The sequence below is a fragment of the Prosthecobacter fluviatilis genome (assembly GCF_055388355.1).
The window spans coordinates 5,167,449-5,282,791 of record NZ_AP043782.1 but is presented as its reverse complement, the minus strand read 5'-3'; the positions used below and the strand labels follow the sequence as shown (position 1 = coordinate 5,282,791).

87 protein-coding genes and 3 tRNA genes (2 of these 90 cut by a window edge) are annotated in these 115,343 nt (G+C 61.2%); 52 read left to right on the top strand and 38 right to left on the bottom strand.

Annotated features, from left to right (window positions below):
- Together ACZ5WW_RS20655 and ACZ5WW_RS20650 are read left to right on the top strand one after the other, a co-directional pair.
- Positions 1–422, top strand: partial view of a Spy/CpxP family protein refolding chaperone gene (locus ACZ5WW_RS20655; RefSeq protein ID WP_377162396.1) — the 3' portion only. Its footprint begins 37 nt before the window's first position; only the last 422 of its 459 coding nucleotides appear in the window; the start codon falls outside the window, past its left edge; the stop codon is at positions 420–422.
- Positions 400–1,014, top strand: a complete 615-nt coding sequence (locus ACZ5WW_RS20650; RefSeq protein WP_377162394.1) for an RNA polymerase sigma factor — start codon at positions 400–402, stop codon at positions 1,012–1,014. The genes ACZ5WW_RS20655 and ACZ5WW_RS20650 overlap by 23 nt, the downstream gene beginning before the upstream one ends.
- On the opposite strand, the gene ACZ5WW_RS20645 is transcribed toward ACZ5WW_RS20650, so the two are convergent.
- From ACZ5WW_RS20645 to ACZ5WW_RS20625, 5 genes are all read right to left on the bottom strand, one after another.
- The gene (locus ACZ5WW_RS20645; protein ID WP_377162393.1) at positions 1,008–2,393 is read right to left on the bottom strand and encodes a proton-conducting transporter transmembrane domain-containing protein; all 1,386 of its coding nucleotides are present in this window, start codon (positions 2,391–2,393) and stop codon (positions 1,008–1,010) included. The two genes, ACZ5WW_RS20650 and ACZ5WW_RS20645, sit on opposite strands and share 7 nt — an antisense overlap.
- An 8-nt stretch (positions 2,394–2,401) precedes the next feature.
- Positions 2,402–3,700 carry a proton-conducting transporter transmembrane domain-containing protein gene (locus ACZ5WW_RS20640; RefSeq protein ID WP_377162391.1) on the bottom strand — a complete coding sequence of 433 codons (1,299 nt, stop codon included), beginning with the start codon at positions 3,698–3,700 and terminating at the stop codon, positions 2,402–2,404.
- Between the two features lie 30 nt (positions 3,701–3,730).
- Complete coding sequence (locus ACZ5WW_RS20635) at positions 3,731–6,658, bottom strand: DUF2309 domain-containing protein (protein WP_377162389.1); 2,928 nt, start codon at positions 6,656–6,658, stop codon at positions 3,731–3,733.
- A gap of 607 nt (positions 6,659–7,265) precedes the next feature.
- Positions 7,266–8,582 carry a sensor histidine kinase gene (locus ACZ5WW_RS20630; protein ID WP_377162387.1) on the bottom strand — a complete coding sequence of 439 codons (1,317 nt, stop codon included), beginning with the start codon at positions 8,580–8,582 and terminating at the stop codon, positions 7,266–7,268.
- Between the two features lie 294 nt (positions 8,583–8,876).
- On the bottom strand, positions 8,877–9,518 hold the full coding sequence (locus ACZ5WW_RS20625) for a response regulator (protein WP_377162385.1): 642 nt from the start codon (positions 9,516–9,518) through the stop codon (positions 8,877–8,879).
- Between the two features lie 115 nt (positions 9,519–9,633).
- Between ACZ5WW_RS20625 and ACZ5WW_RS20620 the strand changes: the two genes are divergently transcribed.
- The gene (locus tag ACZ5WW_RS20620; protein ID WP_377162383.1) at positions 9,634–11,739 is read left to right on the top strand and encodes a TonB-dependent receptor; all 2,106 of its coding nucleotides are present in this window, start codon (positions 9,634–9,636) and stop codon (positions 11,737–11,739) included.
- Between the two features lie 369 nt (positions 11,740–12,108).
- A complete protein-coding gene (locus ACZ5WW_RS20615; protein WP_377162381.1) occupies positions 12,109–12,936 on the top strand; it encodes a PEP-CTERM sorting domain-containing protein in 828 nt (275 codons plus the stop codon).
- Positions 12,937–13,020: 84 nt separating this feature from the next.
- Here the strand turns inward: ACZ5WW_RS20615 and ACZ5WW_RS20610 are convergent, their stop codons facing one another.
- Positions 13,021–14,307, bottom strand: coding sequence for a Y-family DNA polymerase (locus tag ACZ5WW_RS20610; protein ID WP_377162379.1), 1,287 nt, complete (start codon positions 14,305–14,307; stop codon positions 13,021–13,023).
- A 143-nt stretch (positions 14,308–14,450) separates the two neighbouring features.
- Here ACZ5WW_RS20610 and ACZ5WW_RS20605 point away from each other — a divergent pair, with 143 nt between their 5' ends.
- Positions 14,451–15,014 carry a DUF2726 domain-containing protein gene (locus tag ACZ5WW_RS20605; RefSeq protein WP_377162377.1) on the top strand — a complete coding sequence of 188 codons (564 nt, stop codon included), beginning with the start codon at positions 14,451–14,453 and terminating at the stop codon, positions 15,012–15,014.
- A 16-nt stretch (positions 15,015–15,030) separates the two neighbouring features.
- Here ACZ5WW_RS20605 and ACZ5WW_RS20600 read toward each other — a convergent pair whose 3' ends face one another.
- Positions 15,031–16,035 carry an Ig-like domain-containing domain gene (locus tag ACZ5WW_RS20600; RefSeq protein WP_377162375.1) on the bottom strand — a complete coding sequence of 335 codons (1,005 nt, stop codon included), beginning with the start codon at positions 16,033–16,035 and terminating at the stop codon, positions 15,031–15,033.
- Positions 16,032–17,144 (bottom strand): hypothetical protein, encoded by a 1,113-nt coding sequence (locus ACZ5WW_RS20595; protein WP_377162373.1) that lies wholly within the window; start codon positions 17,142–17,144, stop codon positions 16,032–16,034. The genes ACZ5WW_RS20600 and ACZ5WW_RS20595 overlap by 4 nt, the downstream gene beginning before the upstream one ends.
- 141 nt (positions 17,145–17,285) lie before the next feature.
- Between ACZ5WW_RS20595 and ACZ5WW_RS20590 the strand changes: the two genes are divergently transcribed.
- Positions 17,286–19,463 carry a transglycosylase domain-containing protein gene (locus tag ACZ5WW_RS20590; RefSeq protein ID WP_377162371.1) on the top strand — a complete coding sequence of 726 codons (2,178 nt, stop codon included), beginning with the start codon at positions 17,286–17,288 and terminating at the stop codon, positions 19,461–19,463.
- Positions 19,464–20,278: 815 nt separating this feature from the next.
- Here the strand turns inward: ACZ5WW_RS20590 and metH are convergent.
- Positions 20,279–24,085, bottom strand: a complete 3,807-nt coding sequence (gene metH / locus ACZ5WW_RS20585) for a methionine synthase (RefSeq protein ID WP_377162369.1) — start codon at positions 24,083–24,085, stop codon at positions 20,279–20,281.
- A gap of 113 nt (positions 24,086–24,198) precedes the next feature.
- On the opposite strand from metH, the gene ACZ5WW_RS20580 reads away from it, so the two are divergent.
- A complete protein-coding gene (locus ACZ5WW_RS20580; protein WP_377162367.1) occupies positions 24,199–24,801 on the top strand; it encodes a helix-turn-helix domain-containing protein in 603 nt (200 codons plus the stop codon).
- Between the two features lie 38 nt (positions 24,802–24,839).
- Positions 24,840–27,044 (top strand): M60 family metallopeptidase, encoded by a 2,205-nt coding sequence (locus ACZ5WW_RS20575; RefSeq protein ID WP_377162365.1) that lies wholly within the window; start codon positions 24,840–24,842, stop codon positions 27,042–27,044.
- 248 nt (positions 27,045–27,292) lie between these two features.
- On the opposite strand, the gene ACZ5WW_RS20570 is transcribed toward ACZ5WW_RS20575, so the two are convergent.
- The gene (locus ACZ5WW_RS20570; protein WP_377162363.1) at positions 27,293–28,612 is read right to left on the bottom strand and encodes a PQQ-binding-like beta-propeller repeat protein; all 1,320 of its coding nucleotides are present in this window, start codon (positions 28,610–28,612) and stop codon (positions 27,293–27,295) included.
- Positions 28,613–28,678: 66 nt separating this feature from the next.
- Between ACZ5WW_RS20570 and ACZ5WW_RS20565 the strand changes: the two genes are divergently transcribed.
- Positions 28,679–29,605: a dihydrodipicolinate synthase family protein gene (locus ACZ5WW_RS20565; RefSeq protein ID WP_377162361.1), complete on the top strand. Its 927-nt coding sequence runs from the start codon at positions 28,679–28,681 to the stop codon at positions 29,603–29,605.
- 7 nt (positions 29,606–29,612) lie between these two features.
- Here the strand turns inward: ACZ5WW_RS20565 and ACZ5WW_RS20560 are convergent, their stop codons facing one another.
- Both ACZ5WW_RS20560 and ACZ5WW_RS20555 read right to left on the bottom strand, forming a co-directional pair.
- Positions 29,613–30,539, bottom strand: a complete 927-nt coding sequence (locus tag ACZ5WW_RS20560; protein ID WP_377162359.1) for a hypothetical protein — start codon at positions 30,537–30,539, stop codon at positions 29,613–29,615.
- Between the two features lie 5 nt (positions 30,540–30,544).
- The gene (locus ACZ5WW_RS20555; RefSeq protein WP_377162357.1) at positions 30,545–31,273 is read right to left on the bottom strand and encodes a peptidoglycan recognition protein family protein; all 729 of its coding nucleotides are present in this window, start codon (positions 31,271–31,273) and stop codon (positions 30,545–30,547) included.
- Between the two features lie 202 nt (positions 31,274–31,475).
- On the opposite strand from ACZ5WW_RS20555, the gene ACZ5WW_RS20550 reads away from it, so the two are divergent.
- The 9 genes from ACZ5WW_RS20550 (at position 31,476) to argA (ending at position 42,729) form a co-directional block, all read left to right on the top strand.
- Positions 31,476–32,861 (top strand): MFS transporter, encoded by a 1,386-nt coding sequence (locus ACZ5WW_RS20550; protein WP_377162355.1) that lies wholly within the window; start codon positions 31,476–31,478, stop codon positions 32,859–32,861.
- A 1-nt stretch (position 32,862) separates the two neighbouring features.
- Positions 32,863–33,147, top strand: a complete 285-nt coding sequence (locus tag ACZ5WW_RS20545) for a hypothetical protein (RefSeq protein ID WP_377162353.1) — start codon at positions 32,863–32,865, stop codon at positions 33,145–33,147.
- 69 nt (positions 33,148–33,216) lie between these two features.
- On the top strand, positions 33,217–34,419 hold the full coding sequence (locus ACZ5WW_RS20540; protein WP_377162351.1) for an MFS transporter: 1,203 nt from the start codon (positions 33,217–33,219) through the stop codon (positions 34,417–34,419).
- Between the two features lie 128 nt (positions 34,420–34,547).
- Positions 34,548–36,698: a TonB-dependent siderophore receptor gene (locus ACZ5WW_RS20535; RefSeq protein WP_377162349.1), complete on the top strand. Its 2,151-nt coding sequence runs from the start codon at positions 34,548–34,550 to the stop codon at positions 36,696–36,698.
- Positions 36,699–36,725: 27 nt separating this feature from the next.
- Positions 36,726–37,643 carry a Kelch repeat-containing protein gene (locus ACZ5WW_RS20530; RefSeq protein ID WP_377162347.1) on the top strand — a complete coding sequence of 306 codons (918 nt, stop codon included), beginning with the start codon at positions 36,726–36,728 and terminating at the stop codon, positions 37,641–37,643.
- Positions 37,640–39,436, top strand: a complete 1,797-nt coding sequence (locus ACZ5WW_RS20525; RefSeq protein WP_377162345.1) for an ABC transporter substrate-binding protein — start codon at positions 37,640–37,642, stop codon at positions 39,434–39,436. The genes ACZ5WW_RS20530 and ACZ5WW_RS20525 overlap by 4 nt, the downstream gene beginning before the upstream one ends.
- A complete protein-coding gene (locus ACZ5WW_RS20520) occupies positions 39,433–40,401 on the top strand; it encodes an ABC transporter permease (RefSeq protein WP_377162343.1) in 969 nt (322 codons plus the stop codon). The genes ACZ5WW_RS20525 and ACZ5WW_RS20520 overlap by 4 nt, the downstream gene beginning before the upstream one ends.
- Positions 40,398–41,318, top strand: a complete 921-nt coding sequence (locus ACZ5WW_RS20515) for an ABC transporter permease (protein WP_377162341.1) — start codon at positions 40,398–40,400, stop codon at positions 41,316–41,318. The genes ACZ5WW_RS20520 and ACZ5WW_RS20515 overlap by 4 nt, the downstream gene beginning before the upstream one ends.
- Positions 41,319–41,382: 64 nt before the next feature.
- Positions 41,383–42,729 carry an amino-acid N-acetyltransferase gene (argA, locus tag ACZ5WW_RS20510; RefSeq protein WP_377162339.1) on the top strand — a complete coding sequence of 449 codons (1,347 nt, stop codon included), beginning with the start codon at positions 41,383–41,385 and terminating at the stop codon, positions 42,727–42,729.
- On the opposite strand, the gene ACZ5WW_RS20505 is transcribed toward argA, so the two are convergent.
- From ACZ5WW_RS20505 to ACZ5WW_RS20495, 3 genes are all read right to left on the bottom strand, one after another.
- Positions 42,722–43,300, bottom strand: a complete 579-nt coding sequence (locus tag ACZ5WW_RS20505; RefSeq protein ID WP_377162338.1) for a hypothetical protein — start codon at positions 43,298–43,300, stop codon at positions 42,722–42,724. The two genes, argA and ACZ5WW_RS20505, sit on opposite strands and share 8 nt — an antisense overlap.
- 43 nt (positions 43,301–43,343) lie before the next feature.
- On the bottom strand, positions 43,344–44,714 hold the full coding sequence (gene thrC / locus ACZ5WW_RS20500) for a threonine synthase (RefSeq protein ID WP_377162337.1): 1,371 nt from the start codon (positions 44,712–44,714) through the stop codon (positions 43,344–43,346).
- A 96-nt stretch (positions 44,715–44,810) separates the two neighbouring features.
- A complete protein-coding gene (locus tag ACZ5WW_RS20495) occupies positions 44,811–45,761 on the bottom strand; it encodes an efflux RND transporter periplasmic adaptor subunit (protein WP_377162336.1) in 951 nt (316 codons plus the stop codon).
- 105 nt (positions 45,762–45,866) lie between these two features.
- On the opposite strand from ACZ5WW_RS20495, the gene ACZ5WW_RS20490 reads away from it, so the two are divergent.
- The 5 genes from ACZ5WW_RS20490 (at position 45,867) to ACZ5WW_RS20470 (ending at position 50,042) form a co-directional block, all read left to right on the top strand.
- The gene (locus tag ACZ5WW_RS20490; protein ID WP_377162334.1) at positions 45,867–46,421 is read left to right on the top strand and encodes an ion channel; all 555 of its coding nucleotides are present in this window, start codon (positions 45,867–45,869) and stop codon (positions 46,419–46,421) included.
- Between the two features lie 42 nt (positions 46,422–46,463).
- Complete coding sequence (locus ACZ5WW_RS20485; RefSeq protein ID WP_377162332.1) at positions 46,464–46,676, top strand: hypothetical protein; 213 nt, start codon at positions 46,464–46,466, stop codon at positions 46,674–46,676.
- Positions 46,677–46,722: 46 nt separating this feature from the next.
- Positions 46,723–48,336: a sialate O-acetylesterase gene (locus ACZ5WW_RS20480; protein ID WP_377162330.1), complete on the top strand. Its 1,614-nt coding sequence runs from the start codon at positions 46,723–46,725 to the stop codon at positions 48,334–48,336.
- A 15-nt stretch (positions 48,337–48,351) separates the two neighbouring features.
- Positions 48,352–49,371: an SAM-dependent methyltransferase gene (locus ACZ5WW_RS20475; protein ID WP_377162328.1), complete on the top strand. Its 1,020-nt coding sequence runs from the start codon at positions 48,352–48,354 to the stop codon at positions 49,369–49,371.
- Positions 49,372–49,472: 101 nt separating this feature from the next.
- Positions 49,473–50,042: a hypothetical protein gene (locus ACZ5WW_RS20470; protein WP_377162326.1), complete on the top strand. Its 570-nt coding sequence runs from the start codon at positions 49,473–49,475 to the stop codon at positions 50,040–50,042.
- A gap of 34 nt (positions 50,043–50,076) precedes the next feature.
- Here the strand turns inward: ACZ5WW_RS20470 and ACZ5WW_RS20465 are convergent, their stop codons facing one another.
- Positions 50,077–52,050, bottom strand: coding sequence for an amidophosphoribosyltransferase (locus ACZ5WW_RS20465; protein ID WP_377162324.1), 1,974 nt, complete (start codon positions 52,048–52,050; stop codon positions 50,077–50,079).
- A 276-nt stretch (positions 52,051–52,326) separates the two neighbouring features.
- Between ACZ5WW_RS20465 and ACZ5WW_RS20460 the strand changes: the two genes are divergently transcribed.
- A complete protein-coding gene (locus ACZ5WW_RS20460; RefSeq protein ID WP_377162322.1) occupies positions 52,327–53,601 on the top strand; it encodes a PQQ-dependent sugar dehydrogenase in 1,275 nt (424 codons plus the stop codon).
- Between the two features lie 48 nt (positions 53,602–53,649).
- Complete coding sequence (locus tag ACZ5WW_RS20455) at positions 53,650–55,062, top strand: sulfatase (RefSeq protein WP_377162320.1); 1,413 nt, start codon at positions 53,650–53,652, stop codon at positions 55,060–55,062.
- A 27-nt stretch (positions 55,063–55,089) separates the two neighbouring features.
- Here ACZ5WW_RS20455 and ACZ5WW_RS20450 read toward each other — a convergent pair whose 3' ends face one another.
- Both ACZ5WW_RS20450 and ACZ5WW_RS20445 read right to left on the bottom strand, forming a co-directional pair.
- Positions 55,090–55,641 carry a heavy-metal-associated domain-containing protein gene (locus ACZ5WW_RS20450; RefSeq protein WP_377162318.1) on the bottom strand — a complete coding sequence of 184 codons (552 nt, stop codon included), beginning with the start codon at positions 55,639–55,641 and terminating at the stop codon, positions 55,090–55,092.
- Between the two features lie 10 nt (positions 55,642–55,651).
- Entirely contained in the window at positions 55,652–57,055 is a 1,404-nt protein-coding gene (locus ACZ5WW_RS20445; protein WP_377162316.1) for a DUF1501 domain-containing protein, read from the bottom strand.
- 86 nt (positions 57,056–57,141) lie between these two features.
- Here ACZ5WW_RS20445 and ACZ5WW_RS20440 point away from each other — a divergent pair, with 86 nt between their 5' ends.
- Both ACZ5WW_RS20440 and ACZ5WW_RS20435 read left to right on the top strand, forming a co-directional pair.
- On the top strand, positions 57,142–59,757 hold the full coding sequence (locus ACZ5WW_RS20440) for a M1 family aminopeptidase (RefSeq protein ID WP_377162314.1): 2,616 nt from the start codon (positions 57,142–57,144) through the stop codon (positions 59,755–59,757).
- A gap of 13 nt (positions 59,758–59,770) precedes the next feature.
- Positions 59,771–60,142, top strand: coding sequence for a metallopeptidase family protein (locus tag ACZ5WW_RS20435; RefSeq protein ID WP_377162312.1), 372 nt, complete (start codon positions 59,771–59,773; stop codon positions 60,140–60,142).
- A gap of 4 nt (positions 60,143–60,146) precedes the next feature.
- On the opposite strand, the gene recR is transcribed toward ACZ5WW_RS20435, so the two are convergent.
- The 3 genes from recR to ACZ5WW_RS20420 are packed head-to-tail and all read right to left on the bottom strand — an operon-like array spanning position 60,147 to position 63,725.
- Positions 60,147–60,755, bottom strand: coding sequence for a recombination mediator RecR (gene recR, locus ACZ5WW_RS20430; protein ID WP_377162310.1), 609 nt, complete (start codon positions 60,753–60,755; stop codon positions 60,147–60,149).
- A gap of 11 nt (positions 60,756–60,766) precedes the next feature.
- Positions 60,767–62,053, bottom strand: coding sequence for an adenylate/guanylate cyclase domain-containing protein (locus ACZ5WW_RS20425; RefSeq protein WP_377162308.1), 1,287 nt, complete (start codon positions 62,051–62,053; stop codon positions 60,767–60,769).
- A complete protein-coding gene (locus ACZ5WW_RS20420) occupies positions 62,043–63,725 on the bottom strand; it encodes an AAA family ATPase (protein WP_377162306.1) in 1,683 nt (560 codons plus the stop codon). The genes ACZ5WW_RS20425 and ACZ5WW_RS20420 overlap by 11 nt, the downstream gene beginning before the upstream one ends.
- A 129-nt stretch (positions 63,726–63,854) precedes the next feature.
- Here ACZ5WW_RS20420 and argC point away from each other — a divergent pair, with 129 nt between their 5' ends.
- The 8 genes from argC to ACZ5WW_RS20380 all read left to right on the top strand — a co-directional run bounded on the left by argC (position 63,855) and on the right by ACZ5WW_RS20380 (position 72,346).
- Positions 63,855–64,904: an N-acetyl-gamma-glutamyl-phosphate reductase gene (gene argC, locus ACZ5WW_RS20415; protein WP_377162304.1), complete on the top strand. Its 1,050-nt coding sequence runs from the start codon at positions 63,855–63,857 to the stop codon at positions 64,902–64,904.
- Positions 64,905–64,908: 4 nt separating this feature from the next.
- Positions 64,909–66,195: a bifunctional glutamate N-acetyltransferase/amino-acid acetyltransferase ArgJ gene (gene argJ / locus ACZ5WW_RS20410; protein WP_377162302.1), complete on the top strand. Its 1,287-nt coding sequence runs from the start codon at positions 64,909–64,911 to the stop codon at positions 66,193–66,195.
- Between the two features lie 27 nt (positions 66,196–66,222).
- Positions 66,223–67,080 (top strand): acetylglutamate kinase, encoded by an 858-nt coding sequence (gene argB / locus ACZ5WW_RS20405; protein WP_377162300.1) that lies wholly within the window; start codon positions 66,223–66,225, stop codon positions 67,078–67,080.
- A gap of 7 nt (positions 67,081–67,087) precedes the next feature.
- Positions 67,088–68,320, top strand: coding sequence for an aspartate aminotransferase family protein (locus ACZ5WW_RS20400; protein WP_377162298.1), 1,233 nt, complete (start codon positions 67,088–67,090; stop codon positions 68,318–68,320).
- A 14-nt stretch (positions 68,321–68,334) separates the two neighbouring features.
- Positions 68,335–69,237: an ornithine carbamoyltransferase gene (gene argF / locus ACZ5WW_RS20395; RefSeq protein WP_377162296.1), complete on the top strand. Its 903-nt coding sequence runs from the start codon at positions 68,335–68,337 to the stop codon at positions 69,235–69,237.
- 267 nt (positions 69,238–69,504) lie between these two features.
- Positions 69,505–70,260 carry an FkbM family methyltransferase gene (locus tag ACZ5WW_RS20390; protein WP_377162294.1) on the top strand — a complete coding sequence of 252 codons (756 nt, stop codon included), beginning with the start codon at positions 69,505–69,507 and terminating at the stop codon, positions 70,258–70,260.
- A gap of 91 nt (positions 70,261–70,351) precedes the next feature.
- The gene (gene murI / locus ACZ5WW_RS20385) at positions 70,352–71,164 is read left to right on the top strand and encodes a glutamate racemase (protein WP_377162292.1); all 813 of its coding nucleotides are present in this window, start codon (positions 70,352–70,354) and stop codon (positions 71,162–71,164) included.
- A gap of 60 nt (positions 71,165–71,224) precedes the next feature.
- Entirely contained in the window at positions 71,225–72,346 is a 1,122-nt protein-coding gene (locus ACZ5WW_RS20380) for an LptF/LptG family permease (RefSeq protein ID WP_377162290.1), read from the top strand.
- A gap of 8 nt (positions 72,347–72,354) precedes the next feature.
- Here the strand turns inward: ACZ5WW_RS20380 and ACZ5WW_RS20375 are convergent, their stop codons facing one another.
- Both ACZ5WW_RS20375 and ACZ5WW_RS20370 read right to left on the bottom strand, forming a co-directional pair.
- Positions 72,355–73,653, bottom strand: coding sequence for an amidohydrolase (locus ACZ5WW_RS20375; protein WP_377162288.1), 1,299 nt, complete (start codon positions 73,651–73,653; stop codon positions 72,355–72,357).
- Between the two features lie 39 nt (positions 73,654–73,692).
- Positions 73,693–74,877, bottom strand: a complete 1,185-nt coding sequence (locus ACZ5WW_RS20370) for an alpha/beta hydrolase (protein WP_377162286.1) — start codon at positions 74,875–74,877, stop codon at positions 73,693–73,695.
- A gap of 36 nt (positions 74,878–74,913) precedes the next feature.
- On the opposite strand from ACZ5WW_RS20370, the gene ACZ5WW_RS20365 reads away from it, so the two are divergent.
- From ACZ5WW_RS20365 to ACZ5WW_RS20355, 3 genes are read left to right on the top strand one after another with little or no spacing between them, the layout of a single operon-like run.
- Positions 74,914–76,125, top strand: coding sequence for a M14-type cytosolic carboxypeptidase (locus ACZ5WW_RS20365; protein ID WP_377162284.1), 1,212 nt, complete (start codon positions 74,914–74,916; stop codon positions 76,123–76,125).
- A 26-nt stretch (positions 76,126–76,151) separates the two neighbouring features.
- Positions 76,152–77,606, top strand: coding sequence for a DUF1501 domain-containing protein (locus ACZ5WW_RS20360; protein WP_377162282.1), 1,455 nt, complete (start codon positions 76,152–76,154; stop codon positions 77,604–77,606).
- Positions 77,607–77,663: 57 nt separating this feature from the next.
- Positions 77,664–78,608: a TraB/GumN family protein gene (locus ACZ5WW_RS20355; protein WP_377162280.1), complete on the top strand. Its 945-nt coding sequence runs from the start codon at positions 77,664–77,666 to the stop codon at positions 78,606–78,608.
- Between the two features lie 10 nt (positions 78,609–78,618).
- On the opposite strand, the gene ACZ5WW_RS20350 is transcribed toward ACZ5WW_RS20355, so the two are convergent.
- Positions 78,619–79,590 (bottom strand): KpsF/GutQ family sugar-phosphate isomerase, encoded by a 972-nt coding sequence (locus tag ACZ5WW_RS20350; protein WP_377162278.1) that lies wholly within the window; start codon positions 79,588–79,590, stop codon positions 78,619–78,621.
- 106 nt (positions 79,591–79,696) lie between these two features.
- Between ACZ5WW_RS20350 and ACZ5WW_RS20345 the strand changes: the two genes are divergently transcribed.
- Positions 79,697–80,725 carry a hypothetical protein gene (locus tag ACZ5WW_RS20345; protein WP_377162276.1) on the top strand — a complete coding sequence of 343 codons (1,029 nt, stop codon included), beginning with the start codon at positions 79,697–79,699 and terminating at the stop codon, positions 80,723–80,725.
- A 46-nt stretch (positions 80,726–80,771) separates the two neighbouring features.
- On the opposite strand, the gene ACZ5WW_RS20340 is transcribed toward ACZ5WW_RS20345, so the two are convergent.
- Positions 80,772–81,005 (bottom strand): ferredoxin, encoded by a 234-nt coding sequence (locus ACZ5WW_RS20340; protein ID WP_377162274.1) that lies wholly within the window; start codon positions 81,003–81,005, stop codon positions 80,772–80,774.
- 171 nt (positions 81,006–81,176) lie between these two features.
- Between ACZ5WW_RS20340 and ACZ5WW_RS20335 the strand changes: the two genes are divergently transcribed.
- Together ACZ5WW_RS20335 and ACZ5WW_RS20330 are read left to right on the top strand one after the other, a co-directional pair.
- Positions 81,177–88,004, top strand: a complete 6,828-nt coding sequence (locus ACZ5WW_RS20335; protein WP_377162272.1) for a hypothetical protein — start codon at positions 81,177–81,179, stop codon at positions 88,002–88,004.
- 53 nt (positions 88,005–88,057) lie between these two features.
- The gene (locus ACZ5WW_RS20330) at positions 88,058–89,107 is read left to right on the top strand and encodes a ComEC/Rec2 family competence protein (RefSeq protein WP_377162270.1); all 1,050 of its coding nucleotides are present in this window, start codon (positions 88,058–88,060) and stop codon (positions 89,105–89,107) included.
- Positions 89,108–89,114: 7 nt separating this feature from the next.
- Here the strand turns inward: ACZ5WW_RS20330 and ACZ5WW_RS20325 are convergent, their stop codons facing one another.
- Both ACZ5WW_RS20325 and ACZ5WW_RS20320 read right to left on the bottom strand, forming a co-directional pair.
- Complete coding sequence (locus ACZ5WW_RS20325; RefSeq protein WP_377162268.1) at positions 89,115–90,737, bottom strand: SGNH/GDSL hydrolase family protein; 1,623 nt, start codon at positions 90,735–90,737, stop codon at positions 89,115–89,117.
- 3 nt (positions 90,738–90,740) lie between these two features.
- Complete coding sequence (locus ACZ5WW_RS20320) at positions 90,741–92,072, bottom strand: neutral/alkaline non-lysosomal ceramidase N-terminal domain-containing protein (protein ID WP_377162267.1); 1,332 nt, start codon at positions 92,070–92,072, stop codon at positions 90,741–90,743.
- A gap of 52 nt (positions 92,073–92,124) precedes the next feature.
- Between ACZ5WW_RS20320 and ACZ5WW_RS20315 the strand changes: the two genes are divergently transcribed.
- The 3 genes from ACZ5WW_RS20315 to ACZ5WW_RS20305 are packed head-to-tail and all read left to right on the top strand — an operon-like array spanning position 92,125 to position 95,763.
- Complete coding sequence (locus ACZ5WW_RS20315) at positions 92,125–93,090, top strand: mannonate dehydratase (protein WP_377162265.1); 966 nt, start codon at positions 92,125–92,127, stop codon at positions 93,088–93,090.
- A 1-nt stretch (position 93,091) separates the two neighbouring features.
- Entirely contained in the window at positions 93,092–94,528 is a 1,437-nt protein-coding gene (locus ACZ5WW_RS20310) for an Nramp family divalent metal transporter (RefSeq protein ID WP_377162263.1), read from the top strand.
- 8 nt (positions 94,529–94,536) lie between these two features.
- On the top strand, positions 94,537–95,763 hold the full coding sequence (locus ACZ5WW_RS20305; RefSeq protein ID WP_377162261.1) for a mandelate racemase/muconate lactonizing enzyme family protein: 1,227 nt from the start codon (positions 94,537–94,539) through the stop codon (positions 95,761–95,763).
- 9 nt (positions 95,764–95,772) lie between these two features.
- Here the strand turns inward: ACZ5WW_RS20305 and ACZ5WW_RS20300 are convergent, their stop codons facing one another.
- From ACZ5WW_RS20300 to leuC, 3 genes are all read right to left on the bottom strand, one after another.
- Positions 95,773–96,882 carry an SGNH/GDSL hydrolase family protein gene (locus ACZ5WW_RS20300; protein ID WP_377162259.1) on the bottom strand — a complete coding sequence of 370 codons (1,110 nt, stop codon included), beginning with the start codon at positions 96,880–96,882 and terminating at the stop codon, positions 95,773–95,775.
- Between the two features lie 48 nt (positions 96,883–96,930).
- A complete protein-coding gene (locus ACZ5WW_RS20295; protein WP_377162257.1) occupies positions 96,931–97,959 on the bottom strand; it encodes an alpha/beta hydrolase fold domain-containing protein in 1,029 nt (342 codons plus the stop codon).
- Positions 97,960–98,130: 171 nt separating this feature from the next.
- On the bottom strand, positions 98,131–99,546 hold the full coding sequence (gene leuC / locus ACZ5WW_RS20290; protein ID WP_377162255.1) for a 3-isopropylmalate dehydratase large subunit: 1,416 nt from the start codon (positions 99,544–99,546) through the stop codon (positions 98,131–98,133).
- Between the two features lie 107 nt (positions 99,547–99,653).
- On the opposite strand from leuC, the gene dctA reads away from it, so the two are divergent.
- Positions 99,654–100,910 (top strand): C4-dicarboxylate transporter DctA, encoded by a 1,257-nt coding sequence (dctA, locus tag ACZ5WW_RS20285; RefSeq protein WP_377162253.1) that lies wholly within the window; start codon positions 99,654–99,656, stop codon positions 100,908–100,910.
- Positions 100,911–100,913: 3 nt separating this feature from the next.
- Here dctA and ACZ5WW_RS20280 read toward each other — a convergent pair whose 3' ends face one another.
- A complete protein-coding gene (locus tag ACZ5WW_RS20280; protein ID WP_377162251.1) occupies positions 100,914–103,430 on the bottom strand; it encodes a transglycosylase domain-containing protein in 2,517 nt (838 codons plus the stop codon).
- A 72-nt stretch (positions 103,431–103,502) separates the two neighbouring features.
- Between ACZ5WW_RS20280 and ACZ5WW_RS20275 the strand changes: the two genes are divergently transcribed.
- The 3 genes from ACZ5WW_RS20275 to ACZ5WW_RS20265 all read left to right on the top strand — a co-directional run bounded on the left by ACZ5WW_RS20275 (position 103,503) and on the right by ACZ5WW_RS20265 (position 106,432).
- Positions 103,503–104,567, top strand: a complete 1,065-nt coding sequence (locus tag ACZ5WW_RS20275; protein WP_377162249.1) for a class I SAM-dependent methyltransferase — start codon at positions 103,503–103,505, stop codon at positions 104,565–104,567.
- Between the two features lie 14 nt (positions 104,568–104,581).
- On the top strand, positions 104,582–105,478 hold the full coding sequence (locus tag ACZ5WW_RS20270) for a TIGR01777 family oxidoreductase (protein WP_377162247.1): 897 nt from the start codon (positions 104,582–104,584) through the stop codon (positions 105,476–105,478).
- A gap of 75 nt (positions 105,479–105,553) precedes the next feature.
- The gene (locus tag ACZ5WW_RS20265; RefSeq protein WP_377162245.1) at positions 105,554–106,432 is read left to right on the top strand and encodes an HAD family hydrolase; all 879 of its coding nucleotides are present in this window, start codon (positions 105,554–105,556) and stop codon (positions 106,430–106,432) included.
- On the opposite strand, the gene ACZ5WW_RS20260 is transcribed toward ACZ5WW_RS20265, so the two are convergent.
- Complete coding sequence (locus ACZ5WW_RS20260; RefSeq protein ID WP_377162243.1) at positions 106,429–107,400, bottom strand: SDR family NAD(P)-dependent oxidoreductase; 972 nt, start codon at positions 107,398–107,400, stop codon at positions 106,429–106,431. The genes ACZ5WW_RS20265 and ACZ5WW_RS20260 overlap by 4 nt on opposite strands.
- Positions 107,401–107,804: 404 nt before the next feature.
- Positions 107,805–107,966 (bottom strand): hypothetical protein, encoded by a 162-nt coding sequence (locus ACZ5WW_RS20255; protein WP_377162241.1) that lies wholly within the window; start codon positions 107,964–107,966, stop codon positions 107,805–107,807.
- A gap of 319 nt (positions 107,967–108,285) precedes the next feature.
- Between ACZ5WW_RS20255 and ACZ5WW_RS20250 the strand changes: the two genes are divergently transcribed.
- Positions 108,286–108,597 (top strand): hypothetical protein, encoded by a 312-nt coding sequence (locus ACZ5WW_RS20250; RefSeq protein WP_377162240.1) that lies wholly within the window; start codon positions 108,286–108,288, stop codon positions 108,595–108,597.
- Positions 108,598–109,303: 706 nt separating this feature from the next.
- Here ACZ5WW_RS20250 and lptD read toward each other — a convergent pair.
- Together lptD and lpxA are read right to left on the bottom strand one after the other, a co-directional pair.
- Positions 109,304–111,826 (bottom strand): LPS assembly protein LptD, encoded by a 2,523-nt coding sequence (lptD, locus tag ACZ5WW_RS20245; protein ID WP_377162238.1) that lies wholly within the window; start codon positions 111,824–111,826, stop codon positions 109,304–109,306.
- 97 nt (positions 111,827–111,923) lie between these two features.
- A complete protein-coding gene (lpxA, locus tag ACZ5WW_RS20240; RefSeq protein ID WP_377162236.1) occupies positions 111,924–112,715 on the bottom strand; it encodes an acyl-ACP--UDP-N-acetylglucosamine O-acyltransferase in 792 nt (263 codons plus the stop codon).
- A 119-nt stretch (positions 112,716–112,834) separates the two neighbouring features.
- Here lpxA and ACZ5WW_RS20235 point away from each other — a divergent pair.
- Positions 112,835–112,924 (top strand) — tRNA-Ser (locus tag ACZ5WW_RS20235).
- A 98-nt stretch (positions 112,925–113,022) separates the two neighbouring features.
- On the opposite strand, the gene ACZ5WW_RS20230 is transcribed toward ACZ5WW_RS20235, so the two are convergent.
- Both ACZ5WW_RS20230 and ndk read right to left on the bottom strand, forming a co-directional pair.
- A tRNA-Leu gene (locus tag ACZ5WW_RS20230) sits at positions 113,023–113,107 on the bottom strand.
- 45 nt (positions 113,108–113,152) lie between these two features.
- Positions 113,153–113,578 carry a nucleoside-diphosphate kinase gene (gene ndk, locus ACZ5WW_RS20225; protein ID WP_377162234.1) on the bottom strand — a complete coding sequence of 142 codons (426 nt, stop codon included), beginning with the start codon at positions 113,576–113,578 and terminating at the stop codon, positions 113,153–113,155.
- Positions 113,579–113,699: 121 nt separating this feature from the next.
- Between ndk and ACZ5WW_RS20220 the strand changes: the two genes are divergently transcribed.
- Together ACZ5WW_RS20220 and ACZ5WW_RS20215 are read left to right on the top strand one after the other, a co-directional pair.
- Positions 113,700–114,443, top strand: a complete 744-nt coding sequence (locus ACZ5WW_RS20220) for an HAD family hydrolase (RefSeq protein ID WP_377162232.1) — start codon at positions 113,700–113,702, stop codon at positions 114,441–114,443.
- Between the two features lie 54 nt (positions 114,444–114,497).
- Positions 114,498–114,573, top strand: a tRNA-Arg gene (locus ACZ5WW_RS20215).
- A gap of 66 nt (positions 114,574–114,639) precedes the next feature.
- Here ACZ5WW_RS20215 and ACZ5WW_RS20210 read toward each other — a convergent pair.
- Positions 114,640–115,343, bottom strand: the 3' portion of a protein-coding gene (locus ACZ5WW_RS20210; RefSeq protein WP_377162230.1) for an alpha/beta hydrolase fold domain-containing protein. It continues 154 nt past the right edge of the window; the window shows 704 of its 858 coding nt (coding positions 155–858); its start codon lies beyond the right edge, outside the window; the stop codon is at positions 114,640–114,642.

Below are 115,343 nucleotides of genomic sequence, written 5' to 3'. Positions count from 1 at the left end.
TTTGCTCCGCCACTCTGGCCGGGGGAACCGCATGGCTGGTCACAGACTGGACCCTTCACCGTCATGGCGAAAGCCACGCGCATGATCACGCACAAACAGATCTGCATGCGTGGATGCATGAGCACCTCGACATCACCCCGGAGCAGCATGAGAAGCTCGAACCCATTGAAGCCGAATTTGAAACCCTTCGGGTGAAACTCAAAGACGAGTTGCGTCAGGCGGATGTATCCCTGGCCGAAACCATCCGAGATCCCCAGATGAACGAAGCAGCCATGAATGCTGCCCTGGAGCGGCTGAACAAGGCGCAGGCTGCCTTGCAGCGGGCCACATTGGATCATTTTTTTGCAATGAAACGCTATCTGCGGCCTGCGCAGGCAGCCAGACTCCTGGAGTGGACTCATGACAGCCTTGCCCGCGATTGATCCCCTGATCCTTCCGCAGGCCGGAGCTGCGGCCGAAGATGCGGCGGAAGCAGCCCACCTGCGTGCCGCCCAGGCAGGCGACATGGCCGCCTTTGAATGGATCGTGAAACAGCATGAAGAAAAGCTGTTCGGCTTCTGCTGCCGCTGGCTGCGCTGTGCCGAGGATGCGCGTGAAGTCTGCCAGGATGCTTTTGTGCGTGCATGGCAGGCGCTGCCTGAATTCGAGGGGCGGGCGAAGCTTTCAACCTGGCTGTATCAGATCGCGCTGAACCTTTGCCGTGACCGGGCCAAATCACGGGCTTCGCGGCAGCGAGACAGCACCACGACGCTGAGCGAACTCGAAAAACCTTTGCCCTGTCCGCAAAACTCCCCCGATGAAAGCGCGGAATGGCAGAGCGAGATGCAGAAGCTGGAGCGCGGGCTGGCGCTGCTGCCGGAAAAGCTGCGTACAGCACTGATGCTGAGCGCCATGGAAGGCCTGAGCCATGAGGAGTGCGCCAAGGTGCTGAACTGCTCCGTGCGCGGCACCGAAGGGCGGATCTACCGCGCGCGGCAGATGCTGCTGCAGTGGTGGAATGAGGAAGTTCAGTGAGCTGAAGCACCACGCACCGCCTTTTCAAGGCTGTTTGCGGCATCTGAGCGCCAGCCGATGACCACACGTGGCATGAGGCCACCCAAGACCAGAAAGAGGATGCAGACGGTCAGCGGCCAGCGCTCACGAGGCAGGGCGTCGGGGATGTTGATGACGTGCTTTGGCAGCACGCCGAGGAACAGGGTGTTGTAGAGACGCAGGAGGTTGATGGCATTGAAGACCGTGGCAACCAGCAGCACGATGCCGGCGCTGAGGTGGTTTTGCAGCATGCCGTGGAAGATGAGCTCCTCAGCGCAATAACCCAGCGTGCCGGGCAGGCCGACAAGGGCGAGGCCACAGATGAGGAAAAAGGTGGCAAGACGTGGTGCTTTGGCGGCAAGGCCGAGATGCATCAGAGGGTCTTCACTGGAACTTACCCGCACTTCCAGCGCACGAACGATGCAGATGAGCCCGGTGGAGGCAGCAGCCACCACCAGCCAGTGGGTGAGCGCACCGGTGACTCCTTCGATGTTGGCGCTGGTGATGCCGGCGAGCATGAAGCTGGCCTGGCTGATGCACAGGAACGCAAGGAGACGCCGGGGCTTGCTTTCTGTGAAGGCACGCAGACTGGCGATGCCTACGGTGGCAACAGCCGCCAGACTGAGGAATTCGAAGGCATTGTGTGCTGATTCTGAGAGAGAAGCGACCTCTGCGCGCGCTACAAGCACGACGCCAAGGTGGCCGTTGAAAAGGAGGGCTTTGGGCAGGAGGGGGCCATGCTCGAAGGCATGCACTACGCCTGCGTGGAGGGGGAAAAGGCCCTTGCGACAGATGACTGCGATGGTGAGAAAAGCGGCCCAGAGTGTACCATATTTGGCAAAACCAGCGGTTGATGAGGCGCTCAGAACAATCACGGCGGCGGTCAGGGCGACACAACTGGCCAAACGGATGCCGATGGTGAGGCGGGTCTCCCGCTGACTGCCGAACATGCCTAATGCAAATGGCAGGCAGGAAAGCCACCAGCCAGCGACCATGGGAACCCAGGAGGCGGCGGCGTAGGCGGTCTGCACGGAGAGGGAGATGAGCAGCATGCCGGCGGGGGCCTGCCCGGCCGCGTCACGCCTGGGAGCGATCACCATGACGGCAAGGGTCAGGGCGGCATAGAAGGCCATGGGGACGGCATTGAGGCCATCGGCCTGGAAGAAGGGCAGCCAAGGATCGTGCAGACTCCCCTGCCCTGCGGCGCGTGACTCACACGCGGCAGCCAGGAAGGCTATGAAAGCGAGTGCTGCGGCCACCGCTGCGACGCGGCGTGGATGGGATGCCTTCCAGGATGCCAGCACGCCACCGAGCAATGAAGCCAGGGCGACGGTGAGGTATGGCAGTGAAAGGTAGGGCATGAATTTGATCAGTGATCTGACGACTTCTTCGCAGAAGCTTTGGGTTCGAAAAGGGCGAGCCAGTGTGCGACAGCCTGAACAGGGGCGACGATCCAGCGCTCGACGACGGCATCATAGAAACCGCGCCCAAGAGCCAGACGGTAGAGCCAGACCTGCACAGATTGAGGCAGCAGGGATTCATAGTGGCTGCCGGTGGGGCTGAACCTGCCGCCAGCAGCGGCGTGCACGCGATGGTAGTCGCGAAGCATGGAGGGCGTGCGCAGGAACTGCAATGTGCGCAGCATGGCGTGGCTGACGAGATGGATGAGAGCGAAGGTGGACCAGCCGAGGCCGATCTCGACAAAGATGAGGCCGATCTGAGTCTGGGCTGCATAGGCAAGGGAGGTCTTGGCATCGGCACAGGTGCGATGGACGAGGGTGCCGAGGAAGGCGGTGGCCAGACCGGTGATGATGATGAGGCCGGTGGCGATCCATGAATGGCGAATGAGCGGCTCGATACGCAGCAGCAGATAAGCACCGGTGTGGATGGAGATGGCCCCATAGAAAACGGCGCTGGAAGGGGTGGGACCCTCCATGGCACGAGGCAGCCAGCCCCAGAAAGGACCTTGGGAAGATTTCCCGGCGGCGGCGATCACCAGCAGCACGGCGACGACCGCGCCATGGATGCCGGGGGCTCCCTCTGCGCCGAGCAGGCCCTCCCATGAGGTGGTGCCGAACCAGTGATGCGCCAGGAAGATGGCGAGCAGCATGAACAAGTCCGCCACACGATAGGAGGCAAAGACCCAGAGGGCATTGCGCACAGGCTCCGGCCGATACTGGAAGAAGCCAACGAGGAGCACGGAGGTGATGGCTATCGTTTCCCAGCCGACGATGAGGAGATCCAGCGAGTCAGCGGTGAAGACGAGCAGCGCGCCGAAGGTGAAGAGGTGCAGGAGAAGGAAGAAGCGGAGGAAGCCCGGGTCCCGATGCAGATAGCGCACAGAAAAGAAGGCGACAATGCTGACGAGCGCCACGGTCAGGCCCACAAGCGGCAGGGAGAGCCCGTCCACCAGCAACGAGAGCGGATAGCCATAGTGCCCGACGGTGAACCAGTCCCCCAAGCTGACCTGAATGGAATGAAGCCCCTGCGAACTCATGCCCCAGCCGATGACCACCGCCAGGAGGGCAAGAAGGAAGTAAGCCGACTTGGTAATCCGCGCCATGACGCGCTCCGCGACGCCGCCGCCCAGGAGCCAGACAAGGCTCAGCCCGAGGAAGAGCGCGCCGGGCGTGGCGATGAGAATCGGGATCAGGGTTTTAAGAGGCATGGACAAAGGCTGGATGTGGCAGAGTCAGAGTTAAGCGGCCCGGGGGTCAATGCGAGCCAGGGGGAGGTGCTCCCTTTTACCGCGATACCAGGCCTGTGAGCTGGGAGCCACAGGAAGCGGTTCCTCATCCCCTTCCAGCCTTTTGAAGACGCCGTCACGATACACCTCCACGTGACCGTCATCCGGGTCCATGGTGGCGATGCGGAGCCACTGGTTGCAGACGATTTCGTTGAGCTCACGGTCCGCGCTGATGACTTTCATGAGACGGGCCGGCGTGGTTTCGACAATGAAGAGCATGCGCACCGGCTCGTGAATCTCGACGGCCTGCGCGGGGAGGCCTGTGCGGAGGTCGCTCTGGTAACCGTTCATCACGCCGAGGAGGCCGTTGATGTTGTGAGGGAGCTTGGTGCCGCTGCCGTAAACGTCGTTGTCCACCGCAGAGAAGTAGTAGTCGAGATTGATGCTGCAGCAGACGGGGAGAGCCGCGCCGATCACCTGAGCGAGCGCCTCATCGCCGGGGTCCTTGGTGGCGTCGTAGGAAACAAGGAAGGCGCGGCGGTCCATGAAGAGGCCTTTGGTGATCTCCCGCCGTCCGACGAAGGTAACGGCATTGGTGCAGTGGCCGTACTCGGGCCGGGGCTCGCCGATGTGTTCCGCGCGCTCCTGGACATGGCGCAGGCTGGAGTCCGGAGCGATGTCATGAGCGGCAGCATCAAAACGGCGTGAGCGTTCATGGGCATTGAGGGTGCGGGCCTTGTCGAGCGACTGATGGACGCGCAGGAGATCGCCGCGATGGGTTTCGGGAAGAAGATCCAGGTCGAAGAAGTGGATGTCTTCGTTGCAGGTGTCGTGATAACCGCCCAGAAACCAGGTGTCCTCCGGAATGACGACGCCCCTGGCGCGCAGGGCTTCGCGGACAGCGGGGCGGTTGGCCATGATGGCAAAGAGGCGTGCGTTGGGCGCGCCGCTGTGGCCGCCGCAGGCCTGGCAGCAGTAGGCGGACTCGTAGGGGTTGTTGAGGCTGGTGGAGCCGTGGCCGAGGATGACGACCAGTCTGGCGTGCCCTTTGTGAAGACCTGCGGGCCCGAGCACCTCATACACACAGTCTGCCTGCTGCTTAAAGGTGATGCCGGTCATGAGGCCGGTGGTGGCGCCCCGGGAGGCTGCGTCATCGCTCATGAAGGAAAACTCGGTCCTGGGCTCGGGCAGGAAAGAGCGGTTCAGCCACTTGATGAAGCGGCCGTAGGACAGCGGGGTGAGCACGCGCAGCGCGAGCGGGAAAAGGCTCAAAAAGCCGAGGCAGGCGGTGCTGACCCAGCCGCGCACGAGGGTGCGGGAGGAGATGAAGCCATGGCGTACGACGCCAGCCCAGGCACGGCGCAGCCCCTGGCGCTGTTTGTGGAGATGCGCCTGATCCTGCAGCGGGACCTCGCGGACGGCATGCTCGGGATCGACGACGACGGGGCAGTATGAGACGCCGCCAGGGTCATCGATGCCGGCATAATGGATGGCCACGCCGAAGAAGCCGGCGACGCCGACAGTTTCGATGCCGGGGTCGGCCTCCTCGAGGGCGCGCCGCATGGATTCTTCACGGTCGTCCATGCAGAAGATGACCTGGGCGACGAGGCGGCTGCTGCTGGGAAAGACGCAGGGCATGGTGCGATGCCTGGCGAGCGGGATGAGCACGCGACGCTCATGGCGACGCTCATAGGCGAGGTGAAGCAGACGGCGGCGCTCGATTTCATGACAGGCGAGAATTTCCTGTGCGAGGCGGGCCATCTCCGCGTCCGGGAAAGCCATCAAGTCATGGCTGCTGATGCCCAGGAGCTGGGCCACGTCAAACACACGGGCCGTGTGAGTCAGCGGATCAAAACGCGGCACAGGGAGGAGGGTGGAGCGCCATGCGGCGGTGTCTCCGGCGACGTGTGTGAGAGCCGCGATGGTGTAGGTGAGGCGGAGCGCGAGAAACTCCATGACGGAGCAGCGCACGCGATCATGGGGAGCGAGCGTGGGATCCTGCTCAAGCATGCGGACCATGCCCGCCCAGCCACGCAGTGCGAGGAGCTCCTCGGTGATGAATTCCTGCCACTGGCCGAAGGGCACACCGAGCCGAGCGAGGGCCTCCAGCACGACGGCGTCTGCGTCCATATTGGCCGCCTCCTGGCGCAAGAACTCAGCATGCACGCCGCTGAGATGGGCCGGGAAGATGGCGAAGGCCTGAGGCATGATCTTGCGAGCCGCACGGAGGAGTCCTTTGTCGCGATGCGGCATGGGCCAGTAGGCAATGCCCTGGTCCAGATAGGCGGCGGTGAGGCGGATGAGCGGCGGGTGGATGAGGGCGTCCAAGTCGATGCCCTGCTGCGCCAGGACGACCTCACGCGGACGTTTTGGCGGGACGGGAGGAGGGACGGGCTGGGGTTTGACCCGGGCGAGGCATGCCGCCCAGAGCGCCGAGGGGGAATCTGCGCGGAGTGCGGAGGCGGAGGATGGGGGGAGGTCGGTGCGGAAGGAGTCCAGCCAGCCGCCCTCCTCCATCTGCCAGGAGATGTTGATGCCATTCACGCGGCGGACGCCGGGAGCGAGCATGGCGCGACGGAGCTGACGGCGCCGGAGCCTGCCGGGGAGGATTTCGGCATCGGGCTCGCAGGAGAGGACGGCGTCGAGGTCTTCATCGAGGATGCGGCTTTTGGCGCGCTCTGTCTGATAGGCCTCCTCGGAGAGGAAGGGCTCGGCCTTGAAGAGCGTGCCGCCTTCAATGACCGCGTCTTCAAATCTGCGGTGCTGGAGGGAGAGGAGGGTGTTGTAATGAATGAAAACCCCCAGGGGCCCCTGGATGGGCAGGAAGCGAGCCGCATGATCCACCACCTGGCGCAGATGCTCGAGCCGCCCCTCTGCCGGCTGAGTCTCCTGCCTGGAGTCGTGACAGCCACAGGTGCTGGCATGGGTGCGGGTACTCATTGAAGATCAAAAGCCTATTATATAAGGCTGAGGAGATGGCTGCGCCATCCCTTGATCAGGGGGTATTCCGCTACGGAGCGCGGGGGCGCGGATTTAGGAAAGCGCGGAGGGAAAATGACGAATGGTGCGGCGATATGCGGGGCGGCACTGCCGTCTGGCTGGAAGAGCAATCATCCAGAGCAAAACGATGCGGGAGCGTATGGGACCGGGACGATCCCACTCCTCCAGAGCTCTGACGCGCTGGCAGAACGTCACGGGCATGCTTCAAACGAAGAGTGAACCCGTTTTCAACTGTGCACGGTATCAGACCTGTTCTCGAAAAGCCTGTCATATTGCCTGGAAGACGGAGCGGCCCGATTGGATGCGTTAGTCGCCGGCCTGTTATCTTCAAAGAACAGGTCCAAGCGCCTGGGGTGAAGCGGAGCGGTCCTTGTTCCGCAGGAACAAGGCTACTTTGCCTTGCCAGGAGAGCTGTCCGGGATCGAGGATGTGTGATGCCAACGGGATGGCTTCGCCGGGGAGGTGGTGGAAGGGAAGCGCGCGAGACCTAGGGAAGATTGATGCGCTGATCGACGGGCAAGCGTGCCATCGTGCTTAGCCGGGAGGGCTATTCTGCTTTTGGCGGAGTTTGGAGGGGGACGACGATTTCGATGCGGAGGCCGCTGGGATGCCTGCTGGTGGCGGTGAGCTCGCCGCCAGACTGGCGGGCGCGGGCGCGCATGCCGACCATGCCGAGGCTGGGGCTGTAGATGATGTCTCCGCCCTGATGGGGAAGGCCTTTGCCGTTGTCTTCGATGGTGAGCCGGATGGTCTGCTCCCGGTGCATGAGGCTGATCTTGACCTCGGTGGCCTCGGCGTGACGGGCGATGTTGGTGAAGGCCTCCTGGGCGATGCGAAAGAGGTGTGTCTCTGTTTCATCCGGGAGACGACCGGTGAAGTCGGACTCGTAGTCCACCTTCATGCGGGTGCGCTGGCCGAATTTTTCCGCGAGCCAGCGCAGGCCGGCGTCCAGGCCGAAGTCGTCGAGAATGACGGGGCGGAGGAGCTGGGAGAGCTCGCGGACGTTGGCGATGGATTCGTCCACGAGGTGGAGGCAGTCTGCGCGCAGTGAGGGGAGGTCCTGGGTGGAGCCTTTGGTGAGGTTGGCACGAACGGCGGCGAGAGACTGGCCGAGCTCATCATGAAGCTCATGGGAGAACCTGCGAGCGGCCTGCTCCTGGGTCTGAAGCATGTGCCAGGAGACGCGGCTGAGCTCCTCTGACTGCCAGCGGATGCGCTGGATGCTTTTGCGGGCGAAGGCTATGGTGAGCATGGCGCAGATGGCGGCGAGGACGGTGCTGGAACCGAGGAGGAGGGTGGAGTCGTCACTGAGCTCCTGAGACTGCTGCTCCAGCAGGTGCTCTGTCTTGGAGAGGTGGTCGGAGCTGATTTTGATGAGCTTGTCCACGAGCTCGAAGACGCGGCCATGATGCTGAAAGAGGATTTCCATCTTGTCCCGCTGGACGGGCTCCTGGCTTTCGAGAAGACGATGGGACTCACGGGAGAAGGCTTTGACGCGCCTGTCGAGCTCGGTCCAGAGCTCGGCGTCTGCGAGAGAGCGGGTCTCGCCACTGAGGCGGGAGACCTGGCGGTCGCTTTCATCGAGCTCGGCGAGCAGCCTGACGAGGTCATCACGCTTATGATTGATCTGAGTGAACTGATGGAGAACGGCGGTCATGGTGTTCTCCTCCGACTGGACGTCCTGACGGAGACGGGCGATGAGGAACTGATCGCGGGCGAGCTGCTCGACGCCGCGGCGAATGCCCTGGCTCTGACGCACGGCGACGAGGCCGGCCGTGCCGAGGAGGACCATCACCAACAGGAAACCGAGCGCCAAGACGCGCATGACGTAGCGCTCTGTGATCCGGAGGAACGTGAAGGACATAAAGGGAGGGTGCGGGGCTCAGACGACCATGACAGCAGGAGCCGTCAACGACGTCCTCCCGGACCCCGTGGGCTGGATGTGATGGAGAGCTACCACAAGGCGCAGCCTCCTCACCTGAACGAGCCTGTCAAGGTACTGGTGAAACAGGACCAGAGATGAGAACCCGATGGAAGCGGCACTGATCGCACCCGGCCTCACCCCGAAGGGCACTGCATGAACGAACTTATCCTGGGCGGGGAGAGGGGAAACTTGCCGGGCTCCATCACGGCTATAGAAGAGCTCGTGAGTGTATTCTCAGTCGATGAGGCCGTTGCGGATGGAGAAGCGGACGAGCTCGCCGATGGAATGGAGATTGAGCTTTTCCATGATGCGGCCGCGATGGGCTTCGACGGTGTAAACGCTGAGATTGAGCACGGAGGCGATCTCCTTGTTGGTCTTGCTCTCGGAGATCATCTGGAGGACTTCGCGCTCGCGGGGGGAGAGGAGGTCGATGGGATTGGTGACGTGCTTGCGGTAGTCGTCGAGGACGGCGTCGCTGACTTCGGGGCTGAGGAAGCCTTTGCCGTTGGCGACGGCGCGGACGGCGGCGAGGAGATCGCTCTCGTTGCTGTCTTTGAGGAGGTAGCCGTTGGCGCCGGCGCGGAGCATTTCGCGGACGTAGACGGAGTCCTTCTGCATGGAGAGGGCGAGGATGCGCGCCTTGGGCACGGCCTTGGAGATCTGGCGTGCGGCCTCGATGCCGTTGAGCTCGGGCATGGTGACGTCGAGCACGACGACGTCTGGCTGGAGGTCGATGGCTTTGTCCACAGCCTCGCGGCCGTTGGAGGCCTCTCCGACGACCTCCATGTCCCACTGGGCGGCGAGGATCATGCGGAAGCCGTTGCGCACGACGGCGTGGTCATCGGCAAGAAGAATGCGTGTTGCTTTGGCGGACATGAGAGGCGCACCATAGCAGGCCGGAGCCTGCGGCAAAGGGCAAAAACTGCGGTGATTTTATGGGCAAGGAGGAGGGAGGGTCGTCCTAGAGACGCCGCCCCTCCTCCCCCATTCCATGTCCGTTTTTCGCCTATCCAAGATTTTCCTCAGCCTGGCTTTGCTGCCTTTGTCCGGTCACGCCCAGGCGGTGGTGAAGGCTCCGGAGGCGGAGGGCTCGCTGGCAGAGGCGGTGGAACTGGAGCTGCCGGAAATAGTCATTGAGGGCAAGGCGGAGAGTCTGATCGGGATCGCGACCTCGGCCTCTAAGGGCCAGACCAGCGCCAAGGAGCTGATGGCGCGGCCTTTTTCGCGGCGTGGTGAGCTGCTGGAAAGCATTCCGGGCTTCATCGCCACGCAGCACAGCGGGGATGGCAAGGCGAACCAGTACTACCTGCGGGGGACGAACCTGGACCATGGGACGGACTTTGCGATCTACGTGGATGGCATGCCGGTGAACCTGCGCAACCATGCGCATGGCCAGGGGTATGCGGACACGAACTTCATCATCCCGGAACTGGTGGGCGAGCTGGAGTACTGGAAGGGCACGTACTATGCGCAGCATGGCGATCTGAGCTCCACCGGGGCGGCGCGCTTCAAGCTGGTGGATGCGCTGCCGCAGGGCATCCTGTCCACGACCTGGGGAGAATATGACTACACGCGCACGCTGATTGCAGACACGATCCAAGCCGGTGCGGGGCAGCTGACCGTGGCGCTGGAGCACCAGTATTACAACGGGCCCTGGGAGCTGCCCTCAGACGCCACGCGGCTGAACGGCTTTCTGCGCTGGCACTGGGAGAACGCCAAGGACAAGATCAACCTGACCCTGATGGGCTACCACGGCAAATGGAGGTCCACCGACCAGGTGCCCCTGCGTGCCATGGAGAGCGGCCTGGTGGGCCGATATGGGAACCTGGACCCCACCGACGGCGGCAACTCACAGCGCTACAGCCTTTCGTTTGACTGGGTACGGAATGAAGGCCGCACCACCACGCGCGCCAATGCGTATGCGGGCTTTTACGACCTGGATCTGTTTTCCAATTTCACCTTCTACATGGACAGCTTTGCCCGTGGGGACACGCTGGGCGACCAGTTTGAGCAGAGGGACCACCGATGGTTCCTCGGTGGTGAGCTGGCGCGAGACTGGCGCTTTGATGCCCTGGGGCAGGAGCAGCGGTTCACCCTGGGCGTGCAGCTGCGGACCGACATCATCACCGGACTGGGGCTGTACAACACCGCTCAGCGTCAGCGCTGGAACACCGTGAGGGAGGACGACATCACGCAGTCCACGTACGGTCTCTACGCGGAGGCTGAGCTGAAACCGGCGCGCTGGCTGCGGATCATCCCCGGGGTGCGCGGCGACGTGTTTCAGTTCAACGTGGAAAAGAGCAACCTCCCGGAGAATGCGGGGTCGCTGACCAAGGGGATCGTGAGTCCGAAGCTCAGCATGGTCTTCGGGCCATGGGCCAAGACAGAATTTTATGTGAACGCCGGCATGGGCTTTCACAGCAATGACGCACGAGGTGTGAACATCACCACGGATCCGAACACGGGCCTCCCGGCAGACCGGGTCAATCCGCTGGTGCGGACCTACGGGGCGGAATTCGGCATTCGCAACGAGTCCATTCCCAAACTGGTGAACACGCTCTCGTTTTGGATGCTGCACAGCGATTCGGAGCTGATCTACACGGGGGATGCCGGCACGACGGAGCCGGGGGCGGCCTCGATGCGCAAGGGGATCGAGCTTTCCAGCTACTGGCGTCCTGAGGACTGGGTGATGGTGGATGTGGAGGCCACACTGACCGATGCGCATCTGGTGAACACGGATCCGCCGAACCAAAAGATCCCCAACTCGATTCCCTACACTCTCAATGCTGGCATCACTCTGGGGGGCGCGCAGGGCCTCTTCGGCTCGCTGCGTGCGCGATACTTTGCGCCACGGCCCCTGGATTCGGTGGTGGACGTCAAAACGCGCGAGTCGCTGCAGGTGAATGCCCGCCTGGGGTATCGGAAGAACAACTGGGAAGTCGCGGTGGACTGCCTCAATCTGCTCAACCGCAGCGACTACGATGTGGCGTACTACTATGCGTCCCAGCTTAAAAGTGATGCCGCGCCGGTGGACGGGGTGCATGTGCACCCGATCGAGCCGCGGATGTTTCGCCTTTCGGTGACCTGGCGCTTCTAATCTAGCGGACTGCCGGCGGCTTTTTGCCACCAGTGCCGAGCTCTTTTGAGCGAGATCCGGGGGTAAAATGGCGCTTTGTGGCCATGTGGGCCGGAAAAATTTGTGCCTGAAATGGTGGAGGCCAGATGCCCAGACAGCCTGAGTTTGTCAGGATTTGCTCAGACATGTCAGAAATGAGTCATTTATTGTAAATGAAATGCAAATATGACGTCTTTTTATTTAATGACGTGACCCTTCAAGCCAAGTTGAATAAAAAATTCATAATTGAAACGCTTTACAGAGAATTGTTTCAATTATAGTTTATAAATAAGCATTCACTTGGATTCATTGAGTCTATTTTGAGTGTCGAAAATGCTAACGTTTTCAACCATGAAACTTCCCTCTCCTGCTCACAAGCTGCGGCAGCTGCCTTTGCTGGCTCAGGCAGCTGCGTTGCTGTTCGCTTTGACCGGCGCTGGCTCTGCTGCCACGACCATCGAACTGAGCGAGCCTTTCAAGCCTGCCGGTGAAAACTACACCATCACGGCGCTGCAAAATCTCACGCCTCTGACCTTGGACGGCGCCACTGCCCTGGGAGCGAACCCGAACATCAACCTGGAGTTTCAGGGTGGCTTTGGTGTGCGCTACACGAATACATATGGGGGGCTGACGGACTTTGGGATCGGCCTGTATGACGCGAGCTGCGCGCCGGGCATCCAGGTAGCCTCCACGGGGCTGAACATTGTTTTTGACCAGCTGGTGTCCAGCCATGGCCTCTCCGCCACGCTGGGGGACTTTGACATTGCGAACCTGTCCACAGACTTCAGCACGGGCAATGTGGCGCCGACCGTTTCCATCTATGGAACCGGGGGCCTGCTGCTCGGCAACTTTTCGGCCGCAGACATCATCGCTGACAATGCGCTGAGCCTGCTGAGCAGCAACGACCCGATCACCAACACCGACCTGTGGAAGCTCAATCTGGACGCCTTGATCGGCCCGAATGTGCTGGTCTCCGGCTTCACTCTGGGAGCGGACCTGCGCAACGGAGGCGGCAACCTGATGGACGTGAGCGGCAATGCCTATTACCTGGTCTCGGTGACTGGCTGCGAATGCGCCTCTGTGCCGGAGCCTGGCTCGGCTTTCCTGATCCTGAGCGCGGGACTCGGCGCGCTGATCATCACCCGCCGCCGCCACCGGGATCTGCTCTGGGCGAAGTGACGAGAGCCTGATCTGCCGCTGTGTGCGATGCGCCGTGGGAACCCTGGTTTCCCACGGCTTTTTTATGCTGCGTGGCTGCGGGTGTTATTCTTTGAACTCCTCCCGGTCGGGAATGCGGGTGAAGGCGATCTTGGTGCCTGAGAAGGTGCGGACGGCGTCTGGGGTGAAACCGATGACGACGGAGTCGCGACCGTACTTCTGATTGATGTCATCCATCACACGGCTCAGGAGCTCGCGCTGCTGTTTCGGTGCGGAATCGCCGGAAAGATCGAAAAGCTCAAGCTGGCGCGGCCAGGCCTCTGCCACCAAGCCGAACAGGGTCACCGACACCTTTTTGACGCGCTGCCAGCGGGCCTGCTTCATCACCCGCAGCCAAAGATCCGCCAGCACACGTGCGAGCGCGATGCTGTCCGAGCCTTCGTCAAATCTGGCCTGGGCTTCGCAGCGCGGCCCGTCCTCCAAGCGTATGCTGAGATGCAGATGGCTGGCGCGGTACTCCATGCGGCGCAGCCTGCTGGCGGCCTTGAGGAGGAGCCTGCGGGCGACAATGCCTGCGGCGGGAGGGGTGCGGAATTCGGGGGCGAGCACATGGCTGTGCCCGATGGTGCGATGCGCAGGGGGAACGTCATCTTCCGTGATGCCACCGTGCAGTCCGTGCCAGAAGCGGTCGCCGCCCACGCCGCCCCAGGCGCGGTGGAGCGTCTCGCGATCTGCGGCCCACAAGTCTGCCATGGTGCGGATGCCGCAGGCGTGAAGGCGGGGCTCCATGCGGCGGCCGATGCCGCAGAGGTCTCGCAATTCGAGATCGAGAAGGCGGCCTGGCAGGTCCTCCTGGAGGAGGGCGACGAGGCCGTCGGGCTTTTGCATGTCGCTGGCCACCTTGGCGAGGAAGCGATTGGGAGCGAGGCCGATGGAGCAGGTGATGCATTCGCCAATGTGCTCGCGCAGGCCCTGCTTGATGCGCTTTGCGAGGGCGGTGGCCACCTCGAGGGGGCGGCGGGGAGCGTCGAGCTTGCAGGCCATTTCGTCGATGGAGCAGATTTGATGAACGGGGAAATGGCGCTCGACCTCCTTGATGATGTCATGGTGAAACTCCACGTAGCGATCGTGCCCGGCCATGACGGTGATGAGGTGCGGGCAGCGGCGACGGGCCTCGCCGATGTTGGTGCCGGTCTTGATGCCGTATTTTTTGGCCTCGTGGCTGGCGGCGATGGCGCAGGTGGTGTCTGAGTCCACCGGAACGACGGCGACGGGCCTGCCACGGAGGGCGGGATTGAGCTGCTGCTCGACGCTGGCGAAGTAGCTGTTCAGGTCGAGAAACAGCCAGTCCACCAGGGGCTGGGAATGAGAAGGAGCATCGGGCGAGATCATTGAAGGAGGCCAAATTGGTTGTGATTTCAACATGTGTTCATTAGAACACTTTTAGGGCCGAATAAAGTCCAATTCACATGATCTTACAGGGTTCTTACCAGACCTAAGTTGATCGCCACAATAATTTTTATAACCAATAAAACATGCAGCCTTCACCTGCTACGGCATCCATTTCCTCATCTGAAGCATCCCCCACACCCTATCCCCTTCTTTCCTCCGACGAAGCCCTGTTCCATGCCTGCCTGGAAAACCTGACCGCCCAGCGCTGCCACATTCAATGCAAACCCCGGCTCTTCGAAATCCTTCATGCTGAAAACGCTGCGGGGTTTTTAAAGATCTGCCAGCGGCATACCGATTTCCTGATCTACCGCAAAGGGGACTGGCTGCCGATGGTGGCGATCGAGTTTGAGGACGGGAGTTCCGGCAAGGCCAGCCGCAAGGCACGTGACCGCCAGTTGGTGAAGGACATTTTTTCGACCTTCGGCATTCCCATGCTGCAGATTCATTCCAAAGAGATCAACCACATCGACACACTGGTCCACAAGCTCAGCAATGCCTGGCTGCAGCGCAATGCCAATCTGGAGATCCTGCCGCCGCCGAGCGAGGTGTGCGCGCCGCACCCGCCCACGACCACCCTGCTGTCAGCCATTGCCGCAGGGACAAGTCCGAACGCGAGCACAAGCCGCGCGTGCTCCGCCATTTCCTGAGCGGCTTGAAGCCTTCCTAATCCCCCAACTGGAAGTCCAGGGTGCTCTTTTTTGCGACATTTTCCGGCGCGTCGCGATCGACCTCAAAAGGTCCCAATAAATTGTTGCCGGCCAGATCTTCAAGCAGGGGGTCGATCTCGACAAGGCCTGCGCCTGATGGCCAAACTGAAGCAGGCGTGAATGACCAGGTGCGAGCGTCCGAGGCCACGTGAGCTGAGCCGGTGATTGTGGCGGCGCGAGCTTTGACCGTCAGCGCGGAAACGAGTATCGCGGGGTCAAGGGGTTCGTCGAAGGTAATGGTCAGAGGATCGCGGGTGGCGGCTTTGGGTGGCGTGATCTGCCAGCGGAGAGGATCAGGGCAAGTGTGGTCTGGCGCTGCTGCGGTGATGGGAAAGGTGATGTCCTTTCCGAGAGCCACACCGGCAGTGGAGCGCCAGGAAGAGGCGATCTTGAGGGTGTATGGACTGTTTTCCTGCAGGACGGGGCCTTCATCCTGGTTGAGGTTGACGCCGGTTTTCTGACGGCCAGGATGGAGCCAGAGGGTGAGGCGTCTGCCGTCGGGGGACCAGAGCTCGGTCTCGCGGAAGGCCCCTTGAACGATGCTGCCGTCGTGGCGCAGGAGGGTGATGCGATCGAGAAACACGCCCTGCTCCATGGGCTGGCTGAAGTGGAGGTAGAGCTTCAGGGCATTGGCCGGGAGACTGGTGGGAGCGGGAGAGATGCTGGCGGCAGGAGCGGCGGCGGCGGGGCGCTGGAAGTGCAGCTGCTGGGTGGTCCAGTGACCGTCGGGGGACTGGACTTCCACACGATAGGTCTCTCCGGGGACGAGCGGCAGGGTGGCGGCGAAGCGGACGTGGGCAGCGGATTTTGAAATGCTGCCAAACAGGGGCTCTGTGGCTCCTGTGCGAAACACGCGGATGTCCACCCCCGGGGACTCGATGTGACCGGAGGGGTCCACCTTTGCCTCTGCGGCAAAGGCGGTGGCGCCAAGGAGGGCGAAGAGCATGAGCCAGCGCTTCACGGCAGGGCGGCGACTTCGAGGGTCAGCGTTCCTTCGGCATCGCGGAGGACGACGGCCTCGGTGTCGCTGAGCTTGTCCACCTGCACGGCACCAAAGAGCGCGTCCACGATTTCGATCCCCTGGGGGCCGTCGTGCTGTTTTTCGTCGCGGCGGGCAGCGTTCTCGTTGGTCTTGTCGGGGGCCTGTGAGTCGAGGTAGTCCATGCTGATGCGGGCACCCCACATCTTGCTGGGACCGAAGGCGTTCTGCTTGAAGCGCTGGGTATGCACGACAAGCCATTCCTTGCCACTTTTGTCAGTGTAGCTGAAGAGATCGAGCGGGCGGTTGCCGCTGCCGAGCTCGACCATGCTGACGCCTTTGACCTGGGCACCGCTCTGGATGTCGTCCACCTTGAACTTGGCGACGGGGGTGCAGGCGAAGGCGCCGACGACAAAGGTACCCTCCTGTGACTGATAGGGAATGAAGCTCTGGATGGGGGCCTTGGTCTCCCACTTGCGATGAGCGACGTGGTAGGTTTCGGCGCTGAAGACGCTAGCGGTGGCGCCGTCTTTGACCGGAACTGGGATGGTGAAGATGCGGGAGGCGAACTCCTCATTGCAGGTGCCGGTGGCGAACACGCGATCTTTGTCGAAGGCGACATCGGTGATGTTGGTGACCTTGCTTGCGGTGCCGCCGGGCAGGGTGACACGGGCCCATGAGAGTGGCTCAAGGTTCAGCGGAGTGATCTTGCCGTCAGAGCCGACACTGACGATGAGCACGGCGTTGTCCGGGCGGCGCTGAACGCCGAGGTAGATGCGGCCGCTGGCGGGATTGACCGCGAGGTCTTTGACGGTGATGTCCTCCTTCTTCACACCGAGGCCTGCGGCGATCTGGGCACCGATGTCGGCGACGGGCTTGGCGAGCTTTTCTTTTTGAGGGCCTACATCGCCCGTCTGAACGGCGAGCACGCTGGCGGTGCCGGGCTCAGCCACGAGCAGGAGGCCCTCCGGCCCAAAGCTGATGGAACTGAGGGACTGGATTTTGAGGCCGCCTTTCTGGGGCGACTCGAGCAGCGCCGCGGAAGCGCCGAGGGTGGAGGCAAGGAGGAAGGAGAGGCAGAGTGCTTTCATGGCCGGTGAACTGGTGGTGGGCTATGGTACGGAACCAGCAAGGCGAATGTCACGCCCGAATGTGAAATTGAAGTTCACGGCGAGTTCATCGTCTGAGGCTTGATCTTTGGTCGAAAACCAGCGACCCGATGCGACGCGCCCATGAAAAAGAAGCCAACCGAAGAACGCAAGCCGACGAAGTCCTCCCTGTCGCTCTGGCAATCGTTGAAGCGGTTTTGCATCATTTTTGTTCTGGGTGGATCGCTGGTGTGCACGCTGGGGGCAGCGGCGATCATCGCGTATTACAGTGAGAGGGCGAAGGCGTATGATCTGACGAAGCTGGGAGACATGCCGGAGCGAACGATCGTGATGGATGCGAAGGGGGTGATCCTGGGACGGATGCACGGGGAGAACCGGATCATCGTGCCGCTGAGCGAGGTGTCTCCGTGGTTTGTGAAGGCGCTGCTGGCGCGAGAGGACTCGCGCTTTTACAAGCATGGCGGGGTGGACTACCTCGGGGTGGCGCGAGCGATGGTGCGCAATGTGAAGGAGCTGCGGGTGGTGCAGGGGGCGAGCACGCTGACGATGCAGCTGGCGCGCAACAGCTACCCGGACCTGGATGACCGGAGCCTGAACCGGAAGCTGGTGGAGATCATGCTGGCGCGGAGGATCGAGAAAGCGTGCACGAAGGAGCAGATCATCGAGCATTACGTGAACCGCATCTTTTACGGGCCGGGCATCTACGGGGTGCAGCGGGCAAGCCAGGTGTACTTTGGCAAGCATGCGAGCCAGCTGAGCCTGAGCGAGGCGGCGATGATCGCGGGGATCATCCGCAGTCCGGCGCGCTTTTCGCCCTTCCGGAATTATGAGGGGGCGCTGAAGGAGAGGGACACGGTGCTGAAGCGGATGCTGGAGCTGAAGATGATCACGCCGGAGGAGGAGATCGCGGCGAAGTATGCGGACATCGCGCTGCATGCGCAGCCTTTGTTTCAAAGCCAGGGGGGCTACGCACTGGACACGGTGCGGCGGGATCTGGACCTGATCCTGGAGCAGCAGGAGATCGAGGACGGCGGGCTGCAGGTGTACACCACGCTGAACAAGGAGCTGCAGGATGCGGCTGATGAAGCGGTGGAGAAGCGGCTGGCGGCGGTGGAAAAGCAGGGTGGCTACGCGCACCCGAAAAAGGCCGATTTTGACAAGACGTGGGACGGCACGCAGGAGGTGGCCTCGACGCCGTACCTGCAGGCGGCGCTGATGATGCAGGACAACACGACCGGTGGCATCCTGGCGCTGGTGGGCGGGCGCGACTACCGCCACAGCAAGTACAACCGTGCCACGATGGGAGAACGACAGATCGGGTCCACGGTGAAGCCGTTTGTGTATGCTGCGGCGATCGCGTCCGGCTTCATGCCGGGGACGCTGATCAATGATGCGCCGATCCAGCCGGGTGAGATTGAGGGTGCCTCGCCAGGATGGAATCCGCAGAACTCGGACGGCAAGTTTCTGGGGCCGACGACGCTGACGGACGGGATCGTGAAGAGCCGCAACACGATGACGCTGCGACTGGGGAACTACGCCGGAGTGGACCGGGTGATCGACCTGCTGACGAATGCGGGCTTTGCTAAACCTGCGGAGCGGACGCCGCAGATTTTCATTGGTAACATTGGCGGGAATCCGCGGCAGCTGACGAGCGCGATCAGCGTGTTTCCGAACCAGGGGCTGCGGCGCCGGCCGTTCCTGATCGACCGGATTGTGGACAAGGCGGGCAACGTTATTTATCAGACGCCGGTGCTGGAGTCCGAGGTGATGACGCCGAGCGTGGCGTTTCTGATGCGCAACATTTTGGCGCAGGTGCTGGACCGAGGCACGGCGGCCACGCTGCGCAGCGAGTATGGATTCAAGGAACCGGGCGGTGGCAAGACGGGGACCACGAATGATTACAAGGATGCGTGGTTTGCGGGCTATACGGACCGCGTGAGCTGCGGGATCTGGGTGGGGCTGGACAAGCCGCAGACGATTGTGGAGGGCGGGTATGGGGGCACGCTGGCGCTGCCGATCTGGGCGGATGTGATGAAGAAGGCGGTGGCGCTTGGGTACAAGACGGAGGTGCCGAAGGTGTCGCTGCCGCTGTCACGGGTGTCTTTGTGCCGGGTGAGCAGCCAGCTGGCGACGGATGGGTGTGCGCAGGCGGGAACGGCGTATGAGGATGCGCTGCCGTATGATCTGGTGCCGCAGAATTTTTGTTCGGAGCATCAGGGCTATCATGCGCCGGCGCCGCGTCCGGCATCACATGGTCGCGGGCGGGGATTGTTTGATCGGATTCGGAGCTGGTTTCAGTGACTGGGGGGAGACTGGCGGAGGGTATGCGGGAGTGCTGGGCGATGCGGAGGCGTGAGGGATCGGGACGATCCCTCTCCTCCGGAGGGGTGGGGTGTGCGGAGGAGCTGGGAGAAAGGATGTGATGGGTGGCGCGAGCCGCACAGAGGTTTGCCTTCGGCCGGCTTCGCGTTGTGCGGCCCCTTATGCTGGCGCTCTGGTGCTCGCGCGAGGGTCCTGGGAGGATGCGTGCGCTGATCGACAGGCAGGAGTGCCTGTCGTACTTATGAGGCTGCGCTAAGTTTGCGTGGGTGGGACATTGCTGCGCGGATGACATTTCCTGGCAGTCGGAATGCTGGGGTGGAAAGGACAGGCCGGAGGCCTGTCTCCCATGGACAGCCGGGACGGCTATCCTCCGAGGGGAAATGCGGAGCTCCGCACAGAGGTTTGCCTTCGGCCGGCTTCGCGTTGTGCGCCCCCCTATGCTGGCGCTCTGGTGCTCGCGCGAGGGTCCTGGGAGGATGAGTGCGCTGATCGACAGGCAGGAGTGCCTGTCGTACTTATGAGGCTGCGCTAAGTTTGCGTGGGTGGGACATTGCTGCGCGGATGACATTTCCTGGCAGTCGGAATGCTGGGGTGGAAAGGACATGCCAGAGGCCTGTCTGCCGTGGACAGCCGGGACGGCTATCCTCCGGGGGGGGAAATGCGGAGCGCCGCACAGAGGTTTGCCTTCGGCCGGCTTCGCATTGTGCGGACCCCTATGCAGGGGCTCGCGCGAATGACCTGGGAGGATGAGTGCGCTGATCGACAGGCATGAGTGCCTGTCGTACTTCAATGCTTCAATAGCCGAGCCAGGGACCGAGCCATTTTTCGGCTTCGTCGAGGGTCATACCTTTGCGGGCGGCGTAGTCTTCGACCTGGTCTTTGGCGACGACGCTGATGCCGAAGTAGTGGGCCTCGGGATGGCTGAAGTAGAGGCCGCTGACGGCGCTGCCGGGATGCATGGCCATGCTTTCGGTGAGCTCGACGCCGGTCCTGGCGGTGGCATCGAGCAGGCTGAAGAGGATGGGCTTTTCGGTGTGGTCGGGCTGGGAGGGATAACCAGGTGCGGGGCGGATGCCGCGGTAGCGCTCCTTGATGAGATCCTCGTTGGCGAAGTCCCCTTCCTTTTCATAGCCCCAGGCCAGACGGGCCTGCTTGTGGAGGTATTCGGCGAAGGCTTCGGCGAGGCGGTCCGCGACGGCCTTGACGACGATGGCGCTGTAGGGGTCGTGCGCCTTTTCAAACTCGTGCGCGAAGTCGTCCGCACCATGGATGCCGACGGCGAAGCCGCCGATGTAGTCGGCGCGGCCGCTGCCTTTGGGGGCGATGTAGTCGCTCAGAGCGTAGTTGGGCGTGTCCTTCTTGATGACCTGCTGGCGCAGGGTGTGGAAGGTGGTCTGCACGGCGGCGCGTGATTCGTCGGTGTAAACCTCGATGTCGTCGCCGGTGCTGTTGGCAGGGAAGAAGCCGATGATGCCGCGCGGGGTGAAGCGCTTTTCGGCGATGATGCGGTCGAGGAGGTCGTTGGCCTCCTTGTAGAGCTTGAGCGCCTCGGCTTCGGCCTTGGTCTTCATCTCGGGGTCTTCGTGGGCGGATGAGAAACGCTGCTCGGCGGCGATCCAGCGGCCGCGAAGCTCCCAGGAATGGAAGAAGGGCGACCAGTCGATGAACTGGCGCAGGGTGGCGACGAGTTCGGGGCCTTCGTAGGTTTTGGTACCGAGGAAGGAGGGGGTGGCTATGTCCTGCGTGGCCCAGTCAAACTTGGTGCTCTTTTCGCGTGCCTCGGCGAGGCTGAGGAGGGTGCGGTCTTTTTTGCGGCCGTATTCCTCGCGGAGCCTGGCGTGGCGCTCCTCGTTGCTCTTCACGAAGCCTTCGCGCTGGTCTTCGCTCAGAAGGGCGGTGGTGACGGGAACGCTGCGGGAGGCATCCAGCACGTGGACGATGCTGCCGCTGTATTTGGGAGCGATCTTGATGGCGGTGTGAGCCGGGCTGGTGGTGGCACCGCCGATGAGGAGGGGCTGCTTGAAGCCACGGCGCTCCATCTCGCTGGCGACGTGCGCCATCTCATCGAGCGACGGGGTGATGAGGCCGCTGAGACCGATGACATCCGCGCCGACTTCGAGGGCCTTTTCCAGAATCTTGTCGCAAGGGACCATGACGCCCATGTCGGTTACTTCGAAGCCGTTGCAGGCGAGAACGATGCCGACGATGTTTTTGCCGATGTCGTGCACGTCGCCTTTGACGGTGGCGAGCACCACTTTGCCAGCGCTGCGCTGATTGGGGTTGGCGGCTTTTTCAGCCTCCATGAAGGGCTGCAGGTAGGCCACGCTCTGCTTCATGACGCGGGCGCTTTTGACGACCTGGGGCAGGAACATTTTGCCTGCGCCGAAGAGGTCGCCGACGACGCTCATGCCATCCATGAGGGGGCCTTCGATGACGGAGAGGGGCTTGCCGAGCTTGGCGAAGACCTCGGCGGTGTCTTCATTGATGAAGTCGGTGATGCCCTTGAGGAGCGCGTGCTCGAGGCGCTTCTCCACGGGGGCCTGACGCCAGCTCATGTCGATCTCGGCCTTCTTGGTGGTGCCGGCCTGGCCTTTGAACTGCTCGGCGTAATCGACGAGAATTTCCGTGGCGTCGGGGCGGCGGTTGAGGATGACGTCCTCCACCTTTTCCAGCATCTCCTTGGGGATCTCCTCATAGACCTCAAGCATGCCGGCATTGACAATGCCCATGTCCATGCCCGCCTTGATGGCGTGGTAGAGGAAGACGCTGTGCATGGCCTCGCGGACCTTGTTGTTGCCACGGAAGCTGAAGCTGACATTGCTGACGCCGCCGCTGACCTTGGCGTGGGGCAGGTGGTGCTTGATCCAGCGCGTGGCGTTGATGAAATCGAGGGCGTAGTTGTTGTGCTCCTCGATGCCGGTGGCGACGGTGAGGATGTTGGGATCAAAGATGATGTCTTCGGGCGGGAAGCCGACTTCATCGACGAGGATGCGGTAGGCGCGCTCGCAGATGCGGATCTTGTCGTCGTAAGTGGCGGCCTGGCCCTGCTCATCGAAAGCCATGACGACGGTGGCGGCACCGTACTGCTTGATCTTGCGGGCGTATTCCTTGAACTTTTCCTCGCCCTCCTTGAGGGAGATGGAGTTGACGATGCCCTTGCCCTGCAGGCACTTCAAACCGGCCTCGATGATCTCCCATTTGGAGGAGTCCACCATGATGGGGACTTTGTTCACCTCGGGCTCGGTCTGGAGCAGGATGAGGAACTTGGTCATCGTGGGCACGCCGTCGATGAGGCCTTCGTCCATGCAGACATCGATGACATTGGCACCGCTCTCGACCTGCTGGCGGGCGATGGCGACGGCCTCCTCGAGCTTGCCCTCCTTGATGAGCTTGGCGAACTTCGGTGACCCGGCGACGTTTGTGCGCTCGCCGATCATGAGATAGGGCGGGCGCTCTTCCGGTGTGGCACCTCTCAGCACGAAGGGCTGGGAGCCGCTGAGGCGCATGGTGTGGGGGTCCTGCGGCACCTGACGTGGTGGCAGGCCCTCAAGTGCCTTGGCGATGGCGGCGATGTGCTCGGGGGTATTGCCGCAGCAGCCGCCCATGATATTGACGAAGCCGCTGCCGCCGAAATCTTTGGCAAAATTGGCCATGTCCGGCGGAAGGAGATCGAAGCCGGTGGGGGCCAGCGGATTGGGCATGCCGGCATTTGGATAAGCGGAGACGAAGCAGTCGGCCTTGGTAGAGAGCTCCTCCAGGAAGGGACGCATCTTATCAGGGCCGAGGGAGCAATTGAGGCCGATGGAGAGGGGCTTCACATGCCGCATGGCATTCAGGTAGGCCTCGGTGACCTGGCCGGAGATCATGGTCTCGCCGCCCGGGCCGACGGCGGCGCTGATCTGGACGGGGAGCTCGACTTTGTCCTCCTCAAAGACCTCGCGGATGGCGACGAGGGCGGTCTTGGCATTGAGGGAGTCGAAGATGGTTTCGACCATCAGGGTGTCCACCCCACCAGCGATGAGGGCGCGCACCTGGTGCTTGTAGGCCTGCTTTACCTGATCAAAGGTGACGTAGCGGAAGCTGAGGTCCGAGAGGTCTGGGAACTGGGAGAGGGAAACGGTGAGCGGCCCGATGGCACCAGCGACGTAGCGTTTGCGGCCGGTTTTCTCGCCCACGAGGTCGGCCCATTTGCGGCACTGCTTTGCGGACTCGAAATTGATCTCCCAGGCGAGGTCATTGAGAAACTTGTCCTCGATGACAGTCTGGAAGAACTCGGGGTCTTTGCGGTGGCCTTCCGGCACGTCTTTGAAGAACTCGGCCTGGGCAATGCTGGTGCCGCTGAAGGTGTTTGTCTCGATGATGTCGGCCCCGGCTTCCAGGAAGCGGCGGTGGATGTCCTCAATGATGTCCGGGCGGGTGATGCTGAGGATGTCGCCGTTATTGAGGAGGTCCTTTTCGTTGGTGAGGAAGCGGGTGCCGCGGGCGTCGGCTTCCTTGAGCCCGTAGCCGCGGATGGTCGTGCCCATGGCACCATCGATGACCAGGATTCTCTGGCGCATGGCGGCTTCGAGTTCGGGGCGGACATTGGGACGTGAAGGCATGGTGGAAACTAGCGCCGGAGATGGACGGGTCAACCGTCATATGAACGCATCATGATTTGAGCATGTGACTTTATTTCTAATTTACAAGACACCCATCCGTTATACCGGCACGCATGCCCGCCAAACCCAAAGTCCCCTCCCCCATCGAATCCAGCCCTGAGGCCATCAATGAAAATCTGGGGAAGCGAGTGAAGAAGCTGCGCGGGGACCGGGGGTGGTCGCTGGAGGAGCTGGCGACGGCGAGCGGGGTGAGCCGGTCGATGCTGAGCGAGATCGAGCGGGAGAAGGCGAACCCGACGCTGACGGTGACCTTCCGGATCGCGCGGGCATTTGGGCTGACGCTGCAGGAACTGATCGAGAGCGCGGAGGCCAGTGCGTCAAAGATCCAGGTGATCCGGGCGAATGACCGGGCGCAGGTGTACCGCAGCGACAAGCAGTGCGAGATCCGCACGCTCTCGCCGATCAACCTGGAGAAGGATGTGGAGTTTTATGAGCTGACGCTGAGGCCGGGTGGGACGCTGCGCAGCCAGCCGCATTTTGAAGGAACGCGCGAGTTTCTGACCGTGGAGGAGGGCAGTGTGCGGGTCGAGTCTGACGCCAACAGCGAGGAGCTAGCGAAGGGGGACTCAGGGACCTACCGCGCGGATGTGCCGCATGCGATCGTGAACACCGGCAAGGGAGATGCGCTGGTGTTTCTGGTGGTGATTTATCGATAACCGCTTTCTCAACCCATTTACTTTTTTCCAACCCAACCATGAAATCAGCCACCCTCCTTGTCCTCCTGGCGTTTGCCGGGGTTCTCAAAGCCCAGATGCCATCAGCGCTCGTGAATGGCGAGCGGGGGAAGATTCTCGACGGGGTCAAAACGGTGCCGAAGGCGGGAGCGCCGGGGCCGGTGGGGATCTGGGGGAACATGGCGTTTCCGATTTTGTCGGCCCCGGACAAGGACGGGGTGGAGATCGCGGTGGCGGCGGCAGCGGGGTATGGCAAGGGGCGCATCATCCTCTTTGGACACAACAGCTATCTGGCAGGCGGTGAAGGTGGGGATCATGCGAAGCTGATGGAGAACTGCGTGAAGTGGGCGGGCAACAAGGAGAAGCCACGCGTGGGGCTGAAGGGGGTGAATGCGGTGAATCTGTACAAGCAGCGGGGTTTTAATGCGGAGACTTTTGACAAGATCGAGAAGAAGAGCCTGAACGACTACGACGTGGTGATCGTGAACATGCAGGGCATCATCAGCCCCGAGGAAGGCGCGGTGGTGGCGGAGTATGTGAAGGGCGGAGGTGGATTCATCGGCGGGATGACGGGATGGGCCTTCAGCCAGACGAGCGGTGGCAAGGATCTGGCGGTGTCCCATGGGCTGAACCAAGCGCTGATGCCTGCGGGCGTGGCGATCACGGACATGAGCGCCTTTGACCAACTGAGAGGCTTTGAGGCACGCACGGAACTGCCGGCGATGATGAATGCCTCCGAGGCGATCGCAGCAATCAAGAAGCAACGCGAAGGCGGACCGGCGCTGACGGCGGAACAGATGAAGCAGGGCACGAATGCGATCCAGATCGCGATGGCGGCGCAGCCACCGGACCGCAGCAATCTCAAGACGGCCGTGCTGGCGGCGCTGGGCAATGCGGGAGCGGATGCAGCCGTGCCGACGGCCCAGGCTCCGCTGACCGCGGAGAAGCACGCTGCGCAGAGGCTGCGGCTGGGGATGGAAACGCGGGTGCTGAAGCTGGCCTCGGGTGAAGGGGTGGCGGCGCATCCTGCGCATGCGGTTTTTCCGGGGAAAGTGCCGGCGGATGCGCCGCGGGTGAACGGGGAGATCCGTGTGACGCCGAGCATCCCGGGCTGGACCAGCACGGGGCTGTATGCGGCGGCTGGAGAGACGATCACGGTGACGCTGCCGGAGAAGCTGGCGGACAAAGGGTATGCAGTACGGATAGGCTGCCACAGCGACACGCTTTACCACCTGGACAAGTGGGAGCGTGCGCCGGACATCACGCGCAGCGTGCCGCTGGCCACGGCGACGACGAAGACGGCGAGCGCCTTTGGCGGGCTGATCTATATCGAAGTACCGGGACGGGCGAAGGATGACGAGGCATTTACGGTGGCAATCTCCCATGCGGTGGCTGCGCCGCTGTTTGTGCTGGGGCAGGATGATGATGCGAAGTGGAATGAGATCAAGAAGCGCCCTGCCCCGTGGGCGGAGCTGGCGTGTGACAAACTGATCCTGAGCTGCCCGACGGAGGTGGCGCGTGCGATCAACAATCCGACGCAGCTGATGGAGTTCTGGAAGCAGGTGGTGGAGGCGCAGGATGATGTGACGAACCAGACGGCCGAACGCAAGCGGCCCGAGCGAATCGTGGCGGATGTGCAGATCAGCGCGGGCTACATGCACAGCGGGTACCCGATCATGATCCCGACGAGCGCGGCGCCGGAGATGACGACCTTTGGCAAACTGAAGTTTCCGGGCTGGGGATTTTACCATGAGATCGGACACAATCATCAGCGCGGTGATTTCACCTTTGATGGAACGGGCGAGGTGACGAACAACGTCATCGGGATGTACTGCTATGACGCGGTTTTGAAGAAGGACTGGCTGATCGGGCATGGAGCGATCTCCGAAGAGGCGCGCAAGGAGCACATCCAGAAGATCAAGAAGGCCTCGAACAAATGGCAGGTGTGGAAGAGCGATCCCTTCACGGCGCTGACGACCTACATTCAGCTGGTGCAGGAGTTTGGGTGGGAGAGCTGGCGCAAGTATCTGTACAGCTTTGACGATCCGAAGTTTGGCCCTGCGCCGAAGGGGGACGATGAAAGGCGTGACCAGTTTCTGGTGCGCTACTCGAAGATCGCGAATAAGAACCTGGGGCCGTTTTTTGAGGCGTGGGGGATTCCGGTGAGTTCAGCGGCGAAGGCGGAGGTGGCGAAGATGGAGGTGTGGATGCCGAAGGGACTGTGAAGATTAAATGACGAATGAGTAAATCCGAATGCCGAATGGCCGGGCCATGAGCCGCTGAAGGAAGGGCTGGATAGGATCACAGGTGGGGAGGGTGAACTGCCTGTGAGACTGGCCTGTTTCGATGGCTCGCGCGGAGGGTTGGGGAGGAGAGAGGGCGCTGGGTGTCGCGAGCCGCACAGAGGACTGTGCGGACCACTATGCTGGCGCCCTTTGCGGAGGCTGTGGGTGATTAGCCCATCGGCAGCTGATCACTTCGCCAGGGAGGCGCAGATGATTTCTTCGTCGTTGCGCATGAAGACGCATTGGCTGGCGAAGGCGGGGTGGGACCAGACGACGGGGCGGCGGGGGTCGGTGGTGGTGGGTTTGAGGAGATGGGCGCGGCTGATTTCCTCGTAACCTTTGGGAGAGAGCTTGGCGATGATGAGGTCGCCCTGTTCGTTGGCGAGGAAGAAGCGGTCGGCGTTTTTGATGATGAAGGCATTGGCCCAGCGGACGAGCGGGCCGCCGGTGGTGGCAGCCATGCTCTCCCAGAGGCGCTCGCCAGTTTCGAGCTTGAGGCAGCGGAGCTGGCCGTAGCTGCAGACGCCGTAGATGTGGCCGTCCTGAATGAAGGGGGTGCTGATAAGGCTGTGGAGGGTGTCGGTGTTTTTTTCGCTGAAGCTTTTGCCTTCCCAGAGCAGCGTGGCCTCGGGCTTGGCAGCGTCGAGTTTGAAGCATTTGGAGCTGGTGTAGAAGGAGGTGAAGAAGAGGAGATCGCCCGCGAGGCGCGGGGTGGGAACGGTGAGGCCGAAGCGCACTTCCCAGGGATGGGACCAGAGGACTTTGCCGGTGGCGGGATCGAGGGAATTGACGGCCTGCGGATGCCAGAGGATGAGCTGCTTTGTACCGCCGGCCTCGATGATGATGGGTGAGCCGTAGCCGGGCTCGCGTGCGTCGAGTGCGCGCCAGAGTTCTTTGCCGGTGTCTTTGTCGAATGCGACGGCCAGGCTGCCGGAGCCACCGCAGAGGCAGATGAGGCGCTGGCCATCGAGAAGCGGATGACCGGAGAAGCCCCACATGGGAGTCTTGGCGCCGTATTCGGATTTGAAGTCGTGGGACCAGAGAACCTTGCCGCTGGCGGCGTCGAGGCAGAGGAGATTTCCCTCCGCGCCGAGAGTCCACACCTTGCCGCCGCTGACGAGCGGGGTGCAGCGCGGGCCGGTGGAGTAGCTCATGGTGTAGGTGCAGTCGTAGCGGTGCTCCCAGATGACGGAGCCTGATTTGGCATCGAGGCAGAGGACGCGCTCGGTGCCAGGAATGAGGCCGCGTGCGAAGGCGTTGCCGGGGATGCTGGCTTTGTCCGCGACCTGGCGGTCCATGAGATAGACTTTGCCATCGGCCACGGCCGGGCCGGTGTAGCCGCCGCCGATTTTGACGCGCCAGAGGATGGGAGGGCCGCCGGATGGGAAGGAGTCGATGATGCCGGATTCGCGCCAGACGGAGTCGCTTTGAGGACCGAGCCACTGGGGCCAGTCGTCGGCATGAATTGCAGTGGCGAGCAGGAGAAGGAACAGGCTGACGATGCGCATGGACAAACAAACTCACCACCCGGATTCATGTTGCAGAGAATCTGGCAGCCCACACGTTTGGGCATTATGCTGAACCTGCCCGACTCCCAGCGCCTGCATGGCCTCGTCACAGCCACACACACGCCTTTTCATCCGGATGGAGCGCTCAACCTTGATGTGGTGGAGAAGCAGGCGGCCTTTCTGCAGAGCAAGGGAGTGAACATCGTGTTCATCGGAGGCAGCACGGGGGAGAGCCACTCGCTGACGCTGGAGGAGAGGCTGCTGCTGGCGAAATGCTGGATGGCGGTGACGAAGGGAAGCGCGATGCGTGTGGTGGTGCATGTGGGGGCGAACTGTGTCGCGGATGCGAAGACGCTGGCGGAGCAGGCGGAGGAACTGGGGGCGGCGGCGATCGCGGCGCTGACACCGATGTATTTCAAACCGAAGAACGTGGAGATGCTGGTGGAGACGATGGCGCAGATCGCGGGAGCTGCACCGGAGACGCCTTTCTATTATTATGACATTCCGTCGATGACGGGAGTGAACCTGCCGGTGCCAGAGTTTCTGCGTCAGGCGCGTGAGCGGATTCCGAATCTGGCGGGAGTGAAATTTACCAATCCTGACCTGATGGCCTACCAGTACTGCCTGCGCGCGGATGGCGGCGGGTGGGATCTGCCCTTTGGCTGCGATGAGCACATGCTCGGCGCGCTGGCGATGGGTGCGAAGGGAGCGGTGGGAAGCGGATTCAACTTTGCAGCACCGATCTATGCGCGCCTGCTGGCGGCGTTTGCGCAGAAGGATTTTGAGGCGGCGCGTGTGGAGCAGTTTCGCGGGGTGCAGATCATCAGCACGCTGGCGAGCCATGGCTACATGGGCGCGGCGAAGGCGGTGATGAGCATGCTGGGTGTGGATGTGGGCCCTGCCCGACTGCCGAACAACACGCTAACTCCTGAGCAGAAGGACAAGCTGCATGGCGAGCTGGAGGCCATGGGCTTCTTTGAATGGGTGAAGTGAGGCGGGGTCAGCGGCTCACGCGCAGCAGCGGGGCGGGCAGGTGCTCGCTGGTGAGCCAGAGGGTGAGGCTGTCAGTGTCGTAGCAGACGCCTTCGAGCTGGCGGAGAAGTTCGGGCTCAATTCGGACTGGAGGCTGAGCCAGGGCCTCGGCGAGCGTTTGGTTTTTGGGGAGCTGCCACTCGTAGAGGCTGCTGTAGGTGGAGGCGACCATGCGGGTGCCATCCGGCGAGAAGCAGGCTGAGGTGGTCATGCAGTTGTCGTGCGGACGCTTGCCGGGGCGGATGAGCCTGGGGAAGGTCAGATCGACGATTTTTTCCAATGTCATGCTGACCTTGGGCTGAAGCGGCTGCGGGAAGGCGTAGAGCGCGCATTTGCCGTCGTCGCTTTTGGTCAGGATGTAGAGGCGGCCAGTCTGAGGATGGACGAGCAGGCTCTCCGCGTTGTGCTTGCCGTCCGGATAGTTAGCGCGCCAGATCTGCGGCTCGACGGTTTCAGTTTCCTCCACAGGCTGACCGGAGGCTTTGACAGCAGGCTCAGGAATCTGGTAAACCTGAATCGAAGCGCGGATGTAGAGATTGTCGCCTATGTCACCAATGAAGAGGCATGGCGAGCCCTTTTCATCTTTGCCCGAGGCGATGTCTTCCCAGTCGAAATTTGCCGCATCACGCACACGAACTTTGGCGCGTGTTTTGCCGCTGCGGTCGATGGCAAAGACGCAGGGTTCGCCCCCTGAGTCGTTCATGGTCCAGAAAACCGAGGGATCGCGGATGCCCAAGGCGAGCCCGGAGCTTTCACTCAGCCGTTTGTCCTCAAGGGTCGCGACTTTTTTGCTGGTGCTGGGCACGGGCTTTTCCGGCCAAGCCACCACGGTCTGCCCGCAGCAGGCCGAGACTGCCGTCAGCACAAGCGCGAACTGGAGCAGGCAGGAATGCATAAGAGTCAGCCCAGCGGGGCCGCAGGCCCTGCCAGCATGCGGTTGTAGTGAAACTGCACGCGCGCCTGGAACCAGCGCCAGGTCTGGCCCGGCCTGCCACGCTCCAGCAGAAAATGCGGGCAGTCTTTGTGCAGTGGAGAGACGCCGTAGCGCGGCCAGTGGTAGTGGGGCACGACATTGCTGAGCGGAATGTCGTAGGCACGCATGAGATAGGCGGCGAGGCGCGCGGTGCGGTCGATGGTGCGACCAAGGTCATTGCCCTGATGCTCGCACATCTCGATGCCGATGCTGTAGTTGTTGCCGACGCCGTCAAAGTCAGCGTGCTCTCCCTGCTCGCGGCAGGGAAGGTGCTGGATGGCGATGTCATCCTGAACGGTGAAGTGCCAGGTGAGGAAGCCGATGCGATTGCCGCCCTTGCGCTTGGTGGCCCGCAGAGCGCCGCGCTTCAAGGCCAGCGCGTGCTGGTAGGCGTTTCCGGTGTAGTTCTGGGTGCTGTGAATGGTGATGTAGCGCGGCGTCATGGGCCGGTAGTAGCGGCGGCCCACCGTGCCGGCAGGGATGATGTCGAGCTTGACGCGAGTCTCGGCAAGCAGCTGGTCCGGCGTCATTGCGCCTTGAGGCACCGGGTCAAAGCGGGACTCCCAGCGTGCGATACGCGAGCCGTCATATGTGGCGCAAGCCGCGACAATGCACGCAAGCGCCAGTGGTAGGAGAAGTGCGACGTTTTTGCACATGCGAGTGTTTAAAGGCCAATGATCAAAATTCAATGCCCATATTCATTCATCTGCATGCTGTGCAGCTCCAGTGAAGACAGACCCACAGAAACTTTCCAGCCTGCGTGAACATCGATGAAAGAACCGCGTTTTTGGAGCGGCATGAATCCTTTGAATTCGGGATTGTCATCCTCCTCCAAGTCATTCAACATCCGCGCTTCTCATGAGCTCCACGTCCACTCCCGATTCCAACGCTCCCTGGTACAAGCAGCTGACCGGCTACCACTGGTTTGTGCTGATCGTCGCCTCAGCCGCCTGGTTCTTTGACTGCCTGGACCAGCGGCTGTTCTCGCTGGCCCGTGTGCCTGCGCTGGTGGAGCTGATGAAGCTGCCGCCAACGAATCCTGACCTGCAGGCGTTTGGAAAAGTGGTCACCGCCTGTTTCCTGATCGGCTGGGGTGTTGGGGGACTGATCTTTGGCGCGCTGGGAGACAAGTACGGACGTGCACGGATGCTGACGCTGACGATCCTGATTTACTCCGCCTTCACCGGGCTGAGCTACTTCAGCAGGACGAAGCTGGACTTCACGATTTTCCGCTTCCTGACCGGAATCGGCGTGGGCGGGGTGTTTGGCCTTGCGGTGGCATTGATCGCCGAGACTGTGCCCAACGGAGCACGCACGCAGTGCCTGGGGCTGCTGCAGATTTTGTCCACGATCGGCAACATCACGGCGGGCTTTGCCAAGATCGGCATCGACGCCCTGGAGGCGAGCCACACCATCACCGCCGGGTCGGGGTGGCGCTGGATGTTCCTGATCGGAGCGGCACCTGCGCTGATGATCATCTTCACCCGCAAGTATCTCAAGGAGCCTGCCTCGTGGCAGCACCTGAAGGACACGAACCAACTGCCCAAAGGCAGCATTTTCGCGCCTTACGCGAGCCTGCTGGCCAGCGCGCGCTGGCGTAAAAACCTCCTCGTGGGGGCGGTGATCGCAAGCACGGGAGTGGTGGGGCTCTGGGCCATCGGCGAGTATGCGGTGGACCTGCAAAAGGTGGCCTTCAAACAGTACTTTGAAAAGGCGGGAACGGCACCGGACAAGATTGCGGCGGAAGTGAACAACGCGATTTCGGTGGCGTATCTCTGGAACATGATGGGTGCTGCGGTGGGCATGACGCTCTTTACCAACGTGGCCAAGCTGGGACGCCGACTGGCCTTCTTCCTGGGATTCAGCGCCGCGCTGACCGCGACCTTCCTGGTGTACTGGAAGATGAGCGACCCGATCTCCGCCCGCTGGATGATGTTCCTGATGGGCACTGCGCAGCTGAGCGTGTTTGCGGGCTTTGCGATCTACCTGCCTGAACTCTTTCCAAGCAAGCTGCGCAGCACGGGCACGAGCTTCTGCTACAACCTGGGGCGCTTTGCCGCAGCCGGCGGCAGCTTCTTCTCCGCGACGCTGACTTCGGGGATCTATGGCAAATTTGCCGCCCAGGACCCGGCGCTGCCGCTGCGCTACGCCGCCATGACCATGTGCGCGATCTTCCTGCTGGGCATTTTCATCCTGCCATTCGCCCCTGAAACCAAGGGCAAACCGCTCCCTGAAGACGACTGAAATGACCGCCGCTGAACTCAAGAGCTGCACGCAGGCCGCAGCCGAGGCGATCTCTCCGGAGGCGCTGGCGCTGTGGCATGCCAAGCAGGGGAACTGGGACGCCGCGCACAACATCGCGCAGGACATCCACACCAAGATGGGATCGTGGATACATGCGCTGCTGCACGTGATCGAGGGGGACCAATGGAACGCGGACTACTGGTTTGCGAAAGCGGGGAAGCCCTCACACGGCCCGAAGGAAATTGACAAGCTTTGGGAAGAAATCGCGGGAGTTGTGCTCTCCTGAAGAGTTTTTCTGCACCTGTTTGAAATCTGCTGGTTGCCAACCGGTGGAAGGAGAATGCATGGATGAGGAGTGAACCGAGATCTCACCCTCCTCTTTCTTTCGCGTGCCACACGCCTGCATGCTTTTGGCATGACCTCGGTCATCCTGGCGCTGCATCTGGCACGACGCGGGCTGAGCACGGGTGACGTGGGGCTGCTTTTTACGCTGGCACTGCTCACCGATGCGGCACTGACCTTGGTACTGTCCACCCATGCGGACAGATGGGGCAGACGCCGCACGCTGATGCTCAGCGGGTTTTTGATGGCGCTGGCGGGAATGATGCTGGTGGTGGGAGAATCTTGGTGGGTAGTACTGCTCGGGATCACGATTGGCGTGATCAGCCCGGGCGGCAATGAGGTGGGCCCCTTTCTGGCGATTGAACAGGCGTGCCTGGCGCAATGCACGACCGCGCAGCGACGAACACAGCTGATCGCGTGGTACAATGTCACGGGATTTGTGGCAACAGCTGTCGGCGCTTTGAGTGCAGGGGCATGGCTGAAGACTGCTGGAAGCCAGGGGGGAGCCAGCCACGTGCTATGGGCCTATGCCCTGAGCGGCGTGGCCGTGATGGTGCTGGCGATGCTGCTGACGCACCAAGTGGAAACAGCGCCTGGACAGAATACGCAGAGGGCAAAGTCGCACTGGACGGGGCTGCAAGAGTCGCGCTCCAAGGTGGTGCGGCTGGGCGGCTTGTTTGCCCTGGATTCGTTTGCCGGAGGCTTCATCCCTCAAAGCCTGCTGGCCTACTGGTTTGCCACGCGGTGGTCGCTCAGTGAATGGGAGCTGGGGCAGGTGTTTTTCGCGACAAGCCTGCTGTCAGGCATCTCAGGTCTGGTGGCAGCGCCGTTGTCCCAAAAGATCGGCATGGTCAACACGATGGTTTTCACCCATCTGCCCTCCAATGTGCTGCTGATGCTGGTGCCGGTGATGCCTTCGGCCGGGCTGGCCATCGGCTGCCTGCTGCTACGGCATACCCTCTCACAAATGGATGTTCCGGTGAGGCAGTCCTACGTCATGAGCCTGGTGAGGCCGGAAGAACGCTCTGCAGCCAACGGCATCCTGGCCACCGTGAGGTCATTAAGCGCCGCGCTCTCGCCAGCGCTGGCGGGCGGCCTGCTGTCGCCGACGGCATGGCTTTCGGGCCCGTTGTTGATCGCGGGCGGATTGAAGAGCTTGTACGACGTGCTGCTTTTCAAGACGTTCCGATCGGTCCCCACGGAGGAGAGCTGCTAAGAGGGGATGCTTTTTGTCCAGAGCCGCCCAACCAGGGGGCAGCAAATGTCCGGAGTGCTATTCCGAATGCCCTCTTCCAGGCGAGCTGATTGCCAAAATAAGCGGCGTGCCTATAACCGGCGCGCCTTATGTTTCGCCCCCAACGATTTCTGACGTGCCTGCTTCTGCTGTCCTGCGCAGGGCTCCATGCCGCTCCTCCGGAAAATGCAAAAGCCAAGAAGCCCACATCTGAAGAGGCAAAGACAAAGGAAAGCACACAGCTGCCGCCGATCGTCGTGGAGGCTGCTGCAAACCGCAGCTATGTGGTGAAGGACGCCCCGGGGGTGGCACGGTCCGGCACCAAGGCATTCGACCTGCCCTTCTCCGTGCAGATGGTGCCCTCCCAGGTGATGCAGGACCAAGGGGACATTCAGGCCCAGGATGCACTGCGCAATGTCAGCGGCTTTCATCAGAACAAGGGGGCGTCGTTCAACAGCGCGAATGACGGCGGTGTCATCCGCGGATTTCAGACCACTCAGATGTATTACAACGGCTTTCTGGTGGAAGGCATGTCCTCCATCAATCTGCCGCAACTGGAGCGGCTTGAGGTTCTGAAGGGGCCGGCATCGATGGAGTTTGGCGTCGTGCAGCCCGGCGGTCTGATCAACATGGTGACGCGGCAGCCCTCGGCTGAAAGCCGAACGCAGGTTGAGCAGTCGATCGGCAGCTATGACAGCTATCGGGGACACGTGGACAGCACCGGAGCCTTGAACAAGGACAAGACGCTGCTTTACCGGATCAACGGTGGTTACATCGACCAGAACTCGTTTCGAGACTATGTCTTCGAAAAGCGCTACTGGCTCGCGCCAAGCATCACTTGGAAGCCTTCAAGCAAGGTGACGATCACGCTCGACACTTCGTTCATGAAGAAGGAGAAAACTTTGGACGAGGGGGTGGCTTTCAGCGCCGCAGGCAAGCCTGTGGGGCCGATCAGCACTTTCCTGGGAGAACCGAACCTCCCTGGCCAGACGCAGCGTGATGCCTTCGCGGGGCTGACAGCCGAGTGGCGCCCCTCCGAGAACCTCACCTTCCGCAGCGCCTTCATGTATCACCACTGGGACATCGACATGAACGCGGTGCGCCGCTCCGCCAACACCTCGGGCGCTGGCACGGTAGCGCGGCTGTATGACAACTCCGACTTCTCCGAAAACTCCTGGCAGTGGATGAACATGGGCATCGTGAAGTTCGCTCTGGGCCCGACGCGGCACAAGCTGATGGCGGGCTATGACTACCGTGACCGCAAGCAGACCATCCGTCTGGTGCGCGCGAACTACACCGCCGTGAACATTCTCAACCCTGTGTATGGAGGAGTGCTGCCCGCCACACCGGACCTTAACCGCCAGGATGCGCGGAGGATCTGGTCGGGCCTGTATCTGCAGGATGAAATATCGATGTTCAGCAAAGACCAGCTGAAGATTTTGGTGGGGGGACGGATGGACTACGTCCACAGCACGGATTACAGCCGGACGGGGGCGCCACAAACGTTGCAGCGCATTGACCGGGCCTACACCGGCAGGGCCGGGCTGCTGTACCAGCCGGTGCACGCCTTGGGCATCTACGGCAGTGTGAGCTCCTCATTCATTCCGAGCTCCACCTCCAGCCGCAACGTCAGCGGCGGGCTGCTGGACCCGGAAACCGGCATGCAGTACGAGGCGGGCGTCAAGTGGCGCTCCCCCGCCGAGCGTGTGATGGCAAGCGCGACCATCTATGACCTGACGCGAGACAACGTCGCCATCGCCGACCCGGCCAACCCGGGTTTTTCCGTCAACGGTGGCCTGCTCCGCAGCAGGGGCGTGGAATTTGACGTGTCCGGCCAGCTGACGAGCAGCCTGCAGATCATCGGCAACTACACGTACACCGACACGCGGGTGCTCAGGTCCGACACGCTGCCGGTGGGGGCGAGATTTATGAACGTGCCGCGCAACAGCGGCAGCCTGTGGCTGAAGCACACCCAGCAGGATGGGTGGCTGAGAGGCTTTGGCATCGGCTTCGGCATCTTTGCCGCGAGCAACAAATCCGGCGACAACAATGACACGTTCAAACTGCCGGGCTACACCCGCTTTGATGCAGCCCTCTTCTACCGCCGGGAGATGACCAGCGGCCCGCTGAGCGCCGTCTATGCGAGGGTGAACTTCATCAACCTTTTTGACCGGAAATACTATGAGTCATCTTTTGCCAACTCACGTGTGTTTCCAGGCCAGCCCTTCACGGTCTATGCCACACTCGGCTTTGAGTTCTGATCCATCCAAACACCAACCCACCCCCATATGAAAGTAGCAAACTATCCCGCATGGTCCGAAGCCGCCCCGCTGCCAACTCTCCGCGGAGGCTGCGCCGGAGCCGTGATAGACGGCAGGCTGTATGTCCTCGGTGGCGGACTTTCCGCCAAACGCCCGGTGGACACGGTGGAGTCCTATGACCCTGTGACCAACCAATGGAAGCCCCACCGCCCCATGCCGCTGCCACGCAACAATGTCGTCGCCGCGGTGCTCGATGGGAAAATCTATGTGGTGGCGGGCCTCGTGGCTCCTGCCGGCAGCACAGATGAGCAGCCGCTGGAAAACGAGCCGTCTGACCGCGTCGATGTTTATGATCCGCAGACAGACACCTGGACCACCTGTGCGCCGCTCCCCGAAGCGCGTGTCAAACCCGGTCTCAGCGTGGTGAACGGCCGTCTGTATGCGCTGGGCGGACGCCACGGAGATGTGAACACGACCTCCATCGTCTCTTATGATCCGGCTGTGGATGCATGGAACAAGGTGGCCGACCTGCCACTGGGTGTGCGGCATGCACCTGCCGCACAGGCTGGGGGCCTGATCTACCTGACAGGAGGCTGGTCGCCGAATGGGGACAAAGGTGACATCCACGCCAAGGTCTGGCGTTTTGACCCGGCCTCGAACGAGGTGGAGGAAGTGGCCTCCATGCCGGAACCACGAGTGGCGCACAGCCTCATCGAAGTGGACGGACAGCTGCTGGCGCTCGGCGGTGTGACTGCCGACAAGAGTTTCCTGGAGTCCGTCTGCCTCTATGATCCGACGATCGACAGCTGGACCGCACTGGACTTTGAAATGGACCCACGCGGCATCTTCGCCGCAGGCTTGATCGACAGGCATATCCATGTCGCCGGCGGCTGGACCAAGCTGTACAAGGAGCCGCATACAACGGTGCAGACGCACAGCCTGTGACCAGGAAGGGCCAGGCGCTGTGGAAGCTGGTGCAGCACGCCGCGATTGCCGTCGTGCTGGCGGGCTGCGGACGTGAAGAAGAGGCCGCCTCCCCTGATTCCGAGCACATCGTGCTGCGGGACAGGGTGGCCGGAATCGATCCCATCCATGTCAGCGGTCTCGCCTCGGGCATGGCGGCCGTGGCGTCGAACATCTATGAGCCACTGTTTCAATATCACTACTTGAAGCGGCCGTATGAAGTCGTGCCATGCCTCGCCGCCGAGATGCCACAATGGAGCGCCGACGGGCTGAAGTGCCGAATCCGCCTGCGTGAAGATGCGCGATTTCAGGACGACCCCTGCTTTTCTGAAGGCCGGGGGCGTGGTGTCACCGCGGAGGATGTCATCTTTTCGTGGAAACGCATTGCGGACCCACGCAATGCCTCTGCATTCTGGGCGCACTTTGAGCACCGCATCGTGGGTCTGGATGCGTACCGACGGGCAGTGCGCGAGCACCAGCCGGAACCGGAGGTGCCTGGACTGCATGCTGTGGACGAGCACACGCTGGAGATCCAGCTCACAAGCGCGTGGCCGCAGATCATTCACCTCCTGGCGCATCCGGCGACCGCCGTTGTGCCTAAAGATGCACTGCGCACCTACGGTGCGGATTTTCTGCGGCATCCCGTGGGCACAGGTCCCTTCCGACTGCACTCGTGGCAGCCGGGCACAGGTGTGGTGCTGAAAAAATCGCCAACCTTCCGACGGGAAAGCTATCCGGCCGAAGGCGCGCCAGATGATGCGGCTTCAGGGTTGCTGGCAGATGCGGGCAGGCGTCTGCCGCAGGTGGACGAGGTGCATTTCCATGTGATCGAAGCCTCCGAACCTGCGTGGCTGCTGTTTTTACAAGGCCGGATCGATCACCTGGGCATACCGACTGACCATTTCTCCGATGTGCTAGACGCGCACTGGCAATTGCGTCCGGCCTGGAACCAGAAGGGGCTGCGGGTAGATGTTTTTCCATCCATGTTTCTGCGATGGATCGGCTTTAACATGGCAGATCCGGTGATCGCGAAGAACCTGCCGCTACGCCGCGCCATCAGCCTCGCGATGAACCGGCAGGAGTTTAATGACCTCTTCCTCGGCGGACGCTGCGGCCTGCCAGGCTCGCTGCTGCCACCGGGGATGAAAGAGCACCGGCCGGAACTGCGCGACAGGTGGATGACGTTTGATCTGCCACGAGCCCAGGCGCAGCGAATCGAGGCCGAAAAGGTGCATGGAGGCCCCCTCCCGCCGCTGACACTGAGGATGGGCGGAACCTCGCCGCTCGTGCGGCAGATCGGCCAGTTGATCACACGCTGGCTTGCCGATGCGGGGCTGGAGCTGCATGTGGACCACGTTGACGAGCGCTCTCTGGCCGCCACGATGAACGAGCGGCCGGCATCCATGTTTTTTGGCGACGGCTACAGCATGACGCACCCGGACCCGACCGACCTCTTCCGCCGTTTTGCAAGCCAAGGCAGCGATGGTGGGGACAACCGCTTTCATTATCACAACCAAAGATTCGACAAGTGGTACCATTCACTGACCGCCATGCCGGACTCACCCGAACGCATCAAGCTAAGCCACCAGATGGAGGACCTTCTGCTGGAGGATCTTCCGTGCATCGGCTTTCTCTCCTACAACTGGGTTTCTGTCCGTCATGACTGGCTCACGAGTTTCAAGCCCCATGCCTTCTCAGGCCCTGCGGGTCTCATCAAATATCACCGGATCGATGGGCAGCGCCGGGTGCCGTGGAAGCAGCAACCGCCGCCATGAAACGCTTCATCATCCAAAGGCTGATGGCAGCAGCACCCGTGCTGTTTGGTGTGCTGTTGCTGACCTTTGGCCTTTCACGCCTGCTGCCGGATGATTTTGCCGTGCGTTTGGGAGGGGAGCATGCATCTGCCGAGATGCTTGCCGACATCCGCTGGGCACACGGCCTAGACAAGCCGCTGTTTGTGGCGTGGGACCGCCTGTTGTCAGGAAACATGGCGGCTGCGTTTGATACGCAGTTCATCGGTCATTGCCGCAAGCTGTTCACGCTCGACTTTGGACGCTCATGGTCTGCGCTCAGGCCGGTGTCTCACATGCTGCGAGAGGGCGTGGGTGCGTCGCTGGCGATCACCGTACCCGTGATGCTGGGCTCTGCCGCGGCATCTGTGGTGCTGGGGATGCTGGGAGCATTTGTCTGGCGCACGCACTGGGACCGCTGGCTGCTCGGTGCCTGCACGCTGAACATGAGCATCCCCGGGGTGGCGCTGATTCTGGCGGCGCAATATTTTGTGGCCTTTGAATGGGGCTGGGCGCCGGTACATGGCTGGGCAGGCGGCCGTGGACTGATCCTGCCGGTGCTGCTGGGAATAGTCATCGGCCTGGGAGCGGATGTGCGCTTTTGCCGAGCCGTGCTGCTCAAGGAAATGAATGAGGACTTCATGCGCACAGCCCTGGCCAAGGGCGTGGGAGGCTGGCGGCTGTGTACGGTGCATTCGCTGCGCCCGGCACTGGGGCCTTTGCTGGCACGATGGCTGCCGCGTCTCCCCTTTCTGCTGACCGGGTCGCTGTTTCTGGAGCGTGTCTTTGGCATCCCCGGTCTCGGGGGCATGATGGTGGATGCCATTTCGGCGCGTGATTTTCCGGTGATCAATGTCATGACCTTCATCGCAGCCGTGCTGCATCTCCTGGGACAAACCGTGGCGGATGTTCTCTCCGCGCGAATTGATCCGCGAATCCGGATTTCATGAGCGCGGCATCTTACAGCAATGCGACCATGACAACTCCGGGCTGGAACCGGCTGCGGAAGGTGTTTCGCCTCCGTGGCTGGCCGGGTGTCATGCTGATCGTGGTGCTGGCCTACATCATGGCCGCGCTGCTGGGCTCCCTCGGCTGGCCGGACGAGGACTGGACCCGTCGTGCCGGCCCATCATTTGCACCGCCGTCATGGGAGCACTGGTTTGGAACCGACCGCCTCGGACGCTCGGTGGCCTTGAAGACCTGGCTGGGTGCCCGTCTTTCCGTGATCATTTCCTGCGGTGGTGCCGCGATTGCCGTGGGGACAGGTCTTCTGCTCGGCATGCTTGCGGGATGGAGGCGGGGATGGGTGGATGCGCTGGTGATATGGCTTTGCACCACGCTGAGCACGGTGCCCAGGCTGCTGCTGCTGCTCGCGCTTTCGCTGCTGCTGAGGGAGCAGAGCATTTTTGGTGTGTCTTTGCATGGAGCCCCAGCCATGCTGCTGGCACTGGGACTCACAGGCTGGGTTGGTGTATGCCAGGTGGTGCGGGCAGAGATGATCAAGCTTGGCTCGCTGCCATTCATCCTGGCGGCCAGGGCGCTTGGCGCCAGCAGCTTTGGCATCGCCCGCAGGCATGCGCTGCCGCACCTCACGCACCTGATTTTGGTGGAGTTCGGCCTGCGGGTGGCCGGTTTCATCGGTGCGGAGGTTTCCCTGAGTTTTCTCGGTCTCGGTCCGGTGGATCAACCGTCGTGGGGGACCATGCTGGAAGAAGCCCGGATCGAGACTGGCCAGCATGTGTGGTGGCAGATGACCGCCTCCTTTGCGGCGGTGCTGCTATTTTCCACCGCCGTGCATGAGGTGAGCGATGCCTTGCGTGATGTGCTTGATCCGCGCAGAGCTCCAGAACCGGGCTCAGAGCGGTGACCGTCGAGATTTCCGACCGGGAAGATGACAAACTTTGGGACGAGACAGCTGATGTTGTGCTATCTTGACTGCTCAAACAGTGAACAACGACTCCGCCAAACCCCAGCAGCGCTTTGAAGACTTGCGCGGCATCCTCCGCTACGTACCGCAGTTCAGGCAGCGCGTTTTTGTGATCGCGTTTGACGGGGCGCTGATGACGCAGCCGGGCTTTGCGAGCCTGCTGCAAGATGTGGCGGTGCTGCAGTCCCTGAACATTGAGGTGGTGCTGGTCTTTGGAGCACGTGCCCAGGTGCGGGCGCTGGCCGAGAAGCGTGGCATAACCCTGTACAACGACGATGGCATGGGCCGCACGGACGCGGCGGGCATCGAGATAGCCAAGGACGCCATCATGCGGCAGTGCAGCGACCTGATGGCCGACCTGACGGCGCTGGAAATGCCGGTGGCGATTTCCAATGCGCTGGCGGTGCATCCTGCGGGAGTGATTGACGGGGTGGACCTGGAATTCACAGGAAGGATCGAGCGAGTGGACGAGGAGTCTCTGCGCGCCCTGCTGAAGGCCGACATCATTCCCATCTTGCCGCCGCTGGGCTATGATGGCCGAGGAGCCACGCTGAGACTGAACTCGGATGCTGTGGCGGTGGAAGTCGCCATCGCGCTGCGGGCGGCGAAGGTGATCTTTGTGGCCGAGTCTGGCATCACGGCCGCAGATGGCACGCGCCTGGAGCAGCTTTCCGTGGCGGAGGCCCGGGAGATGCACAAGCGCAAGGACTCCAAGCATGACGTGAGCATGCTGTCCAAACTGCGCTACGCCGCCCTGGCCTGCCAGGAGGGCGTGCCGCGGGTGCACATCGTGGACGGCACGCAGGATGAAGCGCTGCTGGCGGAGCTCTTTTCCAACGAGGGCGTGGGAACCATGATCCACGCGGATGACTACCAGCAGATCCGCAAGGCCCGCTCCTCGGATGTCCCTGCCCTGCTCTCGATGATGCAGCAGAGCGTGGACGATGCTGCGCTGGTGCCGCGCACGCGTGACCAGATCCAGTCAAAGATCAAAGACTTCTTCGTGCTCGAACTCGACGGGAACCCGATCGGCTCCGTGGCGGTGCATGCCTACGAAGAGGATGGCCGGAAGATCGCGGAGCTGGCCTGCCTGTTTGTGCGCCGCTCGCACAAGAACAAGAACCATGGGCGGAAGCTGGTGGCCTTTGCCGAGGAGCAGGCGCGCCTGCGAAACTGCGAGGTCATCGTGGCGCTGAGCACGCAAGCGTTCCGCTTCTTTGAGGAAAAAATGGGCTACACCGTGACGGGGCCGGATGCCCTGCCGCTGAGCCGGCGCGAGAAGTACGACAAGAGCGGCCGGAACTCGAAGGTACTGGTGAAATCTCTGAAACAGAGCGGCGGCCCTACTTGATGCGGGGGATCTTTGAGTAGGCGAGCGCGTGCTCCGCGATGGCGATGGCCTGGTCCTGCAGTTTTTCGCCGATGAAGCGCTGCTGAAAGCTCACGCGGCACTTGCGGCCGTTTTTGGCAAAAGCGACCCAGAATTCCGTCGATTTGATGCGCTCTGAGGCGCTGGTGGCGTCGGACCATTCATACTGGACGGACTGGCTGCGCGAGACCTCGCGGAGCCCCTGGGCGGTGAGCGTGACGGAGTAGCCCATGACCTGCCAGCCGAGCCAGGTGACGGCGATGCCGAGCAAAAACAATGCCGCGCCGAAGACGATGGAAGGCCCGATGGCCTTGATGCGCCCAAAGAAGCCGCCATTGCCAAACTCCAGGGCGAAGTACTTCACCCGTCCATACATGACCTTCACCAGGACCAAGGCGGCGATGACGAGCAGAGGCCCGCCGCCGAGCAGTAGCCAGGAGTAGAGGTCTCCGATCATGAGCGTGACTCCATTGCCTGCAGAGCCGCCTTTGACGAGATAGGGGGAGAGGTCAAACAGGCCGGCAATGTCGAAAGAAAAGGGCGACGAACTCATGGGCGTTTCTTTTTCTGATTAAACCCACCCGCCGCCCCGTGCGTCAAGCCTTGGTTCCGTGACTTGTTTGTTGCCGGATGAAGTCTTTTACCGCGGACACGTCTGCCGCCATGGGCCAGGTTTTGAGCGGTTTGGACTTCAGGGCTTCGAGCGTGGGGTGCGTGGGCTCGCTGCCGGTGGCCTGCCGGACGACCTCGGGGAACTTTGCCGGGCTGGCTGTGGCGAGAACAACGCTCACGCGGTCCTGCGCCATGTCTGTGAAAGCGCAGGCGGTGTGGGGATCGAGCACATACTGCCAGTCCTTCCACATCTGGGCGATGACTTTGACAATGGTGTCGTCGTCCATGCGGGTGGAGCGGAGGGAGGTGTGCGGGAGCCGAATGGTGAAGGGAGCGCCCGACTTGATCTGCGACATGACCTCACGCACACGTGCCGAGTCCTGACCGAGGATGTAATAGAGGAAGCGCTCGAAATTGGAGGCGGCCTGGATGTCCATGCTGGGAGCGTGGCTGGGGTGCACCTCACTCTGGCTGTACTCACCGCTGGAGAAGAAGCGGTGGAGGATGTCGTTTTGATTGGTGGCGACGCGGAAGCTGCCAGCGGGCATGCCCATCTGCTGCGCGAGCCATCCGGCGAGCACGTTGCCAAAGTTTCCGGTGGGCACGACGTACTCCGCCGTGGCACGCACATCCTCCGGCAGCCTGAGGCAGGCCCAGATGTAGTAAACGCACTGCGCCAGAACGCGGGCAATGTTGATGGAATTGACTGCGGAGAGATTGACCGAACTTGCGAAAGCGGTGTCTCCAAAGGTGTCCTTCACCACGCGCTGCGCATCGTCGAAGGTACCTGGGACAGGAATGGCGAAAACATTGTCTGCACCGGTGCAGGCCATCTGGCGCTCCTGCAGGGGGGCAACGCGGCCGTTTGGATAGAGAATGAAAATGGTGATGCCATCGCGCCCCAGGCAGCCGTGAATGGCGGCGGAGCCGGTGTCACCGGAGGTGGCGCCGAGCACGGAGAGGCGCTTGCCGCTGTGCTGGACCTGGCGCTTGTAGAGCAGGCCGAGGAGCTGAAGGGCGAAGTCTTTGAAGGCGAGCGTCGGGCCGTGGAAGAGCTCCAGGACGTAGGTTTTGTCCGTGATCTTTTTGAGGGGGGCCACGTCCGGGGAATCGAAGCGGCGGTAGGCCTCTGCGGTGAGCTGGTGCCACTCGGCATTGCTGATCTCGGGGGCGAAGAGGGTGAAAAACTCCGCCGCGAGCTGGGGGTAGCTGAGCTTTGACCACGCGGGAAGCTTGTCCGCGATGCTGGGCAGACTCTCCGGCAAAAAGAGGCCACCATCCGGCGCAAGACCGGCTTCAACAGCTTCAGAGAACGTGTGCGGCTGCGTCTGGCCGCGGGTGGAGAGATAGTGCATGCGAATGAATGAGGGTAGGCATTCTTGCGTGGAATTTGCGGAGACACAACGAGTCTCTTGCCTGGAGGCGGGCAGCCGGCGGGCCGGGCAGCGGGGCTACTTTCTGCGGGGGATGAAGATGTCCACCTGCTGGCCAACGTAGAGGGGCTGGTCCTTGGGCTTGTCGAGCTTGTAGATGACCTGGAGGACGCGGGTGTCCACGCGCTCTGTGCTGGCGCCGGTGAGGGAGACTTTGGGGATGACGTAGGGCTCGATACGGACGAACTGGGCCTTGAATTTTTTTGAGGAGTCGCTCTTGAGCGAGAAGCTGGCATCGAGGCCAGAAGCCACTTCCATGGCGTTTTGCTCGTCCACATCGGCACGGACATGGAGGGTGGAGATGTCTCCGAGGACGAGCGCGGGCTGCTTGTTTGCCGGAGAGGCGTACTCGCCGGCACGGATGTTGACCTGCAGAATGGTGCCGGATCTGGGCGCCTTGACGGTGAGGCGGTCGATGAGGAGCTCTGTCTGCTGCACATCGGCCTTGGCGGAGATGAGCTGTGCGTCCGCAGCCTGCAACTGGGCCTTGGCGACGAGAACGTCGTTGGTGCGGTTGCGCAGATCGTCCTGGCTGATGGCACGCTGATCGGGGATGGAGGTCATGCGGTCGAGCATGTCCTGCACCTTGGCGAGCTGGGCGCGGTTGATGGCGAGATTGGCCTGGGCGATGGCGATGGCGGCCTGCTGCTTGAGGAGGGAGGCGCGCAGTTCGCGATCGTCGAGGATGAGCAGGGGGTCCCCTTCCCTGACGACCTGATTGACGACGACTTTGACCGACTGGACCAGGCCGGGCATCGGCACGCCAATGGCGACGTTTTCATCCTTGGCCTCGAGAATGCCGGTGGCGGCGATGTCATCCGGGGCGATTTTTTGCGGTGGCAAAACCGGCGGCGGCGGGATGGCCGACTCCTGACTGCGGATGGTCTGGAGGACGAACCCCATGGCGATCACGCCCGCGACGGCAAGGAGGTAGGTGGAGTAGCGGATGGTCGTGGAGATCAGGTTCATTGGGAGGAAAGGCGGAGGATAACGGATGAGGCGAGATTGGCGAATGCGGAATGACGGACAAAATTACGCTCGACGAGACGGGCCAGGAAGTTTCAATTCTGCCAGATGAACAAGGAACCGGGCATTGCAGGGCAGGTCATCCGCCAGGGTGGCGAGGTGGCGGTCATCGTGCTGGTGGCGGCAGGGCTGCAGGCCCTGTGGGGGACGCACTGGCTGGGCACCCGTGCCTTTTGCCTGGTGGTGCTGGCAGCGGCGTTGGCAAAAACGGTGTTTTTCTTCGTCGAAAACCTCCAGCACATCCTGCTGGCCACCCAGGAGGACATGCCCTACCACCGGGTGCTGGGGCTGATGGGGGTGAACATGGCGCAGATCACGCTGGCATTTGCGCTGGACTACTGGTGCCTGGAAACGGCGGAGCCGGCGAGTTTCAGCTCGATCGACGCGGCGTGGAACCAGTGGGAGCAGCTGTTTGAGTTTTTCTTTTTCAGCGTGCTGAACTTTTCCTTTTTTGGCTTTGGGGATGTGACCCCGCTGACGATCCCGGCCAAACTGGTCACGATGATGGAGGTGCTGCTGGCCTTTTTCACGGTGATCTTCCTGCTGTCTGATTTCGTCAGCCTGAAGGACTCGCTGAGAGTGAAGAAGCCGAAGGGGGAATGATCCGCGTCTTGCACGGGCGGGCTGGCGCTCTAGGCTTGGCGGATGGACCGACCCGCCGCCATCGCTCAAATCCGTGAAGCCTGCAAAAACATCGCGCTGCAATTCATGAAAATCCACCCTGCCGTGCCAGGACTGGCCGACGAGGAAACACAGAAGGAGTGCCTGCGCAGCGTGCACGAGATGACGGTGCTGCTGGAGACGATCAAAAAGAAGATCGGCCGGCTGGAACGTGCCGATGACAGCACCCTGCTCTGACATTTGGCTTACTTGCCCGAAACCGCCGCCCAAACGATCATCCGCCATGAAACAAGCCATCATCTGCCTTCTCCTGCTGACGGGGAGCCTGCGGGCCGAAGTCAAACTGCCCGCCCTTTTTTCCGACGGCATGGTGCTGCAGCAGGCACAGCTCATCCGAGTCTGGGGGACTGCTGATGCAGGCGAAGAGGTGAAGGTGACATTTCATGACCAGACGCACAGCTCGACCACCGACCCGTCGGGCAAATGGGCGATCACGCTCAACCCGATGAACGCAGACGGGCAGCCAGCCGAGATGGTGGTGGCGGGCAAAAACACGATCACTTTGAAAAACGTTCTGGTTGGCGAAGTGTGGATCTGCTCCGGGCAGTCGAACATGCAATGGACGGTGCAGCAGGCGGGCAAAGCCCAGGAAGAAATCGCGGCCGCGAATCACGCTCAGATCCGGATGTTCAATGTCGAGCGCAGCCCGAGCATGACGCCGCAGACTGATTGCAAGGGCGCGTGGAAGGAGGCCACGAGCGCGAATGTGGGGCAGTTTTCGGCCGTGGGCTACTTTTTTGGCCGTCACCTGCATCAGGCGCTGAAGGTTCCGGTCGGCCTGATCAACACCTCATGGGGTGGGACTCGTGTGGAGGCCTGGACCGGCCGCGAAGCGCTGGAAGAGCGCCCCTGCGCCACTGAGATGCTCGCGGACTGGAAGGATGCCGTGGCCAAATGGGATGGGACGAAGGAGACGGCCGCGTACGAAAAGCTCAAAGCCAGCTGGCAGGCGCAGGTGCAAAAGATCGATGCCGCAAATGCCAGTCTGCCAGCCGACAAAAGGCAGACGAAACCCGCGGCACCACGCCTGCCGGAGGACCCAACGAAGACGCCGCACCACCCCAGCGTACTTTTTAACGGCATGGTGGCGCCGCTGATCCCCTACACAATCAAAGGCGCCGTCTGGTACCAGGGCGAGTCGAACCAACGACGGGCTTTTCAGTACCAGGAACTGCTGCCCACCCTGATCAACAACTGGCGGAAGCAGTGGGCGGAGCCGTTCTCTTTCTACATCGTACAGCTCGCGAACTATGGCAACGGCAAGCCCGCCACCCAGGACCCCGGTGTGCCGGACACGTGGGCAGAGCTGCAGGAGGCGCAGACACTGACGGCGCAAACACTCGACAAATGCGGCATCGCCATCATCAACGACATCGGTGAGCAAAACGACATCCACCCCAAAAACAAACAGGAGGTCGGCCGCCGGCTGGCGCTCTGGGCGCTGGCCAAGGACTACGGCAAGTCTGGCGCTGAGTATTGCGGCCCGCTGTACCTCTCGTCTGTGATCCAGGGCGGCAAGGTTCGCGTGCAGTTCACCCACACCGGCTCGGGTTTGAAAACTCGTGACGGCGGCGAGCCGAAAACCTTCCAGATCGCAGGGGCGGACCAAAAATGGGTGTGGGCGAAGGCCAAGATCGAAGGCAACGAAGTCGTGGTCTGGAGCGATGCCGTGCCGCAGCCCATCGGAGTTAGGTATGCGTGGGCGAGCTGGCCGGAGGGTGCCAATCTCATCAATGCGGAGGGGCTGCCTGCTTCGTGCTTCCGCACGGATGACTTTCTGCCCTCAACCCTGGGTGTGGTGTCTCCCTTCAAGGAAAACACCCCGGCGAAACCGTGATCACCACTGACAGGCGTGCATCTTTTCCTTTCTGATCCAGACACGGCCCCCTTTCTGGCCGATGAGATCCGGCGAGCAGCGCCGGACGCGGTGCCCCATGAGGTGGAGGGGCTGGGGACAGCCGCCGAGGTGCCCCTGGAGGGGCTGCTGCTGGCTTTTGCGCGACAGACCCTGCCGGATGCGGTGGAAGTCTCTCCCAGCTCCATCAATGGCTGGGCTGACCGGATCATTGAGGCCATCGCGGGTGTCTTCCCGGATGACCAGCCTTGGCGACTGCACCTCTGGCCGCAATACGGGGAAGGCAAAGCCGGACTGCACCGCTGCGAACTCATCCGTGCCGCGCTGACAGAGAGGCTGAAGAAAAAGCGGCGGCATCTGCTGCGCTCGATGACTGACACGGATGGGGTGTTTGATGCACAGACATCGCTGGTGCAATGCGTGCTGACTTCGCCGGAAGCGGGGTGGATTTCCGCTGCTGCGGCGCCGCAGCCGCATGCGCTGCGCTGCCTGATCTCAAGCTTCCCGCGAGGTGAGGTGCCGCTGGCAGATGACAAGAGCGCGCCCTCGCGCGCCTTTACGAAACTGGTGGAGTCTGAGCAGCGTCTGGGCAGAAGGATCGAGCGCGGGCAGACCTGCGTGGACCTGGGGGCTTCGCCGGGGAGCTGGAGCTATGTGGGCATTCAGCGCGGGGCGCATGTGATCGCCATCGACCGCTCTGAGCTGCGCGAGGACCTGATGCGCAATCCGCGGCTGCACTTTGAAACCGCCGACGCCTTCAAGTACAAACCGCCGCAGAGGGTGGACTGGCTGGTGTGCGATGTGATCGCCGCGCCGCAACGGAGCATCGACCTGCTGCTGGAATGGCTGCGGGAGAAGCGCATGCGGCAGTTTGTGGTGACGATCAAATTCAAGGGGCACGATGAGTACCCGCTGCTGGACATCCTCAAACGCGAAGCGCCGCCGCTGTGCGCGGAGTTTCACCTGACGCGGCTGTGTGCGAACAAGAACGAGGTGTGCGCGTTTGGGGTGGTGTGAAAAGAGAGTGAATGGAGCGGCATAGGACTCCGTCTGATGCCCTCATGGTGAATTAGTCTTGCGACGAAATCCCCTGCCATGCTATCCACTCTCCCACAACCATGAAGCTTTTCATCACTTTCATCCTTGGCGCCATCACCGGCGCCTCTCTGTTGTGGTTTGGATTCAGAAAGGAGGTCGTGATACTGAACAACAGGCCAGTAGTGGTGGACCTCTTCTCAGGAAAGGCACACCGGGTTTTTGTCTCTTATCTTGAGGCCGAGCAACTGGAACGTGACGAGGCCAAGAGGATCGAGGCTTTGCATGAAAATGGGACGTCAGCTTCAGAGGAGGCTCAATGGCGTGAGCTTGATGTGTCTGAAATCAAGAAACTCGAATTCCAGTGGAGTCAAAACGGCTCGAACATCAAAGCCGAATTTCACAATCCATTTGAGCAAGAAGTGAAGGTCGAGCGAGTTCGTGTGCAGATTCCGGCTCAGAATGCTCACGCCGCGATCGACCGGGAGTTTCAAACAGATCACTCCATCTGCCCACCGCTGGCAGATTGCGTGGACTTGCTGCGGTCAATACGAATCCCATTTGAAAATTTTCTCGGCCCGAGGCCCTCTGACGGTAGCGAACGCCCCAAGGTCGGCTCGATCACGCCCGTTCGTGTATTGATTCGAAAGTGATGCCCGCGGCACATCGACTGGCCACTCGCCTCATCTAAAGCAGGGCCTCATGCGCGCGGCCGTCCTTGGCCTCGCAGTAGAGGATGAAGGACTGGTTCACGACGGAATAGCCGCCGGGGGTCGGGTAGTCGCCGCTGAAGTACCAGTCGCCATATTCAGCACCGAGTGCGGAGTGAAGGCCGGGGATGGACTGATAGATGACTTCGACCGTGCCGTGCCAGGAGGTGTCCTCAGGGCTGATCATCTGGGCGATGCGCTCGGAGATCTCCTCGTCGGTGAAAGGAGCGTAGATGGCCTTGACGGCGTTGCGCATCTCCTCCTTGGGCTTGCGCATCTCGGTTTTGCAGGCGCGGTAGGTCTCCATCACGATGTGAGACATGCCACGCTCACGAAGGAGTGAAATGGCTGCCTGGAAGGCGATGAATTTGCCGAGCTCCGCCATGTCGATGCCGTAGCAGTCCGGGTAGCGGATCTGGGGGGCGGTGGAGCAGACGATGATGCGCTTGGGATTGGTGCGCGCGAGGATGCGGAGGAGGCTTTTCTTGAGCGTGGTGCCGCGGACGATGGAGTCGTCAATGACCACGAGGTTGTCCTTGGAAGTGACGACACCGTAGGTGATGTCATAGCTGCCGGAGACGAGCGCGTCGCGCCCGGTTTCCTGGGCGATGAAGGTACGCATCTTGATGTCCTTGAGCGCGATTTTTTCGGCCCGCGGCCAGTTGCGCAGCACGAGATCGTCGAGCTTGGCCTCGTCAAACTCACCACGCTTGAGCATGTCCATGAGAGCTTCTTTGACGACGCCACGGCGGCTTTTGCGCAGGCCGTCGAGGAAGCCGAAATAGGCGGTCTCCGCCGTGTTGGGGATGAAGCTGAGCACGGTGTGCTCGAAGTCGTTTTCGATGGCCTTGACCACCTGGGGAACCAGCTGCTCTCCGAGAGCCTTGCGCTGGTGGTAGATGGCGGAGTCGTTGCCGCGTGAGAAGTAGATGCACTCGAACGAGCAGGGCTTGTATTCACGCGGCTCGGTGAATTTCTGGATGGTCATGCCGCCATCCGCCTTGATCACCGCCACATGCGCGGGGGGGATTTCGTGGATGTCCTCTTCATTGACGCCGAAGACGGACATGAGAGCGACGCGCTCGGAGGCGATGGTGAAGATCTCGTCGTTTTCGTAATAATGGCAGGGGCGGATGCCGCTGGGGTCGCGCATGGCGAAGAGGTCGCCATTGCCGATGACACCGACGATGCTGTAGCCGCCGTCCCAGCGTTTGGCGGACTCCCGGACCACGGCGGTGACGTCGAGCTGCTCGCTGATGTGATGGGGGATGTCCTCACCGGGGATGCCTGAGTCGCGGAGGTCGTGGTAGAGCTTGGTGTGGGCCTCATCGAGCTGAAAGCCGATTTCTTCCAGGACGCTCTGGGTGTCGGTGCCGAAGACGGGATGCTGCCCGCGCTTCATCATGACCTCGTTGAGCTCACGGGTGTTGGTGAGGTTGAAGTTCCCCATGACCATGAGAGTGCGCGTGGGCCAGGTGGTGCGGCGCATGTAGGGATGGAGGGCTCCTTTGCCAAAGTCACCGCTGGTGCCGTAGCGCAGGTGGCCGATGTAGATCTCCCCGGCCATTTCAAACTCGCGCTTGATGGCGTCCGGATCGTCCTCAAAGGAGACGAATTCCTTGCCTTCCTGGTCGCGCTCGTCCTTGCGCTGCTTGTCGATGCGGCGGGCGATGCGCTTGAACTCTTTGCGCTCATCATCAAAGACCTGGCCGATGCGTTCCACGCTTTCGGTGCTGCGCATGCGGAACATGTAGGGGAGGCCGGGGGGCATGCCGAGCTTGCTGCAGCCGATGCCCATGCCGTCCTGGCCACGGTTGCGCTGCTTGGTCATGATAGCCTGCAAGGCGTCAAAGCCGTAGAGGGCGTTGCCGTATTTTTGATAGAAGTATCCGAGCGGCTTTTTCAGCCGCACCACTGCAATACCGCACTCGTGACTGATTGGGTCGCTCATCGTAAAGGAGCGCCAACCATTGGCATACGACGGAAGGAGTGCAAGACGTGGAAAAAGTTTCTCACTGAGGTGCCCCCTGAATGCTGACGAGCGTAAAACCTATGCCTGGCCTGAGTCTGGCCCTCGGGACAATCCCCAATCTAAAAGAAGAGACGTGAGCACGTCCTGCGAGACTGCCCGCCGCATGAGCAAAAAACACCCAGTGTTTTGAGCAAAGCATGGCCACTTGCTGTCATCATGGCATAGTCCATGCAGCCGTAATCACCTACCTACCCGATGAAATCCCCTGTTCTTTCAAACTTTTGGCTGCACGCGTTTTTTGCCGCCGTTTTTTTGGCTCACGGCCCCGCTGATGCCGCCATCCCGGATGCCGGCTCTCCACAGCCGGTGCCTGTGCCGCCGGAAATACCCGCAGCGGAGCTGCCAGAGGAGATGATGACCGGAATCGTGCTGAGGAAGCTCGCCTTTGACCGCGAATTCGACTCTCCGGTCATGCTGGCCTCGCTGCCGGATGCCAGCGGTGAGCAGGTGGTGGCCATGCAGCGGGGGGAGTTCTGCGCGGTGCGCCTGGATGGCAGCGGCCAGTGGCGGCCCTTTCTGGACTTCCGCGCAAAGATGAAGGGCATCGTGCTGTTTGAGGAAGGGGTGCACGGGATTGCCTTTCACCCGCGCTTTGCCGAGAACCGGCTGTTTTACATCAGCTACTCCCAAAACGAGCCCCGGCGCACGGTCATCAGCGAAATGCGCGCCTCCAAGGACGCCACTCCAGACGCGCTGCCCGAGACGGAACGTGTGCTGCTGGAGATCCCGCAACCGCTGGCAGACCACTGGGGAGGCCACATTGCCTTCGGGCCGGATGGCTGCCTGTACATTGCCCTGGGAGACGGCGGCCTGCGGAATGACCCGTACCGTCTGGCGCAAAACCCGTGGGTGCTGCATGGCAAGGTGCTGAGAATCGACGTGAACAGCCGGAGTGGCAACCTGCCGTATGGGATCCCCGAGGACAACCCTTTTGCCAAGGAGCAGACCGTGCGCCGCGAGATCTTTGCACTCGGATTCCGCAACCCCTGGGGACTGTCCTTTGATGCACGCACCGGCCAGCTGTGGTGCGCGGATGTAGGACAGGACCTGTGGGAGGAGATCAACCGAGTCGAGGCCGGGGCGAATTACGGTTGGAGTGACCGAGAGGGCCCCGCGAAGAGTGCCTTCCACGCGCACAGCGACCTGCCGGACACAGCGGTCAAGGACCCTGTACATGCCTACACCCGCCTGCGTGGCGAGGGCATCTGCATTGTCGGAGGCCTGCTCTACCGCGGGCAGAAACTGCCACAGCTGGACGGGGCATTCGTGTTTGCCGACTGGGGCTACGGCACCATCTGGGCGCTGGGGATCGACCCCGCGAGCGGCCTGCCCTCCCGCCGCAGCGTGCTGCACCGGAAGGACGCGGAACATAAATTCAACCCGACGCTGGTGACGGCCGACGTGGATGGCGAACCGGTGCTGCTCTCCCAGGACGGAGCGCTGTACCGGCTGGAGAAGGATGACGACTAAGCTGCTTTTGCGCGCAAGACGGGACGCATGGCCGCGTTCAAGCGGGCCATGACCCGTCTCTTTGCCCTGCTCCTGCTGCTTCACAGTGTCGCGGCCGCCCAATCCAAACCCGATGTGCTTTTCATCGCCGTCGATGACTTGAACGACTGGACGAGCTATCTCGGCGGCCATCCGCAGACGAAAACACCGAACATTGACCGCCTGGTGGCGCGTGGCACGGCGTTTACCAACTCCCACTGCGCCGCCCCGGCCTGCAACCCCTCGCGTGCGGCACTGATGAGCGGGCTGCGCCCGTGGCAGACAGGGATATACACAAACGGTGATCCAGCGCAGGACGTGCTGAAGGATGTGGTGACGATCAACCGACACTTTCTGGCCAACGGCTACAACACCCTCGGGGGTGGCAAAATCTACCATGGCTACGGGAGCGAGGGGCGGAGTGATTCATGGACGAAGTGGGAGGGGCTGTTTCCTTCCATCCAAGAGCACGAGGAAAACATGAACGGCCTCGGCCGCGGTCACTTTGACTGGGGTGCGGTGGATGCCAAGCCCACTGACATGGGCGACTACAAAGCCACGGACTGGGCCATCAACCAGCTGAAGACGGCACCGACGGACAAGCCGCTCTTCCTCGCGCTGGGGTACATCAAGCCGCACCTGCCGTGGTACGTACCGAAGGAGTATTATGACCGCTTTCCGCTGGCCGAAATCAAGCTGCCGGTGACGAAGGAGCATGATCTCGATGACATCCCCAAGGCCGGAGTGCGCATGGCAGGCCCGGAGGGCGACCATGCCGCCGTGGTCAAAGGCGACCAGTGGAAGAAGGGTGTGCAGGCCTACCTGGCCACGATCTCCTTTCTGGATGACCAGGTGGGGCGTCTGCTCGACGGGCTGGACCAAAGCCCGCGCAAGGACAAGACGGTCATCGTCTGGTGGACGGACCACGGCTGGAATCTGGGCGAGAAGGAGCACTGGCGGAAATTTGCGCTGTGGGAGGAAACCACGCGCACGTCGATGGCGATCATCGCCCCAGGCGTGACGAAGCCGGGCACAACCTGCACGGCGCCGGTCGATTATGTGAACATGTACCCCACGATCTGCGAACTGACGGGCCTGCCGGTGCCAGAGCATGTGAAAGGGGCGAGCCTGATGCCGCTGCTCAAGGACCCCGCCGCCAAGTGGGACGGTGTGGCCGTCTGCACCCACGGCAAAGGCAACCACGCCGTGCGCGATGCGAACTGGCGCTACATCCGCTACGCCGACGGCACCGAGGAACTCTACGACCACTCCAAAGATCCGTATGAGTGGACGAACCTCGCCGGGGAGGTGGGAATGAGCGAGATCAAGGCGAAGCTTGGTGCTTCCATTCCCGCCACGGCTGCCGAAGTCAAACCCACGTCTGGTGACGGGAAGAAGAAAGGCGAGGGAAAAGGCAAGAAGAAGAAAAAGGCCGAGGAGTAGCCTGAATGACGTGAGAAGAGGAGGGCTTTACGGTTTCTCCTCCTCCACGGTGAAATCGAGCCCCAGGCCGTTCGGTGCGGGTGACTTCATCGCAGCAGCCAACTGTGCGAGGCTCCAGCCCTGCGGACCGGATTTGCCGGGGTCGGTTTTGAGTTCATTGAAGTGGATGAGCAGATCTCCCCTGGCCTTGTCCACCGTCTCCAGCTGCACCCAGTCTTTCCAGCGCGCAAACAAGGCGTCCACTTTCGCGGCATGCTTCGCATAATCCGGCACGTGCAGCTTCAACGTCGCGAGGTAAGGTTTGCCGTGAATGGCGAGGGCCTCGCGCACGGCTTGTGCGACTTGGTGCTCGCTCACGAGCTTGGGGTCAAAGACCACGTTGGCGTAAGAGTCTATCAACTGCACGACCGTCGCGTCTGCCACGCCCTTTGTTTCACTGATCGACTGCTGAACGACATAGACGCAGCTCCCGCACTCGACGCCTGAGACATAAAAGGTGACGGACGGGTGTTTTTCGGCGGCACGGAGACCGGCCAGGCCGGAACCGAGGAAGAGAAGAAGGCAGAGAGTGTGTTTCATGAGGACCGATTCAAACAAGACCGCGGATAGGATCTCCACGAGTCAGAAGATTGAGCAGGCTGGGCGGAAGGCCATCGGTGACACGTGCCTCGCCGACATCCACCAGCGTGTGCATGATGGTGGAGATCAAATCGGGGATGGTGACCGGCTCTGAAGCGGGTTCGCCACCGAGGCGTGCGGACTGACCGATCACCTGCCCCATTTTCAGGCCGCCGCCATAGATCATGAGCGGCGCGAGACCACCCCAGTGATCGCGCCCGCCTTTGACATTGATCCTGGGAGAACGGCCCATCTCGCCACAGCAGACGAGCATGATTTTCTCACTGAGCCCGCGTGATTCGATGTCTTCAATCAAAGCGGAAACCGCGTGGTCAAAGGGGCGGCCGACGTAATCCATGCCAGTGCGGCACGGGGCGTTGTTGCTGTCTGCGTGCATGTCCCACACAAAACTCGTGGTGACGGTGACAAAGCCGCAGCCGCGCTCACACAGCCGCCGTGCCAAGAGCAGCAGCCTGCCGAGAGTCGCCGCGTTGTCGGCGTAATGCTCGCGGTTGTTCCACTGGGTGCTGATGCGGTCTTTGGGCAGCAGTGGCGCGGTGTCATAGCGGGCGACGAGGCGGGGATCCTCCCTGGAAAGGTCAAAGGCATCCGACACGCCTCTGCGCAGGACGTCGAAGGCCAGGGTTTGGAATTCTGCCATGCCTCCGACGGCGTGGCTGGCATCCATGTGACGCTTCCATTGATCGAGTGAGGAAAGCAGAGCGCGGCGGTCTTCGAGGCGGGCCTGAGGCATGCTCAAGGTCATGTCGGCCTGGGCTCCGCTGCCAGCGCCGGGCACGAAAGGCTGGTAAGTCGCCCCGAGCTCGCCACTGGAGGTGAAGTCGCCGAATTGCCGGATCACGGGGCCTGCTGCGGCTGAAACGGCCTGCGGGAAGAGCGCCACATTGGTCGGCATGGCACTGGATTTGCGCAGGGGGCCTGCCATGCGTGAATACAGGGAGCCAAGATTTGCCTTCAGCGTATCCTTTCCGACGATGGTCTTGATGTCATGGACGGCATCTCCCGTGACGAAGGAGCGGACGATGCTGAACTTGTCCGCCAGCTTTGCCAGCCGCTCAAACGTGCTGCCAAAGGTCACGCCGGGCAGCCGGGTTTTGATTTCCCCCGTGACGCTGCGGATCTCCGAGGGCGCATCCATTTTGGGATCAAAGGTCTCAAACTGAGAGGGGCCGCCGTGCATGAAAAGGAAGATGACGGACTTGTCCCTGAGGAGAGACTTTTGCGGAGCGGAGAGTGAGTTGAGCGCCAGCAGATCACTCAAACCAAGGCCGCCGAGGCCGAGCCCGCCGATGCGCAGGAAATCCCTGCGCCGGAGGCACGAAGAGCCCTGGGTGTGGTCTGAGAAGGTGAGCATGTCGATTCCACATACGCCCGCAGGGAGGCAGTCCTTCCTGATTGTGCTTGCCACCCGGCATCGGGTTGGGGATGCTCGAAGCCATCATGCGCATCCGCCCTTTTTTACTAGCCGCCGCCTTGCTGACCGTGGAGGCCGCAGCAGACTCCTCCGACTGCCGGATCTGTGACAAGCACCTGCTGCCGCAGCCGCAGCAGCTCATCCCAGGCCGGAAATATGCGAGAGACCGCCGGGCGGACATCCTGCATGTGAAGCTGGATGTGACTCCGGATTTTGCCAAACGCACGGTGTCGGGCACGGCCACTCTGCGCTTCAAGCCGATCGCGCTGCCGCTGGAGAAACTGGAACTGGATGCGGTGGACCTGAACATCAACACCATCACGGCTGACGGTGCGCAGGTGGCGGAGCATCAGGTCACAGGTGACAAGCTCATCGTCAACTTTGCGAAAGCGGTGGCCCCCGATGCGGAGGTGACGATGAGCGTGACCTATTCCGCGAAACCTGAGCACGGGCTGTATTTCCGCACCCCGGAGATGGGCTACAAGGCGGGCGACACCCAGGTCTGGAGCCAGGGAGAGGCGGAGGAGCACCGGTTTTGGTTCCCGAGCTACGACTACCCGAACGAGCGCTTCACCAGCGAGGTGATCTGCCATGTGCCGAAGGGCATGCAAGCCGTCTCCAACGGGAGGCTGCAAAGCGAAAAGCCCGGCAAAGACGGACTCGTGACGTTTCACTGGCTGCAGGACAAGCCGCATGTGAACTACCTCATCGCGCTGGCTGCGGGGCACTTCCACAGGCTGGAGGACAAGGCGGGCGGCCTGCCGCTGGCGCTGCTGGTGCCGCCCTCACACAAGGCGCAGGCGGCGAATGCCTTCACTGACACGGGCAAGATCATCGAGTTTTACCAGAAGGAAACCGGCGTGCCGTTTGCCTGGGACAAGTATTACCAGGTGTACTGCCTCGACTTCATCGCGGGAGGGATGGAGAACACGAGCTGCACCTTTGAGGCGGCCGACATGCTCTTCAACTCAGACACCGAGGAGCTGCGCTCTCTGCATGAGCTGGATGCACATGAAACGGCGCACCAGTGGTTCGGAGACCTGGTGACCTGCCGGGACTGGTCACACCTGTGGCTGAATGAAGGCTTTGCCACCTATTACACGATTCTGTACGAGGAGCAGAAGCGCGGCACGGATGCGATGAAGTACGCGCTCTGGCAGGAAGCCCAGCAGGTGTTTCAGGCCAACGACACCCGCCCCATCGTCTGGCGTGACTATGGTGACCCGATGCAGCAGTTTGACTCACGCGCCTACCCCAAGGGGGCGTGGGTGCTGCATATGCTGCGCAGCCAGCTGGGGGCGGATTTGTACCGCAGGTGCATCAGGACCTATCTTGAGCGGCACCGCAACGGCATCGTGCGCACCGAGGATTTGCAGGACGTGATCGAAGAAGTCAGCGGGCTGTCGTTTGACCAGTTTTTTGACCAGTGGCTGTTTCACGGAGGCGTGCCGGAGCTGAAGATCGACTATGCCTGGGATCCCGGCACGAAGCAGGCCAAAATCACCGTGAGGCAGACGCAAAAGCTCAGCGAGCAGGTGCGGCTCTTCCGGGTGCCGCTGCCGGTGGGCTTTGCCCTGCCCGGCCAGAAGGAGATGCTGCGTTTCAAGGCAGACGTCAGCAAGGAGGCTGAGGACTTTTACTTTCCGCTGCCCGCCCAGCCGGAGCTGGTGCGGATTGATCCGGACTACACCGTGCTGACCAAGGTCTCCTTCACACCGCCTGGGCCGATGCTGGACAAACAGCTGCAGGCCGATGTGATCGGGCGCCTGCTCGCCGTCGGCATGCTTGGAGACAGGCACATCGACAAGCTCGGCAAGGTGCTGCGCGAGGATGCCTTCCACGCAGTGAGATCCGAAGCGGCCAGAGCGCTGGCCAAGATCGCAGAACCTGAGGCACGCGCCGCTTTGATGGCGGGCAGCAGCGGGCAAAAAGACGCCCGCGTGCGCAGGGCCGTGGTGCAGGGCCTGGCCATGCTCAACACCGCAGAGTCGCAGAAAACGCTGTGGGACATGGCGCAGAGCGAGAAGAACCCCGACATCCTGGCAGTCATCATCGACTCCTGGGGCGCGCGCCCTGGTGATGCTGAAGTCGCCAAGGCCCTCCGCGCCCAGCTGAGCGGCACCAGCTTCAACCACGCGCTGCAGATAGCCGCCATCCGAGCCCTGCGCGCCCAGGATGACGAAACCGCCCTGGGTGAGATCCTGGCCCGGGTGCAGTCACTCAACGATCTTCGCGGCCGGGATGCAGGGACGGCGTTTGACGCCATCGCGTTTCTTGCCCGCCGGCCCACGAATGAGCAGCGCAATGCCGTGCGTGAATTTCTCAGCAGCAAGCTCACGGACCCGCGCAGCTCCTGGCGTGCGGCCAGCGCGAGAGCCCTCGGAACGCTGAGGGACCCAAGAGCGCTGGCCGTGCTGGAGCCGATGCTTGCAGGAGGGGGGGCGCGTATCGACCCCGTGCGTGAGGCGGCGGCCAAAGCCGTGCAGGACATCCGTGCCGGACTGGAGAGTCCTGCCGACCTGAAAAAGCTGTGGGACCGTGTGCAGCAACTGCAAAAGCAGGCCGAAGAACAGCAGAACGAACTCGAAACCCTAAAGAAGAAAGCACAGCCAACGGCCGCTGAGAAGAAAGCAGGCCGCTAACCCTTCATACCGCATGCAATTTCCGCGCCTTCTGAACATCGCCACCAAAGTCGTCAAAGACACGCTGCTCTCACTGCCCACGAACATCCGCCATGAAGCTGAGGACTGCCGCATCGAGTTTTCGGAAATGGATGCCCTGATCGACATTGATGAGGATCTTGACCCCGACCTGCTGGGATTGTTTGAAGGCAACACACGGAGCGACCCGCTGCCGGAGTCGCCTGATGAAATGCCGCGCATCCGGCTGTTTCTGGACAACCTCTGGGACGAATGCGGCGGCGAGCTGAGCACGTACCGGCACGAGGTCCGCATCACCTTTCTTCATGAGCTGGGGCATTATCTCGGGCTGGATGAAGACGAGGTGGCCGAACTGGGCCTGGCATGAGGCTTCAGCCCATCTTCCGACGGCCGTGCAATGCCTGATAGAGCGTGAGCTCATCCACGTGATCCAAGCCACCGCCTGCGGGCATGCCCTGGGCCAGCCGGGTGACGGCAATGCCCGCCGGGCGCAGGAGGTCTGCGATGTAGCTGGCGGTGGCCTCGCCTTCGACATCGGAGCCGAGGGCGATGATGACCTCCTCCGTATGGAGGTCACGCGCACGACTGAGGAGTGACTCGATGCGCAGATCCTCCGGCGTCACGTTGTCGAGAGGCGAAAGCCTGCCACCGAGCACGTGGTACAACCCCTGGAAGGCGCCTGAGCGCTCCATGCGCAGGACATCGGCAGCCTGCTCGACCACACAAAGCTGCTGGCGGTGACGGCGGGGATCGTGGCAAAGGAGGCAGCTGGAGCCGCTTTCGATGAAGAAGCCGCAGTCTTCGCAGGGAATGATGAGCTCCTTGACCTCCAGCAAGGTGTTGGAGAGCAGAGGGATGCGCTCGTCGCTGCGCTGGAGGAGCCAGATCATGAGGCGCTCCGCGCTGCGCGGCCCGAGGCCGGGGAGCGATTTGAGCTGGGCGACGAGGCGCTGGATCGCTGGTGGGTAGTCTATGCGCACGGTAAAACAGCTCAGGTCACGGCGAGTGTGCGCGCATGTTTGGGCACCTCTTTGGACGAGGATGATTTTTCCTTCAGAGCCAGCTCGACGCGCTCCATGAAGTATTTGAGGGGGGCATCCTCACGCCCCTCGATGACGGCAATGCGGAAGCTTTCCTGCGCCTGCTTCAGCTCGCCTTTGCGATACTGCACGACGCCCTGCCAGAAGGCGTCCCGGACACGAGCCTCGGGCTCAGGCAGCCCGCCCTTGGCGGCGAGGAGTTCATATACCTCGGTCATCTGAGTGGAACCGGCGGTGCTTATCATCTCCATCGGCCGAACCTCTGACTCCTCCTTGGCGAGGGCGTATGTTTTCGCGCTGAGGAGCACCTTGCTGCCGTATTCGGCATTCAAACCGCAGAGCTGCGCGGCAAAATCAACGACCTCCCCTACCGCGCTGAAGCTTTCAAAGTGGCTGACACCAAAGAGACCGCAAAGCACCGGACCGGAACTGACGGCGACGCCGATCTGCGCCTTTTTGCCGAAGCGCAGCTCAATCTCACGCGCCACGGTCTCCAGGTGGGGACGCAACAGCACAGCCACCTGAACCGCGTGCGCGGCATGACTTTCGTCCGAAAGAGGGAAGCCGAAAAAGACGCGGACCTGGCGGGCATTGCAGTCGTCGAGATAAGCTCCGTGCCCGACAAGAAACTCTGAAATGCTGCGCTGGAAATGCGTGGCGAGCTCCTCAAACTGCGGTGCCTCAATGCCGGTGGAAAGCTCGGCGAGATTCAGCAGGCGGCAGGTCAGGGACGTGATCTCACGCCGCCCGGTCATTTTGGCGGGATTGTTCTGACGTGCCAGCTCATCAAACTGGCGTGTGGAGAGCCGCCCGACAAAATACCCGCGCATGACATGGCAGCGGTAGGCATTGACGGAACCGCCCGCCGCGATGCCTGCGATGCCGGCCAGCCACAGCGCGAGCGCGCCGGAGACGGGCTCAAACAAGACGCCGCTCATGGCCATGATGCAGCCAAAGGTGGCCGTGAGAAAAGTGCCGCCGAGGAGGAATGCAAAGCGGCGCCACTGCGAGGGCATCTCCACACACACCCAGGCGCTGATGAAGGCCATGAGGGTGTAGTAGCCATACTGCAGCCAGACGGCCTGCTTCAAGCCGCCGGCAGGCAGAATGAAACCGCGTGCGTACAAGGTGGCAAACCATTCGGCCGTGGCCTTGAAAAATCCAAGCTGGTACGTGGCCAGCAGAGGAATGCAGACCAGCACTCCAATGAACATGGCGGCGGCATGATTACGATTCATGAGCAGGAGAGTCGGGGGTGAGATCAATGATGTTGGATGCGGGCGGCGAAGGCCGGCTGCGGCAGGCGTTCACGACGAGTTCGCTGACGTACCTGTCCGGACTGGCAACCGCCTCAGGAGTGATGGCAAAGCGCGTGTCTCCCGTGCTGCGGGTCACGAGTTTGAGGCCAAAGGGGTAATCTTTGAAGAGTTTCATGCACATGGCCTCCACGTGCATGCCTTCACGCTGGGCGCGCGCCGCGACTGCGGCGATGGCCTCGTCGTCAAAGTCGAGGGTGAAGCCGTGCTCGCGCTGGAAACGCTCGGCAAAGGCCCTGACCTCGCCGGCATGAGCTGCGCCCAGCACTCTGAACTGGCTGGCGGCTTCGGCACGGCACCTGGCGAGCGTTTGCTCCGGCTCTCTGACCAGGGCGCCGTCGATCTGCAGTTCAGGGAGGCCGAGGCTGGGCATTTCAAACTTGAAATCACGCAGTACCTGCTCCCAGGCGGTCACGAGACCGCGCGCGCCTGTTTTCTCCTCCTCCGCCCGGCCGGCGATCTCGCGCAGGGCGTCGTCCTTGAAGACGGCTTTGACGCCGTAGGCGGCGAACTCACGCTCATACTGGCGGATGAGGCTGCCCTCGGAGTTTTTCATGATCTGGAACATGTCGTCCGCGCTCAGGGGATCACAGACGACTCGGACGGGCAGGCGGCCGATGAACTCGGCCTCAAAGCCGTAGTCGATGAAGTCCTTGGTGCGCGCTTCGCGGAAGAGATGCTCGGGGGCGGTGTTTTTTGCCTCTGCGGAGACAAAGCCGATGGATTTCCGGTTGGTGCGCTTTTCGATGATCTTTTCCAGGCCGCCGAACGCACCGCTGACAATGAAGAGTATGTTGCGCGTGTTGACCACTTCGCGGCCCGTGCGGCCCTTGCGGGTGTCAAACATCATCTGCATCTGGCTGCGGATGTCGTTCGGCGCGTAGAGGGCGACCTCCGTCTCCTCCATGAGCTTCAGCAGGGTGGTCTGCACGCCGCGGCCGCTGACGTCGCGCCCGAGGCGCTCGGGACCGCTGCTGAGCTTGTCGATTTCATCCAGATAGATGATGCCGTGCTCCGCGAGTTCGATGTCGCCATTGGCTTTCGCGACGAGATCACGCACCAGGTCATCCACGTCTGCGCCGACGTAGCCGGTTTCGCTGAACTTGGTGGCGTCCGCCTTGACGAAGGGCACGCCAATGAGGTCGGCGATGTGTTTGACGAGGTAGGTCTTGCCGACGCCGGTGGGCCCGATGATGATGACGTTCTGCTTTGAAAATTCCAGCTTTGTGCCGCCGGAGTTGGACTCGCGGTCGTCACGCAGCATCCGGGCGTGGTGATAGTGGTCGCATACCGCCGTGGCGAGGACCTTTTTAGCCTCGTCCTGCCGGATGACGAAGCGGTCCAGGTGCGCTTTGATGTCTGCCGGCCGGTAGTTGAACTCGAAAACCCTGCCAGGGTCCGGCCTGGCGGCTGCTGCGGGCTTTTCATCCCCCTCTGGCATGGGGCGCCCCCCCGGACTTTCGACACGTGTGAAAAGAACCTGGCCGCCGAGGGTGTTTTTGATGAAATCCTCCAGCTTGCGCGTGATCTCCTCCGGACTTCCGGGCGCTTTGGGTTTGTCCGTCTCAGGGAGTTCTGGCGTGGGGTCGCTCATGGGGAAACCGATAGTGAGCCAGACGAAGCCTGCTGACAAGCGGCACGATGAGTGCTGTGGTCTGGCGATAAATGCTCTTTTTCAGGGTTGCATGGCCCTTTTGACATCCCATACTCCGCCCCCCGCATTATGTCCGCACCTGTCAAAGTCGCCGTCGTTGGAGCCAGTGGTTATTCTGGAGCTGAGCTGCTGCGCCTGCTGCTGCGCCACCCGAACGCCGAACTCGTCGCCGTCACCTCACGATCCCTGGCAGGGAAAGCGCTCTCGAAGGAGTTTCCACGCTTCCGCGGTGTGGGGATAGCGGATACCCTGACCTTCACCGCACCGGACGCCGCAGCTCTGAAAGCCGCAGGTGCGGAGATCGCCTTTCTGGCGCTTCCACACGGGGTTTCCGCCGAATACGCCAAGCCCCTGCTCGAGCTGGGGCTCAAGGTGATCGACCTGAGCGCGGACTTCCGTCTGCGGAGTCCGGCGCTGTATGAGGAGTTTTACGGCCACGCGCATCCTGCTCCTGAGCTGCTGGACGAAGCGGTGTATGCCCTGCCTGAAGTGCGCGCAGAGGCCATCAAGTCAGCGCGGCTGATCGCCTGCCCCGGGTGCTACCCCACCAGCATTCTGCTGCCGCTCATCCCCCTGCTCAAGGCGGGGCTGCTGGCGGAGTCTCCCCTGGCCGTTGCCAGCATGAGCGGCGCGAGCGGCGCCGGGCGCAAGGAAAGCATTCCCCTGCTCTTCTGCGAGGTGCAAAACAGCGTGCGCAGCTACAGCGTGCCGCTGCACCGCCACCTGAGCGAAGTGGGCCAGGAGCTGGCCCTTGCCGCAGGACGCGAGGTGAAGCTCTCCTTTGTGCCGCACCTGATGCCGACGCACTCGGGCATCTGCACGACGACCTTCGCACAGCTGCAGCCCGGGGTGACGATTGACCAAATCAGCGCCGCGCTGCATTCGGCCTACGATTCCGCGCCCTTCGTCCGTTTGCTTGGGGTGAACCAGTCTCCAGACACCAAAAACGTCACCGGTACCAATTTCGTGGATATCGGCTGGTCCTACGACGCCCGTGCCGGGCAGCTCATTCTCATGAGCACGGAGGACAACATCGGCAAAGGCGCCTCAGGCCAGGCCGTGCAAAACATGAACCTTATCTGCGGCTTTGAGGCCACCGCAGGCCTGTTGTACGTCTGATCCTATGGCGACCAAAGCACACGACGAACGCGAATGCCGCGTCTCATTCAAAGTCATTGACGGCGGTGTCACCGCAGCCAAGGGCTTCCGCGCCAGCGCCGTGACCTGCGGCATCAAGAATCCTGAGGCAACCCGGCTGGACCTGGCGCTGATCGTTTCCGACGGCCCAACCACGACAGACGCTGTCTTCACGACCAACAAAGTCCGTGCGGCCTGCGTGCGCGTGAGCCAGCAGCACATCAAGGAAAGCGACACGCGCGCCATCATCGCCAACAGCGGCAACGCCAACGCCTGCACGGGCGTTCAGGGCATTCAGGACGCCAAGGCCATGACGAAGGCGGTGGCTGAACAGCTGGGAGTGAAAATGCGCCAGGTGCTTGTGTGCTCCACGGGCATCATCGGCATGCCGATGCCGATCGAACGGGTCATCGTGAAGGTGCCTGATGCCGTGGCCAAGCTGAAGCCGGACGGCTCCGAGGACGCCATGCGCGCCATCATGACGAGCGACACGCGGCCCAAGACCTTTGCGGTGGATGTGCCCTGCGGCAAAGGAAGCTTCCGCATCGGCGGCATTGCCAAAGGTGCAGGCATGATCTGCCCGAACATGGCGACGATGCTGTGCTTCATCACCACGGATGCAAAGATCGGCAAGGATGAGCTGCACCGCTCGATGCGCTACGCGGTGGAGAAAAGCTTCAACTGCATCACCATCGACGGGGACACCAGCACGAATGACACCGTCATCGTGATGAGCAACGGCCAGTCGGATGCGCCGACGATCAAAAAGAACTCGCCTGAGGCCGAGCTCTTCCGCTGCGCGCTGCACAAGGTGATGCTGGAACTCGCCAAGATGATTGTCTGCGACGGCGAGCGCGTGACGAAGTTTGTCGAAATCCGCGTCCGCAACGCCCGCACGCTGGCAGACGCCCGCAAGGTGGCCGAGACGGTTGCGAAGTCACTCTTGGTGAAGTGCTCCTTCCATGGCTGCGACCCGAACTGGGGCCGCATCATCCACGCCGTCGGATATTCCGGGGCACGGATTCGTGAAGAACTCATCGACATTTACTTCGGGGGGCTGCAGGCCTGCAAAGGCGGCCTGGCCACGAAGACACCCGTCGCTGAGATGGAGAAGGTCGTGCAGGAGCCGAAGTTCACCGTCACAATTGACCTCAACCTCGGCACCAGCGGCTACACCGTTTACACCAGCGACCTGTCGGAAGAGTACGTTGATTTCAACAGTGCGGAATACTCCGCCGCCATTCATGCGAAACGCCAGAAGGGCTTCGCCTGACCTGTTCGCGCATTCAGCTTTATCGCGATGAATCCCCTCGAAGCACAAATCACCAAATCCGCCGTACTTCTTGAAGCCCTGCCTTACATGCAGAGCTTCCGAGGGTGCACGTTTTTGATCAAGGTCGGCGGCAGCGCCATGGAAGACCCGGTGCAGGTGGACTCCTTTCTGCGAGACGTGGTGTTTCTGGAAGCCGTGGGCATCAACCCCGTGATCGTCCACGGTGGCGGCAAGGCGATCTCCAAGGCGATGACCGAGTCCGGGCTGCAGGCCAAGTTCATCAACGGCATGCGTGTGACCGATGACGAGACGATCAAGATCGTCGAGGAAACGCTCGCGCGAGTGATCAACCCGGAGATCGTGAACAAGATCAACGCCTTTGGCGGCAAGGCCGTGGGCATTCCCGGGACGGAAGTCTTTCTGGGCGAGAAGATGAAGGGGGATCTCGGGTGGGTCGGTGAAGTGAACGACTGCAAACTCGGCCTGATCCAGGCGGCTGTGGCCGGGGAGTTTGTGCCTGTGGTCTCGCCGGTCGCCCGTGAGCTTGCCTCCGGAAAAACGCTCAACGTGAACGCGGACCTGGCGGCATGCGGTCTGGCGAAGAGGCTGAAGGCCACGAAGCTCATCTTCCTCAGCGATGTGCGCGGTGTGATGCGCGACCCGAAGGATGACAACACATTGATCCCCAGCCTGGACGAAGCCTCCATCGCCAAGCTGAAAGCGGAAGGCATCATCAGCGGGGGCATGATTCCCAAGGTGGACTCATCCCTGGACTCTCTGCGCGGTGGCGTGGGCAAGGTGCACCTGATCGACGGCCGCCTGCCGCATGCGCTCATTCTCGAAATTTTCACGGACGGCGGGATCGGCACCGAAATCCATTTGTAATCCTGAAATGAGAACGAGTGACCAACTGATGCAGGAGTACCTCCTGCCAAACTATGGGCGTTACAACGTGTGGCCTGTGCGCGGCGAAGGGCCGTATGTGTGGGATCGTGACGGGAAGAAGTATCTGGACTTTGCCGGTGGCGTGGCCGTGTGCCCGCTGGGGCATTGCCCCCCGCCTGTGGTGAAGGCGCTGACGGAGCAGGCGAACACACTGATCCATGTTTCGAACTGGTACTGCATCGACAAGCAGGCGGAGCTGGCGCGCATCCTCGTGGAGGAATGCGTGGGCATTCCGGGCAAATGCTTCTTCTGCAACAGCGGTGCGGAGGCGAATGAAGGCCTGCTGAAGCTGGCGCGGAAATACGGCCAGCAGACGGGCGGGCGCTATGAGATCATCACCTTCACCGGGTCTTTCCATGGCCGCACTTTTGGCGCCATGACCGCCACGGCCCAGGAAAAGATCCACGGGGGCTTTGGCCCGCTGCCGCCAGGATTCGTCTATGCACCGTTCAACGACATCGCTGCGCTTGAAGCGGCGATCACGGACAAAACGGTGGCCATTCTCATGGAGCCGGTGCAGGGAGAAAGCGGTGTGAACGCCGTCACGGCCGAGTTTTTGCGCGCCGCCCAGCGGCTGTGCCGTGAGAAAGACCTGCTGCTGCTTCTGGATGAGGTGCAGTGCGGATTTGGCCGTGCAGGGGAGATGGCCGGATGGCGCAGCATTGTGCCGGGAGATGAAATCCAGCCTGATGGAATCAGCTGGGCGAAGGCCATCGGGAGCGGTTTCCCGCTGGGATCTTTCTGGGTGAATGACCGCCGGGATCTGAGCAAGACACTCGGCCCCGGCACACATGGCACGACCTATGGCGGCTCCCCGCTCGCCTGCGCTGTCGGCATCGCCACACTGCGCACGATTCTGGACGAAAAGCTCTGTGACAACGCCAAGGCACGCGGTGCGGCGATTGCGACGGCAGCCTGCGCCTGGAACCATGTGCTGATCAAAGAGGTGCGCCAGCTCGGCCTGTTCATCGGCTTTGAACTCAATACCGAGGCCATTTCGGCCAAGTCCGGCGGCAAACTGCCCTCGATCTTCCTGGCCCAGCAGCTGCTGGATGCCGGGATGATGGTGACCCCCGCCGGCCCCAACGTCGTGCGGTGGCTCTCTCCGCTAAACATCACCGAGGCCCATGCCAAGGAAGGCCTCTCCATTTTCAAGAGCGTGCTCGACCAGCTCGCGTAATCCCGCCAAGAGACATGAACCACCTGCTTTCCATCGAAGAACTGAACCGGGAACAAATCGAGAGAATCGTCGATCTGGCCTGTGTGCTCAAAAAGGACCGCAAGGCGTCGCCTCAGGTGCTCACGGGCCAGCAGTGGGCGCTGATTTTCAGCAAGTCCTCAACACGGACGCGCGTGAGCTTCGAAGTGGGCATCCGTGAGCTGGGCGGCTCTGTGATGTTTCTCTCCAGCGCCGACATCCAGCTGGGCCGTGGGGAACCGATCAAAGACACCGCCCGCGTGATGGGCCGCATGATCCACGGAGCGGTGATCCGCACGTTTGCGCAGCAGGATGTGGTCGATTTCGCGCAGTACAGCGGCATTCCCACCATCAACGCGCTGACCGATGACGAGCATCCCTGCCAGGTGCTGGCGGATTTGCAGACCATCAAAGAGCAGCTGGGAGGCTGGGAGGGAAAACGTGTGTGCTTCCTGGGTGACGGCGACTGCAACATGGCCCGCTCGTGGATCTGGGCCTCGGTGCATCTCGGCTTTGAGCTGGTCATCGGTGCGCCCAAGGCGTTCCAGCCGCAAGAGAGCTTCATGCACCGGGTTCCTGGCAACACGGTGAAGATCGTGGATGATCCCGCCAAAGCGGTGGAAGGCTGCGATGTCGTCTACACCGATGTCTGGGTCAGCATGGGCAAAGAGGCCGAAAGCGCCGACCGCATCGAGACCCTGAAGCCGTGGCAGATCAACGCCGCACTCATGAAGCACGCCAATCCCGGAGCCCTCGTGATGCACTGCCTTCCGGCCTACCGCGGCAAGGAAATCACCGACGAAGTCATGGAAGCTCATGCGGACCTGATCTTTGACCAAGCTGAGAACCGCCTGCACGCGCAGAAGGCGATCATCGTGGAGATCACGCGCAAAGGGTGATGCCGTTTCCTGGCTGTTCAGAGACGGCTGGATTGGAACCTGGATGCGCAAAGAGAAGCGAGAGTTTTGCTGGAGCCTTGCAAGCCGCCGAGGAGCACTTGTGCTACGCGTCCTGACAAGAGATGCCCTGAAGCCGCCTGCCCGCCGGGGGGGGCTTTTTGAGAGCGGCTCCATGCGACGGCTGCGTGCCGGATTAATCAAATTTTGGTCTTCTCTTTTCTTCCTCCAAGTGTATTTCTGCCTTCAGTTTACAGGCACCTACAAACAATGAATTATTATTCGCAATACGGGGAAGACCGGGCTCTGTGGGAGTTTTTCGGCTCCAAGAGCAGCGGCCTTTGCGTTGAAGTCGGCGGCTTCGATGGCGAGACTTTCAGCAACTCGCTGACTTTCGAGGAGAACGGCTGGCGTGCCATCATCGTCGAGCCGATGCCTCACTTTGCTGCAAAAATCCGTGCCCGCCGTCCCGATGTCACGCTCTTCGCATGCGCTGCGGGTGCAGAACCAGGAGAGGCAACGCTGATCATCGCCCACGGTGTTGAAACGCTCTCCACCACCACCGCCGAGCCCGACCATCTGGAACGCATCCGCAAGACGGGAGGCCAGGCAGAAGCCGTGACCGTGCCCATGCGCACACTGGACGACATGCTCGCCGAGGCGGGAGTGGACAAAATTGATTTCATCAGCATCGACGTCGAAGGCGGAGAGCTGGCCGTGCTTGCGGGATTTGATCTGGCGCGCTGGCAGCCGCGGGTGGTCATCCTGGAAAACAATGACAGGAAACGGTGCGGCATCCTGCAGGACGAGATGCTGCGCCGGGGGTACCATTACTACACCAACACGGGCTGCAACGAGTGGTATGTGCCCAGCAGCGAAAAAGCCATCGTCACCCCTCTGCTGAGGCTGAAAAACCGTTTGCGCCGTCTTGCCATGAGCACCCGTGTCCTCGGCAAGAAAATTACAGAGGCTACTGGCTTGAAGACACTGGAGCGCACCATCCGCAAAAAAATCAAAAAGCGGTAAAGGACGTGCGCGGAGTGGGTGCGGGTGTTTTTTCCTGCCCGGCATTGCAGCGATGCGATTGGAATGGTTTGATAGGTTTTACTGATCCCCCATGAGCACTCCCGTCACTGCCAACAGCCCTCTCGGTGTTTTTGACTCCGGCGTGGGCGGCCTGACGGTGGTACGGGCGCTGAGAGACCTGCTGCCGAACGAGTCGATCGTCTATCTCGGGGACACGGCGCGTGTGCCGTATGGCTCGAAGTCTCCGGACACGATCCGACGATTCTCCGTGGAGGACACGCAGTTTCTCGTCTCGCATGGGGTGAAAGCGGTGGTGGTGGCGTGCAACACGGCCACCGCACACGCGCTGCCCGTGCTGCAGGCCACCTTTCGTGTGCCGGTGATCGGGGTTCTGGGCCCCGGGGTGGAGGCCACCCTGGCGGAGCCTGGGTGCGAGCGCGTGGGCATCATCGGAACGGCGGGCACCATCCGCAGCCATGCGTACCAGCACGAGATCGCGATGCGGCGGCCGGACATCCTGATCGAAGCGAAGGCGACGCCCCTTCTCGTGCCGTTTGTGGAGGAAGGCTGGACGGACCACCCGGCGCTGAAGTCCGTGCTGCGGGAATATCTGAAACCGATGCTGGACAGGGGGATCGACACACTGGTGCTGGGCTGCACGCACTACCCGCTGCTGGTGCCGGTGCTGAAACGCATGCTGGGGCAGAAAGTGCGGCTGGTGGACTCTGCCAGCACCTGTGCGGCGCATGTGAAGGCGAGCCTGGAAGAGGGCGGGCTGCTACGCACGGCCAAGTCCAAACCCACGCTGGACATCTACCTCACGGATCATTCCGAGCAGGCGGAAAACCTTGCCAAGCGGTTTCTGGGCACGGATTTTGGCAAAGTGAAGAAGGCCGCCGTTTGAAGCAGTCCATGGCAATCTCAAATTGCCCGGAGCTGAAGACTTGCTAGCCTGAACGACTCCATGTTTCCGCGCATCTTTGACCGCTATCTAGGCCGCCAGGTCGCATCAGCCACGCTGATCGGCGTGGCGCTGCTGAGCGGTGTGATGGTGCTGGGCAATGTGTACAAGAAGCTGGACCAGCTGCTGGGCAACACGGAGCTGCCGATCTCGGTGATCGCGGAATTTGTGATGCTGGTCATTCCCTTTTCGCTCATTTTCACGATTCCATGGGCCTTCCTGACAGGAATCCTGCTCGTGTTTGGCCGGCTGTCCGCCGACAATGAGCTGGTGTCTCTGCGCATGACCGGCATGTCGATGCCACGTATCTGCGCGCCGGTCTTCGTGCTGGCGCTGGCGCTCAGCGGCATCTGCCTGTGGGTGAATGTGAGCCTGGCACCGGCTGCGAAGGACCGCATGAAGCGGCTTTTTTACCAGGTGGCGGTGAAAAACCCGGAGACGCTCTTCCAAGAGGGGCAGGTGCTGGAGCGTGTGCCTGGCTACCGCATTTACACGAGCAAGCGTCATGAAAAGACGCTCACCGACATGCACATCATCATGCTGAAGGGCACGCAGGCGAGCACCTACATTCATGCTGACAAGGCCACGCTGCACACGAGTCCCGACTCGATCGATCTGCAGATGGAACTGACCGGCATGACGGAGGAAACCGTGCCGGCGGAGGGAGAGGGCCAGCCGGGCGGACTGGCGATGGAAAAACAGTGGCTCAAGCTGCCGCTGTCAGAGATGCAAAAAGATGCCGTGAGAGTGAACGCCAGCATGAAGACGACGAGCGCACTGGCGGAAGAAGTGAGGACGTGGAAAGACACGGTGACCGGGGAAGCCCTGACGCCGGTGACGCGCTCCCTTTCGCTCACCGAACTGAGCAAACGCTACAGCTTTTCGATGGCGTGTGTCACCTTTGCGCTGGTGGGCATCCCGCTAGGGGTGACGGCACAAAGGCGTGAAACTTCGTCGGGCTTTGCGCTGAGCCTGATCACGGCCACGGTTTACATCGTCTTCATCATCCTGGCGGACACGCTGAATGACAAGCCGGCGGCGATGCCGCACCTCATCATGTGGCTGCCCAATGTGATCTTCCTCGGCATGGGCGGCTGGCTGTTTTACAAGCTCAGCCGCAAGTAGCGCGGGCATTACTTCTTCATGAGCCCCAAGACGGCGGAGGTCATGGCCGTGACGCCGGTCTCGATGCTGGGCCCGGGGACGGGCTTGAAGTAGGGCGAATGCAGGGACGGAAGTGTGGTGCCCTTGGCCCTGGCAGCGGCGACCACGGCAGGGGGCTGCGTGCCGAGCCAGAACATGCACAGAGGCACCTTGTCCTTGGTCATGCCGTATTCGGAGAAATCCTCGGCCCCCATGACGGGCTCGCGCGTGAGAACATTGTCCGCCCCGATGGCGGCGCCGATGTAGCCGCGCACCTCCTGGCAGAGCTCAGGCTGGTTGTAGAGGGCGGTGGCGCTGTCTTCCGACACAATGACCTCGGGCATTTTGTCCGCAGGCATGCTGGCGGACTCCGCCTGGGCTTTGACGATGCGTTTGATGGAGTCGATCAGATGCTGCCGAGTTTCCTTTTTGTAGCTGCGCAGTGTGAGCTGCAGGCGGACTTCATCTGAGATGATGTTGCTCTTGGTGCCGCCGTGGATGCTGCCGACGGTGACGACAGCGGGGTCTCCCGGCCTGACCTCGCGGCTGACGATGGTCTGCAGGGCCAGCACGATCTGGGAGGAGAGAACGATGGGGTCTTTGCAAAGATGCGGCATGGAGCCGTGGCCGCCCACGCCCTTCACCACGATTTCCACGGAGTCCACATTGGCCAGCGCGAAGCCCTCGACGATGCCGATGGTGCCATGCGCCATGTCTGAGGCGCAGTGCAGGGCGATGGCCTTGTCCGGCCTGGGGAACTTGGAGAACAAGCCGTCCCGCAGCATGAAGCGAGCGCCGAGCACACGCTCCTCCGCCGGCTGGCCGATCATGACAAGCGTGCCGCGCCACTGAGCCTTGAGAGCAGCCAAGGCACGCGCGGTGCCGACGAAGCTCGTCATGTGCACGTCATGGCCGCAGGCATGCATGACATTGACGTCGCGGCCGAGGTCGTCCTTCACCACCTTGGTGCTGGCGTAGGGTGCGCCCGTCTGCTCTTTCACGGGCAGGGCATCGAGATCTGTGCGCACGAGGATGACGGGCCCCTCTCCATTTTTCAAGACACCGACGACACCATGACCGCCGACCTTCTCCGTGACCTCCAGCCCGGCAGCACGCAGCTCCTTTGCAATGAGCGCGGCCGTTTCGGTTTCGTGCAATGAGAGCTCAGGGTTGCCATGCAGCCCCTTGTAGAGAGTGACGAGGGAGGGAAGCTCCTGTTTGACGACTGAGGAGAGATCCGCAGCGACGAGGGATGAAGTGACCAGCAGAGATAGTAGAAGCGGCTTCATGGAATGGAGTAAGCCGACAATCTGGGAGTCTTGCAAGGATCAAGGTTGTTTGCCGGCAGCCTGCTGCCTGAGGAGCATTTCGCGCTGGGCTTCGAGCTCGAGCTTCTTCTTTTTCAACCGGCCAAGCTCTTCCATCTGATTCTGGCCGAGAGGCGGATGCCCCTTTTCGCGTTGCTTCATCTCCTTGGCGAGTTCGTCATGCCGCTTCTGAGTTTTGGCGACCTCGGCCATCTGCCCGAGGCGTCTGGCGTCTTCAAGCTGCTTCGCCAGATCGGCCAGCTTTTTGTCATTCATATCGTCGTCGATCCCTGCCAGGCGTATCGCTTCCTTCATTTTTTGGGTCAGCTGCTGGTCCAGCTGGCTGATCTCTTGACCAAGCTGCTTTTCGCTCAGAGAAAAGTGCATGGCCTCCATCCATTCTGCGCAGCGCTGAGGCCAGGCGTTGATGGGCTGCTTGTTGTCGCGCATGCCGAAGCCATGACCGCCTTTGGTGAAGAGATGGAGCTCGCAGGGGATGCCGAGTTTTTTGTATTCGAGATAGAGCACGGTGGCGGCGGTGGGATTTTGACCGTCGTCGTGAGCGCACGCCAGGAACATGGGCGGAGCGTCCTGGGGCACGGTGAAGCCGTCTTTGAGCTTGGTGGGATCTTTGTAGTCCACAAAACCGCCGCCGTAGATCATGATGCCAAAGTTGGGAAGCTCGGTCTTGGTGGCGCGGTCGCAGGCGATGTGAGCGAGGAGATTGCCGCCAGCGCTGAATCCGAGCAGGCCGACGCGAGAGGGGTCCAGATTCCATTCTTTCGAATGTGAGCGCACGAGTGCGATGGCCTGGGCGGCATCGGCCACCGGCTTTTCATGTGGCGCAGCCTCGTCGCGAGTAGGCGTCCGGTATTTGAGCAGGATGCCGGTGACACCGAGGGTGTTGAGCCACTCGCAGACCTGGGAGCCTTCATGGATGGCAGAGAGGAAGACGTAGCCGCCGCCGGGCGCGACGATAACGCTGGTGCCGTTGGGTTTTTCCGGACGATAGACGGTGATGGTGGGCTCGTGAATGTCGGTGATGGTGCTTTTCCCAGCCTTGGTGCGGATGAAGTCCTCCGTGGCTTTGGAGTGCGGGAGCATCTGGCCGGGCGGGCCATCGGGCCAGAGCTTGAGTTCCAAAGGCTCGGCCGCGTGAATGCACACAGCAGCGGCCAGGAGAATGGGTGTCAGCAAAGATTTCATGCGCAGATTGGGAGCATGATACCGTTGTCTGCGCCTATGATGAAAGCATTTTCTATCTTGCTCATGGGCTCCGTGATCGCCCATGCAGAGCTACGAGTGGCGACTGACTTTGAGGGTGGAAATGCAGAGGTGGTGGTGCTGGATCAGGCTGCGGGGAGACTGCGCATCATGCCCGAGCTGCGTGAAGGGCGCGGTTGGCCCTGCTGGTGGTTCATGAGGCTGGATGGCACCAAGCCCGGGCAGGCGATCACGCTGGAGGTGCAGGCGCAGACGCGCCCCTTCCGCCCAGGCATGGTTTTGTCAGCTGCGTGGTGCCAGCCGGATCAGGCGGTGTTCAGCCACGACGGCAAGGTCTGGCAGCAGACGGCCAAGGTGGAGCGCACGGCAGAGAAAGTGGCCGTCTACCATGTGCAGACGGAAGGCCCCAGCGTCTGGCTGGCCTGGGGGCCGCCGTTTGTGCCAGCCACTGCTGAAGCGGTGCTGAGCGAGGCAAAGTCAGCGCTGGGAGATGAGGCAGAGCGTTTTGAGCTGGCTAAAACGCGCCTCGGCCGGCCAGTGAACGGCATACGCATCGGCAAAGCAGACGCACCGCGACAGGTGTGGGTGAATGCACGCCAGCATGCCTGGGAAGCTGGCGGTGCCTGGGTGGGGCGTGGTTTTGTGGAATGGCTTGCGAGCGCGGAGGCCAAAGATCTGCGCACACGCTGCTGCGTGCATTTCATTCCCATCATGGATGTGGACAATGTGGCCCTCGGTGCCGGCGGCAAGGAGGCGCTGCCGCAGGATCACAACCGAGACTGGTCGGACACACCGTTTCACCCTGAAGTGGCGGCGGCACAGAAGCGGATCACGGAGATCCAGGCCTCACGCGGTCTGGATGTGTTCATGGATCTGCACAATCCCAGCGCGGGGGACCGGGCGCCGTACTTTTTTGGGCCGTTTGGCTTTGAACGCATGACCGGCCTGCAAAGGGAAAACTACCAGCGGTGGATAGAGCTGGCGGCAGCCCATCTGTCCGGGCCGCTGAAGGTGGAGCCGAAGTACCGCTTTGCCACTTATGTAAAGACGGAGGAGGAACGCGGCCGCATGAGCAGCGGCTGGGCACGTGCGCATGGCGGAGAGGGAACCATCTCCATCACACTGGAGACGGCGTGGAACACGCCGGAGAGCACGATGGAAAACTACATGCTCGTGGGACGCCAGCTGGGGCGTGCGCTGAACGCCTATCTGAAAGAGCCCAGGCATTGAGGCCGATACCTCGCTGCACAGCCACCATGCACCCGCTCGACGCCAACCGCCTGCACCTGACCCGACGCTCCCTGTTTGGGAAGACGGCGCTGGGCATCGGCGGTGCTGCGCTGGGCACGCTGCTGACACGCGAAGGGCTCGCCGTGCAGGCTCCTGATGGCGCGGCCCCTGCGCTGCCGCATTTTGCGCCCAAGGCCAAGCGGGTGATCTATCTGCTGCAGAACGGCGCGCCATCGCATGTGGACCTGTTTGACCACAAGCCGATGCTCAAAAAGATGCATGGCACGCAGATCCCGGACAGCGTGGTGGCGGGCAAGCGCTTCAGCACGATGACCGGGGGACAGACCGCGCGCCCGCTGCTGGGCGAGATCACGCACTTCTCACGCCACGGGCAGAGCGGCGCCACGGTGAGTGATTTCCTGCCGCACACGGGGGCGATGGCGGATGAGCTGTGCTTCATCAAGTCGATGCACACGACGCAGGTGAATCATGCGCCGGCGATCACGTTTTTCATGACGGGCAGCGAACAGGCAGGGAGGCCGGCCATCGGCTCCTGGCTGAGCTACGGCCTGGGCAGCGATGCCGAGGACCTGCCTGCGTTTGTGGTGATGACCTCGCGCGACAAGGAGGCAAGCTGCGGCCAGATCTTCTATGACTTTTACTGGGGCAGCGGATTTCTGCCATCCAAGTACCAGGGCGTGAAATTTCGCGGCAGCGGGGATCCCGTTTTGTACCTGAGCAATCCCGAAGGGATGAGCCAGGCGGTCAAGCGCACCATCCTCGATGGCATTGCGGGACTGAACGAGATGAAGCTCAAAGACTTTGGAGATCCCGAGATCGCCACGCGCATGGCGCAATACGAGATGGCCAGCAAGATGCAGAGCAGTGTGCCGGAGCTGACCGATTTTTCCGACGAGCCCCAGCACATCCTGGACATGTACGGACCGGACGTGAAGCGTCAGGGCAGCTATGCCTACAACTGCCTGATGGCGCGGAGACTGGCGGAGCGAGGCGTGCGCTTTGTGCAGCTGATGCATGCCGGCTGGGACCAGCACCGGAACCTGAACACGCAGCTCAAGATCCAATGCACGGACACGGATGCCCCCAGCGCCGCGCTGGTGAAAGATCTGAAACAGCGCGGCCTGCTGGAGGACACCCTGGTCATCTGGGGCGGGGAATTTGGCCGCACGCCCTTTCTGCAGGGCAAGATCGAGGACACGAAACAGTGGGGGCGCGATCATCACCCCTATGTGTTCACGGCCTGGATGGCGGGAGGCGGTGTGAAGCCCGGCATGACCTACGGGGAGAGTGATGAATTTGGATTTAGCGTGGCGAAGGACGGGGTGCATGTGCACGACCTGCAGGCCACGCTGATGCATCTGCTAGGCATTGATCACGAACGCTTCACCTACCGCTTTCAGGGCCGCCAGTTTCGGCTCACGGACGTGCACGGCTCCGTGGTCAGGCAGATCCTGGCCTGAGCGATGCCCTCACATCCCGGTTGCATCCCCCTGCCGCCGCGTGTTTGGATCGTTGCGATGCTGCTTCTCCGACTCTTCCTTTCCCTTGCGCTTTGCGCCTGCGTCGTGGCCTGCAAACGCGAAGCGGTGAACGCCGCAGCGAAGAAGGATGCGGCGGCCTTTGTGGCCGATGGTGCCGGCGATGGCAGTGTGTGGGTGGTGGACGGCCCCAACGGCGGGCGCCTCTACCTCTGCGGGACGATCCACATCCTGCGTGAGCAGGACTACCCGCTGGCCCCAGCCTATGAAGCGGCGTACATGTACTCGAACAAACTGGTGCTGGAGCTGCCCCCGGGGGCGGCCTCAAGTGCGGAGCTGACAGGCCGGATGTCTCAGCTGGGCCAATACCCTGCCTCCAGCTCCCTGGAGGCCAATGTGAGCAAGGAAACCTGGCAGGCCGTACAAACATGGGCGGCCAAGCGCGGGCTGGACGCTTCCGCGCTGAACCGCTTCAAGCCATGGTTTGTCGCGCTGATGATCCCCTCGATCGAGTATGCCGCACTGGGGGCCAAGGCGGACAAAGGCGTGGACAACTTTTTTGAAGAGCGCGCCAAAAAGGACGGCAAGCCTGCGGAGGGCCTGGAGACGGTGGAGTTTCAAATCCAGCTCTTTGCCTCACTGAGTGAGAAGCAGCAGCGCGAGCTGCTGGAGCAGACGCTGGGTGAGGTGAGCTCGGTCAAAGAGGAGTTTGAGAAGATGATCAAAGCCTGGAAGTACGGCCAGCTGGATGAACTGAAGGAGATGCTTTTCCGGGAGGCGGAGAAGTACCCTGACCTGATGGATCTTTTCCTCTCGGCGCGGAATCTCTCCTGGATGGACCGTCTGGAGCAGATGCTCAAACGCGGCGAGAAGGTGATGGTGCTGGTGGGCACGGGCCACTTCACCTCAGACACAGGCCTGATCGAGCTGTTTCGCAAACGCGGCTACCGCGTGCGCCATTACCGCGATGTGACGGATTTTTAAGCCGTTCTCCTCACACCAGCCTCAGGCGGGTGAGATCCTGCGTGTCCACCATGCCCACCGGCCTGCCAGATTCATCCACCACGACAATGTCGTCGATGCGGTTTTTCTCCAGTGTGGCCAGGACCTCCGCGGCAAGCTTTCCGGCCTCGATGCTGACTGGCCGCGGTGTCATGAACTCGCGCACAGGCTTGTCCGCGATGGCATTGTTCTTCTGAAAAGCGCGGACGAAGTCACCATGAGTGAAGACTCCGGCGAGTGTGCCGTCCGGATTGGCCACGACGGCGGCCCCGCTGCGCGCACGGGTCATGGCCTGGAGCGCCTCACGGACGACGGTATCCGGCTGGATGACCGCAAGCTGATCGCCGCTACGCATGACATCACTGACGCGGGTGAGCAGGGCGCGCCCCAGCGAGCCACCCGGGTGAAGCCTGGCGAAATCTTCGGATTGAAAGCCCCGGGCTTCCAGCAAAGCCATGGCCAGGGCATCGCACAAGACGAGCATGGTGGTGGTGCTGGAGGTGGGGGCCAGATTGAGGGGGCAGGCCTCCTGGGTCACGTGAGTGTCGAGCACGACGTCTGCATTTCTGGCCAGCGTGGACTGCAAGCCTCCGGTAATGGCGATGATCGGGATGCCAAAGCGTTTCAAGTGCGGCAGCAGGTCCAGCAGTTCGGAGGTTTCGCCACTGTAGCTGAGCATGATGGCAAGATCTCCCTGATCAATGACACCGAGGTCCCCATGCAGGGCGTCTCCGACATCCAGCAAGACGGTGGTGGCCCCGGTGCTGTTGAGCGTCGCGGCGAGCTTTCGGCCGATGTTGCCGCTTTTGCCCACGCCACAGACGATCAGCTTGCCCCGGTGGCTTGTGCGGGCAAGCAGGAGCTCGATGGCCCGGGCGAAAGATTCGTCAATCCGGGCATGCAGCCGCTGCAATTCGTCGATTTCAAGCTGGATGACGCGGCGGGCTTTCTCGGGGTAATTCATGTACCGGTACTGTTAGGCGGGGACTGAGAAGCATCAACCAAGTGCTTGAGCAGGCGAGAATTCCCCGCCATGATTGGCCTGTTCCATCTGAATTGTTACTTAATCCATGCCTTCTGGTTCCATAGGTTCGCACCGCGCCTTCCTGGGTGTCAGCATCACGCTATGCGTCATCCTGTCGTTGACGCTTTATGTGGGGTGGACGTTTTATTTTTTCAACACCGCCAGCCGGAACAGCAAGATTGAAAAGGCCCAGATCGCTGAGAAGAAGGCCAAAGAACTGGAAAAGCTGGGAATCTCACTCGCGAAGCCGCATGCAGCAGCCCCAGCGCCAGCCCCGGTGATATTGCCCAAGATCCTGGCCGGCGGTGTGGATGCCGCTCCAGCAGCGGTCGCACCTGCCACAACTCCTGCCCAGCAGCCCAGCCAGCAGGAAGCTGTGAATCCCGCAGAATCGAGCGTGCAGCCGCTGCCTTTGCTCGAAACGAGCGATGAAGTCGTGCAGGCCGTGGCGCTGCTGGACCAATACTGGAAAACTGAATCGTGGAAGGACCGCATCCCACTGGTGGCCAATTCTGAAAGGGTGGCTCGTCTGATGAAGGACTACTACGAGACGCAGAAAGCCTCAGACCCCGTGCCAGGCGACCTGGTCAACAAGGCGCGTTATCAGATCGATGGCACTGAAATCCTCTACTTCAGCTATGCCAGCAACCGCCCAACCGGGACGCTGGAGATAGCCATGCTGCGTGGCCCGCAGGGGAAATTCCTGATCGACTGGGAAAGCTTGACCGGCTACGGCGAAATGTCGTTTCAGGAGTTCCGCAACAAGCGCCCGGCCAGCCCGGTGCTCATGCGCAGCTATGTGAGGCTGTTTGAGTACTACAACTACGAGTTTTCCAACTCCAGCAAGTACCTCTGCATCAAGCTGATCTCCGAGAATGGCGACAATTCCCTCTACGCCTACTGCGAACGCGGCAGCCAGCTGGCCCGATGGATCGAAACTGATCTAGCGGCCACAGGCCCTGCCGGATTCAAGGGCTACACCATGCTGATCTCTTTCCCGCCAAACGCACAGTCAAGCCAGTGTGTGCACCTGGACAAGGTGCTGGCCCAACGCTGGCTCAATCTGCAGAAATAACACACGCGCTCACCTGACGATGAGCGCTGTGACAGAGCGCGGCGTTTTATTCTCCGTCGCGACCGATCGCCTCCACAGGGCAGCCTGTGAGCGCTTCTTCGCAAAGGGCGCGCTCCTCGTCTGATTCTGGCTGCTTGTAGAGGAAGGAATGACCGCCGTCGTCGTCACGCTTGAAGTTTGCCGGAGCCGTTTCGCGGCAGAGGTCGCAGTCAATGCACTGGTCATCAACATAGTAAGCTCCGGGAGCGTTCTGGGCGTATTTGTTTGCTGCGTCGGCCATGGGGGTCTGGGAAAGTAAGGGGGAACAACAGTAGTTCCAGCCCCCTGGGTTTCAAACGGTTTTTTGCCTGCCCCTACCCGCACGGCCACACACATTGACAGAGTCTTTACAATAAAAGCTCGCCTCGACCGTGATGCTCGCCGCATTCTTCACTCCAACCCGCTTACGGCCATGAAATCGCTTGCTCTAGCTCTTCTTATCCCGCTTTCGGCCATAGCCGAAAATGAAATTGGCTTTGTTGAACGTTTTGCCCTCGCTGCCGACCGTGAAAAAGCCCTCGGCGAGCTGGTTCCGGGCTCGGAGGAATACTATTTTTTTCATGCTCTGCACTATCAGAATGTCCGCGACGGCACGAAGCTCAATCAAATCCTCGAGCAGTGGCGCGAACGTGTCCCGGATGAAAATGAGGCACGCCGCATCATCCTCAATCGCCAGGCCATCCTGGACTATGAACGAGATCCGCAGGGCACGCTGAAATACCTGATCGAGCGTCTGGACATCCGCCATGATCACCAGCGGCAGTTGCGTGACCCCAAACCCGACCTGCCCACTGAGCTGGATCAGGCGCGGATCCAGCGTGAGATATTCCTGCGTGACGCCATGCAGCATGACCGCAGTCTGGAGTCCCTGAGCGAGGACGCGCTGACGGCCCTCATTCGCGATCAGGTACCGCTGACAACCGATCAACGCCGTGGTGTTCTGAGCAGGCTCCAGCGCCCGGATGTGCCGAATCTGGTACAGGCCATTATTGCCGATCTGCAGGCGGACAAGGCGCGCAGCTTTGGCTCCCTGCCGATCCATAAGGCGCTGCTGCCCGAGCAGCTGGACGAACTGCTGAAGACCTTCCCGCACTGGCTGGGCCAGCAGGCCTTTGTTTACACCCGACTGCGGAAGATGGCCCCCTCCGCCGATGTGAACCTGGAATACGATGATGCGGAGCGAGAGGCGTGGCTGGAGCGTGTGTGGGCCTTTGCACAAAAGCTGCCGCCTTCCCAAAACACGCTCAAGGCCCGCATCCTGTACCAGCGTCTGGATCATGACCGCAAAAAGGGCGTGTATGACCGCGCACGCTTCAGCGAGTACCTGAAGCTGCCGCGCCAGCTCGACTACATCAACTACACCTACATCAAGGACATCAAGCCGGGAGAGATCTGCAACCTGAACGCGGATCTGGGTGAGGCGCTGCTGGTTTCGCCGCCCGTGAGCACGGACGAGCCGCTCGTGCGCGAGTACTTCCTGCATCTCTTTGCCGCCGAAGTCAAAGCGGAGGCCGACCCCAATGACGTGCTGGCGCAGTGGACGACCTACATCGCGGAAGAGTGGCTGACGCCGGTGCTGGCGGAGGCGCTGATCACCCACGGCATCGGCAGTCCGGAACGCTGGGCGTCTCTGCTGGAGCCAGCGGAATTTCAAAAGCTGAAGGAGCGTGTGGACATTGAGTTTCCAGCCACCAACAAGCCGCAGTTTCTGCCGGGAGATGACATCCAGTTTTACGTGACCGTCAAAAACACGCCCAAGCTGATCGTGAAGATTTTTGAGCTGAACACGCTGAACTTTTTCCAGACCCAGCAGCGCCAGCTGAACACCGACCTGAATCTGGACGGCCTGGTGGCCAACAGCGAGGAGACGCACACCTTTGAGGGCGGCCCCTTTCTGCGAAAGCGACAGACATTCAAGTTTCCGGCGCTCAAGGGCAAACGCGGAGCGTGGATCATCGAGTTCATCGGCGGCAGCCGCAGCAGCCGTGCCCTCATCCGCAGCGGGGAGTACCACCTCCTGCAGCAAACCGGCCCCGCCGGAGACCTGATCCTTGTGCTGGATGAAAAGAACCAGCCGGTCAACGATGCCGTGGCTTGGTTTGAGGGACGCAAGCTGACACGCCATGAAAAGCTGGGCCGCATCGTGATCCCATTCACCAGCCAGCCCGGGGGCAAAAACCTCATTATCGGAGACGCAGCCGGAACCTTTGCCACACTCGCCTCCTTTAATCATCATGCCGAGCAGTATGAGCTGGATGCGCAATTCCACATCGAGCGCGAGCAGCTTCTTTCCCGGCGCGAGGCCACTCTGGCGGTGCGCACCGCCCTGATGCTGGGAGAGGCTCAGCTTTCCCCGGGAATGCTGAGCGAGCCCAAGCTCGCCATCACCAGCACCACGCATGACGGCATTTCCACGACACGTGAGATCAAGGGGCTGAAGATGAGCGCCGACAGCGTCTTCACCCACAGGCTGACGGTGCCTGAACGGCTCGCCTCCCTCAGCGTCACCTTCAGCGCGCAGATCGAGGCGGTGAGTGAAGGCGGCAGCAAGAAAGAACTCACCGCCAGCCATACCTGGACGCTCAATGGCATCGACCAAACAGATGCCGTGAATGACGGGCACCTGAGCACCTTTGACGGCCAGCGGGTGTTTGAACTGCTGGGAAAAAATGGCGAGCCTGCAGCCGATCAGCAGGTGATCTTCACCTTTCGTCATCATGGATTCAGCCGCCCCCAGATCATCCCGCTTAGCACTGATGCAAAAGGCCGTGTGCAGCTGGGCAGGCTCGCGGGCATCGAGTCCGTGGCCGCCAAGATTCCGAACGAGCGAGAAACTGTCTGGCCGCTTACTGAGAGTGAGTGCACGCTGGCAGACGTGATTCATGCGAGAGAGGGCGAGGTGATACGTGTGCCCCTGCGAGACGTGAGCAGCCAGCCTGTTTCACTTCTGCTGCAGAGCGCGGGCACCTTTACCGAGGATCTCTCCAAGCAGCTCAAGGCAGAGAATGGCTTTCTCATCATGGAAGGTCTCAAGCCAGGAGACTACTCGCTGAGAACCGGCAAGCGGCTCATCACCGTCAAAGTGGCGCATGGAGACAGCATCGGCGGCTGGGTGGTGGGCAGGCACCGCCAGCTGGAACTGAAGGGCAACAACGCGCTGCAAATCACCAGCGTGGAAAGCGGCAAAGAATTCATCACCGTCAAGCTGGCCAACAGCAGCCCGTTTGCGCGTGTGCACTTTGCGGCATCGCGCTTTGACCCGGGCAGCGGCATCTTCGGCGGACTGGGCGGTTTCAGGCGTTTTGGAGCAGGGTCGGGCACTCCTGCGCGGAACCCGAACCTTTACTCCACCGAGCGTGAGATCGGAGATGAATACCGCTACATTCTCGAGCGCCGGTACGCGAAGATCTTTCCGGGGAACATGCTCACGCGGCCGGGGCTGCTGCTGAACCCATGGGAGATCAGCAGCACCGACCTCAACGAACTTTCCCAGCAGGCAGGACAGTCTGCGAGCACCACGCGCGGCGGAGCCGCAGGAGCCATCAACAACCCGATGCCCGCCCCTGCCAACAAGCCGCAGGAAGGAAAAGGCCCGCAGGGCGGCACGAACCTCGACTTTCTCGCCACATCCGCTCCGGTCATTTACAACCTGGTGCCGGACAAGGAAGGGGTGGTCCGCATCGAAAGGAAGGCGCTGGGAGACCGTCAGCATGTGCAGGTTTATGCCGAAGATCTGCACCATGCCTCCTGGCGCACGCTCACCCTGCCGGAGGCTCCCACAAAGTTTGCAGACCAGCGGCTGGCTAAAAACCTCGATCCCGCGAAGTCATTCACGGAAGAAAAAGAGATCAGCGTGCTGGAAACCGGCAAGACACTCGTCCTGACAGATGCGCAGACCGGCAAACTGGAGACTTACGACACACTCGGCAGCATTCACACGCTGTTCACCACGCTGAGCCATGACGAGCACCTGGCCGACTTTGCCTGGCTGCTGGACTGGCCCAAACTGAAGGAGGATGAGAAGCGCGAGAAGTACGGCGAATTCGCCTGCCACGAGCTCAACTTCTTTCTCCAGCGCAAGGACAAGACCTTCTTTGACGCGGTGGTGAAGCCCTACCTCGAGAACAAGAAGGACATGACTTTCATGGATGAGTTTCTCCTTGGCCGGGATCTCGCGCATCATCTGGAGCCCTGGGCCTATTCCCGGCTCAACATGGTCGAGCGCATTCTGCTGGCGCAAAAGATTGGAGGCGAAGCCCCCGCCACCGCCAGACATGCGCGCGAGCTGTGGGAAATGATTCCACCGAACCCTGAGCAGCGAGATTTCCTTTTTGAAACCGCCATGCGCGGACGCAGCCTGGAAAACAATGTGGGCCTGGGGGTGGGTTATGATGCAGCAGCCGCACCGGCGCCCGCTGCTCCGGCCGACATGCCTCCTATAGCCGCCATGGCGGCAGATCCTTTCGCGGCTGCCCCACCGGAACAGGCAGCCTCTGGCTACGGTGCTGCGCGGGATCCGGGCGTTGTGCGCCTGTTGCAGAAGATGAACTCGATCATTCTGCCCTCGGTGAGCTTTCAAAATACCTCGATCGAGGAAGCCATAGAGTACCTTCAGACGAAAAGCAGGGAACTCGACCGAAACCCCTCTTCAACGGGAGGAAGAGGGGTTCGTCTTGTGATTGCACCTACAGAGTTCAAGCTGAACGCGAGCATCAGCCTTGATCTCAAAGATGTGCCATTGTCCGAGGCCCTGAGGTATGTGACCGAACTGGCGCAGATGAAGTACAAGGTGGGACCTGATGCCGTTGTCATCGTTCCCCTGAGCGAGAACGCGATTGTAGGACGCTCAATGACAGTGCAGGAGTTGAACGGCATGGCGGGCTTCAAGGATGCAGAGAGACGGAATCTCGCGAAAAATCGCAGTGCCGCCACGGCGCTGCTGGTCACCAGCAGTGCCAATACCTACACAGGTGGAACCACCGTGACCGCCGGCACCATCGCGCTCTTTGACAAAACAACCGCCGATGACGTGCGCAAGGAGGTGCGTGCGCTGTTCCGTGCACTCGGCCCCACCAAGGAGTGGGCGGAGAACAACTACTACAAGCTGCGCATTGCGGACCAGAAAGGCAGCCTCATCAGCATCAACGGCTTCTGGCGTGACTACGCAGCCTGGGTGGCAGCGGGCTCGAAAGGTGGATTCGTCTCTCCGAATGTCGCCGAGGCCAGCAACAGCTTTGCCGAGATGATGCTGGCGCTGGCAGTGCTCGATCTGCCGTTTGAAGCTGTGAAGCACAGCACCAAGGCCGAAAACGGCATCTTTACCTTCACCGCAGGCGGCCCCTGCATCCTGTACCACAAGGAGATCAAAACCGCCGCTGCCGATGGGAACGCCCAGGGGCATCTGCTCGTGTCCCAGAGCTTTTTCCGGCAGGACGACCGCTACCGTCAGGAGGGGAACGAGAAGTTCGAAAAATACGTGACCACCGAATTCCTCACCGGCGTGACGTATGGGGCGAACATCGTTGTCACGAATCCCACCAGCAGTCCTGCGAAGGCCGTGGTACTGCTGCAAATCCCGCAGGGCGCGCTGCCCGTGCAGGGCAGCCAGACCACCAAGTCCACCCAGGTGAGGCTGGAGCCTTACACGACTCAAACCTTCGAGTATCACTTCTATTTCCCGTCCCCCCCTGCTCAACAAGGCATCAAGTATGCCCACTTCCCTGTCACGGTGACCACCCAGGCCGGTGCGGCGGCCGCGAAGCCGTTTGAGTTCCATGTGGTGTCCAAGCTGACCGAGGTGGACAAGACATCGTGGGATTATGTCTCGCAAGATGGAAGCGAGACTGATGTCTTCAGCTTCCTTGAACAGAACAACCTTGAAAGACTGGACCTGGAGCGTGTGGCCTGGCGCTGCCGTGCAAGCGCGGGCTTCTACCAGAAGCTCATCGCCTTCATGCGGGCGCATCATCTCAGGAGCGACACGATCTTTACGTACGCACTGCTCCACAATGACGAGGCCACGTTGCGGGAATGGCTGAAACAGCACTTTGGCGATGCATGCGGCCCGTATTTTTCCAGCAAGCTGCTCACGCTGGACCCCGTAGAGCGCCACAGCTATGAGCATCTGGAATATCTGCCGCTGGTCAACCAGCGGGCCCATCGTGTGGGCAATGAATGGAGGATTGCCAACACGGCACTGCTGACGCAGTACCACAAGCTGCTCGACATCCTGGCGCACAAACCCCAGCCTGCTGCCGCAGACGAACTGAGCGTGGTTTATTACCTCTTTTTGCAGGACCGTGTGGACGAGGCCCTGGTACGTCTGAAAGCCATCGATGCCAGCAAGCTGCCAACACGTCTCCAGCATGACTATCTCAAGTGCTACGCCGCCTTTTATGAAGGCGAACTGCCCACGGCACGCGGCCTGGCGGCCAGGCATGCAGACCATCCGGTGCCGCGCTGGAGGCAGCTTTTTTCGCAGGTGGCATCGCAGCTGGATGAAATCGAAGGCAAGGAAGCAAAGCCTGCAACTGATGGCAAACCTGACCGTGAAAAGCAGCAGTCCGCTCTTGCCAGCACGGAGCCGGGATTTGACCTGAAGATCGAGAACAAGACCATCTCCCTGACCTGGAAAAACCTCAGCGAAGTGACGCTGAACTACTACCTGATGGACCCGGAGTTCAGCTTCAGCAGCAATCCCTTTGTGAGCCAGGATGCCGGGCGCTTCAGCATCATCAAACCCAACCGGACAGCCACGCAGAAACTCCCCCCGAACGCGAGCACGCTCGAACTGGCTCTGCCGGGAGAATTCAACAAATCCAATGTGCTCGTGGAGGTGCTGGGAGCCGGACTGCGCAAGACGCAGGCCTATCACGCCAGCACGCTGAAGCTCGCGCTGACGGAAAACTACGGCCGCCTGGAAGCACGGGACGCCACGACGGACAAGCCGCTGCCGAAGACCTATGTCAAAGTGTATGCGCGGCTGGCCAATGGCACGGTGCGCTTCTTTAAAGACGGCTACACCGACCTGCGCGGCCGCTTTGACTATGCCAGCCTGAACGGACCTGACGGCGCTGCCAATCCGCTTTTGCCTCCCGTGTATGAGGCTCCGCCAGCGAACGGTCTCGACTACCAGATGCTCAAGCCCGCCGAACTGCCAGCGGTGGAAAAGCTGGCCATCCTCATCCTGAGCGACACCCACGGCGCCGCGGTGAAGGAAGTGCAGCCTCCGGGACAATGATTTGTCTTTGAGAGAACCGGCACCGTCAGCACGTGATCAGATCACCCTTCTGCATGAAATCCATCCTCGCCGCCCTGCTTGCCTGCTCCCTCACTCTTTCCGCGCGTGACAAGACGCTCGACATCTACTGGATCGACTCCGAAGGCGGCGGTTCGACGCTGCTGGTGACACCGGCCGGGGAGTCAGTACTCATCGACACGGGCAATCCAGGCGGGCGTGATCCGCAGCGCATTCAGAAGGTGGCAAAGGAGCAGGCAGGGCTGACACGGATTGATCACGTCATCATCACGCACTTTCACGCGGATCACTTTGGCGGGCTGGCCGAACTGACGGAGCTGATGCCCGTGGGCACGCTCTACGACAAAGGCATCCCCGAAGGCAGCCCGGATGGCAAGGCGCAGGACATGCGCTGGACGCTGACCAGCCGCCCGTATCGGGATGCCAAGGTGGAGAAGCGTGTCACACTGGCGGCGGGCGCCGTGGTGCCGCTGAAACAAACCGAGGGCAGCCCCAAGCTGACCCTGCGCTGCCTGGGTGCAAATCAGCAGTTCGCCGCCCCCTCCCCGGGCCAACCGGAGAATCCGCTGAAGGGCTCGGTACCGCCCAAGTCGGTGGACACGACGGATAATGCGAACAGCGTGGTGATGCTGCTGCAATTTGGTGATTTCAGGTTTTTCGACGGAGGCGACCTATCCTGGAATGTGGAGGAGAAGCTGGTGTCCCCTTTCAACCTCGTGGGCACCGTGGATCTGTATCAGGTGAATCATCATGGACTGGATGTGAGCAACAACCCCATGCTGATCCACAGCCTGCAGCCGACGGTTTCCGTGATGAACAACGGCCCGCGCAAGGGGACGAGCAAGTCTGCGATGGATGCGCTCAAAACCACACCGACCATTCAGGCGATGTATCAGGTGCATGAAAACATGCGCGATGACCATGAGAACACCGCGGACAAGAGCATGATCGCGAATCATGGTGATCTGGCCGAGGGCTGCGCGGCGCATCACATCCACTGCACGGTGAGTGCGGATGCGAAGAGCTACACGGTGATAGTACCTTCGCAGAAGCACAGCCGCAGCTTCCAGACTCGCTCAAAGTAGCGGCGCGCTACTTCTTGCCCGCCAGCTGTGAGCGAATGACCGGGGCGAGCCATTTGGCGGTTTCGTCGGCGATAACGTTGTAGCCGGCGAGATTGGGGTGGCGGTCGCCCGCCCAGCCGGGGATGTGGCCGAAGATGCCATCGAGGCGATTGTCGAGAACGACGACGGAGGGATCTGTACCGGGCTGGATGTAGGGGGTGGCGAAGGGACGGAGGTTTTCGGGGATTTTCGACAGAGGAAAACGGCGATAATTGAGGCCGTCAGGATTCTTTTTCAATTCGGCAAGGTAGCGTGGCGCGATGTCGAAGAGCGTGAGTTTTTCATCCTTGGCGATCTGCTTGACGAGCGCATTGATGTCCTCGTGCAGATTGTTAAGTGCGTAGGGAATGACCGTCATGGGAATGAGCATCGCCTTGGGATGGTCTTTGCGCAGACGTTCGAGCAACTCATGAAAGTCTTTCGCAAACTGGGTGTTGAAGTCTTTGACCTTCGCCTGGTCGTTGAGTCCGTAGCGGATAAAGATGTAGTCGGCCTGGGGCTTGGTTTTCACCGCCTTGTCATAGCGGGTGTCGAGGAGGCGGCGGATGAACTCGCCGCTGACGCCTTCATTGTAGACATCGCAGGGAGGCAGATCGGGCTCGGCGGCCAGTTTGATGCGCAGGGTGTCCTCGATCTGCGGCTCATCTGGGGCGAGTTTCTTTGGAATGCTCGCCTCGGTGGTGCTGTCGCCAAGAAGGATGATCTGAAGGCGCTTTTTGCCTGCCGTGGCAGCGCTGAAGGCGAAGGGCTGGCCACCAATGAACTGGTCTGAGGTAATGGTGGGGCAGATGCGCTTTTCCACATGGGAGACGAAGAGCTCGGTGCCGCGTGCATGGCTGACGAAGGGCCAGCGCGAGGGATTGTACATGGTGTCTGTCAGGTCGCGCATGAGGACGACGTGCTTGCCGTTTTTGGCCATCTGGCGCAGACCGAAGGGGCGGCCGGAGACGCACATGTTGAGGTGCACGCCCATGAGGATGACGTTGTCGATGTGCTTCGATTCGAGGAGATTCCAGATCTCCACGCCGCTGTCGCTGATGGCGTCCTTTTCCTGGTCGATGCGCAGGACGGCGATCTGACGGGTCCAGGGTGCTTTGGGATTGAGGCCTTTGGCCGCGAGCTCCTTGGCCCACGCGGCGTGCTCGGTGAGATCATCGTCCTCGCCGCCGTCGGTTTGGTCGAGGGGATAGACGGCCATCTCTTCGGACGGGATTTGCTTGCACCACTCGGCGATCTTGTCCGGCAGGCGAGCAGCGGCAGGTGCGGACTTCGCACGCTCACGTGCAGGGGTGCCTTCATAGGGCTTCATGCAGCTGCTCGGCGCATGGATGATGAGCACGCCATCCTTGCGGGCCTTTTCGAGAACTTCATTCATCCGTGGCGCCATCTCGACTTCACGAGTGACGGCGTTCTTGCAGTGATGCAGGTCCCACATGTCGCAGACGATGATAGCGGTGCGTGAGGGCAGCCACTGCTCTTTGACCAGAGCCGCCTTGCCAGCAGGGGCGCGGGACTGAAGCGTAAGGGAGAGCGGTGTCTCGGCAGCAAGGCACGAAACAGCGAAGGCGAGGAGGAGTGTGAGCGTCTTCATGGATTATTTGGAAAGCTTCTGATGCAGGTCGTGAACTTTGGCGGCGATGCGGTCTTCCACACTGTCCGCCCAGCCGGCTGCGGCTTCGTAGCCGCCTTCTTTGAGGACACGCAAGCTGGGAACGTAGCCGGTGTAGTCATTGGAATAACCGGCCACCCAGACACCGGCGGCACCGGCGGCACCGGCAAACTCACGCTTGAAGCGCAAGGAGTAGTCCACCACTACCTCGCTGCCGAGGGTGATGAATGTCAGATCATTGCCCAGCTTGATGACCTGCACCGGGTAGTCATGGTCTGCACGCCCCGCCTTGGCGTAGCTGAGCTTGATCTCCTCGTAGGCAGCACGGATCGGTCCCTGCACAGGGCGAGGATTGACGACGAGAGCCATTTCAACGGCGTTGGAAAGCGAACGGCCATGCTGCATGGAAAGCTCCAGATCCGTGACCCCGGGAACCACGTCGCTGCGGCGTGGATACGGGTTCTGATCGGCGCCGCAGCCCATCAAGAACAGCGCTGTGAAGCCAGGGCGGTGCTCCTGCAGGTATTCCTGAGCAAAGCCTGCGTAGTCGCCGCACCAGTTGTAAAAGCCGAGGCTGGTGTTGTGACAGGCGTAGCCAAACAGGGTGGCTCGCAACGCGCCATCAGGCGCTTCGATCCGCAGGGCTGGCACGTCATGATCCACGGGGCCGTCCGGATTGGGCGCCTTGCCGGCGTTGGGATGATCTGGCGGCAGCGTGTAATCCCGACGGCGATTCATCGCGAAACCACAGCGCGCCTTGTTCCAGGTGAGGCGAGCTGGCTGCATATCTGCCAGCGCTTTGCCGATCAGTCCAACGAGGTCGTTTTGCAGGTTCTGCGTGTATTCCCACAAATCTTTAGCCTTGAGATTGTCCTTGTCTGCATCCGTCAGAGGTGTCGTGCGCAACGAAGGACCACTGTGCGTATGCGAGGCGTTCATCACCAAATGGGCAGGCGGCAGCCCAAACTCCTTCTCCGCGCGCTGCGCCACATCATGCCTGAGAAGCTGCGGCACGCCGATGAGATCGAGCGTGACAAACACCAGCTTGTTTCCCTGCTCGTCCTGCAGCGCCAGTGCCTTGGCAAACAGATCCTGCACCTTGCCTTCGGCAGGTTTTTTACGCGCCGCGTACCCGGCCATCCAGAGAAGCTTCTGCGGCGTCACTTTGACCGTGGCCGTGCCAGCTTTCCAATTCGCCGGCACATGAGGTGCCACGGATTTTGCTGGTGCCGGCGGTGACAAAGGCGTGGCTCCGGGCGGTGCGGCAAGGACGGCACTGGCACACAGAATGACGAGCGAAAAAGCACGGAGCGACATGCACAAACTACGGGCGCACCCACGTTGTTTGTTCAGTCTGCACCCATCTTTCATGCGCCTAGCCTCCGTCCTCACACCGCTCAGCGATCACCATCTGGCCCTCGCGGCGCAATGCGGCGTCGAAGAGATTACGGTGCGTTACCCAGGGGCGGAACTGGAGCCTCTGCTGCAAACCAAAGCACAAATCGAGCGCCACGGCATGAAGCTGGGCATCATCGAAGGCTATCTGCCCATCGAGAAGCTCAAGCTCGGCAAGGACGACGGGAGTGACATGTCGGCGATGAAACGGCTGCTTGAACACATGAGCGAGGCTGAAATCCCGCTGCTTTGCTACAACTTCATGGCCGGTACCGACTGGGTGCGAACCAAACTGGATGCCAGGGAGCGTGGCGGAGCGCTGGTGACCGCCTTTGATCTCAAAGAAGCGCAACAGGCCATGTCTTTGAACTCGGCAGCAATTCAGGCTGGCGGCGAAACCATCACGGCAGACGCCCTGTGGACGAACTTGGAGCGCATGCTTGCCGAACTGCTCCCCGTGGCAGAAAAACACGGCGTGACGATGGTCATGCACCCCGATGACCCACCGCTGGCCGAATTCGCCGGCAAGGCGCGCATCATGAACAGCGTCGAAAACTTCGAGCGGCTCATGCGCCTCTCACCGAGCAGGCACAATGCGATCTGTTTCTGCCAGGGCACCTTTGCGGAGATGGGTGCCGACATTCCGGCCGCCATCCGCCGACTCGGCAAGCACATCCGCTACGTTCATTTTCGCGATGTGCGTGGCAACGCAGCGTGTTTTGCCGAGACGTTTCATGACAACGGCCCCACCGACATGGTTGCCGCCATGCGCGCCTATCACGACATCAGCTTCACCGGCCCCATGCGTCCCGATCATGTGCCGCAGCTCGACGGCGAGGAAGAGGGCGAGCCCGGCTACACCATGATGGGCCGTTTGTTCGCCTATGGCTACATGCGCGGGCTGATTCAAAGCGTTCAAGCCGGCCAGCCAACATCCTGACATGAAGCCATCCAACCCGAATCACGGCTCTCTTCCTCCGTGGAAGTCCGACGATCTTCCCGCGCCTCTGCCATTCAGTTGGCGCAATGCGCTGCGCACCATCGGGCCGGGAGCCATTCTCCTCGTTGGAGCCATTGGGATGGGCGAGTGGATCGCGGGGCCGTTGTTTGTGGTGCAGCACGGACGCAGTGTGCTGTGGATCGCGACGCTGGCATTTGTGCTGCAATCACTGCTGAATCTCGAAGCGGTACGCTACACGCTCTACACGGGCGAGCCGGTGCTCACGGGCTTCATGCGGATGCGACCGGGATCACGGGTGTGGGGCGTGTTTTATGCGCTCGGAGGCTTTGCACAGCTCGGCATGCCAGCGGCGGCGGCTGGATGCGCAGGTGTGGCGTTTGCGATGATGCAAGGGCGTGCACCGACGGATGCCGATGCGCCGACTGTGACGTGGATCACGGTAGCGCTCGTATTGATCTCAGCTGTTGTGCTCGCCTCGGGCAAAAAAGTCGAGCGGCTGCTGGAACGGTTGTCGTGGATGATGATCATCTTCATCTTTGGGTTTCTGCTGTGGGTGAACTTCACTTTTGTACCACTCAAGGACTGGGGCAGCACGCTGACAGGCTTCTTCTCGTTCGGAGTGGTTCCTGAGAAGGTCGATTTCGTGATGCTGGCAGTGTTTGCAGCGCTCGCCGGCAGCGGCGGCATTGGCAATCTTGCCATCGCCAACTGGTTTCGTGACAAGGGCTTCGGCATGGCTGCCAAAGCGGGCAACATGGGGGGCGTGTGGAGCACGGAGCAGACACTGGCCCCCGTAGGCAGCGTATTTCCGATCAACGCGGAAAATTTGAAGCGCTGGCGCGACTGGTGGCGTTACGCGATCATTGATCAATCCGGGCTGTGGATGCTGGGATGCATCGTGGGTATGTTTTTGATGGTGAACCTGGCCTCGTCTTTGTTTCAACCCGGCATGCAGGTCACCGGCGTTGCGGCGGGTGTGTTTCAAGCGGCGGAGATGCGCAAGCTGTGGGAGGGCTTCTGGATTCTCGGCCTCATGAACGGCTTCTGGATTCTGTTTTCGACGACGCTGACGAATGTGGATGTGCTGGCCCGCGTGGTGGCGGACATTGCATGGGCGGGCGGGGCGGTGCCGAAGCAAATGCCGGTGGGGCGGCTCTATGGCCTGCTGCTGCTCGGCTTCACGGTATTTGCATGCTTCGGCGCATTCCTTGGCGATGCGAAACTGCTGCTCATGATTCTCGGGGCCACCGCCGCACCCATCACGGCCTTCTCAGCGCTGCAAATCCTGCATCTCAACACCACGCTGCTGCCGCGTGAGCTGCGCCCGCCCCTGTGGCGCAAGATCGCGCTCGTCCTGTGCGCCTTGTTTTACGGCTTCATTTCATTCGCCATGTTCCGCCAGATTTTCTCCCACTGATCCACGCCATGTCACGCATCACCGCCATCGAAACCGCCATTCCGTCCGGCATCATGCCAAATCTGCTGCTCGTCCGCATTCACACGGAGGACGGGTTCATCGGCTGCGGCGAGACGTATTACACGCCGCATGCCATCGCAGCATTGATTCACGATTGGATGGCAGAGCGCCTGCTCGGAGCCGATGCGCTGGCGATTGAAGCGCACTGGCGCTTCATCTATGAGCGCTGCACGCCGTTTGGGCATCCGGGCGCGGAGATGCGGGCGCTGTCGGCCATTGATCTCGCGCTGTGGGACATTCTTGGGCAGGCCTGCAACCAGCCGGTGTATCGCCTGCTCGGTGGGCCGGTGCGTGACGCGATTCCAGTGTATAATACGAGCGGCGGTCCGAGTTACGGCGCGCTGGCGGGGGCCACGGAAGCGCCACGTCATCCGGGCTGGCCGGGTTATGGTGACATCGGCAGCAAGGGACCGCTGCAAGACAACTGGGCCTCTCATTTTGCCGCCGGTGACCTCGCTGAGGAACTGCTGGCTGAAGGCATCACCGCGATGAAGCTGTGGCCATTTGATCGTGCGGCACATCGCAACGGCGGTCTGCACATCTCATGGGCCGATGTCGAGGAAGGCATGAAACCCCTGCGGGAGATTCGCAGTCGTGTGGGCATGAAAATGGACATCGCCATCGAAGGGCACGCGTTTTTCCAGCTCCCGGCGGCGGAACGCATCGCCGAAGCTTTGCGCGAGATCAAACCGCTCTGGCTGGAAGACGTGCTGCGCGTGGACAACGCGGCCACGCTGGCCGATTTCCGTCGTCGGAGCGGTCTGCCCATCGCGGCGAGCGAGATGCTGCTCGGGCGCAAAGAATATCTGAGCGTGCTGCAAGCACAGGCCTGCGACTACTGCATGGTCGATCCCACCTGGAACGGCGGCATCAGCGAAACCCGCCGTGTCATCGACATGGCGCAGACCTTCAACGTCCCCGCGACGATTCACGACTGCACCGGCCCGCTCACGCTGTTCAGCGGCCTGCATCTCGCGGCGTCATCGGCCAATGTCGTGTTTCAGGAGACGGTCCGGGCGCACATCCGCTCGTTCTACGACAAGCTGGTCGATACGCTGCCCGTCATCGTGAACGGGAAGGCCCAGCTGCCCACGGGAACGGGCCTGGGCACAAAGCTGAAGGACGAGCTGTTCCGTGAAGGAGTGAACGGGTGGAGGAAGAGCGTGGCGAAGTAGCCCCCCCCTTCACAGCTTCGATTTCATCCACGAGTAGAAGCTCGCGCCAATCTGGGCATAGCCGACGGGATTGGGATGCACACCATTGTTATTCGGATAGCCATCGACAGGATCGAGGTTGAGCTCCGTGGGGACAATGAAGATGCCGTCCTTCTCGCGGTCGGAGAGACGCTTGAGCATGAGCTGCACGATGCGGTGCTGGATGCGCTTCCAGCCCCAGCGCGGATACTTGTCCTTGTAGTTCGCTGTGAAGCCTTCCTGACGCGCATTCGGCGGTGTAGTCAATCCCACTGCGAGTTTGGCATTGGGCGCAGCCTTGTGGAAGGCAGCGAGGAGCTTGTCCGCGTGGTCGAGCACCTCGTTGATCTTGGCATCTGGGTTGTTCGGATCAGCCCCGAAGCAGTCATTGATGCCAAGCAGAAAGGTGACGACATCGGGCGGCTGATTATCGCAGTGCTCCTTAAAATAGCGCAGCAGGTCGAAGTCGCCTTTTTTGCCGTCTGCCGAGGGGAAGATGAAGGGGCTGGTGGCCTTGCGTGCGAGCGGACCTGCTGCGACTCCGGGAGTCTCCGGAGCGAACTTGATGAGGAAGTCAGACCACTTCCACCCGCCGTAACCTTCATGCGCAACACCAGGCTTGGCACCTGCCGGCTTGTGCGTACCGAGCAGTGTGGCCTTGGGATTACCCGGCAGAGCTAGCAGGCGGGCGATTTCATTCGGATAAACCGAGGCGTGAGTGAGGCTATCGCCAACAACGAGAAGACGCAGCGGTTTGGTGGAGGACGATTTGCGCGGAGAGATGTGCAGGGTGGTCTGCCCCTGTTCCAGCACTTTGCCGCCGACATCCTTGACGGTGACTGCGAGGGGGTAGTCGCCGATGTCCTTGTCAGAAGGCGTGACGGTCCAGCGGCGATCTTCGCTGGCGCCCAGCTTGCATTTGAACTCAAAGCGGTAGTCCTCGGGCTTCTCGGTGAGAACGATGTTGTCGTAGTAGATGCTGATCGGCACGTCCGGCGTAGCATAAACCACTGGCGGGAGAGTAAGCTGGAGATCTCCGGCGTTTGCGAGGGGAACGAACAGGCAGAGCGCTGCTACAAGAAGGTGGCGATGGGAGTGCATAGAACGATGAGGCGTGGCGGAGTGCTGCGGACTGAAGTCCTCGCTCCATTACGGCGCACCGCAGGCAAATCGTTCCATGAAGCGCACAATGGCAGAAATGGAGAGCTGCCCGCCTGGAGTGGCCGGAAAGAAATCCATGCCATGCGTGCCCCAGGGCATCTCGATGAAACAATGCTCTTCACTCCCGGCGAGCCGCTGGTGAAAGCGGCGGCTGTGGCCAATGCCGACGAGGGAATCCTGCGAGCCATGCAGAATGAGCGTGGGCAGGCTGCGCTGATCAAGAAACTCTGTGGCCGAGGCGGTGCGGTAGGCTTCTGGCACCTCGTGAGGATCCCCGCCCATGTACTGACGCACGAGTGTCAAAGAATCCAAAATATCATTCGGCACCGACCACTCGCGGGCGAGGTACATGTTGGGCGTGCCATAGACATCGATGCAGGCGCAAAGTTTCAGCTCTGGCATGCCGTAGGCGCAGGCGGCGGCAATCTGCGCACCCGCGGAGCGTCCCATGAGCACGATCTGATCTGTGCGAATGCCCAGCTCTGCCGCATGCGCACACACCCATTCATAGGCGCGGCGGGTGTCTTCCGCCTGAGCCCGCCAGGGGTGCTTTGGCGCCAGACGGTAGCCGTAGGAGCACAGCACGTAGCCATGAGATGCCAGCTCCGTGTTTGCACTGGTGAACTCGCCGGGATCGCCACTGTCCCAGCCGCCGGTGTGGGCGATGAGCAGGCAGGGCAGCTCCTTGCCCACGCCCTGCGGCCGGTAGATCACCACATCGAGCGACTCCTCCCCTTCCCGCCAGAAGGTGCGACGCTCGCTCTGCACCTGATACTTCTCCGCATGCACCGGCTTCCAGAGGCGCAGCCAGGAGAAGCGCAGCCCCTGCGCTGCGGCAATGCGATGTGCCTGCAAGGCGGGGATGAAGAACACCACGGCAAGCAGCAGGCAAAAAACGGCCGGCCAGCGAGAATGCTGAAGAGCAGGATAGATGAGCACCAAGCTCAGCAGAGCCAGCCAATGGCCCAGCTCCGTGGTGGCCAGCTGCAACTGCCACTGCCAACGTGTCGGTGACATGAGCCAGGCGTTCAGCGCCAGCAGAGACAGAAGGATGAGTGCCAGTAAGAGGGCCACGAGTTTCACAGATCATTCACCATCCGCTCCGAGCGCGCTTCTGGATTCATGAATCTCATAAAAAAAGGTGCGGATCGCGAGATCCGCACCTTTTTCATGGAACTGGATTCCGGATCAACCCGCGATGGTGAAGACCTCGCGTGCGTCGGCGATGCTGCCGGTGAGGGCGGCGGCGGCGACCATGATGGGGCTCATGAGAACGGTGCGCCCGGTGGTGCTGCCCTGACGGCCCTTGAAGTTGCGGTTCGAGGAGGATGCGCAGAGCTGGTCACCGACGAGCTTGTCAGGGTTCATGGCCAGGCACATGGAGCAGCCTGCGCCGCGCCATTCAAAGCCGGCCTCGCTGAAGATCTCATGCAGACCTTCCTGACGGGCAAGGGTATCGACGATCTGGGAGCCAGGAACCGCGATGGCCTTGACGCCAGCGGCCACCTTGCGGCCTTTGATGAACTTCGCCACTTCGCGGAAGTCGCTGAGACGGCCGTTGGTGCAGGAACCGATGAAGGCGACGTCGATTTTGGTGCCTTTGATCGGCTTGCCAGCGGGCAGTTTCATGTAGTCGAGCGCGTCCTGGATGGAGATGCGGGCGGGCTCGGTGGTGGCGCTATCAGGAGTCGGCACGTTTTCTGTGACGGCGATGGCCTGGTCAGGGCTGGTGCCCCAGGTAACCGTGGGCGGCACATCTTCGGCCTTGATGTTCACCACATCGTCATAAACCACGTCCTTGTCCGAGGCGACGGCGCGCCACTTGGCCACGGCTGCGTCCCAAGCCTCGCCGGTGGGGGAGTAGGGGCGGCCCTTGAGGTATTCGAAAGTCTTCTCGTCAGGATTCACGTAGCCGCAGCGTGCACCGCCTTCGATGCTCATGTTGCAGACGGTCATGCGCTCTTCCATCGTCATGGCGTCAAACAGGCTGCCGCCATACTCATAGGCGTAGCCGATGCCGCCATTGGCACCCAGCAGGCGGATGATGTGAAGGATCACATCCTTGGCATACACGCCGGGGCGGAGCTGGCCGTCCACATTGATGCGGCGCACCTTCATCTTGCCCAGCGCCATGGTCTGCGTGGCCAGGATGTCGCGCACCTGGGTGGTGCCGATGCCGAAGGCGATGGCTCCGAATGCGCCGTGGGTTGCAGTGTGGCTGTCGCCGCAGGCGATGGTGGTGCCGGGCTGGGTGATACCCTGCTCGGGCCCGACGACGTGGACGATGCCCTGCTTGCCGCTGGCGAGGCTGAAATAGGTGATGCCAAACTCCTTGGCGTTCTTGTTCAGCTCCTGGATCATGGCCTCGGCCAGAGGATCGGCGAAGGGGGAAACCTGGCTGTCTGTCGGCACGATGTGGTCCACCGTGGCGAAGGTGCGGTGCGGGTAGGCCACCTTGAGGTTCAGGTCGCGCAGCATGCCAAAGGCCTGGGGGCTGGTCACTTCATGGACGAGATGCGTGTCGATAAGGAGCTGTGTCTGGCCATTGTCGAGGGTGCCGACGACGTGCGAGTCCCAGACTTTTTCAAAGAGTGTTTTGCCCATGTTGCTTGCGGATTGGTGGTTTGGAGGACGGTCAGCCTAGCACGCCCGGCGGAGGGTGCAAGAATGCCTCTTGGCTTTTGCCACCGGACCTGCCAGCATCCGCGCCCATGAAATGGCTGAAAAATCTCTATGTGCAGGTGCTCGTCGGAATCGTGCTGGGCATTCTGATGGGGGCCTTTTGGCCAGCGGAGGCCGTTCCGCTCAAGACCCTGGGGGTGGCCTTTGTGAATGCGGTGAAGATGCTGATCGCCCCGATTATCTTCTGCACGGTGGTGCACGGCATCGCCGGCATGGGAGATCTGAAAAAGCTGGGCAGCGTGGGATGGAAGGCACTGGTCTATTTTGAAGTGGTCACCACGGTGGCGCTGGTCATTGGCCTGATGGTGGCGCGAGTGGTGCAGCCGGGGTCTGGCATGCACATGAACCCGGCGGAGATCGTGCTGAGCGCTGAAGACCAGAAGGATTTCGACACCTACACCAAGGCGGGTGAGAAGGTGACCGTCGTAGGGCACCTGATGCAGATCATCCCCAAGACCTTTGTGAGCGCGTTTTCCGAAGGGGAGATCCTCCAGGTGCTGCTCATCGCGATTCTGTCCGGAGTCGCGCTTGCCCGGATGGGCCACCACGCCAGGCCGGTGGTGGACCTGCTGCATGCCGTCTCGCAGATGTTTTTCGGGATTGTGGGCATCGTCACCAAGGCCGCGCCGCTCGCCGCTTTTGGAGCGATGGCTTTCGTCATCGGCAAATACGGCTTTGGCGCGCTGGGCAACCTCATGCTGCTCATGGGCTGCGTGTATCTCACCTGTGTGCTGTTTGTCTTCGTCGTCCTAGGAGCCATTGCCTGGTGGAACGGCTTCAGCCTGTGGAAGGTGCTGAAGCACATCAAGGAGGAGCTGCTGCTCACCCTGGGGACTTCGTCCTCGGAAGCCGCGCTGCCGGGCCTGATGCGCAAGATGGAGAAAAGCGGCTGCTCGCAGGGGGTTGTAGGCATCGTTTTGCCGGCGGGCTACTCCTTCAATCTGGACGGCACCAGCATCTACCTGACGATGGCGGCACTGTTTGTAGCACAGGCCACAGACACCCCGCTCAGCCTGGCGCAGGAGCTGGGTATTCTGGGCATTCTGCTGCTGACTTCCAAAGGCGCCGCAGCCGTCACAGGCGGCGGCTTCATCACACTCGCCGCCACGCTCGGGGCCACGCACACGATCCCGGTGGCGGGGCTGGCACTCATCCTCGGCATTGACCGGTTTTTGTCCGAAGCCCGGGCCATCACCAACCTCATCGGCAACACGCTGGCCATGCTGGTGGTGGCCAAGTGGGAAAACGAGTTTGATGCCGAGAAAGGGAAGATGCTGCTGCGGTGATCCTCACAGATCAATCTTCATCGGAGGAGGAGGCGCGAGCTTGAGCTTGGGCCCCTCTTCATCGGGAGCCTCGACGGCATCGACCGGGATGGCTTTGCGGATTGGTGTGCCGTCATCGTTCACGGGGGCGGCACGAGGAACGGCCTGCTCGGAGTTGTAGGGGTCGTCACCGATGACGGTGAGCGCCTTCATGCGAACCGGTTCGATGTGGACCCAGCGAGCTGTCGATGCGACCATTGGGGCGGCGCCAAAGCTGCTGACGGGGTTTTGATAGCCAAACTGCTTGATCTCGACCGGCAGCCCCTCGCCGGTATGCAGGTTGCAGAATCCTTCCAGCGGTGTGCCAGGTCGCAGGTATTCAAAGTAAGTGGAGCGCACGGATTTTTCGCGGCCATCGGGCCCCTTGATCTTCTCGTAGCAGTAGTCGGTGGCGCGCATGCCACTGCGCTGGCACATTTCCACCCGCTCCGCAGTTTGCGGCGGCTGGATCTCCTGCGGCACAAAGCGTGTGGCGCTGGCATTGATCATATCCACCCAGACCGGCAGTACAATGCGGCTGGAGAAGGCACCGGGATAGATGGTCTTCTGCTTGTCAAAACCCGCCCATACTCCGCAGGTGACTCCCGATGTGTATCCCAGGAACCAGAGGTCCTTGAATTCGTAGTGCGTCCCGGTTTTGCCGCCTGCGACAAACTCACCCAGCTTGTAGTCGCTGACCGAAGGGCTGCCAGTGCCCCGATGCAACGCATCCACAAGGCATGTATGCGTCTGATATGCAGCGATGGGGTCCATGCTCTGCACGCTGCGCAGGGCGGCCTCGGAAATTTGAAACACCGCCTTGTCGTTGTTGTCCGTGATGCGCTGAATGAGATTCAGCTTCTGCGGGCGGCTGCCCAGCGTGGGGAAATTGGAATAGGCCAGGCACATCTCGCTCAGGCGTGCTTCGCTGGCCCCGAGAAAGGTGGAGGGGTAGTCACGCATTTCAGAGCTGATGCCGGCTTTTTGCGCCACCTGCTTGACCATGGGTACACCCACGCGCTCGCCCAAGCGCACCGTGGCGGAGTTGCGGCCCTGGACCAGAGCCTCGCGCGAGCTCATGGGGGCCTGGGTCCACTTTGGATTGTCCACTTCGGCCCCCCATTCCCCGAGGATCCCGGTCAGCCCGCCGATCATCACACGGCGGTTGTCCAGAGGGGCGTCATCGACCTTGGTCCCGGGATAGAGCCCGGGGCTGCTGAAAGCAGCCGCATAGACGAGCGGGGTGAAGGCCGTGCCCACCGGGCGCACTCCATCCGTGGCGCGGTTGAACTGGCTGTCACCAAAATCACGTCCTCCGACCATGGCCAGAATGCTGCCATCTTTGTTGTCGATCATCATGGCGGCAGCCTGCAGATACTCTGGAAGCGGCTTCGGGGTGGCGGGGTCGATTTCGCCACGCCTCATGCGTGCGCGGTAGTCGGTCATGATGGCACGGAACTGGGCGAAGGTCTGGTGCTCGTAGCCCGGGCGTTTTTCGACCTCAGCCAGCCGCTTGCTGACAGCCTCCTCGGTGGCCTTCTGCAGATCCTGGTCGATGCTGGTGTAGATCTTGAAACCGCCGATGGAGGCACGCTCCTCACCCACCAGATCCACGACCTCCCTGCGCACGGCATCAAAGACATAGCTCAGCCGGGGGTCAGAGCTCTGCGGCGCTGTCACGAGCGGCTTCTTTTTGAGCTTTGCCGCCTCTTCCTTGGTCAGCGTGCCTTCGATGGACATGCGTTCGAGCACGTAGTTGCGCTCCTTCATGGCACGCTGGGGATGCTTGACCGGCTGGATGTTGTTCGGGCTCTTGATCAGTCCCACAATGGTGGCTGACTCCTCGACAGTGAGCTCTTTGACGTCCTTGCCAAAGTAGCCGCGCGCCGCCGCCTGCACGCCGTAAAAATTCACCCCGAAAAAGATGCGGTTCAGGTATAGCTCCAAAATCTCCGTCTTTGAAAAGTGCTTCTCGATGCGCTGGGCGATGAAGGCCTCGAGGATCTTGCGCTTGTAGCTGCGTTCGAGAAGTTTGAACGTCTGCCTGGCAAGCTGCTGTGTGATGGTGCTCGCCCCCTGCGTGACCTCACGGGCCACGATGTTTTCCTTCACCGCACGGAGCAGACCGATGTAGTCGACCCCGTCGTGCTTGAAGAAGCGTGAATCTTCCTGTGCCACGAGGGCGTCGATGAAATGCTGGGGCACATCCGTGACAGGCACCGGAGTGCGGTTCAGCACGTAAAGGCGGGCCATTTCATCGCCATCACGGTCAAAGATGATGCTCGCAGATTCCAGCTTTTTGAGCTCTTCGAGATCATACTTCTCCGCATCCCGCCGCAGCGGCGCCACGATGACACTGTAAACGCCAAACGCTGACACCAGGCAGAGCAGGGCAAAGGCCACCAGCGCACTGAACCAGCCACGGCGGTAGAATGGCAGTTTAAGGCCGGCTTCGCCACGCCAGTTGCGTACAGGCTGGGGATCGGGATCATCACGGAACATGGCTAGGAAGAAAGTAGGGTGGTAAAACTACCCGCCCTTCACATTCCGCGCCAGTTCTTTCCCGTGCATCGCATGTCTTCCCTGCCCCAGATTCTCCGAGAAAAACTCTCCGCCACGCCATCTGGCAGGCTGCCCTTTGCACAGGTCATGGAACTGGCGCTCTATCATCCTGAGCATGGTTATTATGGCCCAGGGCCTCGCAAAATCGGCCGCCAGGGCGATTTTTTCACCAGTGTCAGTGTCGGCCCCTTGTATGGAAAACTGCTGGCCATGCAGGCGGTGCAGGAGTGGCGGAAACTGGGGGAGCCGGAAGCATTTACGATCATCGAACAAGGGGCGCACGACGGCCAGCTGGCCGAGGATGTCTTGGACGCCTTGGAGGGCGAGCGCCTGCGCTACCTGATCGTGGAGCCGAACCCGAACTATCGTGAAGCTCAGCGCAAGCGCCTGGGTGGGCGGGTTGCATGGGTGGAAAGCCTTGAAGCGCTGAAAACGGGCCCCCGCCATGGCTTTTTTATCTGTAATGAGCTGCCGGACGCCTTCCCGGTACATCTTGTGCGCTGGAACGGGGAGCGCTGGGAGGAGCTGTTCGTCGAAGCGGACGGCGCTGAAAGTTTTCGATTCATCCCGGGTGCCTGCTCGTGCGCAGAGCTCGAAACGGAGGTGAAACACCTGCCGCAGGATCTCGAAACCGGTCATACCTTGGAAGTCAATCTTGCCATGCATGAGTGGATTCGCACCCTGGCCCAGGCGGCATTTCAGGGAACCGTCTTCATCGCCGACTACGGGCTCGATGCGGACGAGTTCTTCGCCGACTCACGCGCCAGCGGGACCATCCGCCGTTACAAGCAGCACCAGATGGACGGCCATGTGCTGGCAGACCTCGGCAGCTGCGACCTCACCACGCACATCAATTTCACGCGCCTGATCGATGAAGCCGAACGGTGCGGCCTTGTTCAGCGTGACTATGACCTTCAGGGCAGGCTGCTGGGCCGCATGGCGACGAGATGGCTTCAGAGCCTCGAAGGAAGGCCGCCTGACGCCGCCACCATGCGCCAGTTTAACTCACTCACCCACCCGGCCCTGATGGGCAGATCTTTCCGCTGCCTTGTTTTGGAGAAACCAATCCGCATTTGAGGCGTAGGGAGTGTATGCGCATCGGAATCACAGGAGCCACGGGATTCATCGGCCGTCACCTGACCTTATTGGCTCATGCCCAAGGACATACGGTGGTGACCTACTCGCGCGGATCACGAGCAGTGCCTGGGGCGGATGAACACCGACAACTCCCTGCCAATGCCCCCCATGCTTTGCCGGAGACGCCCCTGGATGCCCTGGTCCACCTGGCAGGCGAGTCTCTCATGGGCCTCTGGACCCCGGGCAAGCGAGAACGGATCTGGAAAAGCCGCGTGAATTTCACCGAGGACATGGTTGCGCATCTGAGCACATGGAGGGCCGAAAACCGGCCCAAGGTGCTGTCATGCGCCTCAGGGGCCGGATTTTATGGCAACAGCTGCGCCGCTGAGGTGGACGAGAGCTCGCCGCGCGGCGCAGGCTTTCTGGCGGATGTCTGTGCCAGCTGGGAGATGGCGGCGCACCGGGCAGAGGGGCTCGGCATGCGTGTCATCACCCTGCGCACAGGCATGGTGCTGGGCAGCGATGGCGGAGCATTCCCACTGCTGCGGCGGGTGTTTGCCTGCGGTCTCGGCGGCAGGCTGGGGTCCGGCCGGCAATGGATGTCCTGGATACACCTTGAAGATGCCTTGCAGCTCCTGCTCCAGGCGACTGGCTCCGAGGCTGTCAGCGGCCCGGTGAACCTTTGCGCCCCACAGGCGGTGACGAATGCCGAGTTCACACGAACGCTGGCGAAGGCGCTGCATCGCCCCGCGTTTTTTCATGTGCCAGCGTTTGCGCTGAGGCTGCTGCTGCGCGGCATGGCGGATGAAATGCTGCTGGGAGGACAGCGAGTGATTCCACAGGCGGCCAAGCGCATGGGCTACCGCTTTGTGCACCCGGACATCTCCGGAGCATTTGCCGCGCTGGTCTGAACGCGAAGTTTGCGGTGGCCTGGACAGCATTCGTCAACCACTGTCCACAACCGCAAAAACACCGCAAACTCCAGCATGGCATCCCAGCAGACAACCATAGGCCTCATCTACGACTACGACCAGACTCTCAGTCCGACGTACATGCAGGATGAGACGCTCTTTCCCCGGTTTGGGATCAATCCAGAGCAGTTTTGGAAGCGCAGCCGTGAACTGGTCAACCAGGAGGGGTATGATGGAGAGCTGGCCTACCTCAAGTGCATGCTGGACTATCTGGACATGGACCGGCCGACGAACGAGGACCTGCGAAAACTCGGCTCCAAGCTGAACTTTTTCAAAGGCGTGCCGGAGCTTTTCAACGAGCTGAACCAGGTGCTGAACGAGCAGCACCGGCTGCTGGGCGTGAAGATCGAGCATTACATCATTTCCAGCGGTCTGAAGGCGCTGCTGGACGGCTCTGCCCTGGCTCCGTTTGTGCGGCGCATCTTTGGCTGTGAATTTGGCGAGGACAAAAACGGCCGCATCACCTTCCCCAAGCGGGTGATCAGCCACACCACGAAAACGCAGTACATCTTCCGCATCAACAAGGGCATGCTGGAGCCTTATGAAGATGTGAATGACCACATGGCCCATGAGCTGCGCCCCATCCCCTTCCAGCACATGATCTATGTGGGCGACGGCCCGACGGACGTGCCCTGCTTCACCCTCATGAAACGCTACGGCGGCCATGCCGTGGCCGTTTACAACCCTGACGAAGTCAGCCGCAGCAGCTTCCGCAAATGTTACCAGCTCACCGGGCTGGCAGACCGCGTGAAGCACATCGCCCCAGCGGACTACCGCCCCGGCAGCCACCTGCGACTGCTGCTGGAGGAAATGATCACCGACATCGCGGACGGCATTGTGCGCAAGAGGCGCCAGGAAATCGAGGAGGGCACGGTGTCAGCGCCGCACTTTTAGTTCACGGCGATGCCCTTGGAGCGCATGTCACGGAACCATTCCACATAGGCGGGCACCCCCTGTGCGATGGTGGTTGTGGGCTTGAACCCGAGCAGGTCCCTGGCTTTGCTGACATCGGCAGAGGTTAGCGGCACATCTCCAGGCTGCTCAGGCATCTGATTGATGACAGCCTTCTTGCCGACGGCTTGCTCGATGTTGGCGATGAGCTCATTGAGCGTGACCGTCTGAGAGCCGCCGAGGTTGAAAATGTCACAGATGGGGCCGGTGCGGTAGTTGAGCGCACCAACGATTCCATCGACGATATCGTGGACGAAGGTGTAGTCGCGGGCGGTGCCACCTTCTCCGTATTTGTCGATGGGCTTTCCGTCCTCGATGAGGCGGGTGAATTTGGAAATGGCCAGGTCAGGGCGCTGCCGAGGGCCATAAACGGTGAAAAAGCGCAGGGCGACCGTCTTGATGCCGTAGAGATGGCTGTAGTTTGAGCACATCTGCTCACCGGACATCTTGGTCATGGCATAGGGGCTGATGGTCTGGAGGATGGGATCGGCTTCGGCGAAAGGCACTTTTTTGTTCACGCCATAGACCGAGGAACTGCTGGCAAAGACAAAATGCTTCGTCCCGGTGCGCCGTGCGGCTTCAAGGAGATGAAACGTACCTTTAATGTTTGTGTCGATGTAGAGCTCAGGCTGCTCAATGGAGGGGCGCACCCCCGCACGGGCAGCGAGGTGGATGACTGAGTCAAAACGGCCCACATCAAACGTTTCGTGAACGAACTTCGGATCTGAGATGTCCCCCTCGCGAACGGTGACTTTCGAGCCCAGCGAGCGGAGATTTTCACGCTTGATCGAAGGATTGTAATAATCGTTAAAACTGTCCAGGATCGTAATCTGCCCAGCCCCCTCTTTGACGAGGCGCTCGACGGTGTGGGAGCCGATGAAGCCAGCTCCGCCAGTGACAAGAATGTTCATGCTTAGAAAGGGCCTGGGAGTCTGGATTGCAGACCACCAGATGACCAACTAACGAGCAATGGCCGGACAATTGCAAGGCATCAGGAGAAAGGGATTGACGCAAGGGGGCGAAATTCGCTAAATAATGGGAATTCACCGAATCATCTAATTTTCCGTCCCTGACCCATGAGCGAACCCGAAAACACGCCACCGCCAACACCACCCTCAGGCTCGACACCGAAAACCGCTGCCGTCCCCTTGAAGAAAGAGACGGTGCGTATCACTCTGCGTGGTCGCCCAGGAGCAGGAGTCACCCAGCCGCGTGAAGCCACGGCCCCTGTCGCCCCTGCCACAGGCGGAATCCCAGCCTCTTTTAACACGACGTCCGTGGTTCCGATGGCGTCGAAAAAGTCCACGGCTCCCATTCAGCTGCCTTCGGCACCACTGCCTCCGCCTGCGCCCAAATCAAGCACGGCACCGGTGAAGCTGCCTGCGCCGCCGATGTCTCCGCCTTCCAAGAAGACCACCTCGGCTATTCCTGTGGTTTCCTCCCCGCCACCTGCAGCACCCGCTCCTACTGGAGCCATGCCGCCACCGGTCGCGCGCCCTCTCGCCCCGCCTACGGCACCCAAGCCCCCGGGAGCGCCCGTGGCACCAGCTGCCCCGCGTCCCGCCACACCTCCGATGGCAGGCCTGCCAGCAGCAACGCGTCCTCTGGCGCAGAACCCTGCGGCTCCGCCACCACGTGTGGAAACTGGCGCCCCGACTGTACCACTGCAAAAGCCCGCCGCCGGCCCTCGCCCGCCTGCAGCCCCCGGAGCAGGCACAGGCCCCATGGTGGGCAGCGGAGTCGGACCTACGACCCCACTTCCTAAGGCAACGGTCAAACTGCAGCCTACCCAGGCGATGCAGCGCCCGTCCATCTCCGCCCCTCCCAGCGCCCCAGTCAAGCGCAGCGCTGCGGCTGATGCGGAGCAGTTCTATGAGGAAAAAGATCCCGAAGCAGGGCTGGTCCCTCTTTCCGTCATCTGCTTCGTTCTTTCTGCGATCCTGATGGTCGTCCAGATGTTTGGAGCTGATGCCGCCGGTTTCGTTGACACAGAAGGCGGTTCGCCCATCAAGGTTCCGGCTGTCAACAAGCAGGAATGGGAAACCCACTCCGTGACCGGTGTCTGGTCCAACGAGAAGTTCAAAAGCCAGCTGCTGCCAATTCCCTGAAGCATCTGCCGATTTTTTTCAACCCTCACCCCTTTCCACTCATGCCCCTTGCCTGGTTAGTCTTCATCCTTGCCGTTGCCACTCTGGCTCTCAATTTCCTCGCCCGCAGCGGTGGAGGCATGTGAGCTTTGACATCGGTTAGAAGCTGTTTTTTGACATCCTACTCCGGCCCCGGGGTAGGATGTTTGCTTTTATATAACCAGCGATGGCCAAGGTGTGCTCTGTGCTTATCGGGGTCAGGCCATATCTCGTGAAAAGACACCCGTAACATGAGCAGATCCCCATGGCTGATGCCTGGATTTGCGAGGGTAGGAGCCATCACGCAAAGCAAGATGGCCAGCCTCGCTTTCTTGGCTGGTAGACCCTGCCATTTAGTCACGCCGGGCAAGGGCATGCATACGGGCCAAAGTGTGAATGCGCAGCAACGCCCCGGCACGTAAACCCCGCCTCCATGTCAACGATCTGGCAAAGGAAGCCATCTTCGACGCCGCATAAACCCGACTGCCGCTTACCCCCCCCTAGCACCGCCTATTTTTCAAAGGCGTGTGTCATCAGCCATTGGAACGACCCTTGGAACTACACACTAAGTCAAGAGAGCGGATCTGCTGCCAAGCATTCAAAATAGGAAAGTCCCAGCGGCAGGCCTAGGCTAGACTGGTGGCCAACGAAATACCGGGGGCTGAAGACCTCTGTTCGCTGCGGCCAGTTACTGCCTGCCGCCACGCCCACCCGGATTGGGGTCCATGTCCAAGTCGAAATTGAACTTGGGGAAATCCTTGAGCGTGAATGAGAGCAGGAGTCCAAAATCAGAAACACCGTTGCCGTTGTTACGCGACATGAGTCCAAAAGAGGCCACCCAGCTGCTCAGATCCTTTGAAAAGTTGTAGCTCTGGAACTGGAGAACGCCGTTGGCGGCTTCGTAGATGTGGTAGGTATTGAAGCCGTAGTTTTCGTTCAACCGTGCATAGAAACGAGTGTAAACCAGACTGCTGTTGCGGTAGAAAGGATGGTCGTAGATGTACTGATGGCCCAGCTCGAGAGATGTGGCCTTGCTCAGCATCCAGATCACACTGTTGTTTGCCTCCGTGAAGCTGCCTACACCGCTGGTGAGAGGCAGCTGCAGGTCCGACTTCATGGTGGCCCAAGGCACTGGCGACCAGAAAAGCTCATTGTATACGTTGGAGAGGCTGCGGCCATACTCCGGATCCTGCCCGAAAATGTTCACATAGGTGTTCATTCCCGCCCAGGTGTAAGTCTGATTGTCACCTTCATCGGGAGTGCCCCAGAAGTTGCCGTAGCCGTTGCTGGAGATGTAATCACGCCGGGTCTGCAAAAGATTGCGGAAACCGACACGCGCCACATTCCAGGACCGAAGGCTGTCAATTGCTGTAAACAGCGGAACATCAATGGAGCGCGGCCGGGTGGTGGTGGAGAGACGGTCGATCGCCGGCACTCCAGCATTTTGAGCGGCATCCAGATAAGAATAGTTCACGTAGGGCTGAAAAACGTGCCGGATGCCGTCAAGTCCCAGCGCTGGGACCTGGACATCGCTCCAGTTTTTGGAGAGCTTGAATGAGACATCGAGGCCGAAGCTGAAGATACCTCGTGTGTAGTTTTTTAACCCGGTTACGCTGCCGACAATGCCATTGTAGCTGGTCATACCAGCGCCGATTCTCGGCGTCACGTTCAGCCAGCCCATGAAGGTCTTCGGATAGAGCAGCTCATGGTAGGTATGGAAGCGTGCATAACCAGGCTGGGCCAGTCTGCTGGAGATGGTCCCAAGTCCCTGGGTAATGTCCGCCGGGGTCAGGGCGGCCGTGCGCGGCTGGCCAGCAAGGCCGAGGAACGAGGTCGCGGCAGTGCCCAGCGGGTCATTAAGAACGCCCGGCAGCCCCCCCGCGTTTGCGAGAGTCTGAAGGCGAATCAATTCGTCCCTTTCCTGCTGCCCCACCAGTTCGCCAATGATTCCTGCTGTGATGGTACCCTGGTGATACACTCCTGTGTTCCACAGCGGCCTCCGTGTGAAGTCGATGGAGAGCTCGGGCAGACGGGTCGTGGTGCGATAGAAATTGTTCAGCTTGAACTTCGCCATCAGGGTGGCGACGTAGGCCTCATTGGTGTGAATCAGCGAGATCTGATTGTCAGGCTCACGATTGGTGCGGTAATCATTGAAGAAGAAATCTTCGTAAAAGTGGATGTCGCTGATTTTGTTGATGTCGAAATCAAGATACCACGTGCTTACATCCGGACCGGGCAGGTAGATGCGGTGCTGAAAATTTACCCGATACCTGTAGTTTGGAACTGGGTAGCGGATGGCCGTTGTGGCGTTTGTTGTGGGGGCGGTGTCATTGACCCCGTACAGCTTCAAGGTGCCGAAGTTCTGACGGTTGGCTGTGTGGCGAACCGAAAAGAAATCCACCCCTGCACCCACACCACGCTTGCTGCGCAGGTCGAACTTGTACTTTGCGAAGGTGTGGTCGCCATGGACCACCGCCATCTGCGTCAGCAGGAACGCACCCCAACGGCTTTGAAAGCCGGGCCCGATACGTATGCCGCTGTCTTCATCCAGAGATTTGGTGATTTTGGGCATCCAGAAAAACGGCGTTTTCCCAGCATACATTTTCAAGTCCTTGAGGATGGCCTTGTCGTCCGGATAAACCGTCAGCTCTTTGACAGCGACGTGGTAGTTCGGGTCTGCCACATCGTGTGAAGTGAGCGTCACCCCAGTGGCATCAATGCGGTTTTCGAGCTTGCTGCTCGAGTGAAACTCCTCCGCCTTGAAGAAAAACATGCCAGATGTCCTCCTGAGGCTGCCGCCCGTGGGCCCGCCACCGGCGACAATGCCGGTGCCAGCAATGCTCTGCTGAATGCCCGCGCCGATGCCTGTGATCACATTGCGCCCGGACATCTCCCCGGTGATGGAATTGTAGGTGATCGAATCTCCGTGGTAGAGCATTCCATCCCGCCAGATTGTCACCCCATCCTTGGCGATGACTTCGCCGGTGGATTGGTTGTATTGCGCACTGCCGCAGCGCATTTCGACATCGCCGTAGTGAATATGCACATCGCCGGTCACTGTGGCGACCCCCGTCTCAGGATCCATCGTCGTGGTTAGGCCACGAATGTTCAGATCACTCGTGAGGCTGTCGAGAAGGGATTGCCCGCTGGCCGCCCCGGACACGGCCAGGGCGCAAACGAGGACCGTCACGCAAAATTTCGGAAAAATCATAACACGAGAGGACATTGCCTTATACGAACAGACAATGCGAAATCCTAAATAGGCTACCGGGAACACGGTGACAAGAAAAAGCCGGACTTTTTTCGCCTCAATCGTCCCCCCGTCCCGGGCGCACGGGGCACACCCCTTTCCTGCTGGGCGCCTGTACAAATTCCAGCAGGCGCTGTGCTTTTTCCGGCCACTGCCGGGCCGCTGCCTGCTGGACTGCCTGGGACAGATTCATCCCCCTGCAAAACAGGGTTTGAAACAGGTCCTTGATGGCTCCGCGCTCCTCCGCACTAAACCCCTGCCGACGCAGGCCGATCACGTTGAGTCCGGTGATGCGGTTGATACGCTGAGCCGCGCAGTAATGGGGGATGTCCTTGCTGAAGCTGCCGTTGCCCTGGATCACACAGAAATCCCCGATTCTCAAGAACTGGTGGAACACCGCCCCTCCGCCGATGAAGGTGTTGTTGCCTACATGGATGTGCCCGCCCAGCAGCGCCGCGTTTGCCAGGATGTTCCTGTTCCCCAGCACGACGTCATGCGCCAGGTGACTGCCCGCCATGAGGTAATTGCCATCGCCGAGCCGAGTTGCCGTGCCCGGCTTGCTGCCGCGGTGAATCGTCACATGCTCGCGGATCACGTTCTTTTTGCCCAAAATCACACTGCTCTGGGTCGCGGGGTCAAACCCCAGGTCCTGAGGCTCGCCGCCGATCACAGCCCCGCGTCCGATCTGCGTCCCCTCTCCGACAATGACGTGCCCCACAAGCTGAGCATGCGCTTCGATTTTACAGCCAGCCCCGACCTCGCTCGGCCCCTCGATCACCACATAGGGGCCGATTTCGGCTGCAGGGTCAATTCGGGCGCTTGGATCGATCAGGGCTGTCTTATGGATCATGGACAAAGACCATGGACGCCCCGTTGTCCGTGATCAATCCAGACTTGCAGCTCGTGCAAACTTCCTCTTGGCAGGCCGCCACACGTTGCCTACTATGTGCGTTCCGCAACGCAGCACCTGGAGAGGTGGTCGAGTGGTTTATGGCTCCAGTCTTGAAAACTGGCGTGGGTTTATCCCCACCGTGGGTTCGAATCCCACCCTCTCCGCCACCCTTTGCAGGGCAACGGGGCATCAGCCTTATCCTGTTACATTGCCACGCCGCCCATTCCAGACGGCTGCCACCAGACTCATACAGTTTGGCAGCAAGTGCCGCTGGCCGGACTCGAACCGGCAAGGGAGTTACCTCCCAGCAGATTTTAAGTCTGCTGTGTTTACCATTTCACCACAGCGGCGTGGAGAATGCCTGAGCTTTCAGTCTAACGGCAAAGCCGTAGGCCTCAATAGCTGAAAATCTCGCCTTCCTTGAAAAAGCGCTTCAATTCCACCGCCGCAGCTTCCGGGGAGTCGGAGGCGTGGACGACGTTGGTCATCTTGTCGGTGCCAAAGTCGCCACGGATGGTGCCTTTTGGGGCGATCTTGGAGTCCGTCGGCCCCAGGAGATCACGCACATGAGAGATGATGTTTTCCCCGCTGATCGCCACGGCGATCACCGGCTTGCTCTTCATGAAGCTGGCCACGTCCGGGAAGAAGGGCTTGTCCGCGATGTGCGAATAGTGCTCCTTGAGCAGCTCGTCGGTGAGCTGGATCATCTTGCAGCCACGGATGCGAAAGCCTTCGTCTTCGAGACGCTTGAGGACTTCGCCATTGATGCCGCGTGAAACGCAGTCGGGTTTGAGCAGGATGAGGGTAGTTTCTTGGGCCATGGGGAACTTGGGGGAAAAAGGGTTCGCACTGTGCCGTCCGACGCCGCATCCGTCAAGGCTGGGAATCTTTTGCCAGTTGGAAACACGGCGCTAGGCTCTGCACATCCTCACCACTCGCGTCATGCCTGCACGCTCCTACGCATTTTTTGACCTCGACCACACCCTGCTGCCGTTCGACACGCAGGCGCTCTTCTGCAACTTTGTGCTTCACCGCGAGCCGTGGCGTGTGCTGCTGCACGGGTTGTTCATCCCAGTAGCCCTGGCACGAGCCTGCGGTCTCGCCAGCACAGCGACCGCCAAGCGCGCCTTTCTGAGCTACCTGCGTGGCATGTCGCGTGAGAGGCTGGCGGCATACGCGCGAGAATTTGCCGAGGTCTGCGTCACCAAGTGGGCCTACCCTTCCCTGCGCGCCGAAATCCTGCGTCACAAGCACCAGAACCGTGTTTTGGTGCTGAACACCGCCAGCCCTGACTTTTACGCGCACGAGATCGCGCATGCGCTGGGTTTTGACCACTGCATCGCCACTCGTTTTGAAGTCGGCGCCACTTTTCCTGGCATGCCCAGGCTCGTCACCGGCAACAACAAGCACGAGGCCAAAATCGCTGCGATGGAGGCCGTCGTGCCAGGCCTGACTGAGCTCACCGAGCAGGAGCGCGCCAACAGCTGGAGCTACTCAGACAGCGCTGCGGACCTGCCCTTGCTGGAATATGCCGGCTATGCCGTGCTGGTGCACCCATCCCGGAAGCTCGCAGGCATAGGCCAGCAGCGCGGCTGGGCCATCCTGCACCCCGAGCGGCCGTATGACAACAAGCTCGGCGACATGCTTTGCGTGATGCTGCAGATGTTCGGACTGCATCCTGAATGAAGCGCGCCCTTGCTCAAGCCGCAGATGGACTTATGATCGCCCCCGTCTGGAGAAGCACCCGTAGCTCAGTGGATAGAGCAGCCGATTTCTAATCGGCCGGTCGCAGGTTCGATCCCTGCCGGGTGCACCACGCTGGAAGTCACCTGCCAACAGCTTTCAGGCCCCTGTGAGACAGGCGTGCCAGATCACCCCCGCTTCATCTGAAAAGGTGCACTTGGAAAAGCCGTGACACCTCGGCAAAAAGCGCATTGTCCAGGCGGAACCAATGCCCCTTCTCAGGCACCACGATGAACTGGGTCTCCACCCCAGCCTCCGCCAGGGCACAAAAGAGGCGCTCGCTCTGCTGCAAGGGAACGACTCTGTCCCGCTCCCCATGAATGATGAGAAAGGGGGGCAGCGATGGTCTGACGTGGTCTATCGGGCTGGCATCCGCTGCGAGGTTGAGCTTTTCCTCAACAGGCCCGCCGAGCAGCCTGTCAATCAGGCTCAGCCTGCCGGGTTTCGCATACAGGCGGCCCAGGTCAATAATATCCGTCGGAGGATAAAGTGCGCACACGGCGCGGATGCGCGGCTTGCCTTCGGTGGCGGCAAGCAAGGCCGCGAGCTGGCCACCTGCCGACTCGCCGCTGACCCCCATGCGACTGGCATCGATCCCATAGCGACTTCCGTTGATGCGCAGCCACTGAGCTGCGGCGCGGCAGTCCTCCAGCTGCGCGGGATAGACCGCCTTGTTGCTGAGCCGGTACTGAATGGAAGCCACGGCGATGCCGACGCTGGTGAGATCTCGCACATTCACATGATAGCCTTTGCTGCCGAATCTCCAGCCGCCCCCAAAGATCCACAGCACGACTGGCGCAGGTCTGGCCGCCTTGGGCACATAGAGGTCCATCCGCAGCTTGT

Bases quoted from the DNA above. Each gene is read 5' to 3' on its own strand.
- ACZ5WW_RS20650 (WP_377162394.1), top strand. From the start codon at position 400: ATGACAGCCTTGCCCGCGATTGATCCCCTGATCCTTCCGCAGGCCGGA.
- ACZ5WW_RS20645 (WP_377162393.1), bottom strand. From the start codon at position 2,393: ATGCCCTACCTTTCACTGCCATACCTCACCGTCGCCCTGGCTTCATTG.
- ACZ5WW_RS20640 (WP_377162391.1), bottom strand. From the start codon at position 3,700: ATGCCTCTTAAAACCCTGATCCCGATTCTCATCGCCACGCCCGGCGCG.
- ACZ5WW_RS20635 (WP_377162389.1), bottom strand. From the start codon at position 6,658: ATGAGTACCCGCACCCATGCCAGCACCTGTGGCTGTCACGACTCCAGG.
- ACZ5WW_RS20630 (WP_377162387.1), bottom strand. From the start codon at position 8,582: ATGTCCTTCACGTTCCTCCGGATCACAGAGCGCTACGTCATGCGCGTC.
- ACZ5WW_RS20625 (WP_377162385.1), bottom strand. From the start codon at position 9,518: ATGTCCGCCAAAGCAACACGCATTCTTCTTGCCGATGACCACGCCGTC.
- ACZ5WW_RS20620 (WP_377162383.1), top strand. From the start codon at position 9,634: ATGTCCGTTTTTCGCCTATCCAAGATTTTCCTCAGCCTGGCTTTGCTG.
- ACZ5WW_RS20615 (WP_377162381.1), top strand. From the start codon at position 12,109: ATGAAACTTCCCTCTCCTGCTCACAAGCTGCGGCAGCTGCCTTTGCTG.
- ACZ5WW_RS20610 (WP_377162379.1), bottom strand. From the start codon at position 14,307: ATGATCTCGCCCGATGCTCCTTCTCATTCCCAGCCCCTGGTGGACTGG.
- ACZ5WW_RS20605 (WP_377162377.1), top strand. From the start codon at position 14,451: ATGCAGCCTTCACCTGCTACGGCATCCATTTCCTCATCTGAAGCATCC.
- ACZ5WW_RS20595 (WP_377162373.1), bottom strand. From the start codon at position 17,144: ATGAAAGCACTCTGCCTCTCCTTCCTCCTTGCCTCCACCCTCGGCGCT.
- ACZ5WW_RS20590 (WP_377162371.1), top strand. From the start codon at position 17,286: ATGAAAAAGAAGCCAACCGAAGAACGCAAGCCGACGAAGTCCTCCCTG.
- metH (WP_377162369.1), bottom strand. From the start codon at position 24,085: ATGCCTTCACGTCCCAATGTCCGCCCCGAACTCGAAGCCGCCATGCGC.
- ACZ5WW_RS20580 (WP_377162367.1), top strand. From the start codon at position 24,199: ATGCCCGCCAAACCCAAAGTCCCCTCCCCCATCGAATCCAGCCCTGAG.
- ACZ5WW_RS20575 (WP_377162365.1), top strand. From the start codon at position 24,840: ATGAAATCAGCCACCCTCCTTGTCCTCCTGGCGTTTGCCGGGGTTCTC.
- ACZ5WW_RS20570 (WP_377162363.1), bottom strand. From the start codon at position 28,612: ATGCGCATCGTCAGCCTGTTCCTTCTCCTGCTCGCCACTGCAATTCAT.
- ACZ5WW_RS20565 (WP_377162361.1), top strand. From the start codon at position 28,679: ATGCTGAACCTGCCCGACTCCCAGCGCCTGCATGGCCTCGTCACAGCC.
- ACZ5WW_RS20560 (WP_377162359.1), bottom strand. From the start codon at position 30,539: ATGCATTCCTGCCTGCTCCAGTTCGCGCTTGTGCTGACGGCAGTCTCG.
- ACZ5WW_RS20555 (WP_377162357.1), bottom strand. From the start codon at position 31,273: ATGTGCAAAAACGTCGCACTTCTCCTACCACTGGCGCTTGCGTGCATT.
- ACZ5WW_RS20550 (WP_377162355.1), top strand. From the start codon at position 31,476: ATGAGCTCCACGTCCACTCCCGATTCCAACGCTCCCTGGTACAAGCAG.
- ACZ5WW_RS20545 (WP_377162353.1), top strand. From the start codon at position 32,863: ATGACCGCCGCTGAACTCAAGAGCTGCACGCAGGCCGCAGCCGAGGCG.
- ACZ5WW_RS20535 (WP_377162349.1), top strand. From the start codon at position 34,548: ATGTTTCGCCCCCAACGATTTCTGACGTGCCTGCTTCTGCTGTCCTGC.
- ACZ5WW_RS20530 (WP_377162347.1), top strand. From the start codon at position 36,726: ATGAAAGTAGCAAACTATCCCGCATGGTCCGAAGCCGCCCCGCTGCCA.
- ACZ5WW_RS20520 (WP_377162343.1), top strand. From the start codon at position 39,433: ATGAAACGCTTCATCATCCAAAGGCTGATGGCAGCAGCACCCGTGCTG.
- ACZ5WW_RS20515 (WP_377162341.1), top strand. From the start codon at position 40,398: ATGAGCGCGGCATCTTACAGCAATGCGACCATGACAACTCCGGGCTGG.
- ACZ5WW_RS20505 (WP_377162338.1), bottom strand. From the start codon at position 43,300: ATGAGTTCGTCGCCCTTTTCTTTCGACATTGCCGGCCTGTTTGACCTC.
- thrC (WP_377162337.1), bottom strand. From the start codon at position 44,714: ATGCACTATCTCTCCACCCGCGGCCAGACGCAGCCGCACACGTTCTCT.
- ACZ5WW_RS20495 (WP_377162336.1), bottom strand. From the start codon at position 45,761: ATGAACCTGATCTCCACGACCATCCGCTACTCCACCTACCTCCTTGCC.
- ACZ5WW_RS20490 (WP_377162334.1), top strand. From the start codon at position 45,867: ATGAACAAGGAACCGGGCATTGCAGGGCAGGTCATCCGCCAGGGTGGC.
- ACZ5WW_RS20485 (WP_377162332.1), top strand. From the start codon at position 46,464: ATGGACCGACCCGCCGCCATCGCTCAAATCCGTGAAGCCTGCAAAAAC.
- ACZ5WW_RS20480 (WP_377162330.1), top strand. From the start codon at position 46,723: ATGAAACAAGCCATCATCTGCCTTCTCCTGCTGACGGGGAGCCTGCGG.
- ACZ5WW_RS20470 (WP_377162326.1), top strand. From the start codon at position 49,473: ATGAAGCTTTTCATCACTTTCATCCTTGGCGCCATCACCGGCGCCTCT.
- ACZ5WW_RS20465 (WP_377162324.1), bottom strand. From the start codon at position 52,050: ATGAGCGACCCAATCAGTCACGAGTGCGGTATTGCAGTGGTGCGGCTG.
- ACZ5WW_RS20460 (WP_377162322.1), top strand. From the start codon at position 52,327: ATGAAATCCCCTGTTCTTTCAAACTTTTGGCTGCACGCGTTTTTTGCC.
- ACZ5WW_RS20455 (WP_377162320.1), top strand. From the start codon at position 53,650: ATGACCCGTCTCTTTGCCCTGCTCCTGCTGCTTCACAGTGTCGCGGCC.
- ACZ5WW_RS20450 (WP_377162318.1), bottom strand. From the start codon at position 55,641: ATGAAACACACTCTCTGCCTTCTTCTCTTCCTCGGTTCCGGCCTGGCC.
- ACZ5WW_RS20445 (WP_377162316.1), bottom strand. From the start codon at position 57,055: ATGCTCACCTTCTCAGACCACACCCAGGGCTCTTCGTGCCTCCGGCGC.
- ACZ5WW_RS20440 (WP_377162314.1), top strand. From the start codon at position 57,142: ATGCGCATCCGCCCTTTTTTACTAGCCGCCGCCTTGCTGACCGTGGAG.
- ACZ5WW_RS20435 (WP_377162312.1), top strand. From the start codon at position 59,771: ATGCAATTTCCGCGCCTTCTGAACATCGCCACCAAAGTCGTCAAAGAC.
- ACZ5WW_RS20425 (WP_377162308.1), bottom strand. From the start codon at position 62,053: ATGAATCGTAATCATGCCGCCGCCATGTTCATTGGAGTGCTGGTCTGC.
- ACZ5WW_RS20420 (WP_377162306.1), bottom strand. From the start codon at position 63,725: ATGAGCGACCCCACGCCAGAACTCCCTGAGACGGACAAACCCAAAGCG.
- argC (WP_377162304.1), top strand. From the start codon at position 63,855: ATGTCCGCACCTGTCAAAGTCGCCGTCGTTGGAGCCAGTGGTTATTCT.
- argJ (WP_377162302.1), top strand. From the start codon at position 64,909: ATGGCGACCAAAGCACACGACGAACGCGAATGCCGCGTCTCATTCAAA.
- argB (WP_377162300.1), top strand. From the start codon at position 66,223: ATGAATCCCCTCGAAGCACAAATCACCAAATCCGCCGTACTTCTTGAA.
- ACZ5WW_RS20400 (WP_377162298.1), top strand. From the start codon at position 67,088: ATGAGAACGAGTGACCAACTGATGCAGGAGTACCTCCTGCCAAACTAT.
- argF (WP_377162296.1), top strand. From the start codon at position 68,335: ATGAACCACCTGCTTTCCATCGAAGAACTGAACCGGGAACAAATCGAG.
- ACZ5WW_RS20390 (WP_377162294.1), top strand. From the start codon at position 69,505: ATGAATTATTATTCGCAATACGGGGAAGACCGGGCTCTGTGGGAGTTT.
- murI (WP_377162292.1), top strand. From the start codon at position 70,352: ATGAGCACTCCCGTCACTGCCAACAGCCCTCTCGGTGTTTTTGACTCC.
- ACZ5WW_RS20380 (WP_377162290.1), top strand. From the start codon at position 71,225: ATGTTTCCGCGCATCTTTGACCGCTATCTAGGCCGCCAGGTCGCATCA.
- ACZ5WW_RS20375 (WP_377162288.1), bottom strand. From the start codon at position 73,653: ATGAAGCCGCTTCTACTATCTCTGCTGGTCACTTCATCCCTCGTCGCT.
- ACZ5WW_RS20370 (WP_377162286.1), bottom strand. From the start codon at position 74,877: ATGAAATCTTTGCTGACACCCATTCTCCTGGCCGCTGCTGTGTGCATT.
- ACZ5WW_RS20365 (WP_377162284.1), top strand. From the start codon at position 74,914: ATGATGAAAGCATTTTCTATCTTGCTCATGGGCTCCGTGATCGCCCAT.
- ACZ5WW_RS20360 (WP_377162282.1), top strand. From the start codon at position 76,152: ATGCACCCGCTCGACGCCAACCGCCTGCACCTGACCCGACGCTCCCTG.
- ACZ5WW_RS20355 (WP_377162280.1), top strand. From the start codon at position 77,664: ATGCTGCTTCTCCGACTCTTCCTTTCCCTTGCGCTTTGCGCCTGCGTC.
- ACZ5WW_RS20350 (WP_377162278.1), bottom strand. From the start codon at position 79,590: ATGAATTACCCCGAGAAAGCCCGCCGCGTCATCCAGCTTGAAATCGAC.
- ACZ5WW_RS20345 (WP_377162276.1), top strand. From the start codon at position 79,697: ATGCCTTCTGGTTCCATAGGTTCGCACCGCGCCTTCCTGGGTGTCAGC.
- ACZ5WW_RS20340 (WP_377162274.1), bottom strand. From the start codon at position 81,005: ATGGCCGACGCAGCAAACAAATACGCCCAGAACGCTCCCGGAGCTTAC.
- ACZ5WW_RS20335 (WP_377162272.1), top strand. From the start codon at position 81,177: ATGAAATCGCTTGCTCTAGCTCTTCTTATCCCGCTTTCGGCCATAGCC.
- ACZ5WW_RS20330 (WP_377162270.1), top strand. From the start codon at position 88,058: ATGAAATCCATCCTCGCCGCCCTGCTTGCCTGCTCCCTCACTCTTTCC.
- ACZ5WW_RS20325 (WP_377162268.1), bottom strand. From the start codon at position 90,737: ATGAAGACGCTCACACTCCTCCTCGCCTTCGCTGTTTCGTGCCTTGCT.
- ACZ5WW_RS20320 (WP_377162267.1), bottom strand. From the start codon at position 92,072: ATGTCGCTCCGTGCTTTTTCGCTCGTCATTCTGTGTGCCAGTGCCGTC.
- ACZ5WW_RS20315 (WP_377162265.1), top strand. From the start codon at position 92,125: ATGCGCCTAGCCTCCGTCCTCACACCGCTCAGCGATCACCATCTGGCC.
- ACZ5WW_RS20310 (WP_377162263.1), top strand. From the start codon at position 93,092: ATGAAGCCATCCAACCCGAATCACGGCTCTCTTCCTCCGTGGAAGTCC.
- ACZ5WW_RS20305 (WP_377162261.1), top strand. From the start codon at position 94,537: ATGTCACGCATCACCGCCATCGAAACCGCCATTCCGTCCGGCATCATG.
- ACZ5WW_RS20300 (WP_377162259.1), bottom strand. From the start codon at position 96,882: ATGCACTCCCATCGCCACCTTCTTGTAGCAGCGCTCTGCCTGTTCGTT.
- ACZ5WW_RS20295 (WP_377162257.1), bottom strand. From the start codon at position 97,959: ATGTCACCGACACGTTGGCAGTGGCAGTTGCAGCTGGCCACCACGGAG.
- leuC (WP_377162255.1), bottom strand. From the start codon at position 99,546: ATGGGCAAAACACTCTTTGAAAAAGTCTGGGACTCGCACGTCGTCGGC.
- dctA (WP_377162253.1), top strand. From the start codon at position 99,654: ATGAAATGGCTGAAAAATCTCTATGTGCAGGTGCTCGTCGGAATCGTG.
- ACZ5WW_RS20280 (WP_377162251.1), bottom strand. From the start codon at position 103,430: ATGTTCCGTGATGATCCCGATCCCCAGCCTGTACGCAACTGGCGTGGC.
- ACZ5WW_RS20275 (WP_377162249.1), top strand. From the start codon at position 103,503: ATGTCTTCCCTGCCCCAGATTCTCCGAGAAAAACTCTCCGCCACGCCA.
- ACZ5WW_RS20270 (WP_377162247.1), top strand. From the start codon at position 104,582: ATGCGCATCGGAATCACAGGAGCCACGGGATTCATCGGCCGTCACCTG.
- ACZ5WW_RS20265 (WP_377162245.1), top strand. From the start codon at position 105,554: ATGGCATCCCAGCAGACAACCATAGGCCTCATCTACGACTACGACCAG.
- ACZ5WW_RS20260 (WP_377162243.1), bottom strand. From the start codon at position 107,400: ATGAACATTCTTGTCACTGGCGGAGCTGGCTTCATCGGCTCCCACACC.
- ACZ5WW_RS20255 (WP_377162241.1), bottom strand. From the start codon at position 107,966: ATGGCTCCAGTAGGAGCGGGTGCTGCAGGTGGCGGGGAGGAAACCACA.
- ACZ5WW_RS20250 (WP_377162240.1), top strand. From the start codon at position 108,286: ATGCAGCGCCCGTCCATCTCCGCCCCTCCCAGCGCCCCAGTCAAGCGC.
- lptD (WP_377162238.1), bottom strand. From the start codon at position 111,826: ATGATTTTTCCGAAATTTTGCGTGACGGTCCTCGTTTGCGCCCTGGCC.
- lpxA (WP_377162236.1), bottom strand. From the start codon at position 112,715: ATGATCCATAAGACAGCCCTGATCGATCCAAGCGCCCGAATTGACCCT.
- ndk (WP_377162234.1), bottom strand. From the start codon at position 113,578: ATGGCCCAAGAAACTACCCTCATCCTGCTCAAACCCGACTGCGTTTCA.
- ACZ5WW_RS20220 (WP_377162232.1), top strand. From the start codon at position 113,700: ATGCCTGCACGCTCCTACGCATTTTTTGACCTCGACCACACCCTGCTG.